This window comes from Arenimonas terrae (assembly GCF_006265115.1).
Lineage (GTDB): Bacteria > Pseudomonadota > Gammaproteobacteria > Xanthomonadales > Xanthomonadaceae > Arenimonas > Arenimonas terrae.
In genome coordinates this window covers 565,999-672,906 of record NZ_SMDR01000001.1, presented here as the reverse complement: position 1 = coordinate 672,906, position 106,908 = coordinate 565,999, and the positions used below count along the sequence as shown (strand labels likewise).

117 protein-coding genes (2 of these 117 cut by a window edge) are annotated in these 106,908 nt (G+C 70.5%); 74 read left to right on the top strand and 43 right to left on the bottom strand.

The annotated features are described in order from the left end of the window. Window positions 1-68 carry the beginning of a serine hydrolase domain-containing protein gene (locus E1B00_RS03225; RefSeq protein WP_139445618.1) on the bottom strand. It extends 1,411 nt beyond the left edge of the window, so only the first 68 of its 1,479 coding nucleotides appear in the window; it begins with the start codon at window positions 66-68; the stop codon falls past the left edge of the window. A 144-nt stretch (window positions 69-212) separates the two neighbouring features. Further along, entirely contained in the window at window positions 213-1,271 is a 1,059-nt protein-coding gene (locus tag E1B00_RS03220; RefSeq protein WP_139445615.1) for a serine hydrolase domain-containing protein, read from the bottom strand. 363 nt (window positions 1,272-1,634) lie between these two features. Between E1B00_RS03220 and E1B00_RS03215 the strand changes: the two genes are divergently transcribed. Next, window positions 1,635-1,874 (top strand): hypothetical protein, encoded by a 240-nt coding sequence (locus E1B00_RS03215; protein WP_139445612.1) that lies wholly within the window; start codon window positions 1,635-1,637, stop codon window positions 1,872-1,874. 36 nt (window positions 1,875-1,910) lie between these two features. Here E1B00_RS03215 and E1B00_RS03210 read toward each other — a convergent pair whose 3' ends face one another. Continuing rightward, window positions 1,911-3,068 carry an OmpA family protein gene (locus E1B00_RS03210; RefSeq protein WP_176693105.1) on the bottom strand — a complete coding sequence of 386 codons (1,158 nt, stop codon included), beginning with the start codon at window positions 3,066-3,068 and terminating at the stop codon, window positions 1,911-1,913. Window positions 3,069-3,254: 186 nt separating this feature from the next. On the opposite strand from E1B00_RS03210, the gene E1B00_RS03205 reads away from it, so the two are divergent. Then, window positions 3,255-3,521, top strand: coding sequence for a DksA/TraR family C4-type zinc finger protein (locus E1B00_RS03205; protein ID WP_139445606.1), 267 nt, complete (start codon window positions 3,255-3,257; stop codon window positions 3,519-3,521). Window positions 3,522-3,539: 18 nt separating this feature from the next. Here E1B00_RS03205 and E1B00_RS03200 read toward each other — a convergent pair whose 3' ends face one another. Beyond that, complete coding sequence (locus tag E1B00_RS03200) at window positions 3,540-5,222, bottom strand: dipeptidyl-peptidase 3 family protein (RefSeq protein WP_139445603.1); 1,683 nt, start codon at window positions 5,220-5,222, stop codon at window positions 3,540-3,542. Between the two features lie 204 nt (window positions 5,223-5,426). Between E1B00_RS03200 and E1B00_RS03195 the strand changes: the two genes are divergently transcribed. Next, window positions 5,427-6,053 carry a DUF6445 family protein gene (locus E1B00_RS03195; protein WP_139445601.1) on the top strand — a complete coding sequence of 209 codons (627 nt, stop codon included), beginning with the start codon at window positions 5,427-5,429 and terminating at the stop codon, window positions 6,051-6,053. Window positions 6,054-6,068: 15 nt separating this feature from the next. Here the strand turns inward: E1B00_RS03195 and E1B00_RS03190 are convergent, their stop codons facing one another. Then, window positions 6,069-7,019: a helix-turn-helix transcriptional regulator gene (locus E1B00_RS03190; protein ID WP_139445598.1), complete on the bottom strand. Its 951-nt coding sequence runs from the start codon at window positions 7,017-7,019 to the stop codon at window positions 6,069-6,071. An 88-nt stretch (window positions 7,020-7,107) separates the two neighbouring features. Between E1B00_RS03190 and E1B00_RS03185 the strand changes: the two genes are divergently transcribed. After that, entirely contained in the window at window positions 7,108-7,824 is a 717-nt protein-coding gene (locus tag E1B00_RS03185; RefSeq protein WP_139445595.1) for a LysE family translocator, read from the top strand. After that, window positions 7,821-8,576, top strand: coding sequence for an NIPSNAP family protein (locus E1B00_RS03180; protein WP_139445591.1), 756 nt, complete (start codon window positions 7,821-7,823; stop codon window positions 8,574-8,576). Before E1B00_RS03185 ends, E1B00_RS03180 begins: the two co-directional genes overlap by 4 nt. Window positions 8,577-8,589: 13 nt before the next feature. On the opposite strand, the gene E1B00_RS03175 is transcribed toward E1B00_RS03180, so the two are convergent. Then, window positions 8,590-9,000, bottom strand: coding sequence for a hypothetical protein (locus E1B00_RS03175; RefSeq protein WP_139445589.1), 411 nt, complete (start codon window positions 8,998-9,000; stop codon window positions 8,590-8,592). A gap of 123 nt (window positions 9,001-9,123) precedes the next feature. Between E1B00_RS03175 and E1B00_RS03170 the strand changes: the two genes are divergently transcribed. Then, window positions 9,124-9,927: a helix-turn-helix domain-containing protein gene (locus E1B00_RS03170; RefSeq protein WP_139445586.1), complete on the top strand. Its 804-nt coding sequence runs from the start codon at window positions 9,124-9,126 to the stop codon at window positions 9,925-9,927. A gap of 13 nt (window positions 9,928-9,940) precedes the next feature. Here the strand turns inward: E1B00_RS03170 and E1B00_RS03165 are convergent, their stop codons facing one another. Continuing rightward, the gene (locus E1B00_RS03165) at window positions 9,941-11,038 is read right to left on the bottom strand and encodes a diguanylate cyclase (RefSeq protein WP_176693104.1); all 1,098 of its coding nucleotides are present in this window, start codon (window positions 11,036-11,038) and stop codon (window positions 9,941-9,943) included. 121 nt (window positions 11,039-11,159) lie between these two features. Here E1B00_RS03165 and E1B00_RS03160 point away from each other — a divergent pair, with 121 nt between their 5' ends. Beyond that, window positions 11,160-12,149 carry an LLM class flavin-dependent oxidoreductase gene (locus tag E1B00_RS03160; protein WP_139445580.1) on the top strand — a complete coding sequence of 330 codons (990 nt, stop codon included), beginning with the start codon at window positions 11,160-11,162 and terminating at the stop codon, window positions 12,147-12,149. A gap of 47 nt (window positions 12,150-12,196) precedes the next feature. Here the strand turns inward: E1B00_RS03160 and E1B00_RS03155 are convergent, their stop codons facing one another. Beyond that, window positions 12,197-12,895 (bottom strand): glycine zipper 2TM domain-containing protein, encoded by a 699-nt coding sequence (locus E1B00_RS03155; protein WP_139445579.1) that lies wholly within the window; start codon window positions 12,893-12,895, stop codon window positions 12,197-12,199. A gap of 343 nt (window positions 12,896-13,238) precedes the next feature. Here E1B00_RS03155 and E1B00_RS03150 point away from each other — a divergent pair, with 343 nt between their 5' ends. The 4 genes from E1B00_RS03150 (at window position 13,239) to E1B00_RS03135 (ending at window position 17,846) form a co-directional block, all read left to right on the top strand. Then, a complete protein-coding gene (locus E1B00_RS03150) occupies window positions 13,239-14,831 on the top strand; it encodes an EAL domain-containing protein (RefSeq protein WP_176693103.1) in 1,593 nt (530 codons plus the stop codon). 49 nt (window positions 14,832-14,880) lie between these two features. Further along, window positions 14,881-15,735: a PA4780 family RIO1-like protein kinase gene (locus tag E1B00_RS03145; protein ID WP_139445573.1), complete on the top strand. Its 855-nt coding sequence runs from the start codon at window positions 14,881-14,883 to the stop codon at window positions 15,733-15,735. 100 nt (window positions 15,736-15,835) lie between these two features. Beyond that, window positions 15,836-16,435: an HD domain-containing protein gene (locus tag E1B00_RS03140; protein WP_139445566.1), complete on the top strand. Its 600-nt coding sequence runs from the start codon at window positions 15,836-15,838 to the stop codon at window positions 16,433-16,435. A 106-nt stretch (window positions 16,436-16,541) separates the two neighbouring features. Next, the gene (locus tag E1B00_RS03135) at window positions 16,542-17,846 is read left to right on the top strand and encodes a GGDEF domain-containing response regulator (protein WP_139445563.1); all 1,305 of its coding nucleotides are present in this window, start codon (window positions 16,542-16,544) and stop codon (window positions 17,844-17,846) included. Here the strand turns inward: E1B00_RS03135 and E1B00_RS03130 are convergent. Further along, window positions 17,843-18,682, bottom strand: a complete 840-nt coding sequence (locus E1B00_RS03130; RefSeq protein ID WP_139445549.1) for a PhzF family phenazine biosynthesis protein — start codon at window positions 18,680-18,682, stop codon at window positions 17,843-17,845. The two genes, E1B00_RS03135 and E1B00_RS03130, sit on opposite strands and share 4 nt — an antisense overlap. A 235-nt stretch (window positions 18,683-18,917) precedes the next feature. Between E1B00_RS03130 and E1B00_RS03125 the strand changes: the two genes are divergently transcribed. Beyond that, window positions 18,918-20,888, top strand: coding sequence for a beta-propeller domain-containing protein (locus tag E1B00_RS03125; protein WP_176693102.1), 1,971 nt, complete (start codon window positions 18,918-18,920; stop codon window positions 20,886-20,888). Between the two features lies 1 nt (window position 20,889). Here the strand turns inward: E1B00_RS03125 and E1B00_RS03120 are convergent, their stop codons facing one another. The 4 genes from E1B00_RS03120 to E1B00_RS03105 all read right to left on the bottom strand — a co-directional run bounded on the left by E1B00_RS03120 (window position 20,890) and on the right by E1B00_RS03105 (window position 23,682). Next, a complete protein-coding gene (locus tag E1B00_RS03120; protein WP_139445544.1) occupies window positions 20,890-21,216 on the bottom strand; it encodes a YkgJ family cysteine cluster protein in 327 nt (108 codons plus the stop codon). After that, a complete protein-coding gene (locus tag E1B00_RS03115) occupies window positions 21,213-21,863 on the bottom strand; it encodes a class I SAM-dependent methyltransferase (RefSeq protein WP_139445541.1) in 651 nt (216 codons plus the stop codon). Before E1B00_RS03115 ends, E1B00_RS03120 begins: the two co-directional genes overlap by 4 nt. Window positions 21,864-22,026: 163 nt before the next feature. Beyond that, entirely contained in the window at window positions 22,027-22,692 is a 666-nt protein-coding gene (locus E1B00_RS03110; protein WP_139445539.1) for a DsbA family protein, read from the bottom strand. A gap of 30 nt (window positions 22,693-22,722) precedes the next feature. Then, entirely contained in the window at window positions 22,723-23,682 is a 960-nt protein-coding gene (locus E1B00_RS03105) for a DUF808 domain-containing protein (RefSeq protein ID WP_139445536.1), read from the bottom strand. A 186-nt stretch (window positions 23,683-23,868) separates the two neighbouring features. Here E1B00_RS03105 and E1B00_RS03100 point away from each other — a divergent pair, with 186 nt between their 5' ends. After that, entirely contained in the window at window positions 23,869-24,441 is a 573-nt protein-coding gene (locus E1B00_RS03100) for a hypothetical protein (protein ID WP_139445533.1), read from the top strand. Window positions 24,442-24,450: 9 nt separating this feature from the next. Here the strand turns inward: E1B00_RS03100 and E1B00_RS03095 are convergent, their stop codons facing one another. Further along, window positions 24,451-25,206, bottom strand: coding sequence for a type 1 glutamine amidotransferase (locus E1B00_RS03095; protein WP_139445530.1), 756 nt, complete (start codon window positions 25,204-25,206; stop codon window positions 24,451-24,453). A gap of 162 nt (window positions 25,207-25,368) precedes the next feature. Here E1B00_RS03095 and E1B00_RS03090 point away from each other — a divergent pair, with 162 nt between their 5' ends. Further along, window positions 25,369-25,917, top strand: a complete 549-nt coding sequence (locus E1B00_RS03090) for an SRPBCC family protein (RefSeq protein ID WP_139445528.1) — start codon at window positions 25,369-25,371, stop codon at window positions 25,915-25,917. Between the two features lies 1 nt (window position 25,918). Here E1B00_RS03090 and E1B00_RS03085 read toward each other — a convergent pair whose 3' ends face one another. Then, window positions 25,919-26,656, bottom strand: a complete 738-nt coding sequence (locus E1B00_RS03085; RefSeq protein WP_139445524.1) for an RNA pseudouridine synthase — start codon at window positions 26,654-26,656, stop codon at window positions 25,919-25,921. Between the two features lie 271 nt (window positions 26,657-26,927). On the opposite strand from E1B00_RS03085, the gene E1B00_RS03080 reads away from it, so the two are divergent. Beyond that, a complete protein-coding gene (locus E1B00_RS03080) occupies window positions 26,928-27,317 on the top strand; it encodes a VOC family protein (protein ID WP_139445520.1) in 390 nt (129 codons plus the stop codon). Further along, entirely contained in the window at window positions 27,314-28,360 is a 1,047-nt protein-coding gene (locus E1B00_RS03075; RefSeq protein WP_139445518.1) for a glycerophosphodiester phosphodiesterase family protein, read from the top strand. Before E1B00_RS03080 ends, E1B00_RS03075 begins: the two co-directional genes overlap by 4 nt. A 24-nt stretch (window positions 28,361-28,384) precedes the next feature. On the opposite strand, the gene E1B00_RS03070 is transcribed toward E1B00_RS03075, so the two are convergent. Further along, window positions 28,385-29,233, bottom strand: coding sequence for a DMT family transporter (locus E1B00_RS03070; RefSeq protein WP_220396226.1), 849 nt, complete (start codon window positions 29,231-29,233; stop codon window positions 28,385-28,387). Between the two features lie 48 nt (window positions 29,234-29,281). Here E1B00_RS03070 and E1B00_RS03065 point away from each other — a divergent pair, with 48 nt between their 5' ends. Then, window positions 29,282-29,647 carry a DUF6164 family protein gene (locus E1B00_RS03065; RefSeq protein ID WP_139445512.1) on the top strand — a complete coding sequence of 122 codons (366 nt, stop codon included), beginning with the start codon at window positions 29,282-29,284 and terminating at the stop codon, window positions 29,645-29,647. Between the two features lie 3 nt (window positions 29,648-29,650). On the opposite strand, the gene E1B00_RS03060 is transcribed toward E1B00_RS03065, so the two are convergent. From E1B00_RS03060 to E1B00_RS03050, 3 genes are all read right to left on the bottom strand, one after another. Continuing rightward, window positions 29,651-30,088, bottom strand: a complete 438-nt coding sequence (locus E1B00_RS03060; RefSeq protein WP_139445510.1) for a barstar family protein — start codon at window positions 30,086-30,088, stop codon at window positions 29,651-29,653. Next, entirely contained in the window at window positions 30,085-30,561 is a 477-nt protein-coding gene (locus E1B00_RS03055) for a guanyl-specific ribonuclease (RefSeq protein ID WP_139447662.1), read from the bottom strand. Before E1B00_RS03055 ends, E1B00_RS03060 begins: the two co-directional genes overlap by 4 nt. 78 nt (window positions 30,562-30,639) lie before the next feature. Continuing rightward, on the bottom strand, window positions 30,640-31,956 hold the full coding sequence (locus E1B00_RS03050) for a substrate-binding domain-containing protein (RefSeq protein WP_176693100.1): 1,317 nt from the start codon (window positions 31,954-31,956) through the stop codon (window positions 30,640-30,642). Between the two features lie 181 nt (window positions 31,957-32,137). Here E1B00_RS03050 and E1B00_RS03045 point away from each other — a divergent pair, with 181 nt between their 5' ends. Further along, window positions 32,138-33,769 carry a POT-type proton-dependent oligopeptide transporter gene (locus E1B00_RS03045; RefSeq protein WP_139445505.1) on the top strand — a complete coding sequence of 544 codons (1,632 nt, stop codon included), beginning with the start codon at window positions 32,138-32,140 and terminating at the stop codon, window positions 33,767-33,769. 20 nt (window positions 33,770-33,789) lie between these two features. Here the strand turns inward: E1B00_RS03045 and E1B00_RS03040 are convergent, their stop codons facing one another. From E1B00_RS03040 to E1B00_RS03025, 4 genes are all read right to left on the bottom strand, one after another. Further along, window positions 33,790-34,956 (bottom strand): GGDEF domain-containing protein, encoded by a 1,167-nt coding sequence (locus E1B00_RS03040; RefSeq protein WP_139445502.1) that lies wholly within the window; start codon window positions 34,954-34,956, stop codon window positions 33,790-33,792. 54 nt (window positions 34,957-35,010) lie between these two features. Beyond that, window positions 35,011-35,811 carry a gamma-glutamyl-gamma-aminobutyrate hydrolase family protein gene (locus E1B00_RS03035; protein WP_139445499.1) on the bottom strand — a complete coding sequence of 267 codons (801 nt, stop codon included), beginning with the start codon at window positions 35,809-35,811 and terminating at the stop codon, window positions 35,011-35,013. Continuing rightward, window positions 35,808-36,959 (bottom strand): carboxylate-amine ligase, encoded by a 1,152-nt coding sequence (locus E1B00_RS03030; RefSeq protein WP_139445497.1) that lies wholly within the window; start codon window positions 36,957-36,959, stop codon window positions 35,808-35,810. Before E1B00_RS03030 ends, E1B00_RS03035 begins: the two co-directional genes overlap by 4 nt. Before the next feature lie 63 nt (window positions 36,960-37,022). Further along, complete coding sequence (locus E1B00_RS03025; RefSeq protein ID WP_139445494.1) at window positions 37,023-38,015, bottom strand: NAD(P)H-binding protein; 993 nt, start codon at window positions 38,013-38,015, stop codon at window positions 37,023-37,025. Window positions 38,016-38,114: 99 nt separating this feature from the next. On the opposite strand from E1B00_RS03025, the gene E1B00_RS03020 reads away from it, so the two are divergent. The 3 genes from E1B00_RS03020 to E1B00_RS03010 all read left to right on the top strand — a co-directional run bounded on the left by E1B00_RS03020 (window position 38,115) and on the right by E1B00_RS03010 (window position 40,153). Beyond that, window positions 38,115-38,678 carry a GbsR/MarR family transcriptional regulator gene (locus tag E1B00_RS03020; protein ID WP_139445492.1) on the top strand — a complete coding sequence of 188 codons (564 nt, stop codon included), beginning with the start codon at window positions 38,115-38,117 and terminating at the stop codon, window positions 38,676-38,678. Further along, entirely contained in the window at window positions 38,675-39,169 is a 495-nt protein-coding gene (locus tag E1B00_RS03015) for a thiol-disulfide oxidoreductase DCC family protein (protein ID WP_139445489.1), read from the top strand. The genes E1B00_RS03020 and E1B00_RS03015 overlap by 4 nt, the downstream gene beginning before the upstream one ends. An 84-nt stretch (window positions 39,170-39,253) precedes the next feature. Further along, the gene (locus E1B00_RS03010; RefSeq protein ID WP_139445487.1) at window positions 39,254-40,153 is read left to right on the top strand and encodes an acyltransferase; all 900 of its coding nucleotides are present in this window, start codon (window positions 39,254-39,256) and stop codon (window positions 40,151-40,153) included. Window positions 40,154-40,192: 39 nt separating this feature from the next. Here E1B00_RS03010 and ypfJ read toward each other — a convergent pair whose 3' ends face one another. Next, entirely contained in the window at window positions 40,193-41,062 is an 870-nt protein-coding gene (gene ypfJ, locus E1B00_RS03005; protein ID WP_139445484.1) for a KPN_02809 family neutral zinc metallopeptidase, read from the bottom strand. A 186-nt stretch (window positions 41,063-41,248) separates the two neighbouring features. On the opposite strand from ypfJ, the gene E1B00_RS03000 reads away from it, so the two are divergent. Beyond that, a complete protein-coding gene (locus E1B00_RS03000) occupies window positions 41,249-43,198 on the top strand; it encodes an OPT family oligopeptide transporter (protein WP_139445481.1) in 1,950 nt (649 codons plus the stop codon). A 10-nt stretch (window positions 43,199-43,208) separates the two neighbouring features. Here the strand turns inward: E1B00_RS03000 and E1B00_RS02995 are convergent, their stop codons facing one another. Continuing rightward, window positions 43,209-44,417 carry a lytic murein transglycosylase gene (locus E1B00_RS02995; RefSeq protein ID WP_139445478.1) on the bottom strand — a complete coding sequence of 403 codons (1,209 nt, stop codon included), beginning with the start codon at window positions 44,415-44,417 and terminating at the stop codon, window positions 43,209-43,211. 94 nt (window positions 44,418-44,511) lie between these two features. Here E1B00_RS02995 and E1B00_RS02990 point away from each other — a divergent pair, with 94 nt between their 5' ends. The 4 genes from E1B00_RS02990 (at window position 44,512) to dbpA (ending at window position 47,822) form a co-directional block, all read left to right on the top strand. Further along, complete coding sequence (locus E1B00_RS02990) at window positions 44,512-45,183, top strand: glutathione S-transferase family protein (protein WP_139445476.1); 672 nt, start codon at window positions 44,512-44,514, stop codon at window positions 45,181-45,183. A gap of 25 nt (window positions 45,184-45,208) precedes the next feature. After that, the gene (locus E1B00_RS15520; protein ID WP_176693099.1) at window positions 45,209-45,709 is read left to right on the top strand and encodes a hypothetical protein; all 501 of its coding nucleotides are present in this window, start codon (window positions 45,209-45,211) and stop codon (window positions 45,707-45,709) included. Window positions 45,710-45,748: 39 nt separating this feature from the next. Then, window positions 45,749-46,360 carry a rhomboid family intramembrane serine protease gene (locus tag E1B00_RS02980; protein WP_425456429.1) on the top strand — a complete coding sequence of 204 codons (612 nt, stop codon included), beginning with the start codon at window positions 45,749-45,751 and terminating at the stop codon, window positions 46,358-46,360. Window positions 46,361-46,451: 91 nt separating this feature from the next. Next, on the top strand, window positions 46,452-47,822 hold the full coding sequence (gene dbpA / locus E1B00_RS02975; protein WP_139445471.1) for an ATP-dependent RNA helicase DbpA: 1,371 nt from the start codon (window positions 46,452-46,454) through the stop codon (window positions 47,820-47,822). 66 nt (window positions 47,823-47,888) lie between these two features. Here dbpA and E1B00_RS02970 read toward each other — a convergent pair whose 3' ends face one another. Next, window positions 47,889-48,080 carry a hypothetical protein gene (locus E1B00_RS02970; protein WP_139445469.1) on the bottom strand — a complete coding sequence of 64 codons (192 nt, stop codon included), beginning with the start codon at window positions 48,078-48,080 and terminating at the stop codon, window positions 47,889-47,891. Between the two features lie 274 nt (window positions 48,081-48,354). Between E1B00_RS02970 and E1B00_RS02965 the strand changes: the two genes are divergently transcribed. Both E1B00_RS02965 and E1B00_RS02960 read left to right on the top strand, forming a co-directional pair. Continuing rightward, a complete protein-coding gene (locus E1B00_RS02965) occupies window positions 48,355-49,068 on the top strand; it encodes a pseudouridine synthase (protein ID WP_139445465.1) in 714 nt (237 codons plus the stop codon). A 59-nt stretch (window positions 49,069-49,127) separates the two neighbouring features. Then, window positions 49,128-49,958, top strand: coding sequence for an FKBP-type peptidyl-prolyl cis-trans isomerase (locus E1B00_RS02960; RefSeq protein ID WP_139445462.1), 831 nt, complete (start codon window positions 49,128-49,130; stop codon window positions 49,956-49,958). A 12-nt stretch (window positions 49,959-49,970) separates the two neighbouring features. On the opposite strand, the gene E1B00_RS02955 is transcribed toward E1B00_RS02960, so the two are convergent. Beyond that, window positions 49,971-51,209 (bottom strand): TIGR03862 family flavoprotein, encoded by a 1,239-nt coding sequence (locus tag E1B00_RS02955; protein WP_139445459.1) that lies wholly within the window; start codon window positions 51,207-51,209, stop codon window positions 49,971-49,973. A gap of 122 nt (window positions 51,210-51,331) precedes the next feature. On the opposite strand from E1B00_RS02955, the gene E1B00_RS02950 reads away from it, so the two are divergent. The 3 genes from E1B00_RS02950 (at window position 51,332) to E1B00_RS02940 (ending at window position 53,563) form a co-directional block, all read left to right on the top strand. Next, window positions 51,332-52,375, top strand: a complete 1,044-nt coding sequence (locus tag E1B00_RS02950) for a diguanylate cyclase (RefSeq protein WP_139445456.1) — start codon at window positions 51,332-51,334, stop codon at window positions 52,373-52,375. Window positions 52,376-52,383: 8 nt separating this feature from the next. Beyond that, window positions 52,384-52,869, top strand: a complete 486-nt coding sequence (locus tag E1B00_RS02945) for an NUDIX hydrolase (RefSeq protein WP_139445453.1) — start codon at window positions 52,384-52,386, stop codon at window positions 52,867-52,869. Between the two features lie 250 nt (window positions 52,870-53,119). After that, window positions 53,120-53,563: a PA2169 family four-helix-bundle protein gene (locus E1B00_RS02940; protein ID WP_139445450.1), complete on the top strand. Its 444-nt coding sequence runs from the start codon at window positions 53,120-53,122 to the stop codon at window positions 53,561-53,563. A gap of 101 nt (window positions 53,564-53,664) precedes the next feature. Here the strand turns inward: E1B00_RS02940 and E1B00_RS02935 are convergent, their stop codons facing one another. Both E1B00_RS02935 and E1B00_RS02930 read right to left on the bottom strand, forming a co-directional pair. Next, window positions 53,665-55,830 carry a M3 family metallopeptidase gene (locus E1B00_RS02935; protein WP_139445447.1) on the bottom strand — a complete coding sequence of 722 codons (2,166 nt, stop codon included), beginning with the start codon at window positions 55,828-55,830 and terminating at the stop codon, window positions 53,665-53,667. Between the two features lie 81 nt (window positions 55,831-55,911). Continuing rightward, entirely contained in the window at window positions 55,912-56,346 is a 435-nt protein-coding gene (locus E1B00_RS02930; RefSeq protein WP_139445445.1) for a PaaI family thioesterase, read from the bottom strand. Between the two features lie 60 nt (window positions 56,347-56,406). Here E1B00_RS02930 and E1B00_RS02925 point away from each other — a divergent pair, with 60 nt between their 5' ends. Beyond that, on the top strand, window positions 56,407-56,889 hold the full coding sequence (locus tag E1B00_RS02925; RefSeq protein ID WP_139445442.1) for a glutathione peroxidase: 483 nt from the start codon (window positions 56,407-56,409) through the stop codon (window positions 56,887-56,889). A 7-nt stretch (window positions 56,890-56,896) separates the two neighbouring features. On the opposite strand, the gene E1B00_RS02920 is transcribed toward E1B00_RS02925, so the two are convergent. Next, window positions 56,897-57,646: an alpha/beta hydrolase gene (locus E1B00_RS02920; RefSeq protein ID WP_139445439.1), complete on the bottom strand. Its 750-nt coding sequence runs from the start codon at window positions 57,644-57,646 to the stop codon at window positions 56,897-56,899. Window positions 57,647-57,715: 69 nt separating this feature from the next. Continuing rightward, window positions 57,716-58,492: a ferredoxin--NADP reductase gene (locus E1B00_RS02915; RefSeq protein ID WP_139445437.1), complete on the bottom strand. Its 777-nt coding sequence runs from the start codon at window positions 58,490-58,492 to the stop codon at window positions 57,716-57,718. 174 nt (window positions 58,493-58,666) lie between these two features. On the opposite strand from E1B00_RS02915, the gene E1B00_RS02910 reads away from it, so the two are divergent. From E1B00_RS02910 to E1B00_RS02900, 3 genes are all read left to right on the top strand, one after another. Next, window positions 58,667-58,876, top strand: coding sequence for a cold-shock protein (locus E1B00_RS02910; protein ID WP_026816010.1), 210 nt, complete (start codon window positions 58,667-58,669; stop codon window positions 58,874-58,876). Between the two features lie 174 nt (window positions 58,877-59,050). Beyond that, complete coding sequence (gene slyD, locus E1B00_RS02905; protein WP_139445432.1) at window positions 59,051-59,533, top strand: peptidylprolyl isomerase; 483 nt, start codon at window positions 59,051-59,053, stop codon at window positions 59,531-59,533. A gap of 5 nt (window positions 59,534-59,538) precedes the next feature. Continuing rightward, entirely contained in the window at window positions 59,539-59,982 is a 444-nt protein-coding gene (locus tag E1B00_RS02900; protein ID WP_139445429.1) for a CoA-binding protein, read from the top strand. Between the two features lie 3 nt (window positions 59,983-59,985). On the opposite strand, the gene E1B00_RS02895 is transcribed toward E1B00_RS02900, so the two are convergent. Then, window positions 59,986-61,086 (bottom strand): sterol desaturase family protein, encoded by a 1,101-nt coding sequence (locus E1B00_RS02895; protein ID WP_139445426.1) that lies wholly within the window; start codon window positions 61,084-61,086, stop codon window positions 59,986-59,988. A 97-nt stretch (window positions 61,087-61,183) separates the two neighbouring features. Here E1B00_RS02895 and E1B00_RS02890 point away from each other — a divergent pair, with 97 nt between their 5' ends. Next, window positions 61,184-61,573 (top strand): hypothetical protein, encoded by a 390-nt coding sequence (locus E1B00_RS02890; RefSeq protein WP_139445423.1) that lies wholly within the window; start codon window positions 61,184-61,186, stop codon window positions 61,571-61,573. 6 nt (window positions 61,574-61,579) lie between these two features. On the opposite strand, the gene E1B00_RS02885 is transcribed toward E1B00_RS02890, so the two are convergent. Beyond that, window positions 61,580-63,661 (bottom strand): molybdopterin-dependent oxidoreductase, encoded by a 2,082-nt coding sequence (locus E1B00_RS02885; protein ID WP_139445420.1) that lies wholly within the window; start codon window positions 63,659-63,661, stop codon window positions 61,580-61,582. 91 nt (window positions 63,662-63,752) lie between these two features. On the opposite strand from E1B00_RS02885, the gene E1B00_RS02880 reads away from it, so the two are divergent. The 5 genes from E1B00_RS02880 (at window position 63,753) to E1B00_RS02860 (ending at window position 69,200) form a co-directional block, all read left to right on the top strand. After that, entirely contained in the window at window positions 63,753-65,648 is a 1,896-nt protein-coding gene (locus E1B00_RS02880; protein WP_139445417.1) for an ATP-binding cassette domain-containing protein, read from the top strand. A 91-nt stretch (window positions 65,649-65,739) separates the two neighbouring features. Further along, a complete protein-coding gene (locus tag E1B00_RS02875; protein ID WP_139445414.1) occupies window positions 65,740-67,257 on the top strand; it encodes a fumarate hydratase in 1,518 nt (505 codons plus the stop codon). A 266-nt stretch (window positions 67,258-67,523) separates the two neighbouring features. Next, the gene (locus tag E1B00_RS02870) at window positions 67,524-67,733 is read left to right on the top strand and encodes a cold-shock protein (protein WP_026816018.1); all 210 of its coding nucleotides are present in this window, start codon (window positions 67,524-67,526) and stop codon (window positions 67,731-67,733) included. Between the two features lie 137 nt (window positions 67,734-67,870). Then, the gene (locus E1B00_RS02865) at window positions 67,871-68,503 is read left to right on the top strand and encodes a glutathione S-transferase family protein (protein WP_139445413.1); all 633 of its coding nucleotides are present in this window, start codon (window positions 67,871-67,873) and stop codon (window positions 68,501-68,503) included. Between the two features lie 4 nt (window positions 68,504-68,507). Beyond that, entirely contained in the window at window positions 68,508-69,200 is a 693-nt protein-coding gene (locus tag E1B00_RS02860; protein WP_139445410.1) for an NAD(P)H-binding protein, read from the top strand. Here the strand turns inward: E1B00_RS02860 and E1B00_RS02855 are convergent. After that, window positions 69,197-70,351, bottom strand: coding sequence for a PQQ-dependent sugar dehydrogenase (locus E1B00_RS02855; RefSeq protein WP_139445406.1), 1,155 nt, complete (start codon window positions 70,349-70,351; stop codon window positions 69,197-69,199). The genes E1B00_RS02860 and E1B00_RS02855 overlap by 4 nt on opposite strands. Before the next feature lie 18 nt (window positions 70,352-70,369). Beyond that, entirely contained in the window at window positions 70,370-70,978 is a 609-nt protein-coding gene (locus E1B00_RS02850) for an arylesterase (RefSeq protein WP_246048457.1), read from the bottom strand. A 78-nt stretch (window positions 70,979-71,056) separates the two neighbouring features. On the opposite strand from E1B00_RS02850, the gene E1B00_RS02845 reads away from it, so the two are divergent. Further along, window positions 71,057-71,761 carry an ABC transporter ATP-binding protein gene (locus E1B00_RS02845; protein WP_139445401.1) on the top strand — a complete coding sequence of 235 codons (705 nt, stop codon included), beginning with the start codon at window positions 71,057-71,059 and terminating at the stop codon, window positions 71,759-71,761. After that, window positions 71,758-74,256 (top strand): ABC transporter permease, encoded by a 2,499-nt coding sequence (locus E1B00_RS02840; RefSeq protein ID WP_139445400.1) that lies wholly within the window; start codon window positions 71,758-71,760, stop codon window positions 74,254-74,256. Before E1B00_RS02845 ends, E1B00_RS02840 begins: the two co-directional genes overlap by 4 nt. A gap of 3 nt (window positions 74,257-74,259) precedes the next feature. Here the strand turns inward: E1B00_RS02840 and E1B00_RS02835 are convergent, their stop codons facing one another. Further along, window positions 74,260-74,748, bottom strand: coding sequence for a DUF456 domain-containing protein (locus E1B00_RS02835; RefSeq protein ID WP_139445398.1), 489 nt, complete (start codon window positions 74,746-74,748; stop codon window positions 74,260-74,262). 77 nt (window positions 74,749-74,825) lie between these two features. Continuing rightward, window positions 74,826-75,332, bottom strand: coding sequence for a fasciclin domain-containing protein (locus E1B00_RS02830; protein WP_139445396.1), 507 nt, complete (start codon window positions 75,330-75,332; stop codon window positions 74,826-74,828). A gap of 182 nt (window positions 75,333-75,514) precedes the next feature. On the opposite strand from E1B00_RS02830, the gene E1B00_RS02825 reads away from it, so the two are divergent. Then, entirely contained in the window at window positions 75,515-76,342 is an 828-nt protein-coding gene (locus tag E1B00_RS02825) for an alpha/beta hydrolase family protein (RefSeq protein ID WP_139445394.1), read from the top strand. Here the strand turns inward: E1B00_RS02825 and E1B00_RS02820 are convergent. Both E1B00_RS02820 and E1B00_RS02815 read right to left on the bottom strand, forming a co-directional pair. Next, window positions 76,339-76,737, bottom strand: coding sequence for a cytochrome c (locus E1B00_RS02820; RefSeq protein ID WP_139445388.1), 399 nt, complete (start codon window positions 76,735-76,737; stop codon window positions 76,339-76,341). The genes E1B00_RS02825 and E1B00_RS02820 overlap by 4 nt on opposite strands. A gap of 75 nt (window positions 76,738-76,812) precedes the next feature. Next, on the bottom strand, window positions 76,813-77,280 hold the full coding sequence (locus tag E1B00_RS02815) for a glycine zipper 2TM domain-containing protein (RefSeq protein ID WP_139445386.1): 468 nt from the start codon (window positions 77,278-77,280) through the stop codon (window positions 76,813-76,815). Between the two features lie 123 nt (window positions 77,281-77,403). Between E1B00_RS02815 and E1B00_RS02810 the strand changes: the two genes are divergently transcribed. From E1B00_RS02810 to E1B00_RS02795, 4 genes are read left to right on the top strand one after another with little or no spacing between them, the layout of a single operon-like run. Then, a complete protein-coding gene (locus E1B00_RS02810; protein WP_139445384.1) occupies window positions 77,404-78,195 on the top strand; it encodes a tRNA threonylcarbamoyladenosine dehydratase in 792 nt (263 codons plus the stop codon). Beyond that, complete coding sequence (locus E1B00_RS02805; RefSeq protein ID WP_139445382.1) at window positions 78,192-78,653, top strand: hypothetical protein; 462 nt, start codon at window positions 78,192-78,194, stop codon at window positions 78,651-78,653. The genes E1B00_RS02810 and E1B00_RS02805 overlap by 4 nt, the downstream gene beginning before the upstream one ends. Then, on the top strand, window positions 78,650-79,306 hold the full coding sequence (locus E1B00_RS02800; RefSeq protein ID WP_220396225.1) for a hypothetical protein: 657 nt from the start codon (window positions 78,650-78,652) through the stop codon (window positions 79,304-79,306). The genes E1B00_RS02805 and E1B00_RS02800 overlap by 4 nt, the downstream gene beginning before the upstream one ends. A gap of 24 nt (window positions 79,307-79,330) precedes the next feature. Continuing rightward, a complete protein-coding gene (locus E1B00_RS02795) occupies window positions 79,331-79,900 on the top strand; it encodes a hypothetical protein (RefSeq protein WP_139445378.1) in 570 nt (189 codons plus the stop codon). A gap of 68 nt (window positions 79,901-79,968) precedes the next feature. Here the strand turns inward: E1B00_RS02795 and E1B00_RS02790 are convergent, their stop codons facing one another. Next, window positions 79,969-80,736 (bottom strand): TatD family hydrolase, encoded by a 768-nt coding sequence (locus E1B00_RS02790; RefSeq protein WP_139445376.1) that lies wholly within the window; start codon window positions 80,734-80,736, stop codon window positions 79,969-79,971. Next, window positions 80,733-80,984, bottom strand: coding sequence for a DUF6116 family protein (locus E1B00_RS02785; RefSeq protein WP_139445375.1), 252 nt, complete (start codon window positions 80,982-80,984; stop codon window positions 80,733-80,735). Before E1B00_RS02785 ends, E1B00_RS02790 begins: the two co-directional genes overlap by 4 nt. A 140-nt stretch (window positions 80,985-81,124) precedes the next feature. Between E1B00_RS02785 and E1B00_RS02780 the strand changes: the two genes are divergently transcribed. The 6 genes from E1B00_RS02780 to E1B00_RS02755 all read left to right on the top strand — a co-directional run bounded on the left by E1B00_RS02780 (window position 81,125) and on the right by E1B00_RS02755 (window position 87,542). Continuing rightward, window positions 81,125-81,808 (top strand): glycine zipper 2TM domain-containing protein, encoded by a 684-nt coding sequence (locus E1B00_RS02780; RefSeq protein ID WP_139445373.1) that lies wholly within the window; start codon window positions 81,125-81,127, stop codon window positions 81,806-81,808. A gap of 162 nt (window positions 81,809-81,970) precedes the next feature. Further along, on the top strand, window positions 81,971-83,134 hold the full coding sequence (locus E1B00_RS02775) for an acyl-CoA dehydrogenase family protein (protein ID WP_139445371.1): 1,164 nt from the start codon (window positions 81,971-81,973) through the stop codon (window positions 83,132-83,134). A 10-nt stretch (window positions 83,135-83,144) separates the two neighbouring features. Further along, complete coding sequence (locus E1B00_RS02770) at window positions 83,145-83,699, top strand: GNAT family N-acetyltransferase (protein WP_139445369.1); 555 nt, start codon at window positions 83,145-83,147, stop codon at window positions 83,697-83,699. Between the two features lie 3 nt (window positions 83,700-83,702). Continuing rightward, entirely contained in the window at window positions 83,703-84,305 is a 603-nt protein-coding gene (locus E1B00_RS02765) for a glutathione S-transferase family protein (protein WP_139445367.1), read from the top strand. Between the two features lie 17 nt (window positions 84,306-84,322). Next, window positions 84,323-86,590 carry a thiamine pyrophosphate-dependent enzyme gene (locus E1B00_RS02760; protein WP_139445365.1) on the top strand — a complete coding sequence of 756 codons (2,268 nt, stop codon included), beginning with the start codon at window positions 84,323-84,325 and terminating at the stop codon, window positions 86,588-86,590. A gap of 55 nt (window positions 86,591-86,645) precedes the next feature. Next, on the top strand, window positions 86,646-87,542 hold the full coding sequence (locus E1B00_RS02755) for an adenylate/guanylate cyclase domain-containing protein (protein WP_139445363.1): 897 nt from the start codon (window positions 86,646-86,648) through the stop codon (window positions 87,540-87,542). A 66-nt stretch (window positions 87,543-87,608) separates the two neighbouring features. Here E1B00_RS02755 and E1B00_RS02750 read toward each other — a convergent pair whose 3' ends face one another. Both E1B00_RS02750 and ygfZ read right to left on the bottom strand, forming a co-directional pair. Then, complete coding sequence (locus tag E1B00_RS02750) at window positions 87,609-88,508, bottom strand: phosphate/phosphite/phosphonate ABC transporter substrate-binding protein (RefSeq protein ID WP_176693098.1); 900 nt, start codon at window positions 88,506-88,508, stop codon at window positions 87,609-87,611. Between the two features lie 66 nt (window positions 88,509-88,574). Continuing rightward, window positions 88,575-89,444 carry a CAF17-like 4Fe-4S cluster assembly/insertion protein YgfZ gene (gene ygfZ / locus E1B00_RS02745; RefSeq protein WP_139445359.1) on the bottom strand — a complete coding sequence of 290 codons (870 nt, stop codon included), beginning with the start codon at window positions 89,442-89,444 and terminating at the stop codon, window positions 88,575-88,577. Between the two features lie 24 nt (window positions 89,445-89,468). Here ygfZ and E1B00_RS15910 point away from each other — a divergent pair, with 24 nt between their 5' ends. The 20 genes in view from E1B00_RS15910 to pgsA are tightly spaced (at most 51 nt apart) and all read left to right on the top strand, a layout consistent with a single transcriptional unit that may run on beyond the window. Further along, window positions 89,469-89,648 (top strand): DUF1674 domain-containing protein, encoded by a 180-nt coding sequence (locus tag E1B00_RS15910; protein ID WP_342774252.1) that lies wholly within the window; start codon window positions 89,469-89,471, stop codon window positions 89,646-89,648. Window positions 89,649-89,699: 51 nt separating this feature from the next. Continuing rightward, on the top strand, window positions 89,700-90,095 hold the full coding sequence (sdhC, locus tag E1B00_RS02735; protein ID WP_139445355.1) for a succinate dehydrogenase, cytochrome b556 subunit: 396 nt from the start codon (window positions 89,700-89,702) through the stop codon (window positions 90,093-90,095). Beyond that, window positions 90,092-90,469: a succinate dehydrogenase, hydrophobic membrane anchor protein gene (gene sdhD / locus E1B00_RS02730; protein WP_139445353.1), complete on the top strand. Its 378-nt coding sequence runs from the start codon at window positions 90,092-90,094 to the stop codon at window positions 90,467-90,469. The genes sdhC and sdhD overlap by 4 nt, the downstream gene beginning before the upstream one ends. A gap of 7 nt (window positions 90,470-90,476) precedes the next feature. Continuing rightward, window positions 90,477-92,267, top strand: a complete 1,791-nt coding sequence (gene sdhA / locus E1B00_RS02725; protein WP_139445351.1) for a succinate dehydrogenase flavoprotein subunit — start codon at window positions 90,477-90,479, stop codon at window positions 92,265-92,267. 49 nt (window positions 92,268-92,316) lie between these two features. Continuing rightward, entirely contained in the window at window positions 92,317-93,099 is a 783-nt protein-coding gene (locus E1B00_RS02720) for a succinate dehydrogenase iron-sulfur subunit (RefSeq protein ID WP_139445348.1), read from the top strand. A gap of 3 nt (window positions 93,100-93,102) precedes the next feature. Further along, a complete protein-coding gene (locus E1B00_RS02715) occupies window positions 93,103-93,528 on the top strand; it encodes an MAPEG family protein (protein ID WP_139445347.1) in 426 nt (141 codons plus the stop codon). Beyond that, complete coding sequence (locus E1B00_RS02710) at window positions 93,525-93,773, top strand: FAD assembly factor SdhE (protein WP_139445345.1); 249 nt, start codon at window positions 93,525-93,527, stop codon at window positions 93,771-93,773. The genes E1B00_RS02715 and E1B00_RS02710 overlap by 4 nt, the downstream gene beginning before the upstream one ends. Next, window positions 93,736-94,194, top strand: a complete 459-nt coding sequence (locus E1B00_RS02705; protein ID WP_139445343.1) for a hypothetical protein — start codon at window positions 93,736-93,738, stop codon at window positions 94,192-94,194. Before E1B00_RS02710 ends, E1B00_RS02705 begins: the two co-directional genes overlap by 38 nt. Before the next feature lie 6 nt (window positions 94,195-94,200). Next, complete coding sequence (locus E1B00_RS02700; protein ID WP_139445341.1) at window positions 94,201-95,445, top strand: lipoprotein-releasing ABC transporter permease subunit; 1,245 nt, start codon at window positions 94,201-94,203, stop codon at window positions 95,443-95,445. Beyond that, window positions 95,438-96,142: a lipoprotein-releasing ABC transporter ATP-binding protein LolD gene (gene lolD / locus E1B00_RS02695; RefSeq protein WP_176693097.1), complete on the top strand. Its 705-nt coding sequence runs from the start codon at window positions 95,438-95,440 to the stop codon at window positions 96,140-96,142. Before E1B00_RS02700 ends, lolD begins: the two co-directional genes overlap by 8 nt. Window position 96,143: 1 nt before the next feature. Beyond that, complete coding sequence (locus E1B00_RS02690; protein WP_246048456.1) at window positions 96,144-98,510, top strand: DNA internalization-related competence protein ComEC/Rec2; 2,367 nt, start codon at window positions 96,144-96,146, stop codon at window positions 98,508-98,510. A gap of 3 nt (window positions 98,511-98,513) precedes the next feature. Beyond that, the gene (locus tag E1B00_RS02685) at window positions 98,514-99,164 is read left to right on the top strand and encodes a MotA/TolQ/ExbB proton channel family protein (protein WP_176693096.1); all 651 of its coding nucleotides are present in this window, start codon (window positions 98,514-98,516) and stop codon (window positions 99,162-99,164) included. Then, window positions 99,161-99,583 (top strand): ExbD/TolR family protein, encoded by a 423-nt coding sequence (locus E1B00_RS02680; RefSeq protein WP_139445339.1) that lies wholly within the window; start codon window positions 99,161-99,163, stop codon window positions 99,581-99,583. Before E1B00_RS02685 ends, E1B00_RS02680 begins: the two co-directional genes overlap by 4 nt. Beyond that, a complete protein-coding gene (msbA, locus tag E1B00_RS02675; protein ID WP_139445337.1) occupies window positions 99,580-101,334 on the top strand; it encodes a lipid A export permease/ATP-binding protein MsbA in 1,755 nt (584 codons plus the stop codon). Before E1B00_RS02680 ends, msbA begins: the two co-directional genes overlap by 4 nt. Next, window positions 101,331-102,329 carry a tetraacyldisaccharide 4'-kinase gene (gene lpxK / locus E1B00_RS02670; protein WP_246048455.1) on the top strand — a complete coding sequence of 333 codons (999 nt, stop codon included), beginning with the start codon at window positions 101,331-101,333 and terminating at the stop codon, window positions 102,327-102,329. The genes msbA and lpxK overlap by 4 nt, the downstream gene beginning before the upstream one ends. Beyond that, window positions 102,316-103,083, top strand: a complete 768-nt coding sequence (gene kdsB, locus E1B00_RS02665) for a 3-deoxy-manno-octulosonate cytidylyltransferase (protein ID WP_139445335.1) — start codon at window positions 102,316-102,318, stop codon at window positions 103,081-103,083. The genes lpxK and kdsB overlap by 14 nt, the downstream gene beginning before the upstream one ends. Before the next feature lie 23 nt (window positions 103,084-103,106). Further along, complete coding sequence (locus E1B00_RS02660) at window positions 103,107-103,574, top strand: low molecular weight protein-tyrosine-phosphatase (RefSeq protein ID WP_139445333.1); 468 nt, start codon at window positions 103,107-103,109, stop codon at window positions 103,572-103,574. 25 nt (window positions 103,575-103,599) lie between these two features. Further along, the gene (locus E1B00_RS02655; protein WP_246048453.1) at window positions 103,600-105,024 is read left to right on the top strand and encodes a redoxin domain-containing protein; all 1,425 of its coding nucleotides are present in this window, start codon (window positions 103,600-103,602) and stop codon (window positions 105,022-105,024) included. Beyond that, a complete protein-coding gene (gene uvrC, locus E1B00_RS02650) occupies window positions 105,021-106,874 on the top strand; it encodes an excinuclease ABC subunit UvrC (RefSeq protein WP_139445331.1) in 1,854 nt (617 codons plus the stop codon). The genes E1B00_RS02655 and uvrC overlap by 4 nt, the downstream gene beginning before the upstream one ends. A gap of 10 nt (window positions 106,875-106,884) precedes the next feature. Next, window positions 106,885-106,908: the 5' portion of a CDP-diacylglycerol--glycerol-3-phosphate 3-phosphatidyltransferase gene (gene pgsA, locus E1B00_RS02645; protein ID WP_139445328.1), read on the top strand. Its footprint extends 537 nt past the window's final position; 24 of the gene's 561 nt are visible here — the first part of the coding sequence; it begins with the start codon at window positions 106,885-106,887; the stop codon falls past the right edge of the window.

Here is a 106,908-nt window from a genome sequence, read left to right as displayed (position 1 = left end):
TCGTCGGCATGCGCGACGCCAGCGAGCGGAACCAGGGCGAGCAGCAGGCTGGCGCGGAACAGGGTCATCGGCGTCTTCCGTAAGGGATGCAGGTAGAACGCCTGGGATTGCGCCGCGTTGACAGGCTGGAGTGGGTCGCAAGGGGCCGCGCCGATACATATATATGTATCGGCCGCCGCGCACGTGGAACGGGCAACGTGGAACCTGCCGCCTCAGTCCGCCGTGCGCAGCCGCGCCGCATGCATCGCGCGGATGATGCGCAGCAGGTTGCCCTCGTCGAAGCTGAAGGCCCGCTCGGTGTCCACGCGGTGAACCATCACCAGGCCGTGTTTCGGATACACGCCCAGCATGTGGACGCCGAGGCCGGTGTGGTAGAAGGACGCGCGCGTTTCGCCTTCGTCGGGCACCAGCACGTTCCAGAGTTCGCCGTAAGCCAGGCCGTAATCGGCGTTGAGTATCGACACCGGCCGCGTGCCCTGGTCGATCCATGCGGCCGGCACGAGCTGGCGACCGCGCCATTGGCCGCGGTCGAGATAGAGCTGGCCGAACAGCGCCAGGTCGTGCGCGCTCAGCCGGAAGTGGTAGGCGCGGTAGCGCGAGAGGGTGGGGTCGAGGCTGCGGAAGCCGTCGGCGTCGCCGGGGAGGTCCTGTCCGTCGCGCGGCCAGGCGTAGATGCGGCCGCGGAAATCGCGCATGCCCAGCGGCCGGGCGATGCGCTCCTGGAAGGCTTCGTGCACGCCGAGGCCCGCGCAGCGTTCGAAGATGGCGCCGGCGACGTTGAAGTCCCAGTTGTTGTAATAGTAGTGTTCGCCCGGCGCGTGGCTGCCGCGCGCCGGACGCTGCGCCGCCATGCCTTCGCTTTCCGCGGCGGCCGGATGGTAGACGCCGCTGCGCGACTGCAGCAGCTGGCGCAGGGTCGCCGATTTTTCGGCGGCGCTCAGGCCGGGCGCGCGTTCGTCGATGCCGTAGTCGCCGACCGTGCGCTCGAGCGCGAGGCAGCCCTTGCCCAACTCCTGGCCGATCAGCGCGTGCAGCAGCGGCTTGCGGATCGAATGCACCAGCCGGCGCTCGTGGATGTCGCCCCATTCGAAAAACACCTTGCCCTCGTGCACCAGCAGCATCGATTCCGAACCGGCCTCGGCCAGCACCTGGCGCAGCGCCTCGAGCCCGGACTCGGAATAACCCGCCGCGGCCGGCGGGATGCGTTCGAAGGCATCGGCGGCGGGCGCGCCGGAGGCGATCAGCAGAACGAGCAGCAGGCTCCGGACCATGGGTGCCTCCCTGGGGTACCGGCGATGCTAGCGACGGCCCGCGCCGCACCGCAATCGTCGCCGGAGGCGGCGCGCCGGACGACGGGCGAAAAAAAAACCAGCTCCGGTCGCCCGGGGCTGGCTTTCGAGGCGGCGGGGCCGCCGTCGGATCAGCGGATGCTTTTCAGACGGGCGGCGCGGCGGCGGGCGCGGGCTTTCTTGTTCATGGTCAGGGCCTTGGGGCGTGGATGGGGGCGCGAGTGTCGCACATCCGGGGCCGCCGGAGGCGGCGGACGGGACCGCGGCCGGGCTTGACCCGGGTCAATGCGGTGGCGCGGTCCGAGCGCGACCCTGTGCCCAGACCAACCCTCCGCGAGGTGCTCCATGGAATACCAGATCGACCTGGCCGGCGCGAAACCCGACCTCGGCGCCGCCCAGCAGACCCTTCATGCGATCGACCCGGCCGCCCTGATGGCCGTGGATTTCAGCGGCCGCCAGCTGCGTGTGGCCACGGTCCTGTCGGCCGAGGACCTGCGCGCCACCCTGCGCCGCGCCGGGCTGGAGGTGCGCGACAGCGACCTGCAGCGGCTGCCCTCGACTTGCTGCGGCGGCTGCGGCGGCTGATCGGGGGGCGCCGGACCGGCGCCACCCCGCGCACGCTCAGTCGCGCTTGACCAGCTCGACGCGGCGATTCTTGCCGCGGCTGGCCTCGTCGGTTTCCGGCACCAGCGGGCGGTCGGGGCCGAAGCCCTGCGCGGCCAGGCGGTCGGCGGCGATGCCCTTGCCGACCAGGGCGGCCTGCACGGCTTCCGCGCGCTGCCGCGACAGCTCACGGTTGCGCTCGGCGGTGCCGGTGCTGTCGGTGTGGCCGTCAATGGACAGCTTCAGCGCGGGATCGCCGGCCAGCAGCTTGGCGATCTCGTCGATCACCGGCGCGGCGTCCGGGCGCAGCGTGGCCTTGTCCAGGTCGAAGTTGATGTAGAGCGCGATGCGGCCGTCGGCGTCGAGTTTCTTCTTCATCTCGGCGGCATCCACGAAGCCGAGCTTGCTGGTCATGGCCTGGCGCTCGAGCACGACGACCTCGCCGTGCAGCGGGATCGCGCCGGTGCTGACCTGGATCCACCATTCCTTGCCGCCTTGTCGTATCAGGTAGGTGTGGTTCTCGCAGCCGTCGCTGGCGCAGGTGCCGTGGTAGTGGCGGTCGACCTTGTCGCGGCCGCCGAAGGCCTGCAGCGCTTCGTTCGTGTACTGGGTGGCGCTGACTTCGGCGCCGCCGAGCGCGGCGATGGCGTCGGCGTAGTTGCGCTGGAACTCGATGTCGCTGTATTCGCGCTGGTCCGGGTTGGTCAGCTGGAATCGGTCGCGGAAGACCTTGCCTTCCACCGCGACGATCTTTCCGCCGGCGATCATGTGCTCGCGGTCGAAGTTCTTGTTGCGGTCCTTGTCGTCGAGCGTGCTGACCAGGCCTTCGGGTTCCTTGAAGAAGGGGAAGGGCGGCAGGGTGGCGGAGGATTCGGCGACGCTGGCCGGGTCGAAATCGGCCTCTGCGGCCGGGGTCGAGGGATTCGGCTCGCCGACGGCGATGCCCTGCGGCGCTTGCGCGTTCGCGCCGCCTTCCGACGCGGACGTTTCGCCCTGGGCGCGGGCCTCGTCTTCGTAGCTCAGTTCGCTGACGCCGGCGGCAGTGGCTTCGGCGGCCGGCGGTGCGGATTCGGCGGCGCGCTCGGGCGCGGAAGCGGAAAGAGCGGGACCGGCATCGCTGGCCTGGCCGCAGGCGGCAAGACCGAGGGAAGCAGCAAGCAGCAGGGGCAGGCGCATGGATCGCTCCGGAGCAGGAAATGGGCGGCGGAACCACTTCGGTCGAGGCGGGACCGCGTCGGCGGGGGATGCCCGCATCCTAACCCGGAGGCTCCGGGACGGCGCGGGCCGCCCTGGCGGTCCCTTGGTTTCCATCGGCAATGGCCACATCATCCGGACATCCCCGCTGATTTACGGAGCAAGGCCATGGCCACCGGTTGGGCCGGCGACGGCGCCGTCCAGGACCAGATCGATGCCACCATCAAGGACGGCATCCAGCGCGTGCGCGACCAGCTGCCCCGGGGCCCCAGCCTCAAGCGCTGCGAGGAATGCGACGCGAAGATTCCCGAGGCCCGCCGCAAGGCGCTGCCCGGCGTGCGCCTGTGCGTGCCCTGCCAGGAAGAGCACGACAAGGAACAGGGCGTGAGCAGCGGCTACAACCGCCGCGGCAGCAAGGACAGCCAGCTGCGCTGAGCGTCCCGCGCGTCCGGGTTACAGGCCCAGCACCTCGCGGCCCTGGCGGAAGACGATGTCCACCGGAATGTCGGCCTGCTCGATGCGCTGCAGGTCCGACTGCAGGGCCGGGCCGATGTCGCCGAGTTCGTCCTGCAGGGCCTTGGCGCCGGCGTAGTCGCCGTCGCCCTGCAGGCTGAGGATCTTCGCCGACAGCGAATTGACCGCCGTTTCCATCTTCGCGAAATCCACGCGGTACAGGCCGGTGGCCTCGTCGCGGCTGAAGGCGCCTTCGCGCTGCAGCCAGTTGAAGGCGACCATGTTGGCCTGGCCGTGCGCGCTGGACGCCCCGAAGCGCACCGAGCGGAAGATGCCGGCCAGGAAGGTCACGTAGTTGTCGTTGCGCCTGGCCGCGTCGAGTTCGCCCATCTCGCCGAGCTTGCCGATCATGTACAGGCCCAGGATGTCGGCCTTGCCTTCCTCGTAGCTGCTGGCCAGGTCGGTCAGCGCCTCGCGCACCGTGCCCTTGCCGTCGAGCGTGTTCTTGATGCCCAGGCCGTGCGCGACCTCATGGAACATCACGTTCTCGAAGAAGGCGTCGAACGTGACGTGCCCGCGCTGGTCCTCGGCGATCAGCTGGGCCGAGATCGGCAGCATGATGGTGTCGAACTTGGCGCGCATCGCGTTCTTGAGCTGCAGCCGTCGCGAGCCCTTGGCCAGCTGCACTTCCTCGTCGTTGGGCAGGTTGATCGCGATGGTCTTGGCGCCGGCGTTGGCGTCGCCGCCGTAGTAGATGGCGTCGTAGGCGTTGAGGTCGGCGTCGGTGCCGGGCATTTCGGCCTTGTACCTGTCCTCGACCGGCAGGCCGCGCTGCAGCGCCGGCAGGTGCTGGGCGAACTTCGCCAGGCGCTCGCTCCATTCGACGTCCTTCACCAGCACGAAGGCCTCGAACGCGGCCTTGGTGCCGAACAGCGCGTCCTGGTAGCTCTCGATCGGGCCGATGACGACGTCGATCGGGCTGGTCTTCATGTCCATCCAGGCCATGTCGCTGGGCTGGTAGTCGTCGGTCTCGAGGGCGTCGGCGCGCAGCTTCAGGTAATTGCGGAAGCTCTCGTCGCTGGCGACGTCGGCGGCCTGGCGCAGCAGGCCGGCGGCCTGCCCGAGTTCGGCGGCGTATTCGACGTGGTAGGGCACCACCACCAGCTTGCCGCCTTCGTCGCGCGACAGGATCGTATACAGGCTGTCCTTGCCGGGCAGGTCGGCGGCGGCGAACTCTTCCTTGCTCATGTCGGCCGGATAGAAGCGCGCACCGGGCGGGCGCGGGCCGACGCCGTCGACGAAGGGCTGGTCGTTGTCCAGGCGGTCCCAGGGACCGTAGTTGATCTCGACGAAGCGGCGCGTGGCGTCGTCGCTGATCGAGGCCAGCAGGCCGTCCCTGTCGCCGTACACCTGCTTCCAGAACAGGCCGTCCATGATTTCGCCCGCCTGCAGCAGCAGACCGATCGCCTGGCGGTCGCCGTCGGCGAGGTGGGAGAGGTCGCTGGTCAGCGTCACCTCGGCATAGGCCGCGACCTTGGCGGCGACGTCGTTCGCGGGCTGCGCCGCGGCGGGGGCTTCGGCCTGCGCCGCCGGCGGCTGCGGCGCCTGCGCGGCGGGTTTGCAGGCGACCAGGCCGCTGCCGAGCGTGAGAGCGATGGCGAGGCTGAGGGGACGCAGGGACATGATGACTCTCCGGGACAGGACCGGCGCCCATGCTAGTCCCGCGAGGACATTCCGGCATCCCTGCCGGAAGTTGCGTCTGCGGCCTGGTCGGGACGGAAGTTCTGGGATCGTTTATTCGCTGAACGTGAGCTTTACTTTCGCTCGTAAGTGGCTGTGACTGATGGGGGATGCCGGGTCTCGTCGGCGCCCTTACTGTCGTCGGCCATGCCCACGTCCGTAATCATCGTCGACGATTTTCTCGACAACGCCCAGGCGCTCCGCGACGCGGCGCTGCGCCTGGACTATCCCGATGTTCGCGGCGCATTCCCGGGCCGCAACTCCGCCCAGCGCATCGAACTGCAGGGCCTGGACCAGCAGGTGTCGCGCCTGGTCGGGGAGCCGGTCGTGCCGATGCCGCCCAGCCAGGCCCACGGCAAGTTCCGCCTCGCCCTCGCCGGCGACCAGGGACGCGCGAAGGTGCACGTGGACACGGCGCACTGGTCGGGCATCCTCTACCTGAGTCGGCCGGAAGACTGCCGCGGCGGCACCGAGTTCTTCCGCCACCGGCCGACCAATACCGAACGTGCGCCGATCAGCGACGCCGAAAGCCGCGCCATGGGCCATCCTTCGGCCAAGCAGCTGATCAACGAGATCATCTCGCGCGACACCGTCGACGACAGCAAGTGGGACCTGACCATGCGCGTGCCGATGCGCTTCAACCGCCTGGTGCTGCTGCGGCCGTGGCTGTGGCATACCGCCGGCGAGGCCTTCGGCGATTCGCTGCACAACGGCCGGCTGGTCTACCTGATGTTCTTCGCCTCCGCGCGGCAGCAGCCCAGCTTCAACCCCTGAGCCGCACGCGGCGATTCAGCGGGCGAATTCGCCGAGCCGCCGGGCGTGCCGGGCCAGCGCCTCGCGCAGCCCCTCGGGCGCGATCACCCGGAAGGCAAACGGCAGCCGCGAGAGTTCGCGCGCCAGCCAGGCCAGGTCGTCCACCTGCACGCTCAGGCGCGTGCCCTCGGGTGTGGGCTCGAAGGTTCCCAGTTCGGGGAACAGGCAGCATTTGGCGTCGTCGAGGGAAGCGCACAGCAGCACTTCGGCGCGCTGGCTGCGCGGCATGTTGGCCAGCGACTCGGTCAGGTGCGCCAGCGCATCGAAACCTGTCGGGCGCAGGAAGCTGGCGGGCAGCAGGTCCACGCCGGTGATGCGGTCGAGCCGGAACGAACGCAGGCCCTGGCGCAGGTGGCAGTGGCCGGACACGTACCAGCGGCCGCTGCGCAGGGCCAGGCCGTAGGGATCGAAGTCGCGGGTGCTGTCCTCGCCGATCGCCGAGCGGTAGTGCAGGCGCACGCGCTGCTGGGCGCGGGCGGCGGTGCTGAGCAGGGACAGGGCGCGGTTGTCGCGCAGGGTGGTGCGCGTGTTCGCGTCCACCTTCACGGTTTCGTCGATGGCGCGGGCCTGCGCCCGCAGCGCGGCCGGCATCACCCGCTCGAGCTTGGCCTGGGCGCTGGCGATGGCCGGCGCCGATTCGGCCAGGCCCAGGCCGCGCGCCATCAGCAGGCCCAGGGACAGCGCCAGCGCCTCGTCGTTGCTGAACATCATCGGCGGCAGTTTGAAGCCGGGCACCAGGCCATAGCCGCCGTCGCGGCCGCGGCTGGCGATCAGCGGCACGCCGAGCGCCTCGAGCTGGGCGATGTAGCGGCGCACGGTGCGCCGGTCGATCTCCAGCGCCGACGCCAGTTCGGCGCCGCTGCACTGGCGCCGCGTCTGCAGCAGTTCCAGCAGGGCGAGCAGGCGGGTGGCGGGCGCAGCGGTCATGGGCGAGCAGGGTAGCACCCAATAGGGCGGAATCTGTCCTGTATGGATGTGAAGATCCTGCTCACTTCCTTGCGCAGGGGCGACACCGATGGACGCTGGCAATCCCCTGCTGCTGTTCGCCGTGCTGGTGCTGGGCATCGTGCTGCTGCCGGGCATGGACATGGCCTACATCCTGGCCAGTGCACTGCGGGCCGGCGCGCGCGGTGCCGCCGCGGCCGTTGCGGGTGTGGTGATGGGCGGCTTCGTGCACGTGCTGGTCGGCCTGGCTGGCGTCGCCCTGCTGCTGGCGACGGTGCCGGCCGCGTTCAACGGGCTGCTGTTCGCCGGCGCGTTTTACCTGGCCTGGGTCGGCGTCGATCTGATGCGCCATGGCGCCGGCGGCACGGGCGACGCGCAGGCGCCCGCGCGGCCCGCTGCGATCCTGCTGCGCGGCGCCGCCACCAACCTGCTCAATCCCAAGGCCTATCTGTTCATGCTGGCGGTGTTCCCGCAGTTCCTGCGTCCCGCCGACGGCCAGGTGGCGCTGCAGGCGGCAGTGCTGGCCGCGGTCATCGCCGCCACCCAGGTCGCCGTGTACGGCGCGATGGCCTGGCTGACGCTGCGCGCCTCGCGCGGGCTGGCGGCGCGACCGGCAGGCCGGCGCCTGCTCGGCCGGGCGGTGGGCGCGATGCTGGTGGCGATGGCCGTGCTGACCGTTGCCGGCGGCTGGCGCGGCGCGCCGTCGCCGGCCTTCGCCGCGCCCGCGCCGGCGCTCGACACCGCCTCCCCCGGATCCGCGTCGTCCCTGCCCAGGAGCACCCCATGAACACCGCCGTCGCCGATACTCCGGCCGCCACCCGCTGCGCCGTGGTCGAACTGCGCCAGTACACGCTCAAGCGCGGCCAGCGCGAGGCCCTGGTGTGGCTGTTCGAGAACTTCCTCATCGAACCGCAGGAAGCGGCCGGCATGCAGGTGATCGGGCAGTTCCAGGACCTGGACGATCCCGACCGTTTCGTCTGGCTGCGCGGATTCCCGGACATGGCGCGCCGGGCCGAGGCGCTGCAGGCCTTCTACGGTGGCCCGGTGTGGGCGGCGCACCGCGACGCCGCCAACGGCACGATGATCGATTCGGACGACGTGCTGCTGCTGCGGCCCGTCGGTTCCGGTTTTGCGCTCGACGGACTGGAACGGGCGGCGCGGGCAAGCGCACCGCGGTCGCCGGCACGGTTGGAAGCGGTCGTCTGTCCGGTCGAGGCGCACAGCGAGGAGCCGGTGCGGCGCTGGTTCGAAGCCCGGATCGCGCCCCAGCTGCGCGCGAACGGCGCCGAGGTGCTGGGCGCCTTCGCCACCGAGACCGCGGCCAACACCTTCCCGCGCCTGCCGGTGCGCGAGGGTGAACGGGTATTCGCCTGGTTCGCGCGCTTCGACAGCGCGGCCGCGCTGGCCGGATGGGAACAGCGGCGCGAATCGCTGGCCGACTGGCGTCGCGACGACGCGGCCCTTCGCGCCATGCTCGCCGGTCCGCCGGCGGTGCTGCGGCTGGCGCCCACGGCGCGCTCGCGGCTGGGTGCGCCGTGAGCGCGCGGCGGGGTCAGGCCGTGCGTGCGGCCGCGGTGTTCGTCCAGCCCAGCGCGTACTGCTCGAGCGCGGCCAGCATGGCCACCCCGGCTGCCTGCGCCATCAGGCCCAGCAGGCCAATGCCGCTGGGGTCGATCTGCGGCGACAGGGGCAGCAGCACGCTGGCCAGCACCCACAGCACGTTGCCGGCGATCACCACGCGCACGCCGGCCGGTGATGGCGACAGCCGGCGCGCCAGCACCAGCATGAAACCGGCGATCGGCAGCAGCACCAGGCCGGCAGCCAGCAGCAGGTCCGGGGGCAGCCGGGTCAGTTCGGCCAGCGGCGAGGTGGCGAAGATCAGCGCCGCACCCATGGCCAGGCAGGTGATGGCGTCGACGACCAGCAGGCGGCGAAGGATCAGCGGGAAACGGGCGGTGCGCATGGCAGCTTCCTCGAATGGGCCACGGGGCGTGGCGTTGGCGCAGATCGTGCGTTTCGTGTCGCCCGACGGCGATTACGTCCCAGGTAATGGCTGTCGCAATACGACGGAGGCTAGGCTGGACCCATGAACAAGAATCTCCCGGGCATCGGCCCACTCCTGCAGGTCTGGCGGCGCCGTCGGCGCATGAGTCAGCTCAAGCTCGCGATGGAGGTGGACGTGTCGCAGCGCCACCTGAGCTTCGTCGAATCCGGCCGCGCCTCACCCAGCCGCGACCTGGTGCTGCGGCTGTGCCGCGGCCTGGAGCTGCCGCCGCGCGAGCGCAATACGCTGCTGGTCGCCGCCGGCTACGCGCCGGCCGCGAACGAACGCAGCTTCGACGATCCGGGCCTGGCCAGCGCCCGCGTCGCGGTGGAGCGCATCCTCGCCGCGCACGACCCGCATCCGGCGTTGGCCGTTGACCGGCACTGGAACCTGCTGTCGGGCAACCGCGCGGCCTCGCTGCTTATGGCCGGCGTGGCGCCGGCGCTGGTCGCGGCGCCGGTGAACGTGCTGCGCCTGAGCCTGCATCCCGAAGGCCTGGGGCCGCGCGTCGGCAACTACCGGCAGTGGCGCGACCACGTCGTGCAGCGGCTCGAGCGCCAGCACACGCAGGCGCCGGATGCCGCGCTCGCCGACCTGGTCGACGAGATCCGCGCCTATCCGGTGCCGGCCGAAGCGCGGCCGCACCTGCGCGGCGGCAGCGATCCGCTGGCGGGGCTGGCGGTACCGTTCGAACTGCTGACCCCGCTGGGCACGCTGCGTTTCCTCAGCACCACCACGGTGTTCGGTACGGCGGTGGACGTGCTGCTGTCGGAGCTGGTGATCGAGGCCTTCTACCCGGCCGATGCCGAAACGGCCGAGCTGATGCGCCGCCTGTCGGGCAGCTGAGCCGGCGCAGGGCTCAGGCGTCCAGCGGGGGCAGGGCGTCGCTGCCGGCCGTGCGGTTGCGGCCGTCGTGTTTGGCGCGATACAGCGCGCGGTCCGCGGCCTCCAGCCATTCGCGCAGGCCCAGCGGCGCCGCGGGTGCCGGCGCCAGGCCGATGCTGACCGAGCCCTGCAGCCCCGGCGTGCGCGCGAACTGCAGCGCCGCCACGGCGCCGCGCAGCCGTTCGGCCACGTCCCGCGCCTGCGCCAGGCCGGCGGGCAGCGCGACCACGAACTCGTCGCCGCCGAGCCGGCCGGCGTGGCCGACGCCCTGCAGTTCGCGCCGCAGCAGGTCGGCGATGGCGCGCAGCACGTCGTCGCCGGCGCCGTGGCCGTAGCGGTCGTTGATGCCCTTGAAGCGGTCGGCATCGATCAGCATCAGCGTCGCCGGCTCGCCGCTGGCCTGGTGGCGCTGCAGCAGGGCCAGCGACTGCTCTTCCCAGTGGCTGCGGCTGTCGAGGCCGGTGAGGGCGTCGCGCTGGTTCAGCGCTTCGAGCAGCAGGTTCTGCTGCTGCACGCGGCGCACCAGCTGGTAGCTGCTCAGGCTCACCGCGAGGGTGTGGATGACCAGGATCGGCAGGCTGGCCATCATCACCGTCAGGCTGGTCACCGGCGCGAACGCGAAGCCGGTGAGCAGGCCGCCGGCGACGATCGCCAGCAGCATGCCCGGCAGCGAGCGCAGCCACAGGCCGCGGATGCCGGAGTTGATCTTGTCGGCCGACACCACCGCCAGCAGCACCACCGAGGGCATCAGGTTGAAGTGCATCAGCGGCACCCAGCTGCCGGCGAAGAACGAGTCGAGCACGAAGTTGCGCAGCTCGGCGCGGAAGGGGTCGGCGCTGCGCCGCGCCAGCAGGTAGGCCAGGTGCGGCCAGAGGAAACAGCCCAGGCCCATCCACGCCCAGACCGGCCAGGGCGAGTCCAGCTCGCGCATCACCGCGATCAGCGGCAGCGCCGCCAGGCCCATGCCGAGCACGCGGAACCGGTAGGTGCGCCGCGGCAGCGACCGCAGCCGCACCGCCCGGGTTTCCCGGGGCGGGGCGGCGACGGCGCTGGCCGGTGACTCGTCGGACATTCGGGGCTCCGAGGGCAGGGGCGAGGATAGCGGAATCAAGCATGCAAGGTTCGTGCCGACGCCGGGCTGGAGTTCGCCGCCGCCGCCCCCAGATCGGGAGGCCCACCCCACGGATTCCCGCATGGTCCCCCTGTCCATCCTCGACCTCGCGCCCGTCACCGAAGGCAGCACGCCGGCGCGCACCTTCGCCAATACGCTGGACCTGGCGCGCCATGCCGAACGCCTGGGCTACCGCCGCTACTGGCTGGCCGAACACCACAACATGCCGGGCATCGCCAGCGCCGCGACCGCGGTGCTGATCGGCCATGTCGCGGCGGGCACCACATCCATCCGCGTCGGTTCCGGCGGCGTGATGCTGCCCAACCACGCGCCGCTGCAGGTGGCCGAGCAGTTCGGCACGCTGGGCACGCTGTTCCCGGGCCGCATCGACCTGGGCCTGGGGCGCGCGCCCGGCACCGACCAGGCCGCCGCGAAAGCGCTGCGCCGCTACTACCAGAACGCCGACGAGTTCCCGTCCGACGTCGCCGAGCTGCTGGCCTACTTCGAACCCGCGCGACCCGGGCAGGCCGTGCGCGCGGTGCCGGGCGAGGGGGTAGAGGTGCAGGCCTGGATCCTGGGGTCGAGCCTGTTCGGTGCGCGGCTGGCGGCGGCGATGGGCCTGCCCTATGCGTTCGCCTCGCACTTCGCGCCGGATGCGCTCGACACGGCGGTCGCGATCTACCGCCGCGAGTTCCGGCCCTCGGCACGCCTGGCTGCGCCGCACGTGATGCTGGCGCTGAACGTGGTCGCCGCTGCCGACGACGCCGAGGCGGGCCGCCTGTTCACGACCCAGCAGCAGGCTTTCGTCAACCTGCGCCGCGGCGCGCCGGGGCTGGTGCCGCCGCCGCTGGCCAGCGCCGCAGCGATCGACGACTACTGTTCGGCACACGAGAAGCAGGGCATCGACGCCGCGCTCGCCTGTGCCGTTGTTGGCGGGCTGCAGACCGCGCGCGCCGGACTGCGCGACTTCATCCAGCGCCACCGGCCCGACGAGCTGATGCTGACCGCGAACATCTTCGACCACGCGGCGCGCCTGCGATCGTTCGAACTGGCCATGGCGGCCGCCGGCTGAAAACAGGAAGGCCGCCCCTTCCGGAGCGGCCTTCGCTGCCGCGGGGCTCAGCGCTGCCAGGCGACCGTGTTGTCCTGCAGGCGCACGTCCACCAGCACGCGGACATTCCGGCCCGGACGCGTCTGCGTCACCGCGTGGTAGGTCTGGCCGGCGTAGCGGTAGGTAACGTTGTAGCCGCCCTGGCCGGAGTAGCGGTTGCGGTCCTGGGTGGTGCGACAACGGCGGACGGTGCCGGCATCGTCGCGATAGCGGTCGTGGCCGTCCGCGGTCCCGACCTTGCTGCCGAGCATGCCGCCGATGACGGCACCGGCGACCGTCGCGGCGGTTCGGCCGTTGCCGTCGCCGACCTGGTTGCCGAGCGCACCGCCCACGACCGCCCCGACCACCGCACCGCCGACGTTGCGGCGGCTGTTGTCCTCGTAAAGGCGGCCGCTGTCGTCGCGGAAATACTGGTCGTCGTAGCGGTTGGACTGTTCGTTCCAGCACTCCTGGCGCTGGTAGCTGCTGCCGCGGCCCTGCAGCGATTCCACGCGCATTACCTGGGCCATGTCGCTGCGAGGGGCGTAGTCGGCGTACCGGTTGCCGTCGCGGTTGCGGTCGTCGTAACGACCGTTGTGGCGATCGTCGTAGCGGTTGTCGTCGCGCGGATCGTCGTAGCGTGGTTGGCCATACTGCTGGGCCGCGGCAGGCAGGGTGGCGGCCGTGGCGATGGCGAGCGTGAGCAGGCTGAGGCTGAGGCGTTTCATGGTGCGGTACTCCTGGCGCGAGAGCGCGCCGATGCGGCGGTGCCGCGCATGCGCGGCAGGCCCTCACGATGGTCCTCCGGCCGCGTTCCGTCGGTGCGTTGGCGCACCGAGCCCGGTGGCCAGGCCGGCTCCACGGCGCAGCTCGGCAGCCGCCGAGCGCAGGGCCGCGGGCGTCGGCCCCGCGCGGCGTGGCGAGGACAAGCCGGGCGCTACGGCGTGCGGGGTGCGCGGACAGGGTGGCGACCTCCTCACGGTCCGGGCGCCGGCCCGAACGCCCTTCGGCAGGTTACGGCGTCGGGGCCTTCGGTTAATCTGGCGCCATGCCCCCCCGGTATGTCATTCCATGAGGCGTCGCCTGCCCCGGGCGCGCCGCGCCCTCGTCTGGCTCGCGCTGATGGCGCTGCCGCTGGCGCTCTGCCTGTCGCTGTCCTACCTGCTGAGCCTGCAGCACTTCCGCGGCAGTGCGCTCGAGCTCGCGGACGCGCATGCGCGCCGCATCACCGAGATCCTGCGCAGCGGCGATGCGCTGCTGGCCCAGCTGGAGGCGGAAACCGCCGGCCGCTGCGATGCCGGCACCATCCTGGCCATGCGCGAGGCGGTATTCCACAGCCGCTACTTCCGCGAGGCGGGCATCGAGCAGGACGGCAACCTGGTCTGCACCAGCGAAGGCATGCTGCCGCCGCTGTTCGACATCCCCAACGCCGGGCGCACCCCGGCGGGCCGCGTCGGCGCCATGGAGATGCTGGCGCCGACCAAGACCATCCGCGGCGGCCGGTCCCTGATCCTCAACCGGCCGCTGCGCGAGGATCGTCGCCATTTCATCAACCTGCTGCTCGACCCGCAGGTGCTGTCCGAAGTGCTCGACCCGCGCGAGGGCGTGCAGTCGGGCACCTTCCTGGACGACGCGGAAAGCGGAACCCTGGTGCGACTGGGCGGCGATGCCTCCATACCCGGCCCGGAGGCCCGCCGGCCTGGCCTTCACCGCACTGGCCAGGGCCTCGTCGCGGTCGCGCGGGCCGGGCCGTTCCCGATCTACAGCGTGCGCGCCGTCAGCGACGCCAGCATTGGCCGCCATTGGCGCACCCAGGTGCAGCCGGCGGCGGCGGTGGGCTTCCTGTTCTCGGCGCTGGCGTTCTGGTTGCTGCGCCGCTACCTGCCGCGCGCGGACGCGATCGACGAGCTGCGCGAGGGCATCGCCGCCGGCGAACTGTACGTGGTCTACCAGCCTATCCTGGACGGCCGCGATGGCCGCATCGTCGGCGCCGAGGCGCTGGCGCGCTGGCAGCATCCTCGGCGCGGCCCGGTGATGCCCGACCAGTTCATCCCGCTGGCCGAGACCTCGGGGCTGATCGTGCCGATGACCGAGGGGCTGCTAAGGCAGGTGCGCGACGACCTGGCGATGCTCGAGCCGCTGCCGCCGGGATTCCGCATCAGCGTCAATCTTGCCCAGGCGCATTTCGCTGACGACCGGCTGCTGGGCTGCCTGGACCGGGTGTTCGGGCCCGGGCCGACCCTGGGTCACCTGGGCTTCGAGATCACCGAGCGCGAGCTGCTGTCGAACGTCGCCGTGCAGGCCCGCACCGTGGTCGAGGAGCTGACGCGGCGCGGCGCCGAGGTGTCGCTGGACGATTTTGGCACCGGTTATTCGGGACTCAGCCACCTGCGCCACCTGCCGCTGCATTCGATCAAGATCGACCGCAGCTTCGTCTGGGCGCTGGACACCGAGGCGGTCACGGCCAGCCTGGTGGAGAGCATCGTGGTGCTGGCGCGCTCGCTCAACCTGGGCCTGGTGGCCGAAGGCGTGGAGACCGAGGCCCAGCGCGAGCGGCTCAATGCCCTGGGCGTGGTGCTGCACCAGGGCTGGCTGTACGCCCGCGCCGAGCCGGCCGCCGCGCTCAAGGCGCGGCTGGTCCAAACCGCGGAACCGGCGGCATGAGGCGCCGGACGCGTAAGATCGGCACTTTGCCGTCGCCGACCTTTCCGCCATGAAAACCCCCAAGGGCCTCCAGCCCCTGATCGACGACGGCGTGATCGACGAGGTGCTGCGCCCGCTCAAGAGCGGCAAGGAAGCCTCCGTCTACGTGGTTCGCTCCGGCGACCAGGTGCTGTGCGCCAAGGTCTACAAGGACATGGCCCAGCGCAGCTTCCAGGCCCGCGTCATCTACCAGGAAGGCCGCAAGGTGCGCGGCAGCCGCCAGCAGCGGGCCATGGGCAAGGCGACGAAATTCGGCAAGCGCGAGGCCGAAACGGCCTGGAAGAACACCGAAGTGGACGCGCTCTACCGCCTGGCCGATGCCGGCGTGCGGGTACCGGCGCCGCGGGGTTATTTCCACGGCGTGCTGCTGATGGCGCTGGTGACCGACGCTGAAGGTCACAGTGCGCCGCGGCTGGGCGAAGTCGCGCTCGAGCCCGAACAGGCGCGCGACTTCCACGCGGCCCTGGTGCGTGACATGGTGCGCATGCTCTGTCTGGGCCTGATCCACGGCGACCTGTCCGAATACAACGTGCTGGTGGCGGCCGACGGCCCGGTGCTGATCGACTTCCCGCAGGTGCTCAGCGCCGCCGGCAACAATGCCGCCCGGGCCCTGCTGCTGCGCGACGTGCACAACCTGCGCGACAGCCTCGGCCGGTTCGCGCCCGAGCTGGCCGGCACGCACTTCGGCGAGGAGATGTGGGCGCTGTACGAAAAGGGCGAGCTGCGCCCGGACAGCGCGCTCACCGGCGCCTTCGCCTTCGACGAACGTGCGGCCGACGTCGGCGCCGTCCTGCATTCGATCGAGGATGCCCGCCAGGAGGCGATCATCCGCCAGCAGGGCCGCGAGGCGGCCGCGCAGGAGTGATCGGGATGAAACGAAGACTGATCCTCGCGGTATTGATCGTGCTGGCCTGGCTGGCCTATTTCGCCTGGCAGGGCCGCAGCATCTCGGCCCTGACCGGCACATGATCGACCGGCTGCCGCCGCCGATGCGGACGGCGCTGGAGTCGGCCTACGCCGTCCCGGTCCGCGCCTACCACCATTTTGGCCATGCGCTGGACGTGCTGGCCGAAGTGGACGCACTGGCCGGAACGCCCGGCTGGCGCCAGCCGCGCGAAGTGCAGCTGGCCGCGCTCTACCACGATGCCGTCTACGAGCCCGGGCGGCGCGACAACGAAGTGCGATCGGCCGCACTGGCCCGCGAACACATCGCCCGCTGGCTTCCGGACGAAGGCCTGGACGCCGGGCGCGTCGCCGACTTGATCGAACTCACCGCCCGCCACGGTCGGCTGCGGCCCGGCGACGTGGACGAGGAAGCGGCGCGTTTCCTGGACTGCGACATGGCCATCCTGGGCGCGGAGCCGGCGCGCTTCGACGCCTACGACCGCGGTATCGCCGCTGAGTACCGCGGCCGGGTACCCGGCTGGCTGTTCAAGCTCAATCGCCGCCGTTTCCTGAAGTCGCTGCTAGTGGGCGAGCGCATCTTCCTGAGCGACCACGTCCACGCGCGCCTGGACGCGGCGGCCCGCGCCAAACTGCGGCGGGCCGTCACTCACAAGCAGTAGCCGGGCGGGGGCGGGTCCGGCCGCCCGTTCTGTGACCGCCTTGGTGGGCGGGCCGGGGCGGCTTGGGCTAGATTGCGGGGGTCAACCAGCCCGGAAGGGGGCTTCGATGGGCGGCGAGTCCGGCGCGAGAGCGCGCATCCTGGTCGTGGACGACTCCAAGCTGATGCGCAAGGCGGCGCTGAAGATGCTGGGCGACGAGTTCGACGTGATCACGGCCGACGACGGCGTCGACGCCTGGGCGCTGCTGGAACAGGACGCCTCGATCCGGGTCGTCTTCACCGACCTCAACATGCCGCGCCTGGACGGCTACGAGCTGCTCAAGCGCGTGCGCGGCGCCGAGGACCCGGGCGTGCAGGGCCTGCCCGTGATCGTCGTCACCGGCGCGGAGAACGACGAGGCGGCGCGCATGCAGGCGCTGGACACCGGCGCCACCGACTTCATCACCAAACCCTTCACCACCAGCGACCTGGTGGCGCGCGCCCGCGCCCACGCCACCCACCAGCGCGTGACCCGCGCGCTGCAGGCGCAGTCCATGCTCGACAGCCTGACCGGACTGGCCAACAAGGCCGGCCTGCTCGACCGCCTGCAGCAGGACATCGCCTACGCGCGCCGGCACAACCAGCCGCTGAGCCTGGTGCGGCTGGAGCTCGAGGATTTCCGGCGCTTCTTCCTCTACTACGGCCGCGAGTTGGCCGATGCGCTGGTGCTGCAGGTTGCCCGCCTGGTGCGCGCCCGCATCCGCAAGGAAGACACCGCCGCCCGTATCGGCCTGGGCGGCTTCGCGCTGTCGCTGCCGGGCGGCCAGGCCGAGGGCATCGCCGGCATGATCGAGCGCCTGCGCGCGGAGATCAGCGCCCACGCGCCCCGGGACGAAGAAGGCAACATTATCGAGGTGGCGCTGCGCGCCGCCGTGCTGGCGCCCGACCTGAGCGCCGGGCCCGGTGCCCAGGCCGTGTTCGACCAGTGCCAGGCCCAGCTGGAGGCCACCGCCGTGGCGCTGCCGCTGCCGCGTGCTGCGCCAGAGGTTCCGCCCGCGCCGGCCGTTGCCGAGGGCGCGGCAGCCCCCGTCGCCGTGGCGGCGGGCGAGCTGGCCGCGACGTCCATCGTGGCACCCGTCGCGTCGGAGCAAGCGGTCGAATCGGCTCCTGTCACCATGGGGGTGCCGGCGCCTGCCGCCCCGGTGGTCGCGGCAGCGACGGCGGCCGCTCCGCCGGCGGCCGCCGCAGTGCCTGCGCCGGCGCCCACTGAACCGCTGCGCCTGGATCCGCTGTTCGACCAGCTCGCGCGCGGCGACAGCCAGCCGATCCTGCAGAAGCTGCCGCAGGTGATCACCCGCCTGCTGCCGCTGTTCCGACTGCTGGGCCCGAACCAGCGCGCCCAGCTCATCCAGTTCCTGCAGAAGCTCGGTTAGGCCGGGTCCATCACCCGCGCCAGGCCCGAGACGCGGATCGAGCCGCCGCGCTCGGGGCCGATCTCGGCGCGCAGGCGCGAACGCTGGCCCATGTCCTCGCCCTGCACCAGAGTGATGCTGCCGCCGTGCGGCCAGCCGAGGTCGCGCAGGTAACCGGCAAGCGCGGCGGTCGAGGCGCCGGTGGCGGGATCTTCGTACACGCCGCCGGAGGCGAAGGCATTGCGGGTGTGGAAGTGGCGCTCGTTCTCGGCGTGGGCGAGGGCGATGGTGACCAGCCCGTGTTCGGCCATCAGCCGGCGGCCGGCCTCAAGCCCGTAGCGCATGGCGCGCAGCGCGCCGCGGTCGCGCAGCGCCAGCAGGATATGATCGGCGCCGCCATGGATGCGCGCGGGCGGCAGGCGCGGGTCGAGGTCGCCGGGCACGTAGCCGAACAGGGCGAGCGCCTCGGCCAGCAGCGCCGGTGACGCCGCTTCGCTGCGGGTGGGCGGCGACTGCAGGGCGGCGGCGAACTGGCCGCCAGGCTCGCGGCGGCCTTCGACGGTGATGCGCGCCTCATTGAGCGACAGCGCGAACACGCCGTCGCCGTGGTCCATTGCCAGCGCCGCGCCCAGCGCGATGGTGGCGTGGCCGCAGAAGGGCACTTCCGATTCCGGCGAAAAGTAGCGGACGCGGAAGCCGTCGGCGACCGGCGCCGCGAAGGCGGTTTCCGAGAAGCCGACCTCGGCGGCGATGCGCTGCATGTCGGCGGCGCGGGGAAGCTCGCCGGATACGAAAACGCCGGCGGGATTCCCGCCAGTCGGGCCATCGGAAAAAGCGGCGATGCGGCGCAGGCTCAAGGGTGGTCATCCGGCCAGTGAGTGGAGGCCATTCTGGGCCCGATGCCGGCCGGGTTCAGCACGATGGCTGCAACAGTGTGGCCATGCGCCGCACGCGGGCCTGGATCAGGATGCTCCGAGGCCGATCCCGCCGCAACGGCGGTGGGTTCTCCGCGGCGAGCCCGTGCGCTTGGACCACGCTTGGCAGTTTCCCGGTTCTGGCCGAAGATGCGGACGATGTCATTGGAGCCCACGCATGCAAAAGTCCCTGGTCCGTTATCCGATCCGGTTCGTACTGTTGGGACTGGTTCTGATCAGCGGCTGCGCCGGCTTGGATTCGCGGGAAACCGGTCGTGCCGCGAACAGTCTTGCCAGCGATCGCCTGCGTGCGGTTTCGTCTGCCGCAGAGCTGGATGATCTGATCGTCCGGGGCCAGGACCTCAATACGCAGCTTGACCGCCGCAGCCTGCGCTGGCACTGCAGCAAGCCCCGGTCGGAACGACGCTGGTGGGTGAAATGTCCGCGCGACCGCCCGCGGCGCGAGGGCGAAGAGGATGCCGCTACGCTGGATACGATCGAGGTCACCGGTTCGCGCATCGAGGCCGCAGACCTCATCACCAACAACCAGGAAGCCGGCGTCGACGAAGGCGACATCGTCAAGAAGACGGGCGATCGGTTGCTGGTGCTGCGCGGTGACGTGCTGTATTCGGTACTCATCCGCCGCGACGGGCAGGACGTGCTCGAACTTGCCGACCAGCTGAAGCTCGCCGTGGACAAGAGCGGCGAAGAGGTTTGGTACGACGAGATCCTGGCTTTCGGCGACCGCGTGATCCTGTTGGGCTTCAACTACGGTCAGGAGGACCCGGTTGCGGAAGTGCACCTGTTCCGGCTCGATGCCGACGGCCGGTTGCAGCGCGACGGTCGATTCTGGCTCAAGACCGACGACTATTTCAGCGACGAGAACTATGGCGCGCGGCTGCAGGGCGACAAGCTGCTGATCAGTCTGTCCATGCCTCTGAAACTCCAGGGCGAAATGCGCTGGCCCGAGTGGTCGCGTCGGGACGTCCCCCGGCCAGCCTGGCAGGCTCTGGTCGAGGCGGAGGACCTGTATTTCCCGGTGCTGCCGAGCCGCGACCCCCATGTTCACGTGGTGCTGCAGTGTCCACTTTCGGGCCTGGGCGGAGAGCTCGATTGCCGGGCAACCGGCGTGGTCGCCAATTCGGAATCGGTGCTCTATGCGACACCGGCGCATGTCTTCCTGGCCTTGGGTGCCTGGGACGCCGCGGCATTCGCGCAGCGCCGGTTCCACCCTGACGCGTGGCGCAGCAATTTGCCGGAGTCCCAACAGGAGGCCTGGCGACGGACCGCGCTGATGCGTATCCCGTTCGATGCGGGCGCGCTGCCGGGTGTCGCTATCGTGCCCGGATGGGTCCGCAAGCCCGTCGAGTTCTCGGGCACACCGGACGGTGGTCTGTACCTGCTGAGTTCGCTGACAGACGGCGAGGAGGGCCAGTCCGGACTTTTCCGGCTGGAGCCGGGAGACTTTTCGTCTACGCCTGGACCCATGCCCATGCCCCGGGCGCTGGTTCCGATTTCCGATTGGCCGAGCGTGCGCTTCTCGCCTCGTGCAGTCTGGGTGGGGAGAACCCATTGGTATGTTGGGGAAGAACAGCAATCCGCGGAAATCCACGTCCAGCCCCTGGACGGCAGCGCTGCCCGCCAGATCGTGCTCCCGCATTCGGCCGACCAGCTGCAGCCGGCGTTCGGCCGGATGCTGGTGGTGGGTGCAAGGGAGGATGAAACGCTGGCGATGTCGTGGATCGGCGATGCGCCGCAGCTGGCCGTGCACTCCACGGTGGCCTTCGAGGGCCGGCTGATGGCGGAAAGGCGCAGCCATTCGCTGAACTTCGGACAACTTCGGGGCGGAACGCGGCTGTTCTCGCTGCCGGTGATGGCGCGGCAGCCGGACCATGACGACTACGACTACTTCGAGCGTGCTTCGGATATCCAATATGTCGAATTGGCCTCCGACCGTCTGAGGGATGGCGGTGTGTTGGACATGCAGGATCCCGGCGCCGTGCCCTGCGAAGACTGTGACGACTGGTACGGCAATGCCCGCGCCTTTGTCGTCGGGGACCGCCTGTTCGCACTCAGTGCCAACCTGCTCAAAGAGTCGCGCTGGGACGGCCGCCTGGTCCGGGAGCGAAGGCGCGTCGCCTTGCCCTGATTCAACGCGCGCGCTCGGCGTCCTCGCGGATCGCGCGGCAGTACGGGCCCGCCATCAGGAATCGGCGGCAGGCCTGCGGGCGCAGCGTGTAGATGCCGCAGCGACCGTCGTCGCCCAGGGCCACGCAGAAGCCGTCCGGGCGGTGCGCCATCGTGCGCAGGCCGCCGGCGGCGGTATCCACCAGCGCCGCCGGCACGGCTTCGTCGCCGGGCGTGAGCACGACAGTCAGCCGGCAGCACAGGCCGGTGCAGGTGTCGCAGTGCACGGGCGGCTCCGGCGGCGGCCGGGTGTCGAGCAGGCGTGCGGCGGGACCGGGCAACGGCCTCATCGCCGGTAGCTCAGCAGGCGGCCGCGGAACGGCGCGACGTCACCGTCGTCGAAGGCGCTGCGCACTTCGTCCACTTCGAAGCCCTGGAGTTTGAGCGCCGTGGTGAAGGCGCCGCTGTTGCCGCGGCCCGGGTCGGTGATCAGCACTTCCGCACCCGGCTGGGCATGGTTGGCGATCAGCATCGACAGCTGCTCGGCGTGGCCGCGTTCGTACAGCAGGTCGCTGCCGATGATCAGGTCGAAGCGGCCCAGCGTCGGCTGCGGCAGCGTCCAGGCCAGGTCCAGGTAGGCCGGCGAACCCAGGCCGTTGAGCGCGGCGTTGTAGGTGAGGAACTCCTCTGCCAGTGGATGGTGGTCGCTGGCGGTGATGTCGGCCTGGCGGCGCTGCAGCACCAGGCTCGACAGGCCCAGGCCGCAGCCGAGTTCGAGGATGCGCTTGCCGCCGATGTCGAAATCGCTCATCGCCTGGGCCAGCACCCGGCCCGCCGGCCAGACCTGGCCGAACAGGCTCCACTGCGCCGACGAGATGCCGGCGCGTTCGGCCCGGCCCTGGGGGTCGGCGAACTGCTGAAGGTCGCTCAGCGCGCGGATGCGGTAGTCGTGGCCGCCGAAGCGGAGCGTGAGCAGGCGGGTGGTGTAGCCCGGCATGGGCGCTCCCGTGGGGGCGTCGTCCCGGGACCGGGACGTGAACGCGGAAGGGAGCGAAACGAGGGGGCCGAGGGGCCCGGGCGTGACGCGCTCGAAGAACGATGGCGCGGGCCCATCTTACGCCCTCGGCCGGCCGGATGGGCCGAGGGCGGTGCGGCGGGGTTCAGGCGGGAAGGGCGGCGATCTGGCGCAGGCCCGAGACCATGGCGTCGTAGTTCACCGCGCCATTGATGCGGTGCTTGCCGTTCACCACCAGGGTCGGCACCTCGAACACCAGCAACTTCCGATAGTGCACTTCGATGGTGCGCACTTCGTCCGCGAACTGGTCGCTGGCCAGCACGGCGTAGGCGCCGGCGGCATCGAGCCCGGCTTCCCCGGCGATGCGGGCGAGCACCTCGCGCGAGGACAGGTTTTCGCCGCGGTTGGCGCCGGCTTCGGCCAGGGCCAGGTACAGGGCGCGCGCGGCGTTCTGGCGGCCGGCCCAGCGCATCAGGCGATGGGCGTCGAAGGTGTTCCAGAGCCGGCGCTCGGGATTGGCGGTGTACTCGATGCCGATCGCGCGGGCCCGGGCCTGCGCCGCCATCTGGTTGTCGAGCGCCTGCGAAGCGGTCCACTGAAGCCGGCGGGCCAGGCCCTCGGCGACGGTTTCGCCTTCGGGGCCGAGCTTGGGCGAGAGTTCGAAGGGCTGGAACTGGATCTCCGCGCGCACCTCGTTGCGCAGCGACATCAGCGCGCGCTCGAGCGTGATCAGGTTGATGACGCACCAGGGGTGGGCGATCTCGGCCAGGAAGTCGATGACGAGCGGAGTGGGGCGCTGGGCGGTGGTCATGGCGTGGGTCTTGGGGGAAAGTCGGGCAGTTTAAGCGGTCCGGGCCTTGGCGGGGCCGCGCAGCTTCTGCCACGCCGTCACTGCCAGCACCACGACGATGCCGGTCAGGATGCCGACCAGTGCGTCGCCGAGCATCGAGACCAGGGTGCCCAGGCCGCCGGCCGGCGTGACGCCCTGGATGACATGGTGGATGGCGGGAATCGCGTGCACGAGGATGCCGCCGCCGACCAGGAACATCGCCGCGGTGCCGGCGACCGAAAGGAACTTCATCAACCAGGGCGCGGCGCGCAGGATGCCGCGGCCGAAGGCGCGCTTGAACCGGCGCGGACCGCCGTCACCCGGCAGCCGGCTCAGGTACAGGCCGCTGTCGTCGAGCTTGACGATGCCGGCGACCAGGCCGTACACGCCGACCGTCATGATCGCCGCGATCGCCACCAGCACGCCCACCTGGGTGGAGAAGTCCTTGCTGGCCACGGTGCCCAGGCTGATCACGATGATCTCGGCCGAAAGGATGAAGTCGGTGCGGATCGCGCCCTTGATCTTGTCCTTTTCGTGCGCGACCAGGTCGACCTTCTCGTCGGCTACGGCCTTCACCAGCTCGACGTGGTGCTGCACGTCTTCCTTCTTGCTGTGCAGGAACTTGTGCGCCAGCTTCTCGACGCCTTCGAAGCACAGGAAGGCGCCGCCGACCATCATCAGCACCGTGATGATCGGCAGGTCGTAGCCGCGCGAGCGCAGCCAGGCCTCGAAGGCGCTGATCGCCAGCGCGCCGGGCACCAGGATCGCCTTGTTCCACATCGAACCCTTGGCCACTGCCCAGACCACCGGCAGCTCGCGTTCGGGCCTCACGCCCGAAACCTGCTGGGCGTTGAGCGCCAGGTCGTCGCCGAGCACGCCGGCGGTCTTCTTGGTCGCCACCTTGGTCATGACGGAGACGTCGTCGAGGATCGTGGCGATGTCGTCGATCAGGGCGAGCAGGCTGGAGGCCATGGTGGGGTGCCAAATGGGGAGCGGGAGGGGATTCTCGCATCGCATCGCCGCCCGCGGGAGGGGCGCGATGCGATCGGCCCCGGCGGCGGGCATCGCCGCCGAAGGGGCGCGGATCGCCGCCGGACGGCGGATCGGTCGCGGGGCGTGCCGTTAGACTTCGATCACCTGCCGCCGGGAACATGCGTGATGACCCTCAAGACTCCCTCCTGCCTGCCGCTGGCGCTGCTTTTCCTGGCCTTGGCCGCCTGTTCGCCGCCGGCCCCGGAGGCAGCGGTGGACACGGTGCTCGGCGCCGACGAAGACAGGCGCATCGAGCTGGAGAAGCGCCGCGACCAGGTCGAGGCCGACCGCGCCACGATCGGTCCCTTTCGCCTGATCAGCTCGCGCTACCGCCACCAGGCGCAGGAAAGCGGCTGGCAGCGGCCCATGCTCGACCTGGTGCTCGAGAACGGCACCCGGCTGTCCGTCGCCCGGTTCACTGTGCTGCTCACGCTGAGCTCGCCGGGACGCAAGGAGCCTTGGCTGCGCCAGGAGTTCCTGGTGAACATGAAGAACACGCTCGCGCCGGGCCAGCGCCACGAAACCACGCTCACGCCCAGCCCCGATTCGGAGTGGGGTCTGCTGCAGGCCCCGACCGACGCGCGCATGCGCGTGGACGTGATGTCGGTGCGGACGCCGGAAGGCGAGACCTACCTCGGCCCCGGTGCATTCACCCCGCAGGACGCCGTGGAACTGGTCCGCCTGAACGCGGCGCGCTGAGCCGGCGGCTCAGGCCCACTCGCGCGAGGGCAGCACTACGCGCCTGGCGGGGCGGCCGACCAGGTCGAGGAAGGCTTCGAAGGCCGGTTCGGCCTGCTGCTGCAGCGGCGCAGCGCGTTCGCGGGTGTGTTCGCGGATCGCCTCGCGGCCGTGCGGCAGGGCCGGGTGGCAGAGTTCGTCGGCGTGGTCGGGTTTTTCCAGCCAGCGTTCGATCAGCGGCGCGTCCACTTCGGGATGGAACTGCAGGCCGTAGGCGCTGTCGCCCCAGCGGAAGGCCTGCTGCTCGCAGGTGTCGGTGCGCGCCAGCTGCACCGCCCCGTCCGGCAGGTCGAAGGTGTAGCCATGCCACTGGAACACCGGCGTGCGCGGCGCCAGCTTGCCGAGCATCGTGTCGGCCTGTCCGGCGCCGGTGAGCTGCAGGTCGTACCAGCCGATCTCGGGCCGCTCGTGCCGGCGCACGGGGGCGCCCAGCACGTGCGCCAGCAGCTGCGCGCCCAGGCAGATGCCCAGCACCGGCTTGCCCTGGCGCAGGGCCTGTTCGATCGCGCGCAGTTCCGTGCGCAGGTGCGGGCGGTGGGGTTGGTCCTCGACGTTCATCGGGCCGCCCAGCACCACCAGCCCGCGGTAGCGGTCGACCACGGGCTGGGCGTCCGGGTCGCGTTCGAAGTTGACGAAGCGGATGCGGTGGCCGCGCCGGCGGATCAGCGGGTCCAGGGTGCCCAGGGGTTCGGCGGCGACGTGTTGGAAGACCAGCAGGCGGGACATGGCGGCGGCAGCGGGGGGACCCGCACACGACACCCGAAGCGGAACGGAAGATCAAGCTTGTCGCGGGAATACCCCGGTTCGCCGCAGGCATGAGCCGCCGCGCTTGCCAGCCGGGCCCGTCGGGCCGCTAAATCGGCGCCAGACCCTGGGGAGTATCCGATCATGCGCAGTGCACTTGTTGCCGTCGTACTGGCCCTGTCCACCGTTCTGCCGGCGCAGGCCGCGGTGAAGGACAGCAGCCCCTCCGGCTTCACCCTCGAAAACAGCGAGGTGGTGCCGGTGGATGCCCGCACCGCCTGGAGGGGACTTGTGGAGGAGGTCGGCCGCTGGTGGCCGGCCGACCACACCTGGTGGGGCGACGCCTCGAAGCTGTCGATCTCGCCGCGCGTGGGCGGCTGCTTCTGCGAGTTCAACGGCGACCAGCAGGCCTGGCACATGGCCGTGACCTTCGTGGACCCGGGCAAGACCCTGCGTTTGACCGGCGGCCTCGGCCCCCTGCAGGGCATGGGCCTGCACGGCGCGCTCGAGTTCCGGCTCACGCCGGCCGAGGGCGGCGGCACGAAGATCACGCTCTGGTATCGCGCCGGCGGCTACACGCCCGACGACCTGTCGAAGTTCGCGCCGGTCGTGGACCGGGTGCAGGCGCAGCAGCTGGGCGGCCTGGCCGACTTCCTGCGCCGGCAGGCGGCCGGGCCGGAAGAAGAGGTCTAGTTCAGAAGCGGTCGTTGACCGGCAGGTAGCGCCACAGCCCCACGGGCACCTTCGCCAGGCCGACGCGGCCGACGCGCAGGCGGCGGATGGCGAGGGCGCGCAGGCCGACCTGTTCGCACAGGTGCGCGATCAGGCCCGGGCGCACCGCCTTGATCGCGAAGCGCAGCCGCGCCTCGCTCTGCCAGCTCACCTTGAAGGCCGGTACCGGCCAGCCCTGGAAGCTGGTGCCGCCGGTGAGCCGGCTCCAGCCGTAGGGCGCGAGCTCTCCGTCCACGTCCACGACGATTTCCTGTTCGAGCTTGGGCCCGTCTTCCTGCAGGCGGCGCAGCACGCGGCCGTCCTGGCTGAAGATGGCCAGGCCGGCGGCGCCGGGCTCCATCGGCATGGCTTCGGCCAGGCGCGGGAAGTGGCGCTTGAGCAGGCGCCAGCCGGAGGGATCCTCGGGCCAGTGGTTCTCGGGGCGCAGGTATTCGGCGCCGTTCGCGCCGGCGGGCAGGTTGAGCAGGAGGGTCGCGGGTTCGGGCGCGGCGAGCCGGGCGTCGGCGTCGAGTTCGACACGCTGGCGGCCGACCTTGAACTGCGGTTCTTCCACCACTTCGCCGTCCACGCGCACCCAGCCGCCCTGGATGTAGTGCTCGGCCTCGCTGCGCGAGCAGCCGGTGATCTCGACGACGCGCTTGGCCAGCCGGATCGTTTCGTCGGTGGCGCGCGGGGTGGAACCGGGAATGGCGTCGGACATGCGCCATTGTAGGCGCCTGCGCCGGGTCGTGCCGGCGCAGGACGCAGGGGCGCGGCGGATCAGCCCTTCGAAGCCTTCTTCTGCTGCTTGGCTTCGCGCTTCTCTTTCAGCGACTTCTCCGGCTTCTTCTTTTCGGTCTTCTTCTGGTTCAGGCCCTTGGCCATGGCGGACTCCTCGTCGGTGGCGGCCCGGGTTCGAACGCCGGGTCCGGGGCGATGATGCCGCGAGCGCGGCGGTTTTGCCACGGGAAGAAGCGGTCCACAATGCCGGCATGACCCAGACCCTCGGTGCCCTGTCCCTGCTGGTGCGCGACTACGACGAGGCGGTCGCCTGGTTCGTGGGCGCACTCGGCTTCCGCCTGCTCGAAGACACGCCGCGCGGCCCCGGCAAGCGCTGGGTGCGGGTGGCGCCGCCGGGCGCCAGCGAAACCTGCCTGCTGCTGGCCCAGGCCGCCAGCGACGAGCAGCGGGCCCTGGTCGGGAAACAGGGCGGAGGCCGCGTCTGGCTGTTCCTTCACACCGACGATTTCGCCCGCGACTACGCGCGCATGAGCGCCGCCGGCGTGCGGTTCGCCGAAGCGCCGCGGCACGAGGACTACGGCAGCGTCGCCGTGTTCGAAGACTTGTACGGCAACCGCTGGGACCTGATCCAGCACCGATGAAACCCCTGGTCATCGCCCACCGCGGCGCCTGCGGCTACCGGCCCGAACACACCCTGGCCGCGTATGCGCTGGCGATCGCGCAGGGCGCCGATTTCATCGAGCCCGACCTGGTGCCCACGCGCGACGGCGTGCTGGTCGCGCGGCACGAAAACGACCTGTCCGACAGCACCGATGTCGCCGACCGGCCGGTGTTCGCCGACCGCCACTGCGTGAAGGTGATCGACGGGGTCGAACACGCGGGCTGGTTCAGCGAAGACTTCAGCCTCGACGAGATCAAGACGCTGCGGGCGCGCGAGCGGCTGCCGGCGCTGCGGCCGGACAACACCGCTTACGACGGCCGGTTCGAAGTGCCGACCTTCGCCGAGATCCTGGCACTGCTGAAGGCCGCGGAAACCGAGGGACGCCGCGTCGGCGTGTATCCGGAAACCAAACATCCGACCTATTTCGCGCACGAGGGCAGGCACCTGGATGGCCGACCGATCGCGCAGTCGCTGCCGCAAAAGGTGGTCGCGGACCTGGTGGCGGCGGGGTTCACCGATCCGGCCCGCGTGTTCCTGCAGTCCTTCGAGATCGAGAGCCTGCTCGAGCTGCGCCGCACCTGGATGCCGGCTGGCGGGGTCGAGTTTCCGCTGGTGCAGCTGATCGGCAATCCGCGCCGCGGCCGCCCGCGCGACCTGGCATGGCATCTCGCGCGGGGCGGCGCGCTGGCGTCCGTCTACACCGACCTCGGCGAGTGCTGGGACGACGGGCTGGGCGAACACACGCGCTACGGCCACCTGCTGCAGCCGGCGGCGCTGCGCTGGCTGCGCACGCAGGGCATCGCGGTGCTGGGGCCGTCCTTCGAGGCGCTGCTGCCCGACGGCCCGGACGGGCCGGTCACCGCGCTGGTCGAGGACGCGCGCGCGGCGGACCTGGCCCTGCATCCCTACACGCTGCGCGCCGAACTCGGCGGCGAGGCCTATGGCCGGCGCCTGCTCGCACTGGGCGTCGGCGCGTTCTTCATCGATCAACCCGATCTCGGCCGACGGCTTGCCGACGGCTAGGGCGGCGCGCCCGCCGCCGGTCCGTCAGGCGACTTGCCGCGGGCGCCGGGGCAGGGTGAGCGCGATGCCCAGCAGCACCGCGGCCGAACCCAGCGCCAACCGCAGGTCCACGCTTTCGCCCAGCCACAGCACCCCGGCGACCGCCGTGATTACCGGCACGCTGAGCTGGCAGCTGCCGGCCGCCTGCGGCGACAGCCCGCGCAGCGCGGTGTACCAGACCGCGTAACCCAGGCCCGAGGTGACTGCGCCGGAAATCACCGCGCACAGCGCGCCCGCGGCATCGATCTGCAGCCACGGCCAGGCCAGCGCGCTGGCGCACAGGGTGATCGGCACCGCCCGCAGGAAATTGCCGGCCGTGGTGTCCGTGGCATCGGCGACGCCGCGCCCGCGCAGGCTGTAGACGCCCCAGGCGACACCGGCCACCAGCATCAGGCCGGCGGGCAGCGGTGCGGGCGCGCTCAGGCCGGGCATCAGCACGCCGACCAGGCCGGACATCGCCAGCCCCAGCCCCAGCCACTGCCAGGTCGACCAGCGCGCGCCGGCGCGCAGGCCCAGCAGCAGCATCGTTGCCTGCACCGCGCCGAACAGCAGCAGCGCGCCCGTGCCGGCCGACAGCCCGGTGTAGGCCCAGGAAAATCCCGCCGCGTAGACGAACAGCGCCAACGCGGAGAACCAGTCACCGGCGGGGCGGCGGCCGCGCGTCCGCACCAGCAGCCAGAGCACCAGAGCGCCCGCGACCAGGCGCAGCGTGGTGAAACTGGCTGGGTCGGTCTGGCTGCGGTCCAGCGCCCAGCGGCACAGCAGCGAATTGCCCGCGAAGGCGAGCAGGGCGAACGTGGTCAGCACCAGGGTGCGGGCGGGGGACGGCGGCATGCGCGGCATTATGGCCGCAGCCGCGCGCCGGCCCGCTATGATCCGGCCATGGCCATCCTGCTGCTCAACCTGCGCCACGTGCCCGACGACGAGGCCGACGAGGTCCGCGCCCTGCTCGATGCGCAGGGCATCGCCTACTACGAAACCGCGCCGGGGCCGTTCGGCATTTCGGCCGGCGGGCTGTGGCTGGCCGACGCCGCGCAGGAAGAGCGCGCCCGCCTGCGCCTGCACGAATACCAGGCCGAACGCGCGCGCCGCGCCGTCGAGTCGCGCGAGGCCGAACGCCGCGAAGGCCAGCTGCGTGGCACCTGGGGACTGCTGCGCGAAAATCCGCTGCAGGCGGTGGCCGCCGTGATCGGCATCCTGTTCGTGCTGGCGGTGACCGTGCTGCCCTTCCTGTTCTTCGGGCGCTGAGCCTCAGGACGGCAGCGCGTCGAACTGCGCGTCGGGCAGGGCGATGAAGGCCCAGAACGGCGTGCCGCGCTCGCGCCAGTCCTCGCACACGCCTTCGAGCACGGCGACCAGGGTCGCGTAATCCGCCGGATCGGCCGCGCGCAGCGCCTGCACGTTCTGCAGGCCCAGCACATAACCTTCGGCCGGCAGCCAGTCGAGGTCGCCCAGGCAGTCGGCCAGGGCGTCCCAGTTGTGGCCGAACCAGTCCGGGAATTCGAAGGCCTCGGCGAAGGCACGCATCAGCGCGGTCTTGTCGGCGCAGCCGGACAGGTCGAGCGGGATGCAGAGGAAGCCGATTTCGTGCGCGGCCTCCTGCAGCGGCCCGAGGTCGGAGGCGGTCAGGTAGAAGGTGCCGGCCTGGTCGGGTTCGACCAACAGGGCCTGCAGCGGCTGCGCGTTCATCGCGGCACCTCGAAGCGGCGGAAGCTGGCGTAGTGGTCGTCGGTGTACCAGTAGTCCTGCGGCGGGTCGCCGCCGGTGACGATGCGGCGCGGACCGCGGTGGCCGAGGCCGGGCGAGCGCACGGTGTACTCGCGGTAGTGGCCGCGCGGCATCGCCGGCAGGCGGCGTTCGCGGTTCTGGAAGACGCTGCCGTCCTGGCGATGCGGGAAGGGGCCGCCGCGCGCGATCAGCGCCAGCGTGTCGGCGGCTTCGGGCGGGAGGAAGTCCGGGAGTTCGCGCCTGCTGTCGGCGGCGGGTGTGGCCGCGTCATCGCTGTCGGGACCGATCGTCGCGGGTCCTGGCGCGGAGGCCGGCACGTCTTCCAGCGACGGCCGCGGATCGGGCGCTGGCGCCGGTGCGAATTCGCCCTGCTGCCAGGTCCAGGCCAGCACCAGCAGGATCACCACTACGAGGAACGTCCGGTACTTCCGCATGGTTTCCACGTGCTGGTCGACGCCGCGAGTCTAACAACCCGGTGCGCAGGCGCCAGCCCACGGCAGCGGACGCGCCGCTCAGCGCACCCAGAGTTCGACCCGTTCGTTGACGAAGCGCGCGTGCTCGCCGTCGCCGGCCGCCAGCACGGCGCGGCCGCCGAAACCGCGCCGGCGGCTTACCTTCACGCCCGCCTGGCCGAGCAGGTCGGCGACAAAGTCCACCCGATCCTGGCTCAGGAACAGCGCCCGCGCCGGGCCGCCGGCATCGGGGTCGGCGAAGGCCATCAGCATCAGCTCGCGGCCCCGGTTGGCCGGCTCGCGCAGGTAGGCGATCACTCGCTCCAGGTCCTGGGCGCCGCGGCTGTCGAGCACGGTGTATTCCTTGCCGAAGCGCAGGTTCAGGCCCAGGCGCTGCGCGCCGACGAGCATCTGCGCGTAGTCCTCGGGCGCGTCCGCCGGCGGATCGGCGGCGAGCGCCCGCGGCGTCAGCGCCAGCATGCCGCTGCGCGCGACCACGGCCTGGCCCGCGGGCGAGATCGCGTAGTTCGCCAGGCTGCGGCCCAGGGCCGACATCAGCTGGCCGCCGTACAGATAGAGGCGACGGGTGAGCGGGTAGTCCTCGGCCATCACGTTCACGCGCGTCGGCAGCACGGCCTGGCCGCCCGCGGAGACGGCGAGCGGGCGCACGCCGGCCGCGTCCAGGCCGACCGGCAGATAGCCGATCGCACGCGGGTCGCGCGCCACCGCCGCGGCGACCGCGCGCGAATCGGCCTGCACCCACGTGGTCGGCACCTGGCGGCCGCCGTCGAGCAGCAGGGTGGACAGCAGCTCGTGGCCGCCGCTGTCGGCGCGAAGGCCGACCACGGTGATCGCGCCGGCGCGGCCGCCGAGCTGCGACCAGTCGCGCACGCGGCCGCTGAACACCTGCCGCAGCTGCTCGCGGCTCAGCGCCTGCAGCGGATTGTCGGGGTGCACCACCAGGGCCAGGCCGTCGAGGCCGACCACGTATTCCTGGTCGGGCGAGCGCAGCCGGCCGACCAGCCAGGCCTCGTCAAGCTCCTTCGCGGTCGGCACCCGCGCCGACATGCCGACCTCGGCCTCGCCGTCGATCAGGGCGCGGAACGCGCCCGCCGAGCCGGGCGTGTGGATCTCGACGATCACGCGTTCGTCACCGCGGCGCGCATGGATCTCGAAGCGGCCGTCGACGCGCCGGGTGCGCAGTTCACCGTAACCGGCTTCGCCCAGCCAGGCCCGGGCCAGGGCCGGCATCACGCGGTGGCCGAGCACGTTCGAGCCGTGGATGCGGACGCGTTCGGCCTCCAGGTCCTGGGCGGGGGCGGCACGGGGCAGGGCGAGCAGCAGCGAGGCGAACAGCAGGAGCAGGGGGCGCGTCATGGTCTTCGGTCCGTCCGGAGCAAGGCGCGCAGCGTGAAGGCACCAGCTTTCAGGACCGTGACATTCCGGGCGCCGCGGGCGCGAACCGTGACGCCGGCCCGACCGGCCACCCCTCACCGGATTTGGGTCCTGCCCGCGATCTGTGGACAATGCCCCGCAGACCGCCCGCCGAAGGACCTCCATGACCGTTGCCGCCACCCCGGCCGCCGCCACCGCCGATCCCAACGCGCCGCTGCCGCGGCAGATCCCCTACATCATCGGCAACGAGGCCTGCGAGCGCTTCAGCTTCTACGGCATGCGCAACATCCTGGTGCCGTTCCTGATCAGTTCGGTGCTGCTGGCCTACCTGCCGGACCAGGCCTCGCGCGAGGGCGCGGCCAAGGACCTGTTCCACAGCTTCGTGATCGGCGTGTACTTCTTCCCGCTGCTCGGCGGCTGGCTGTCGGACCGCTACTTCGGCAAGTACAACACCGTCCTGTGGTTCTCGCTGGTCTACTGCGCCGGCCACGCCTGCCTGGCGATGTTCGAGTCCAATGCGGCCGGCTTCTATACGGGCCTGTTCCTGATCGCATTGGGATCAGGCGGCATCAAGCCCCTGGTGGTGACGTTCTGCGGCGACCAGTTCGACCAGAGCAACAAGCACAAGGCCAAGCTGGTCTTCGACGCCTTCTACTGGATCATCAACTTCGGCTCCTTCTTCGCCTCGCTGCTGATGCCGCTGGTGCTGCGCAGTTGGGGTCCGGCCTGGGCCTTCGGCATTCCCGGCATCCTGATGTTCATCGCCACGGTGATCTTCTGGGCGGGCCGCAAGCAGTACGTCAACGTGCCGCCCTCGCGCGGCACCGACCCGGACTCCTTCCTCAACGTCGTGCGCAGCGCCCTGCTGGGCAACGGCGTCGGCGTCGGCACCCTGATCGCCGGCGGCAGCTTCGTGCTGGCGGCGCTGATGCTGGCGCTGTGGGCGCTGAAGTTCGCCGGCGTCGCGCTGTGGCCGGAGGCCTGGGGCTTCGTCATCACGGCCTGCCTGTCGCTGGGGGCGATCATCGCCGGCGTCGGCTTCGGTGCCTCGGTGCAGCTCGACCGCGCGCGCGGCCGGCACCCGGACGCGGCGATCGACGGCGTGCGCGCCGTGCTGCGCATCCTGATCGTGTTCGCGCTGGTGACGCCGTTCTGGTCGCTGTTCGACCAGAAGGCCTCGACCTGGGTGATCCAGGGCAAGGCCATGACGATCCCGCACGAACTGTGGTGGTGGCCGAGCTGGCTGGTGAAGGACGCGACCCAGATGCAGGCGCTCAACCCGCTGATGGTCATGCTGCTGATCCCGTTCAACAACCTCGTGCTGTACCCGCTGCTGACGCGCATGGGCTTCCGCGTGACCGCGCTGCGGCGCATGGGCTGGGGCATCGCGATCTCGGCGGTGTCGTGGGTGATCGCCGGCGTGCTCCAGCTGTGGCTGGACGATGGCCAGCAGGTGTCGCTGGCCTGGCAGACACTGCCTTACCTGCTGCTTACCTTCGGTGAAGTGCTGGTTTCGGCCACCGCGCTGGAGTTCGCCTACAGCCAGGCGCCGATGGCGATGAAGGGCGTGATCATGGCCTTCTGGTACCTCACCAGCACCTTCGGCGGGCTGTGGGTGCTGCTGACCAATGCCACCGTGCGCGACCCCGGCGTGATCGCCTGGATCACCACCCAGGGCTGGACCGAAAACGCCTTCCTGATGTTCTTCTTCGCCGGCTTCGCCTTCGTGGCGGCACTGGCGTTCGCGCTCTACGCGCGGCGGTACCGGGTGATGGACCACTACCGCGTCGCATAAACCCCGCGGCGGGCCGGGCCCTAGGCCTGGCCCCCCGGATGCACCCGCACCTGGTCGCGGCCGCCGCGCTTGGCGGCATACATGGCCTCGTCGGCCCGCTTGAGCAGGCCGCCGAGGTCGCGCTCGTCCGGGCCCAGCACCGACAGGCCGATCGACACCTTCAGATGCAGCGCTTCGCCGTCTGCGAGCAGGCCGATGTGGCTGACGGCGGCGCGCAGGGTCTCGGCCAGCACTTCGGCTTCGGCGGCGCCGGTGCTGGGCAGGAACACCGTGAACTCCTCGCCGCCATGTCGTCCGAGCAGGTCGCCCGCCCGCAGCTGTTGGCGCATCGCGCCGGCGACCAGCCGCAGCGCCTGGTCGCCGGTGTCGTGGCCATGGCCGTCGTTGATCTGCTTGAAGTGGTCGAGGTCGAGCACGAGCAGCGCGGCGCCGCGGTAGCCCGGGGCCGCCAGCAGGGCCTCGGCGCGCTGCAGGAAGGCGTGGCGGGTGAGCAGGCCGGTCAGGCTGTCGGTGCTGGCGATGCCCTCCAGGCGTTCGAGCAGGCGCTCGCTGCCCATCAGCACGAAGCCCAGGCTGGCCACCGCCGGCGCCAGCATCGCGCCGCCGAGCATCAGCGTCTCGACCCAGGGCTGGTCGATCCAGGTGCGCGCGGCGCTGCCCTCGGGCATGAACAGCAGCAGGCCGCGCGCGGCCATCACCCCGGCGCAGAGCAGGAAGGCGATGGCGACGATGCCGGCGTTGCCGCCGCGCCGAGTGCGGCCGCCGTGCAGTGCGACGACGGCCGTGCTGGCGGCGATGCCGGCGCAGAGCAGCGACAGCATGCCGGTGCGCATCGGCAGGCCGGGCTGGGTGAACAGCATGATCGCGCTGGCCACCGCCACCAGGCAGACCGGCGCCGCGAACCAGGGCGAATCGGGCATGCGGCCGCGGCTGGCGAGCAGGGCGCGCAGGTATTCGACGAACGACGCGACGATCAGGGTTTTGCCGGGCACGGCCAGCGAGGGCAGGTCCTGCGCCCACTCCAGCAGCAGCCAGCCGGCGGGCGCCAGCACGATGGCGCGGGCCCAGATGCGCTGCGGCCGCGCCAGTTCCTCGGGCTGCCGGACGGCGGCCGCAAACAGGCCCGCCGACATCGCCGCGGAGGCGAGCAGGGCGATCAGGGCGCTGGCGAACGGATCTAGGTTCAAGGCGGGCTCCCCCGGAAGCGCCGCAAAATGCGGGGCAAGGCTAGCACGCCGCCGTCAGGGGCCCTGTGAGGACGGGTCGCGGCGCAGGCGGGCGGCGTCCAGGAAGGCCGAAAGCAGGGGCGCGCCGGACATCAGTTCAGGGAACCGCGCGTCGTGGAACTCCGGGTGCCATTGCACGCCGACCACGAAGCCCGGGCCGGTGGCGCGGATGCATTCGGTCACGCCGTCCTCGGACCAGGCGTCGATGCAGAGCCCGTCGCCGAGCCGGTGCACACCCTGGTGGTGGATCGAGTTGACCGCATGCGGCCCCGCGCCCGGATACAGGCCGGCGAGCCAGCTGCCGGGTGCGATCGTGAGCGCGTGGCTGTGTTCGTCGTAGCGGCCGGAGGCGTGGGCCGCGGCCGTGGTGCCGGTGGCGACCAGGTCCTGGTGCAGGCTGCCGCCGAAAGCGACATTGATCAGCTGCATGCCGCGGCAGATGCCCAGCACCGGCTTTCCGGCGTCCACGAAGGCGCGCAGCAGGGCCAGCTCGAAGCGGTCGCGCTGCGGGTCCGTTGCCTGCAGCAGCGCATGCGGCGCCTCGCCGTAGGCGACCGGATCGATGTCGGCGCCGCCCTGCAGGATCAGGCCATCGAGCGCGAGCACGTAGTCGTCGATCGCGATGTCGTCTTCGTCCACTTCGCCGTGGCGGTCGACGGTCGGGATCATCACGGCGATGGCGCCGGCGGTCATCACCCAGTGCGCCACCGACTGTTCCAGGTACTGCAGGGTTTTGCCCTGCAGGCCGTAGGGGGGCGGCAGGTTGCGCATCAGGCGCGGGGACAGGCCGATCAGCGGGGCGCGGCGCGGTTTCATGGCAGGTCGGGCGGCTCCAGGGTGGTGGCCAGCAGCCAGTCGAGCACGGGGACCAGGGCCTGCAGGTGGCTGTCGCCCGACTCGCGGCGGCGGTCGTAGATCGCCAGCTGCACGTCGGCGCTGGTGCCTTCGGCCAGCAGCGCGTCCAGCGCCGCGAGGTCGCCGCCGCATTGCAGCGCGTCGGCGTCTTCGGCGCAATCCCGGCGCAGGCGGGCGAGGGCGTCGGGCGCGGGCTCGGCCGGGCCGCCGCTTTCGGCGATGAAGCGCGCGCCCAGCCCGAAGCGCTTGGCGCGCCAGCGGTTCTCGTCGATCACGCGGCGGGTGATGGCGCTGCGTTCGCCGCCATGGTCGGGGTGTTGCACGAGGAAACGCACCAGGCAGCGGAACAGCTGGGCGATGGCCAGGCTGTCGCGCAGGCGCGTGCAGGCGTCGGCGATGCGCAGCTCCAGCGTCGGGTAGTCCAGGGCCGGGCGGATGCCCCACCAGAGCGAACCGGCGGTCTTGATCGCGTTGTTCCGGCGCAGCAGCTCGGCGAAGGCGTCGTACTGGTCCTGGTCGTCGAAAAAGTCCGGGATGCCGGTGCGCGGCCATTCGTCGTACAGCGCCTGCCGGTAGCTCAGCAGGCCGGTGCGCTGCCGGCCCCAGAACGGGGACGAGGTGGACAGCGCCAGGAACAGCGGCAGCCAGGGCATCACCCGGTTCATCAGCTGCACGCGGTCCACGCCCGGCGGTACCGCGACGTGCACGTGCAGGCCGCAGACCAGGTTGCGGCGCGCGATGATCTGGAAATCGTCGACCAGGCGCTGGTAGTGCCGGCGCGAGGTACCGTGCTGCAGCCGCCAGGCGGCCAGCGGGTGCGTGCCGGCCGAGAGAAGGCGCAGCCCCGAGCCCTGCACGACGCCGGCCAGGGCATGGCGCAGCGCGTGCATTCGTTCGCGCGCTTCGGCAGCGGTGTGGAAGACGGGCGAGGAGATCTCGAGCTGAGACTGCAGCATTTCCTGCGCGACCGATTCGCCCAGCGCTTCGCGCGCACGCTTGATCAGCCCCGCGGGCATGCGCGGCATCAGGCGATGCGTGTCGGCACTGACCAGGAAGAACTCTTCCTCCAGGCCGAAGGTGTAGTCGAAATCGGCGTGCGCGGCGGGCATGGCATTCCTCAGGGCCTTGCCCGACCGTACCCACCGCTGTCTGTCTCTGGCGTGAAGCGCGTTTCAGGCCACCGGTGCCGGTGCGGGCGCGAATGCCGGCGACGCCGCGGCTGCGCCGATGGGGCGGGGCGGTCGGCCGAGCAGCTGCGGCAGCTGGTTCACGCGCGGGCAGTTGTCGCGCCTGAGCAGCTCCCAGTGGCCGAACGAAAACGGCGTCACGTGCAGCAGGTCGCAGGCGTGGCTGCCCAGGCGCGCGAGCCAGCCCGGGATGGGCAGCACCAGCGCGGCGCGCGCGCTGTGCAGGCGCCGCAGCTGCGCCAGGTAATCGCGCAGCGGCAGCGCCTGTTCGCCGCCGAGTTCGATCTCGGCGGGTTCGCCGGCCGGCGCCAGCAGCGCGCGCTGCGCCAGCACGGCGAGGGCGTCGCCCAGGTCGCGCACGTCCAGGGCGGCGATGCGGCCGGTGGCGTCGGCGGGCAGGGCGTGCACCGGCCAGCGCGCCACGCGCCGCAGCCACAGGGCGCCATAGCCGCCGGTCTCCGCGTCGAGCAGTGAGGGCCGGACGATGCAGGCGTTGGCGCCGCTGCGGCGCAGGGCCGCTTCGCCGTCGCGCTTGGAGCGCAGGAAGCCGCTGCGCGCCGGCGCCTCGAGCCCGAGTGCCGACACGTGCACCAGACGCAGGCCGCGGCGGCGGCAGGCTTCGGCCAGGGCCGCGGGCGCGCGGTGGTGGACGCGGTCGTAGGTCTCGCGGCCGCGCTGGCGCAGGATGCCGACGCAGTTCACCACCACGTCGATGTCGGTCAATAAGGTGATCCAGTCCTCGGGCGCCAGCAGGTCCTCGAAATGGGCGCGGCGGCGCGGGCAGAAACGGGCCTCGGGCGGCAGGCGGTGGGCGACCCGGTCGGGATGCCGGCTGCCGATCTCCACCGGCAGACCGCGGGCGAGCAGGGCGGCGACGGCATGGCGGCCGATGAAGCCGGCGCCGCCGAGCACGAGCACGCGGGGGCCGGCCGGCGCGGGGCCGGGGGGCATTTCGGCGGGAAGGCGGGTTCCGTTCATTATTCGCCCCTTTAGTGACAGTAATTTCTGTCTTGACAGAAATATATGGCGGAACTAGCCTCTTGGCAAGCCGGGGTTCCGGCAAAGGAGTCCGCCCCAATGAGCGTCGAAGCCGCCCCCTATGCCGTCGACCCGCTGAGCCCGCTGAGCCGCCGCTTCGTGCTGCACTGGGGCGAGATGGGCTCGCGCTGGGGCGTGAACCGTACGGTCGCCCAGGTCCACGCGCTGCTGTTCCTGTCCGGGCGGCCGATGGACGCCGAGGAGATCGCCGGCACCCTGGTCGTCGCGCGCTCCAACGTCAGCAACAGCCTGCGCGAACTGATCAACCTCAAGCTGGTGCGGGTGTCGCACAAGGTCGGCGAGCGCCGCGACCATTTCGAGACCTCGAAGGACGTGTGGGAGCTGTTCCGCACCGTCGTGCGCGAGCGCAAGGCGCGCGAGTTCGACCCCACCGTGGCGATGCTGCGCGAGCTCAGCGCCGACCCCGGCTTCGCCGCGGAGGACGCCGGCGCCCGCCAGCGCATGCAGGACACCCTGGCCCTGATGACCGCGCTTTCGTCCTGGGGCGAAGAAATGCTGCGCCTGGAGCCCGCCACCCTGATGAAGGTGATGAAGCTCGGCAGCCGCATCCAGAAGCTGCTGCGCGACGGAGACGGCAAATGAGCGCCGCCTGGCCGCTGGTCATCTACTACGACGCGTCCTGCCCGCTGTGCCGCGAAGAGATGCACGCGCTGATCGCGCACGACGTCCAGGCGCGGCTGCGGCTGGTGGACGCCTCGCCGGCGTCCTTCGAGGACGAGCACACCCGCGCCGCCGGCATCGGGCACGCGGCCCTGATGCAGCTGATCCACGCCCGCGACCGCGAGGGCCGCTGGTACCGTGGCGTCGAGGTGTTCGAGCTGGCCTACGGCGCCGCCGGCCTGGCCGGCATCGCGGCGGTGTGGGGCCATCCGCGCCTGCGTCCGCTCTGGGACCGGCTCTATCCGTGGGTGGCCCGCTTCCGCCAACCGCTGTCGCGGCTGCGCCTGAACCGCCTTTACGGCGCCCTGGTGCGCCGCGCCGCCGCCCGCGCCCAGCGCCGTGCCGGCGCCTGCGCCGCGGGCGTCTGCGCGGTGCCGGAGACACCGCCACCGGGGCCGTCGACGCCCGCCTGAAACCGGCCCTTGTTAGGCTGTCGGCCACGACGCGAACGAAAGAGGATTCCATGCCCCCGCACCCCGGCCGTCGAGGCGCCTGAAATGCTGTTCCGACTGCCCCGCGGCCTGCGCGCCGCGCTCGCCGCCGTACTGGTGCTCACGAGCACGGTGCTGCACGTGCCGGTCCTGCTGGTCGTGGCCCTGCTGAAGGCCGTGCTGCCGGTCGCGGCCCTGCGCCGGCGCTTCGACCGCGCGCTGATGCTGATCGCCGAAAGCTGGATCGGCTTCAACAGCCGCATGATCGACGCCTTCACCCGCACGCGTTTCATCGTCGAAGGCCTCGAGGGCCTGCGCTACGGCGGCCACTACCTGGTGCTGGCCAACCACCAGAGCTGGGTCGACATCCCGGTGCTGCAGAAGGTGTTCAACCGGCGCATTCCGCTGCTTCGCTTCTTCCTCAAGAGCCAGCTGTTCTGGGTGCCGCTGCTGGGCCTGGCCTGGTGGGCGCTGGATTTCCCCTTCATGAAGCGCTACTCGCGCCAGCAGCTGGCCCGGCGCCCCGAACTGGCCGGGCGCGACGTCGCCGCCACCCGCCGGGCCTGCGAGAAGTTCCGGCACATCCCGGTGTCGGTGATGAACTTCGTCGAGGGCACGCGCTTCACGCCGGCCAAACATGCGCGCCAGGCCTCGCCGTTCCGGCACCTGCTCAAGCCCAAGGCGGGCGGCGTCGCCTTCGTCGTCGGCGCCATGGGCGAGGCGATCGGCTCGGTGCTCGACGTGACCCTGCATTACGACGTCGGCACCCCGACCCTGGCCGACCTGTTCTCCGACCGCATCGGCGTGGTGCGCGTGCACGTGCGCGAACGCGCGATCCCCGGAGGTTTCGCCGGCGGCGACTACGAAACCGACCGCGCCTACCGCGTCCGCTTCCAGGCCTGGATCAACCAGATGTGGCTGGACAAGGACGCGAAGCTGGACGACTGGAACTCGCCGCGGTCCTGATCGGCTCCTTCCCCTGCGGACAGGGGAGGAAAATCGAGCTCAGAGCTGGCCGGCGCCGAAGGTGTCGCACTGCCGGTAGTCGCCGCCCTCGAAACCGATACGGAACCAGCGCACACGCTGCTGCGCACTGCCGTGGGTGAACGAATCCGGCACGACCTGGCCCTGGCCCTGGCGCTGCAGGGTGTCGTCGCCGATCGCGGTGGCGGTGTTGAGCGCTTCCTCCAGGTCGCCGGGTTCGAGCCAGGCGTGGCGCTTCTGCGCGTGGTGCGCCCACAGGCCGGCGTAACAGTCGGCCTGCAGTTCCTGACGCACCAGCGGGCCTTCGGCGCCCTCGACGTTGCCGCCGCGCTGGCGGATCTGATTGACCTTGGCCGACACGCCGGTAAGCGTCTGGATGTGGTGGCCGACCTCGTGCGCGATCACGTAGGCCTCGGCGAAATCGCCGCCGCCGCCCAGCCGGTCGCGCATCTGCTGGAAGAAGCTCAGGTCGATGTAGACCTTCTGGTCGCCCGGGCAGTAGAAGGGGCCGACCGCCGCCGTGGCGCCGCCGCAGGCCGACTGCACGCTGCCGCTGAACAGCACCAGCTGCGCCGGCGGATAACGCTGGCCGCTGGCCTGGAACACCGCGCTCCACACGTCTTCGGTTTCGCCCAGGATGCTGGCGACGAACTGCGAGGCCTCGTCGTCCACCGGTGGCGCCGTCGCCGGGCCGCTAGGGCCCGCCGGCGCCTGTTGCTGCACCTGGGCGATCAGGCCCAGCATCTCGAGCGGGTTCTTGCCCATCAGCATGCCGATCACCACCACGATGGCGACGCCACCCAGGCCGAGCTTCATGCCGCCGCCGCCCGGGCCCGCCATGCCGCGCCGGTCTTCCACGTTGCTGCTGCGTCGTGCGCTGCGCCATTTCATGGGTCTGCTCCGCGGTGGGGGGTGGCCGGGATTGTTGCCCGAAACCGGGGGCCGCGCGACCCCGGCAGGGCACGGCGCACGGACGCCCGGACGCGCCAGTCCGTGGCCGCCGGGCGCCCGGACGTTTGTCGCGAGGCCGCGCGCCCGGGTACAGTCGGCCGTCCTGTCCACCCGGTCCCGACCCGAATGAATGCCACGCCCGCCGCTGCGCCCGTGCCGCAGCTGACCTTCCGCGCCATCCTGCTCTCGGTCATCCTGGCCGTGATCCTGGCCGCGGCGAATACCTACCTGGGCCTGTTCGCCGGCCTGACCATCGCCACCGCGATCCCGGCGGCCGTGGTGTCCATGGGCGTGCTGCGCCTGCTGGGCGGCGGCTCGATCCTGGAGAACAACATCGTGCAGACCGGCGCCTCGGCCGGCAGCTCGATCGCCGCGGGCGTGATTTTCACCATTCCCGCCCTGATCATCCTGGGCCACTGGCAGACCTTCCAGTATTCCTGGGTGCTGGCCATCGCCGGCCTCGGCGGCCTGCTGGGCGTGCTGTTCTCGGTGCCGCTGCGCCGCTCGATGATCGTGGAGGAGCCGCTGCCGTTCCCCGAAGGCAAGGCCGCCGCCGAAGTGCTCAAGGCCGGCGAGAACCCGGGCCCGGGCCTGAAGATCCTCGGCGTCGCCGCCTCGCTCGGTGCGCTGGTGAAGCTGGGCGCCCAGAGCGGCCTGCGCCTGATCCCCGACACCGCCGCCGGTTCGACCTTCTTCGGCAAGTACCTCGGCTACATCGGCACCAACCTGTCGCCGGCGCTGCTCGGCGTGGGCTACATCGTCGGCCTCAACGTCGGCATCGTCGTGGTCTCGGGCTCGATCCTGTCCTGGCACATCGCGATCCCGATCTACCACGCTTTCTTCCTGGCGGCGGATCCGGTGCTGTCGGTGTCGCTGGCAGACGCCGGCGCCGAAGAGGCCGCCTGGGCGATCTGGGGCACCCAGATCCGCTACCTGGGCGTGGGCGCGATGCTGATCGGCGGCATGTGGACCCTGTTCACGCTGCGCAACTCGCTGCTTTCGGGCATCAAGAGCGGCATCGCCGCGGCCCGCCAGGCCAAGGGCACCGTCGTCGCCGAGACCGAGCGCGACCTGCCGATGAAGTGGATGCTGTTCTCGCTGGTGCTGTTCGTGATCCCGCTGCTGATGCTCTACCAGGCGGTGGTGCAGCAGTGGAGCGTGTCGATCCCGATGACCATCATCATGATCGTCGCCGGCTTCGTCTTCGTGTCGGTGTCGGGTTACCTGGCCGGCCTGGTCGGTTCCTCGAACAACCCGGTGTCGGGCATCACCATCGCCACCATCCTGTTCGCCTCGGTGGTGCTGTGGTTCCTGCTCGGCGGCGACTCCAAGATCGGCGCCGTGGCCGCGATCATGATCGGCGCGGTGGTCTGCTGCGCGGCGGCGGTCGGCGGCGACAACCTGCAGGACCTCAAGGCCGGCTACATCGTCGGCGCCACGCCCTGGAAGCAGCAGCTGATGCTCGGCATCGGCGCCTTCTCCTGCGCCCTGATCATGGCCCCGGTGCTGAACCTGCTGGCCGAGGCCTACGGCATCGGCGCGCCCACCGCCGACAAGCCCAACTCGCTGGCGGCACCGCAGGCCACCCTGATGGCCTCGGTGGCGCGTGGCATGTTCGGCGGCGACCTGCCCTGGGGCATGATCGCGGTCGGCGCCGGCGTCGGCGCGCTGATCATCGTCATCGACGAGATCCTCAAGGCGCGCAAGGCCAAGTTCCGCGTGCCGGTGCTGGCCGCGGCGATCGGCATTTACCTGCCGCTGGAGCTGATGGTGCCGATCTTCATCGGCGGCCTGATCTCCTGGCTGGTCGAGCGCTGGCACAAGATCGACCCGAACGACGACGACGCCCGCGACCGCATCCATCGCCCGGGCACGCTGTTCGCGGCCGGCCTGATCACCGGCGAGGCGCTGATGGGCATCCTGATCGCGATTCCGATCGTGGCCACCGGCAAGCCCGACGCCATCGCGATGGCCGACGCGTACAACGTCGGCGAGATCGGCGGCCTGGTCGTGTTGGCCGTGGTCGGCTGGTGGCTCTACCGCGTCTCGACGCGTCCGGCCGTCAAGGTCGACTGACTCGCGGGACTCAGGGGCGGCCGTCCGCGGCCGCCCCGTGCTTCAGGGCGGTGAGGATGGCCAGGCCGGCGCGGCCGTCGGCCATGCGGCCCAGGCGGGCCTGTTCCTTCGCTATCGCCTCGCGCGATTTCGCGCCGATCATGCCGTCCACCTCGCCGATGTCGTGGCCGCGGTCGAGCAGCAGCTGCTGCAGCTCGCGGCGCTGGGCGCGGGTCAGGCCCGGGTCGTCGGTGGGCCAGGCGGCCTTCAGCCCCTCGTGGCCGCGCAGCCGGTCCGAGAGCAGAGAGATCGCCAGCGCGTAACTCTCGGCGGCGTTGTAGGAAAAGATCGCGTCGTAGTTGCGGAAGACCAGGAAGGCCGGGCCCGACTTGCCGGCGGGCAGCAGCAGGGCGGTCGGCGCATCGGATGACTCCAGGGCACCGCCGTCGGCGCGCACCAGGCCGTCCGCAAGCCAGGCCGACAGCGGCCGCCGCGCCTGCCGGCCGCTCACGGCCGGGGCATAGCCCTTGGGCAGGATCACTTCGTGGCCCCAGGGCCGGCCGCTCTGCCAGCCGCTGCGCTTGAGGTAGTTGGCGGTCGAGGCCAGGGCGTCGGGAATGCTGCCGACGAGGTCGCGGCGGCCGTCGCCGTCGCCGTCCACGGCGATGCGCGCATAGGTCGAGGGCATGAACTGGGTGTGGCCGAAGGCGCCGGCCCAGGAGCCGACCAGGCCTTCGGCGCGCAGGTCGCCGGACTGCAGCAGCCGGATGGTCGCGAACAGTTCGCCGCGGAAGAACTCCTGGCGGCGACCGGCGCAGGACAGCGTCGCCAGCGACTGCAGCAGCGGCTTCTTGCCGAAGGTGCGCCCGAAGTTGCTCTCCACGCCCCAGACCGCGACGACGGTGGCGGCATCGACGCCGTACTGCTGTTCGACCCGGGCCAGGGTGGCGGCATGTTCCGCCAGGCGCGCCTTGCCGTCCTCGACCCGCTCGGCGTCCACCAGGCCGGCGAGGTAGTCCCAGATCGGCGTGCGGAATTCGGGCTGGTAGTCGAGCGATTCCAGCACGCTGGGGTCGCTGGACAGCCCCGCGGTGTAGCGGTCGTAGACCGGGCCGTGGATGCCGCTGGCGCGGGCCTGGGGCCGCAGCCTCGCGAGGCAGGCGTCGAGGTCGGCGCCCTGGGCGGGCAGGGCCGCGGGCAGCGCGGCGGCGAACAGCAGGGAAGCGGTCAGGGTGCGCATGGCGGCCACTGTGCCAGCCGCAGGCTGAATCGTCCCCGGCCTTCGGGCGGCCCGCGCTATGCTGCGGCTTCCCGCACACCCGGCGCCCCCGACGATGATCACCGTCCACCATCTCAACAACTCCCGCTCGCAGCGCGTGCTCTGGCTGCTCGAGGAGTTGGGGCTGCCCTACGCGGTCAAACGCTACGAGCGCGATCCCAGGACCATGCTGGCGCCGCCGGAGCTGCGCGCCGTGCATCCGCTGGGCAAGTCGCCGGTGATCGACGACGACGGCCTGGTTCTGGCCGAATCCGGGGCGATCGTCGAATACCTGGCCGAAACCTACGGCGAAGGCCGCCTGCTTCCAGCCGCCGGCACGCCCGAACGCCTGCGGCACCGCTACTGGATGCACTACGCCGAAGGCTCGGCGATGCCGCCGCTGCTGATGAGCCTGGTGTTCTCGAAGGTGCGCAGCGCGCCGGCGCCGTTTTTCGTCAAACCCATCGCTCGCGCCATCGCCGACAAGGTGATGGGCGACTTCGTCTCGCCGCAGATCCGCCTGCACCTGGATTTCATGGAGGCCGAGCTGGGCAAGTCGACCTGGTTCGCCGGCGAGCAGTTCGGCGCGGCCGACATCCAGATGAGTTTCCCAATCGAGGCCGCGGCCGCACGCGGCGGGCTCGACGCCAGCCGGCCGCGCCTGATGGCGTTTCTCGAGCGCATCCACGGCCGTCCCGCCTACCAGCGCGCGTTGGAAAAGGGCGGACCCTACACGCTGATGAAGTGAGTCCCCAGTCCCCGGAGGAATCGCCATGAAGCTCGCCACCTGCCTGACCCTGACTCTCGCGGCCGCCGTCGCCGGCGCAACCCCGCCCGCGGCCCCGGTCGAGCCCGCTGCCGCCGCCAGCGCCGCGCCTGCGCCGGCCGCCGAAACCGCCACACCGGCAACACCGGCAACACCGGCTGCATCGGCGGCACCCGCCGGCGGCGGGGCCGAACGCGCCTTCGCCGAAGCCCTCGTCGGCTGCCGCGCCGCCACGCACCAGGGGCCGCATCCCTTCGTCCGCGGCTTCGTGATCGACCACGCCATCGCCGGCGAGACCGACGGTGCCTGCGCCTACTCGCAGACCATGCCCGGCGAGATGCGCATGGAGTGCAAACTGTCCGTCGAAGGACGGGCCGGTCTCGCCGCGGAGTTCCGCGCACAGGCCGAAGGCCGGATGAGCGGCGGGACCGGCGAACAGCCGGCCTGGACCCGCGAGTGCGAAATCGTCACCCGCGACGGCAAGCGCATGCCGATGCAGTCGGGCTGACGCGGGCGCCACAGAGAAGTCACCGAGGAAGGGATGCCCATGCAATTCAGCTACACGATCGCCATCGTCGCCGTCACCGCCCTGGTGTCCTGGCTGGCCTTCAGCCGGCCGGCGATGCTCCAGGCCCTGGTGCTGTGGCCGCCTGCCGTAACGCGCGACCACCAGTACCACCGCTTCATCGGCTACGGCCTGGTGCATGCCGATTTCATGCACCTGCTGATGAACATGGTGACCCTGTATTTTTTCGGCCGGGTGATGGAGGGCTTCTACGCCGACTACCTCGGGCCGCTGGGGTTCCTGGCGTTCTACACCTCGGCCCTGGTGGTGTCGGCGCTGCCGAGCTACCTCAAGCACCGCCACGATCCCAAGTACATGACCCTGGGCGCCTCGGGCGGCGTGTCGGCGGTACTGTTCGCCTTCATCCTGCTGCGACCCTGGGAAACGATATATCTGTATTTCATCCCGGTGCCGGCAATCCTGTTCGCGGTGGCCTATACCGGTTATTCGGTCTACATGAACCACCGCGGCGGCGACCGCATCAACCACAACGCGCATCTTTCGGGCGCCGCCTACGGTGTGCTGTTCACCGTACTGATGGAGCCCAAGGTGATCGGCCACTTCCTGGCCGAGCTGGGCAACATCGGCGGCTGAAACGGGCCGGGCCGGGCTCGCGCAAGGGCCCGGCACTGCGGGATCGCGGCCGCTGAGCCGGGGCTCCAGCCCGGCCATGCGAGAATGCCGCATGACCGAATTCTCGAAACTTCCGCTGGCCCCGGAGCTGCACCAGGCCCTGGGCGTGCTCGACTACAGCCAGATGACCCCGGTGCAGGCCGCCAGCCTGCCGCCGATCCTGGCCGGCCGCGACGTCATCGCACAGGCCCGCACCGGCAGCGGCAAGACCGCGGCCTTCGGCCTGGGCCTGCTGTCGAAGCTCGACCTGGCCCAGACCGCCGTGCAGTCCCTGGTGCTGTGCCCGACCCGCGAACTGGCCGACCAGGTCGGGAAGGAAATCCGCCGGCTCGCGCGCTTCCTGCCCAATCTCAAGGTCTCGGTGTTCTGCGGCGGCGTGCCGCTGCGGCCGCACCTGGCCTCGCTGACGCATCTGCCGCATGTGGTGGTGGGTACGCCCGGCCGCATCCAGGAACTGATCGACGAAGGCGCGCTGCCGCTGGCGCAGCTGCGCACGGTGGTGCTGGACGAAGCCGACCGCATGCTCGACATGGGCTTCGAGGCGGCGATCGCCGGCATCCTTTCGCAGGCGCCGAAAGACCGGCAGACCCTGCTGTTTTCGGCCACGTTCCCGGAAGAGATCCGTGCGCTGGGCCGGCGTTTCCAGCGCGACCCGGAAGAGCACACCGTCGCCGACGGCGAGGGCGGGGCGATCGAGCAGCGCTTCTACGAGGTCGAGGCGCCGCGCAAGTCCGATGCTCTGGCCCTGCTGCTGGCCGACCTGGCGCCGGAATCGGCCCTGGTGTTCTGCAATACCCGTCGCGACGTCGCCGACGTGGCCGAGGACCTGGCCCAGCGCGGTTTCGCCGTGCAGGCGCTGCACGGCGACCTCGAGCAGCGCGAGCGCGACGAGGTGCTGGTGTGTTTCGCCAACCGCAGTTGCGCGGTGCTGGTGGCCACCGACGTCGCCGCGCGCGGCCTGGACATCAAGGACCTGCCGCTGGTGATCAGCTACGGCCTGGCCAGCGACGCCGACACCCACACGCACCGAATCGGCCGCACCGGCCGGGCGGGCGAGGACGGCCTGGCCCTGGCCCTGGTGGCCTCGGCCGAACGGGGGCGGGTAGTGGGCATCGAGGAGAAGCTGGGCAAGGCCGTGCGCTGGGAGCGCATCGACCTGTCGCGCCGGCCGGGCCGGCCGGCCCCGGCGGCGATGGTGACCCTGGTGATCGACGCCGGCAGGCAGGACAAGCTGCGCCCGGGCGACGTCGTGGGTGCGCTGACCGGCGAGGCCGGCCTGCCGGCGACCGCGATCGGCAAGATCGACGGCTTCGCGACCCGGACTTACGTGGCGATCGAGCGCAGCCAGGCCAACAGGGCCCTGGACAGGCTGCGGGCCGGAAAGATCAAGGGCCGCAGCTTCCGGGTGCGGAAGCTGGGCTGACGCCGCGAACGCCCGAGGAACCGGCCCCGGCGGGCCCAGCGGCTGGCGGTGGTGGCGAACATCGGCTCAGCGCCAGGGGCTGCCTGCGCGCACCGGTTCGCGGCGCGGCGCCGACATCGCCTTGCGGCGGTTGATTTCGGCGTCCAGGCGGCGGTATTCGGCGCTGCCGATCTCGCCGGCCATGACCAGCTCCCAGAGCTGGATGGCCAGCTCGTCGTCCATGACCTGCTTGGTGGGGAAGGGGATGACGATGCCCATGTTCTCTACTCCCGTGCTTGCGTTGGCGTGGATGCGGCTCTCGGGAGTAGCGCTGCATATTCCATGCCAGCCCTTCAAAGGGCAGGACGACATTGCGACCAACGGCCCGATTGTGCGAACCCGGTCACAGGGGTGGGCACCATGGCACAAGATCTTCGGGTCGGGAACCCGCCGGCCCACAAGCCCGCACGGCCGCGCGGGTGACTTGGCCGGCGGGCCATGACAGCATTCGCGCCACTTCTGACGCGCCGCGGCACCCCGCGGGCCCCATTCCATGCGATTGAACAAGCACATCAGCGATTCCGGCTACTGCTCCCGCCGCGAGGCCGACCGCCTGGTGGCCGAGCGCCGGGTCACCGTCAACGGCCTGCCCGCCGGCATCGGCACCCAGGTCGCCGAGGGCGACGAGGTCCGCATCGACGGGCAGGTCCTGAAGGCGCGTGCCGCCAAACCCGGCGCCCGCCGGCACGTCTACATCGCGCTGAACAAACCGGTCGGGATCACCTGCACCACCGACACGGCCGTCAAGGGCAACATCGTCGACTTCGTCGGCCACGAGCAGCGCATCTTCCCGATCGGGCGCCTGGACAAGGATTCCGAGGGCCTGATCCTGCTGACCAGCAACGGCGACATCGTCAACGAGATCCTGCGCGCCGAGAACCACAAGGAGAAGGAATACCTGGTCGGCGTGAACCAGCCGGTGACCGACGAATTCCTGCGCGGCATGGCCAAGGGCGTGCGCATCCACGGCGAGATGACCCTGCCGTGCCGCACCCGCAGGATCGCCAAGTTCGGGTTCTCGATCGTGCTCACCCAGGGCCTGAACCGGCAGATCCGACTGATGTCGGCGGCCTTCGGCTATCGCGTCACCCAACTGCGCCGCGTGCGCATCGCCAACGTCAAGCTGGCCGAGCTCAAGCCCGGCCGCTGGCGCAACCTCACCGAGCTCGAACTGCGCGGCCTGCTGCCCGGCCGCAGCGACTGGTGAGCCCGGTCCATCCGCTAGAATCGCGCCACCCGAATCCGATCCCGTTCCGGAGTTTCCGCATGCATACGCGCCTGGCCCTCGGGCTGCCGGCCCTGATCCTCGCCGGCGTTCTGTCCGCCGCCGCCCACGCCGTGGCGCCGCTTCCGGCCCCGAAGCCGCTGCAGGCGCCGCCGGCCAACGCCGTCGAAACCGCGAGCGGTATGGCCTACGTCGTGCTCAAGGCCGGTGCCGACCCCAACCGCATGGCGCGCGGCGAATTCATCGAATACCGCGCCGACGTCTGGAGCGCCGACGGCATCACCCGCGCCAACTCGCGCGAATCGGGCCCGGTGGTCGGCTCGGTCCGCCGCCTTGGCGCCGAACAGCCGGGCCTGGCCCGCGCCATCCTCAGCACGCCGGTGGGCGAGACGCGCCGCTGGTGGATCGTCGCCGAGCGCCTGCTGCCCGGCTACGCGGGCATGCCGGCGCTGCCACACGTGATCGACCTGACCGTGCTGGGCGAAAAGAGCCCGGTGCAGACCCCCGACCAGCTCACGCCACCGGCCGACGCCCTGCGCACCTCCAGCGGCCTGGCCTACAAGATCCTGAAGAAGGGCCCGGGCGGCGAACGCCCGACCCGCAGCAGCACCGTCGTCATCGACTACAGCGGCTGGGACGGCCAGGGGCGCCTGTTCGACAGTTCGATCACCCGCGGCGAGCGCGCGAGCCTGCCGCTGCAGCACCTGATCCCGGGCTGGCAGGAAGGCGTGCCGCTGATGGCGCGGGGCGACAGCTTCCGGTTCTGGATCCCCGGCCACCTGGCCTACGACACCCAGCCCGGCAACAGCTCGCCCAAGGGCATGCTGGTGTTCGACATCACGCTCTACGATTTCAGCAACAGCCCGCCCTGAGGGCGGCCTGGCTCAGGCGGGCCGCGCGAGCCACCCGGCCGCGGCGCGCCCCGCCCGGTAGCCGCTGGCGAAACAGGCGGTGAGCAGATAACCGCCGGTCGGCGCCTCCCAGTCGAGCATTTCACCGGCGCAGAACAGCCCCGGGCGGTCGCGCAGCATCAGGCCCTCGTCGAGCGATTCCAGGCGCACGCCGCCGGCACTGCTGATCGCCTCGGCGATCGGCCGTGGCCGCAGCAGGCGCACGGGCAGGGACTTGAGGGCGGCGGCGAGCCGCGCCGGGTCCTCCAGCGTCGCCTTGTCCAGCACCTCGCGCAGCAGGCCGGCCTTGACGCCCTCGATACCGGTGCTGCGGCGCAGGTGTTCGCCCAGGCTGCGGCCCTTGCGTGGCCGCGACAGGTCCGCGAACAGGCGCGCCTCGTCGCGACCCGGCGCGAGGTCCAGGCGCAGGGTCACTTCGCCGTGTGCGCGCAGCCGCTCGCGCAGCGCGGCCGACAGGGCGTACACCAGACTGCCTTCCAGGCCGGTGGCGGTCGCCACGCACTCGCCCTGGCGCCAGGCGAGCGTCGGCACGCCGTCGATGGCCAAGCGCACCGGCTTGATCGGCGCGCCGGCGAAGCGCTGGGCGAAGTGCTCGCTCCAGCCGACGTCGAAGCCGCAGTTGGCCGGCTGCAGCGGCGCGATGTCGACGCCGGCCTGCGCCAGCGGCGCGACCCAGGCGCCGTCCGAGCCCAGCTCCGGCCAGCTGCCGCCGCCCATGGCCAGCACCGTCGCGCGCGCCTGGAAACGGGCCTCGCCCTCGGGCGTGTCGAAACGCAGCGCGCCGTCGGCGTCGAAGCCGGTCCAGCGGTGCAGCACGTGGAAACGCACGCCCTGTTCGCGCAGCCGGCGCACCCAGCCGCGCAGCAGCGGCGCCGCCTTGAGGTCGGACGGAAACACGCGGCCCGAACTGCCGACGAAGGTTTCGACGCCGAGCCCGGCGGCCCATGCGCGCAGTGCGTCCGCATCGAAATCGTGCAGCCAACGCGCGACCTGGTCGTGGCGTTCGCCGTAGCGGCTGGCGAACAGACCGGGCGGGTCGCTGTGGGTGAGGTTGAGTCCGCCCTTGCCGGCGATCAGGAACTTGCGCCCGACCGAGCCCTTGGCCTCGAACAGGTCGACGGCATGGCCGGCGGCGCGCGCGGTTTCCGCGGCCATCAGGCCGGCGGGACCGCCGCCGACGATGGCCAGGCCGGGCAGGGAAGGAGTGGGCATGCGGCAATTCTAGTCGCTGCGGGCCCGGCATCGTCCGGTGATCGGCGCGACTTTCGTGGACTTGCGGCCCTGCGGCATCGGCCCGATCCTGAGCCACCGCCGCCAACGCGAGCCGATCGCCGATGCCCGAAGCCCAACCGCTGGACCGCGAGAACGGACTTCGTTTCGCCCGGCGCATCTACCCGATGCGCGTGCTCGGCCTGGGCCTGGGCAGCTTCTGCGTCGGCAGCGCGCTGGCACCGATCGACGTGCCGGCGGTGGTGTGGCTGCTGCTGGTCGGCAACTGCTGGCTCTGGCCGCACCTGGCCTACCAGGTCGCCCGCAACAGCCGCGACCCGGCGCGCGCCGAGCTGCGCAACCTGCTGATCGATTCGGCCTGCGGCGGCGCCTGGATCGCGGCGATGCAGCTCAACCTGCTGACCTCGGTGCTGATCCTGACGATGCTGAGCATCGACAAGGTCGCCGCCGGCGGCTGGCCGCTGCTGTTCCGGTCCTGGATCGGCATGGGCGTCGTCTTCGTGCTCACCTGGACCCTGCTGGGCTTCCCGTTCCGCCCCGAACCGACCACCTTGAACGTGCTGGCATCGATTCCGTTCCTGGTGTCGTATCCGCTGGCCCTGAGCCTGGTCACCTGGCGCCTGGGCCAGCAGGTGGTGCGCCAGAACCGGCACCTGCAGGCCTTCAACCGCATCGACGGCCTGACCGGCCTGCCCAATCGCCTGCACTGGGAGGAGTCGGCCGCGCAGGAGCTGCGCCGGCACCGGCGCCACGGCCGGCCGGCGGTGCTGATGATGATCGACATCGACCACTTCAAGCCGATCAACGACCAGCACGGGCACCTGGTCGGCGACGAGGTGCTCAAATCCTTCGCCTCCGAACTGCGCGCCTGCCTGCGCGAGGTGGACACGGCCGGCCGCTACGGCGGCGACGAGTTCGGCGTGGTGCTGCCCGACACCGGCCCCGAAGGCGCCGCCCAGACCGCGCGCCGCCTGCTGCAGTACGTGCGCCGGCGCGCCGCCGAAGCGGGCGCCGTCGTACCTTTCACCGTCAGCATCGGCTACGCGCTGGCCCGGGCCGACATGGCCGACACGGCCGCCTGGATCGCCGCGGCCGACGCCGCCCTCTACCGCGCCAAGGCCGCCGGCCGCGACGGCGCTTCCGACTGAGATCCCCGATGCCCTATACGCCCATCGTCGCCACCCTCGGCTACGTGCTGTCGCCCGATCGCCGCCGCTGCCTGATGGTCCACCGCAACGCGCGGCCGGGCGACCACCACCTGGGCAAATACAACGGTCTGGGCGGGAAGCTCGAGCCGGACGAAGACGTGATGAGCGGGATGCGGCGCGAGATCCACGAAGAATCCGGCCTGGTCTGCGAGTCGATGCAGCTGCGCGGCACGATCAGCTGGCCGGGTTTCGGCAAGCACGGCGAGGACTGGCTGGGCTTCCTGTTCCTGATCGACCGCCACCGCGGCGAGGCGCCGGCCCGCAACGAAGAGGGTGAGCTGGAATGGGTCGAAATCGCCCGGCTCGACCAGCTGCCGCTTTGGGAAGGCGACCGGCATTTCCTGCCATTGGTCTTCGACGGCGACCCTCGGCCGTTCCACGGGGTGATGCCCTATCGCGAGGGGCGCATGCAATCCTGGGCGTATTCGCGGTGAAGTTCGGCTAAAAGTCGGGAAATGTGCCGATAAGCGATTCAATTGTTCGTTTCAATCGCTTTTCTGAAAGCCCGGATAACCGAATTTTCACGCCGTGGAACGTATCCTTCACGGGCCGTAACGCCCCCATGGGCTTTCCACGGTTCGCTTTCCTTCGCGATCGTCTCGCCCCGCACTCCGGGGCCCTCCGCCGCCTGGCTTGGGCAGCGGGACGAACGCGCTGCCCTTACCCCACGCCAAGGAGCGCCGCATGACCGATACCACGAACAGCCTGTCCGATCTGATCGAGATCAGCGAGGACGGGATCGCGTTCTACGAAGAAGCGGCGCAGAAGGTGAAGGATAAAAAGCTCAGCACGCTGTTCACCCGCCTGGCCAAGGCCAAGTCGGAGTTGGCGGCGGAGCTCTCTGGCGAAGTGAAGCCGGTCGCCGGCAAGAAGAAGTCCGGCAAGAAGGCCGAGAGCACCCTGGGCGAACTGAGCAAGGCCTACGCCGGCCTGCGCAAGCAGTGGCCCGATGCCGCCGCCGAGCGCTACAGCCGCATGGCCGAAGTCGAAGGCCAGCTGCAGCTCACCTTCCAGAAGGTCGTGCTCGACCGCGACCACAGCTTCGTCGTCCGCGTGCTGGCCAAGCAGTACGTCAGCAAGGCCGAGGTCCTGAACAAGGAACTGCGCGCCTGCCAGCGTTCGGCCTGAGTCCCTGTAGGCGCCGCGTTCCGAGGGATCCTCGTCCCCGCGGAACCGGCGCACAAAAAAACCGCCCGGGTCGCCCCGGGCGGTTTTTTCTTGGCCGGTGATCAGTCGTTCGAGGCGGTGGTGGCCGGAGCCTCCAGGCCGCGGCGCTTGAGCAGCGGGCCGACCTGCGGATCGCGGCCGCGGAAGTCGCGGAACAGCTGCATCGCGTCGACGCTGCCGCCGCGCGAGAGCAGGGTGCGGCGGAAATGGTCGCCGTTCTCGCGCTTGAGGCCGCCGTTCTCCTTGAACCACTCCACCGACTCGGCGTCCAGCACTTCCGACCACAGGTAGGCGTAATAGCCCGCCGAGTAGCCGCCCATGATGTGCGAGAAGTAGGTGCTGCGGTAACGCGGCGGCACCGGCGCGTAGTCCAGGCCGATCGCCTTGAGCGACGCCGCCTCGAAGGCCAGCGTATCGGTCGGCACTTCATTGGCGGTGAGCTGGTGCCACTTCTGGTCGAGCATCGCTGCGGCCAGGTATTCGGTGGTGGCATGGCCCTGGCCGTACTGCTCGGCGGCCAGCACCTTGTCCAGCAGCGCCTGCGGGATGGCTTCGCCGGTCTGGTGGTGCTTGGCGTAGTTGGCCAGGATCGACGGCCAGGTGGCCCACATCTCGTTCACCTGCGACGGGTATTCGACGAAGTCGCGCGGCACCGAGGTGCCGGAGAACTGCGGGTACTTCACGTTCGAGAACAGGCCGTGCAGCGCGTGGCCGAACTCATGGAACATGGTGGTGACCTCGTCGAAGGTCAGCAGGGTCGGCTGGCCGGCGGCGGGCTTGGGGATGTTGAGGTGGTTGGCGACCACCGGCTGGGTGCCGGTGATGCCGTTCTGCGGCACGTAGGCGTTCATCCACGCACCGCCGCGCTTGCTCGATCGGGCGTAGAAGTCGCCGTAGAACAGGCCCAGCGGCTTGCCGTCGGCCTCGAAGACTTCCCAGACGCGCACGTCGGCCTGGTAGACCGGCAGATCCTTGCGCTCCTTGAAGCTCAGGCCGTAGAGCTGGTTGGCGGCGTAGAACACGCCCTTCTCCAGCACGTTGTTGATTTCGAAGTAGGGGCGCAGCTGCGACTCGTCGAAGTCGTACTTCTGCTGGCGCACCTTCTCGGCGTAGAAGGCCCAGTCGGCGGCCTCAAGCTGGAAGCCGCCCTTCTCGGCATCGATGATCGCCTGCATCTCGGCGGCCTCGCGGCGGGCGTTGGCGACGGCGGCCGGCGCCATGTCGCCCATCAGCTTGTTGACGGCGCCGACGCTGCCGGCGGTCTCGTCCTCGAGGATGTAGGCGGCGTGGTTGGCGTAACCGAGCAGGGCGGCGCGTTCGGCGCGCAGTTTCGCCACGCGCGCGACGATGGCGCGGTTGTCGAACTCGCCGCCGCGGCTGCCGCGGGTCAGCGAGGCTTCCATGATCTGCTTGCGCAGCGCGCGGTCGGTCAGCGAGGTCAGCGGCGGCTGGCCGCTGGTGTTCATCAGGGCGATCAGGTACTGGCCGTCCTTGCCGGCGGCCTTGGCGGCCTCGGCGGCGGCGGTGATGGCGTCGGCCGACAGGCCGTCCAGGCGCTTGACGTCGTCGACCAGCACGCCCGAGGCGTTCACTTCCTTGAGCACGTTCTGGCTGAAGGTCGTGGCCAGGGTGGCCAGCTCGGAGTTCATCGCCTTGAGCTTTTCCTTGTCGGCGTCCGAGAGGTTGGCGCCGGCGCGCACGAAGTCGACGTGGTAGCGCTCGAGCAGGCGCAGGCTCTCGGCGTCGAGGCCCAGCTTGTCGCGGCCGTCGTACAGGGACTTGATGCGGGCGAAGAGCTTGCCGTCGAGCAGGATCGCGTCCTGGTGGGCGGCGAACTTCGGCGCCATCTCGGCCTGCACCTTCTGGATCGCCGGGTTGGTGTGGGCGCCGGCGAGGTTGCCGAACACCGCGGCGGTGCGGTTGAGCAGGGCGCCGGTCTTTTCCAGCGCGACGATGGTGTTCTCGAAGCTGGGCGCTTCCGGGTTGGCGGCGATCGCGTCGATTTCGGCGCGCTGCTCCGCCATGCCCTTTTCCAGCGCGGGGGCGTAGTGCTCGTCCTTGATCAGGTCGAAGGGCGGGGCCTGGTAGGGCAGGGTGCTGGCGGCGAAGAAGGGATTCTGGGACACGGGCGTGGCGGCCTGCGGCGCGGGTTCGGCGGCGAGCGCCAGGGTGGGCACCGCGACGCTGAGGGCGGCGGCCAGGGCGAGGGAAAGCTTGCGACGGTTCATGGGTTTTCCTTGCGGGCATCGTGGGAACCCCCGAAGCCTACCCCATGCCGCCGCCGCGCCACGTATGACGAAAGGCAGGGGTCAGGCAGGCAGGATCTGGCAGGTCGACTGGCACAGCGCCATCACCTTGCCCTCCGGATTGCGGACCTCGGCCGCCAGGTAGAGGCTGCGCGAGGTGCGCTGCACCAGGCGCGCGATGCAGTCGATGTAGGAGGTGCCGGGCGTCACCGGCCGCAGGTACTCGATCGCCAGGTGGCCGGTGACGCTGGGCGGGGCGATCAGATACGAGAACGGCCCCAGGGTGTTGTCCAAAGCCGCCACGATGAAGCCGCCCTGCATGTAGCCCAGCGGGTTCTGGTAGCTGGGCAGCACCGGGAAGCGCATGCTCAGCCACTGGCCCTCCTCGTACTCCAACGGTTCGGCCTGCATGGCGGTGAGGCAGGGCGGCGGCAGCTGCAGCCCGGCGGGCAGGCGCTGTTTGAGCAGGTCGGTGAGGTCGCGGGCGGGAACGGGCATGGCGGGTCCGGGTGTCGGGGGCGTACCCTTAAGGCTAAGCCCTGCGAACCGGAGCACGCCATGACCACCGCCTACGATTTTTCCGCCAAGACCCTCGAGGGCACCGACCTGTCGCTGGACGCGTACCGCGGCAAGGCCATGCTGGTGGTCAACACCGCCTCCAAGTGCGGCTTCACGCCGCAGTACACCGGCCTGGAGAAGCTCTGGCGCAAATACCAGGACAAGGGCCTGGTGGTGCTGGGCTTCCCCTGCGACCAGTTCGGCCACCAGGAGCCGGGCGACGAGGAGGAGATCAAGAACTTCTGCTCGCTGACCTACGACGTGAGCTTCCCGATGTTCTCCAAGATCGAGGTCAACGGCGCCAAGGCCCACCCGCTGTACAAGTGGCTCAAGTCGGAGAAGGCCGGCCTGCTGGGCATGGAAGGCATCAAATGGAACTTCACCAAGTTCCTGGTCGGGCGCGATGGGCAGGTGCTCAAGCGCTACGCGCCGACCGACACGCCGGAGAAGATCGAGAAGGATCTGGCCGCGGTCTTGGGCTGAGCCCGGATCAGCGCGCCGCGCGGATGCGCGCGAAGATTTCGCCGGCCGCCGGCGACCACACCACCCAGGCGTGGCCGCCGGGGCGCACCAGCACCTGGTCGGCGACCAGGGCCGGGCGCAGGGCGGGCATCGCCCGCGCCAGCCGGTCCGCGTCGCCATAGGCCAGCCAGGCGCGCTTCGAGCGGCCGCTGCCGGACCAGGCCTGCACGTCGCGCCAGACCTCGCGCTGGTAGTTGCCGGCATCGATCGCTACAGGCTCGGCGCCCGGGGACCAGTTCTTCAGTCCTTTCGCCGCGATCTCGCGGATCAGTCCGCGGTCGCCCAGGTAGGGCGCCATCAGCACCAGGCCATCGAGCTGGCCCGGGTACTGGCGCTCGTAGAGCAGGGTGCCCATGCCGCCCATCGAAGCGCCAGCCAGCCAGATGCCGGCGTAACCGCGGCGCCGGGCGGGCTCGATCACTTCGGAATGCAGCCGTTGCGGCATGCGGCCCTCGAAGTAGTAGGGCATCGTCATCGCCACCAGTTCGACGTCGGCTTCCGGCCAAGCGCCCTGGATCGCCTCGGCGATGCCGCTGCGCCGCAGTCCCTCCAGATCGTCGCCGCGTCCGGGCAGCACCACCACCAGCACGCGCTGCGCCGTGGCCTGCGGTGCGGCGATCAGGGCGGTGGGGATCGTCGTTTCGGTCCGGCCCAGGCCCATGCAGGCGCCGAGGCACAGGCAGGCGCACAGCAGGATTCCTCGAATGAGGTGGCGCATCGACGGTCCCCAGGGATCAGGCGCCGGACGGCGCGGATCGAATCTGCGTCCCCGGGCGTGCAGGCCGCGTCATTTCTCCACGAAGGCGCGTTCGAAAACGTACTCGCCCGGCGTGCCGATGCGCGGCGCCGCGCCGAAGCCGCGGCCGTCGAGGATGGCGCGGAAGTCGGCCAGCATCTGCGGGCTGCCGCAGATCATGGCGCGGTCGCGGGTCGCGTCCAGCGGGTCCAGGCCCAGGTCGGCCATCATCCGGCCGCTGTCCATCAGGGTGGTCAGGCGGCCGGAATGACGGAACGGTTCACGGCTGACCGCCGGGTAGTAGAGCAGCTGCTTCGAGATCAGCTCGCCCAGGTGCTCGTGCCGCGGCAGCTCGTTGACGATGTAGTCGTGGTAGCAGAGGTCGCCGACGCCGCGCACGCCGTGGGTCAGGATCACCCGCTCGAAGCGTTCGTAGGTCTCCGGGTCCTTGATCACGCTCAGGAAGGGCGCCAGGCCGGTGCCGGTGGCCAGCAGGTAGAGGTTGCGGCCGGGGTGCAGGTCGCTGATCAGCAGGGTGCCGGTGGGCTTGCGGCTCACCAGCAGGTCGTCGCCGGGCTTGAGGTGCTGCAGGCGCGAGGTCAGCGGCCCGTTCTGGACCTTGATGCTGAAGAACTCCAGTTCCTCCTCCCAGTTGGCGCTGGCGATGGAGTAGGCCCGCATCAGCGGGCGGCCGTCCACGGGCAGGCCGATCATCACGAACTGGCCGTTCTCGAAGCGCAGGCCGTCGTCGCGGGTGGTGGTGAAGCTGAAGTAGTCGTCGTTCCAGTGCCGGACGCTCAGCACGCGCTCGGTGGCGAAGGCGGACATAGGGGCAGGGGCTCGCTAGGGGGAACCGGCTGGCATCGGGCGGGCGGATCCGGGAAACCGGGCATTCTAATCCATTCGCTTTCCTGACCATAAGCGGGTATGGTCGGGAGACTGCGGTTGCCGGGAACACGGTAAATCGTGGTTACCCAACCAACTGTTACAAGGATTAGAGATATGTCGGATCGTCAGACTGGTACCGTGAAGTGGTTCAACGACGCCAAGGGCTTTGGCTTCATCACCCCCGAGAGCGGCGAGGACGTGTTCGTCCACTTCCGTTCCATCATGGGCACCGGCTTCAAGTCGCTGCAGGAAGGCCAGAAGGTCTCCTTCAAGGTCGTGAAGGGCCAGAAGGGCATGCAGGCGGACGAAGTGCAGCCGCTGTAAAGCGCTTGCCAAGCCTTGCGAATCAGCCCCGGTCGGCGACGACCGGGGCTTTTTCTTGCCCGGAGTCCGGGTGCCGGTACGCGGGCCGATTTGCTTGGGCCGGACGCATGGCCTAGCCTATGCGCCCTTTTCCCGCCCCCGGGTTCTCCGGGCCGGCCCTCCCCAAGGATTCCCATGCAGATCGCCGAGCGCACCGTCGCGTCCTTCCACTACACCCTGACCAACGACGCCGGCACGGTGATCGACTCCTCCGCGGGCGCCGACCCGCTGACCTACCTGCACGGCGTGGGCAACATCGTCCCGGGCCTGGAGAAGGCGATGGAAGGCCGCCAGGCCGGCGACAAGTTCGACGTGGTGGTGTCGCCGGAAGAGGGCTACGGCACCCCGAACGAGATGCTGGTGCAGGTCGTGCCGCGCGAGGCCTTCCAGGGCGTGGACGACGTCCAGGTCGGCATGCAGTTCCAGGCCCAGACCCCGCAGGGCGCGATCTCCGTGGTCATCACCAAGGTCGAGGACGGCCTGGTCACCGTCGACGGCAACCACCCGCTGGCCGGCCAGAACCTCAACTTCGCCATCGAAGTGGTGGACGTGCGCGAGGCCACCGTCGAGGAGGTCGTGCACGGCCACGTGCACGGCGCCGGCGGCCACCACCACTGAACGCCATGAGTGCCCGCGGCCGCCTGATCGAATCCGACGCCGATCTGCGGGCGCTGCTGTCCCGGGTGCGGCGCATCGCCGTGCTCGGCATCAAGACCGAGGCCCAGCGCGGCCAGCCGGCCATCGAGATCCCGCGCTATCTCGAGCGCGTGGGTTTCGACGTGATCCCGGTGCCGGTCTATTACCCCGAGGTCGAGCAGATCCTGCGCCGGCCGGTGTTCCGCCGCCTGGCGGATATTCCAGGCGACGTGGACCTGGTGGACGTGTTCCGTCGTCCGAAGGACCTGGCCCCGCACCTGGACGACATCCTGGCCAAGCGTCCGGGCGCGGTCTGGCTGCAGGAAGGCATTCGCGACGACGCCTTCGCCGAGGCCCTGCTGGCCGCCGGCATCGACGTGGTCCAGGACCGCTGCCTGATGGTCGAGCACCGCCGGCTCGCCGCCGGCTGAGCCTCAGGCTTCCGGCCTGGCCTTGCCCGGCCGGAAGGGCATCAGGTGCTGGCGCCAGATGCCGGCCGGCACCGTCTCCGGTTTCAGCACGCCGTATTCCTGCGGCCAGCTGCCGTCGCGCGGCAGCTTGAAGGTGCCCATCAGCATGTCCACCAGGGGCAGGTGGATGGCGTAGTTCACGTCCACGTAGTCCGGCTGCCGGGCGTGGTGCCAGTGGTGGTAACGCGGCAGCACCAGCAGGTATTCCAGCCAGCCGAAGCGCAGCCCCAGATTGGCGTGCGCCAGCACCGCCTGCAGGCCGACCAGGATCACGTAGGCGTTGATCGCCGCCGGCGAGAAGCCCAGCACCACCAACGGCAGCAGCACGAATCCGCGGGTGAGCACGATCTCGACGAAATGGATGCGCGAACCGGCGAGCCAGTCCATGTGCCGGCTGCTGTGGTGCACGGCGTGGAAGCGCCAGAGCCACGGGATGTTGTGGTACGCCCGGTGCAGCGACGCCTGCGCCAGGTCGGCGCAGAACACCGCCATCAGGAACTGCGCCCAGACCGGCAGCGACTGGATCGCCGCCTTCAGGGCCGGGAACGCCGCCAGCGCAGCGATCTGCGACGTCCACGCGGTCACCAGGATCAGGATGAACTGCACCAGCACGTGGCTCATGAAGAAATAGGCGACGTCGGTGCGCCATTCCGGCCGCAGCGGCGACTGTTCGATGCGGCCGAGCGCCTTCTCCAGCGGAATGAAGACCAGGGCCGAGAAGAACAGCGACACCACGAACCAGTCCAGGCCCAGCGAATAGGGCGTGTTGCCGATCGCATCGAACTGCACGTCGGTGCCGCCGAGCAGCACCGCCAGCGTGGCCGTGCCGACGCCGAGCAGGGCGACCCGGCGGTTGCGCCCGCGCAGGATCGCCAGCGTGCCCAGCAGGAAGGCGAGCACCAGGCCGACCAGCAGCAGCTGGCGGGCGAAGTCTTCGGTGTAGACGCGGCGGAAATCGCGGCTCGTCAGCAGTTCGGGGAAGTGGAAACACAGCACGCCGGCCAGGCTGAGCGCGCCGAGCAGGGCGGAGAGATGGGCGGTCCAGGAGCGTCGGTTCGGAGTCATGGCAGGACGGGCTGGGAGGTCTGCACACGATACGGCGACACCGCGCCGGCGTGAAGGTCGCGTTAGAATGCGCCACCCCTCGAGCGTTGCAGACCTAGTGATTTCCCTCCCCGACGATATCCACCTGGTCTTCGAAGACCGCAACGGTTACCTCTACGCCCAGGTCACGGGCCCCCGCGACAGCCACCAGATCTCCCTGGCCTACTGGTCCCGGGTCGCCGAGCAGGTGCGCAAGCGCAACGTCCGGAAGTTGCTGGTGCACGAAAACCTCGGCGACCACGAGGACCAGCGCGACATTTCGAGCATGATCGACGCCCTGATCGCCATGGGCCTGGATCGCATCCAGGTCGCTTTCGTGGTCGGGCGCATCGAACTGGTTCCGGAAATGGAGCACGGGGAAATCCTCGCCCTCGAGCGCGGCGCCAACGGCCGCGTGTTCGGCAGCGTCGCGATGGCCGAACGCTGGCTGCGCCACGGCAGCCAGTAAACGCGGTCAGGCCGCCGCCACCTCGATCGCCAGGCCGTTGAGCGCGGCGTTGCCGCTGGGCCCGTCCAGGGCCGTCGAATCGGTGAGGTCGTTGTAGCTCGCACCGGCCACCTCGGCGGCGCGGGCCTGGCGCGTTCCCGGCCGGGCGTGTCCAAAACCGTGCGGCAGGCAGGCCACGCCGGGCATCAGGTCCTCGCTTGCCACCACGTCGGTCACCACGCTGCCGACCGCCGAACTCACCCGCACCCGGTCGCCGTCCGCGAGGCCGCGCGCGGCCAGGTCCGCGGGATGCATCAGCAGCTGGTGGCGCGGCTTGCCCTTCACCAGGCGCGGCGCGTTGTGCATCCACGAGTTGTTGCTGCGCACGTGCCGGCGCCCGACCAGGCGCAGCGTGCCCGGCGCATCGACGGCGACGGCCGCGAGCCGGGCCAGTTCGGCCATCAGCAGCGGCGGCGCGCATTCGATGGCGCCGCTGGCGGTTTCCAGCCGCGACAGCAGCGACGGACGCAGCGGCCCGAGGTCGATGCCGTGCGGCGCGGCGTCGAGCTGCGCCAGGTCGAGCCCGCTGCCGCCGCGGGCCAGGCCGGCGGCGATCAGGTCGCGCGGCGGCGGCAGGTCGCGCCAGGGCTTGCCGGCGGCCGCGGCGTGGGCGGCGCCGAGGCGGTCGAGGATTTCCCAGTCGGCGCGTTCGGCGGCGCTGCGTTCGCGCATCGGCGGACTCAGCTTGGCGACCCGCCGCACGGCGAAGGCGTTGAAGTGCAGGTCGTAGTGCGGCTGGGTCAGGGGCGAGGCCGGCGGCAGGATCAGGTGGGCGTGGCGGGTCGTCTCGTTGAGGTAGACGTCGACCGAGACCATGAAGTCCAGCGAGGCCAGGGCCGCATCGAGCGCCCGGCCATCGGGCGTGGACAGCACGGGGTTGCCGGCGCAGGTCAGCAGGGCGCGCACCTGGCCCGGGCCGGGCGTGCGGATCTCCTCGGCCAGCGTCGCCACCGGCAGCTCGCCGGCGAATTCCGGCAGGCCGCGCACGCGGCTGTGCCAGCGGCCGCGGTTGCCGGGCGAGGTGCCGGGACCGGTGACCGGGAAAGCCGGCTCGTTGGGCAGCGCGCCACCCTCGCGGTCGAGATTGCCGGTGACAAGATTCAGCAGCTGGATCAACCACTGGCACAGCGAGCCGAAGGCCTGCACCGACACGCCCATGCGGCCGTAGGCCACGGCCTGCGGTGCGGCGCGGAACTCGCGGGCCAGGCGGGCGATCTCGGCGCGCGCGATGCCGGTGCGCCCGGCGACGTCGCCGGTGTCCATCGCGACGATCGCCGCCAGCGCCTCGTCGAGCCCGTGGAGCTTGCCCGCATAGGCCTGCACCGACGGCGGCCCCAGGGCCAGCACCTCCTGCAGCAGGGCCAGCAGGAACCAGGCGTCGCTGCCGGGACGGATGAAGTGGTGCTCGCTGGCGATCTCCGCCGTCTCGGTTCGGCGCGGGTCCACGACCACCAGACGGCCGCGCGCGGCCAGGGCCTTCAGGCGCTTCTCCGCGCCCGGCGCGGTCATCAGGCTGCCGTTGGAGGCCACCGGGTTCGCGCCGAGCACCAGCATGTAGGCGGTTCGGTCGATGTCGGGGATGGGCAGCAGGAACTGGTGGCCGTACATCAGCCAGTCCACCAGCTGGTGCGGCCACTGGTCCACGGACGAGGCGCTGTAGATGTTCTTCGAACGCAGCGACTTCAGCAGCGGCGGCAGGTAGGCGATGTGGCCGAAGTGGTGCACGTTCGGATTGCCCAGGTAGGCGGCGACGGCGTCGTTGCCGTGCTCGCGCTGGACGGCGGCCAGACGCTCGCCGGCCTCGGCCAGGGCCTCGTCCCAGCCGATCGGCTCCCATTCCGAGCCGCGTCGGCGCAGTGGGGCCCGCAGGCGGTCGGGGTCGGCCTCGAGGTCGAGCAGGGCATTGCCCTTGGGGCAGATGTGGCCGCGGCTGAAGGGGTCGGCGGCATCGCCGCGGATGGCGACCAGGTCCGGGCCTTCGTACTGCAGCTCCAGGCCGCAGATGGCCTCGCACAAGGGGCAGGCGCGGAAACGGGACTCACGGGCCATCGCCGCCTCGACAAAGTACGGGGTCGGATGATCTTAACGTTTTAAACGTCAAGATCATCCGACCCCGTACTTGGGGCTGTAAACTGCGCGCATGTCCCTGATCACTCTCCAAGGCGTCGACTACGGCGTCGGCGGCCCGCTGCTGCTCGAATCCGTGAACCTGACGATCGAGCGCAACGAGCGCGTCTGCATCGTCGGCCGCAACGGCGCCGGCAAATCCACCCTGCTGCGCCTGCTCGGCGGCGAGATATCGCCTGACGACGGCGCCATCAAGCGCGAGGGCCGCATCGCCGGCCTGGCCCAGGAAGTGCCCAAGGACCTGGCCGGCAGCGTCTTCGACGTGGTGTCGATGGGCCTGGGCGCGCTCGGCGCCGACCTGGCGCGCTACCACCACATGCTGCACGACGGCGACGACATCGACATGGACGAGCTGGGCGCGGTGCAGGCCCGGATCGAGGCCGGCAACGGCTGGGCGATCGAGCAGCGCGTCGAGCAGGTCATCAGCAAGCTCGACCTGCCCGAGGACGCCGAGTTCTCGGCACTGTCGGGCGGCATGAAGCGTCGCGTGCTGCTGGCCCAGGCGCTGGTGGCCGCACCGGACCTGCTGCTGCTGGACGAGCCGACCAACCACCTGGACATCGAGTCCATCGCCTGGCTGGAAGAATTCCTGAAGAACTTCGGCGGCAGCGTGGTCTTCGTGACCCACGACCGCGAATTCCTGAAGAACCTGGCCACCCGCATCATCGAGATCGACCGCGGCCAGGTCACCAGCTGGCCCGGCGACTACGAGAACTTCCTGCGCCGCCGCGAGGAGCGCCTGCACGCGGAGGCCCAGGCCAATGCGCTGTTCGACAAGAAGCTGGCGCAGGAAGAGGTCTGGATCCGCCAGGGCATCAAGGCCCGGCGCACCCGCAACGAAGGACGCGTCACCGCACTCAAGGCGATGCGCCGCGAGCGCGCCGAACGCCGCGAGCAGTCGGGCAACGTGAAGCTGGCGGCGGCCGGCGCCGAGAAGTCCGGGCGCAAGGTGTTCGAGGCCAAGAATGTCTCGTTCGCCTTTGGCGACCGCGTGCTCGTGCGCGATTTCAGCACCGTGGTCCAGCGCGGCGACAAGATCGGCCTGATCGGCCCGAATGGCTCGGGCAAGACCACCCTGCTCAAGCTGCTGCTGGGCGACCTGCAGCCGCAGTCGGGCAGCGTGCAGGTCGGCACCAACCTCGAGGTCGCGTTCTTCGACCAGCTGCGCGGCGCGCTGCGCGAGGACTGGAACGCGCTCGACAACGTCTCGGAAGGCCGCGAGTTCATCGAGATCAACGGCAGCCGCAAGCACGTGATGGGCTACCTGCAGGATTTCCTGTTCAGTCCCGACCGCGCGCTGGCACCGATCACCAAGCTCAGCGGCGGCGAACGCAACCGCCTGCTGCTGGCCAAACTCTTCGCCAAGCCGTCCAACCTGCTGGTGATGGACGAACCGACCAACGATCTCGACGTCGAGACGCTCGAGCTGCTCGAAGAGCTGCTGATCGACTATCCCGGCACCCTGATCCTGGTCTCGCACGATCGCGCCTTCCTCGACAACGTCGTCACCAGTTCGCTGGTGATGGAAGGCAACGGGCGGGTGGGGGACTACGTCGGTGGCTACAGCGACTGGCTGCGCCAGCGCCCGATGTCGGCCCGCATCGCGGCCGCTGCCGCGCTGTCGGCGCCGAAGCTGACGCCCCAGGTCGCACCGACGCCGAAGCCCGCCGCCCCCGCCGCGCCCGCGCCGGCCAAGCGCAAGCTCGGATTCAAGGAGCAGCGTGAACTCGAGCAGTTGCCGGGCCGCATCGAGGCCCTGGACGGCGAGATAGCCGCGCTGACCGCGCAGATCCAGGACCCGGCCTTCTACCGCCAGCCCGCCGAGGCCGTGACCGCCGCCAACGCCCGCCTGGCTGCCCTGCAGGCCGAGCTCGAGCAAGCCTACGCCCGCTGGACCGAGCTGGAGTAGGGCGCCGGAACGCGGCGTTGTCGGCCGGCCACCGCCCCGGCCGGCGGCGGCAGGCTAAAATGGCGGCCCCCACCGCCCGCCGACGCCCGCCGTGACCCAGATCAAGCAGGAAGACTTCATCCAGAGCGTCGCCGACGCGCTGCAGTACATCTCGTACTACCACCCGGTCGACTACATCAAGAACCTCGCGGCCGCCTACGAGCGCGAGGAGTCGGCCGCGGCCAAAGACGCGATCGCCCAGATCCTGATCAACTCGCGCATGTGCGCCGAGGGCCACCGCCCGATCTGCCAGGACACCGGCATCGTCACCGTGTTCCTGGAAGTGGGCATGGACGTGCGCTGGTCCGACGCCACCATGGGCGTCGAGGACATGGTCCACGAAGGCGTGCGCCGCGCCTACAACCACCCGGACAACAAGCTGCGCGCCAGCGTGCTGGCCGACCCGGCCGGCAAGCGCACCAACACCAAGGACAACACGCCCGGCGTGGTGAACATGAAGATCGTCCCGGGCAATACCGTGGACGTGATCGTCGCCGCCAAGGGCGGCGGCAGCGAGGCCAAGTCGAAGTTCGCGATGCTCAATCCCTCCGATTCGGTCGTCGACTGGGTGCTCAAGACGGTGCCGACCATGGGCGCCGGCTGGTGCCCGCCGGGCATGCTGGGCATCGGCATCGGCGGCACCGCCGAGAAGGCGATGCTGCTGGCGAAGGAATCGCTGATGGAGCCGATCGACATCACCGACCTGCAGGCCCGCGGCCCGTCCAACCGCGCCGAGGAGCTGCGGCTGGAGCTGTACGAGAAGGTCAACGCGCTGGGCATCGGCGCCCAGGGCCTGGGCGGCCTGACCACGGTGCTCGACATCAAGGTCAAGGACTACCCGACCCACGCCGCCAATCTGCCGGTGGCCATGATCCCGAACTGCGCCGCCACCCGGCACGCGCACTTCACCCTCGACGGCAGCGGCCCGGTGATGCTGGACCCGCCCTCGCTGGAGGACTGGCCCAAGCTCACCTACGACACCTCGAAGGGACGCCGCGTCGACCTCGACACGCTCACCCGCGAGGACGTCGCCAACTTCAAGCCCGGCGAAGTGCTGCTGCTCAACGGCAAGCTGCTCACCGGCCGCGATGCCGCGCACAAGCGCATGGTCGACATGCTCAACAGGGGCGAGCCGCTGCCCGTCGACCTCAAGGGCCGTTTCATCTACTACGTCGGCCCGGTCGACCCGGTGCGCGAGGAGGTGGTGGGCCCGGCCGGCCCGACCACCGCCACCCGCATGGACAAGTTCACCGAACAGGTCCTGGCCCAGACCGGCCTTATGGGCATGGTCGGCAAGGCCGAACGGGGCCCGGCCGCGATCGAGGCGATCAGGAAGCACCGTTCGGTGTACCTGATGGCCGTGGGCGGCGCCGCCTACCTGGTGTCCAAGGCCATCAAGGCCGCCCGGGTGGTGGGATTCGCAGACCTGGGCATGGAGGCGATCTACGAGTTCGAGGTCCGGGACATGCCCGTGACCGTGGCCGTGGACTCGGCCGGCGAGTCGGTGCACCGGACCGGCCCCCGGGAATGGCAGGCCCGGATCGGCAAGATCCCGGTCGCCGTGGAATGAGCCTTGCCCGGACCCGGGCCCGAACCTGAACAAAGCGCCCGGATCCCGGCGCAGTCCGCCCCAAGCGCCCGAAAGCATTGGCTTTCCTGTCCGGAAAGGCGTAAGGTGCCGGCGACTGTGTTTGCGAAGGGTCACTGTGAATCGTGGCCTGATGCGGTAGATCCACCGATCCGCTACATCTTTTCACCTCGCTCTCCTTGCAACCCCAGTCGCGCGGCGGAATGTTTCCGTCAGCGATTTCTTTAATTCGTTCCAAGGAGTTTCAAATGTCGGATCGTCAGATCGGTACCGTTAAGTGGTTCAACGACGCCAAGGGTTTTGGCTTCATCTCCCGTGAGAATGGCGAGGACGTGTTCGTGCACTTCCGCTCCATCCAGGGCACCGGCTTCAAGTCCCTGCAGGAAGGCCAGAAGGTCTCCTTCAAGCTCGTCAAGGGCCAGAAGGGCATGCAGGCTGACGAAGTGCAGCCGATGTAATCCCTTCGATCCGCAAGGGTCGAACCGAACCCCGGGCAGCGATGCCCGGGGTTTTTGTTTGTGCGGCCCCGGCCGCCGTTTGCGGCCGCCGTCCGGCATCGTATGCTTCGGCGTCCCCGGCCCGCACGGAAGCCCGCATGTACACCCTGTATTTTTCCCCAGGCGCCGCCAGCCTGGTGGTCCACTGGCTGCTGATCGAAACCGGCGCGAAGCATGAACTGCGCAAGCTCGACCTCGCCGCCGGCGACCACAAGCGCCCCGAATACCTGGCGCTCAACCCCAATGGCGTGGTGCCGACCCTGCTGATCCACGGCGAGCCGTTGGCGGAGTCGGCGGCGCTGCTGCTGCACCTGGCCGATGCGCATCCGAACTTCGGCCTGGCGCCCGAGCCGGGCAGCGTCGAGCGCGGCCGCTATTACCAGTGGATCCTGCACCTGGCCAACACCCTGCAGCCAGCCTTCCGCACCTGGTTCTACCCGCACGAAGCCGCTGGCGAAGCCAACGCCGAAGCCGCCAAGGCGCTGGCGCGCGAACGCATCGAGGCGACCTGGGACCGCATCGAGGCGCACCTGGCCAGGCGCGGCCCCTACCTGCTGGGCGCCTCGGCCAGCGCCGCCGATTTCCTGCTGACCATGCTGATGCGCTGGTCGCGCAACATGCCGCGGCCGGCGACCGAATGGCCGCAGCTGGAGGCGCTGGCGCAGCGCATGAAGGCGCGTCCGTCCTTCCGCACCCTGTACGAGCGCGAAGGCCTCACCGAGTGGGCCTGACCCGGTGACATCGCCGCCGCGCATCCTGCTGGCCGGCGCCTCGGGCCTGGTGGGCGCGCGCATCCTGCGCCGCCTGCTCGACGCGCCCGGAGCCCCGTGGGTGCTGGCGCCGGTGCGACGGCCGCTGGACGTTTCTTCGCGGCGCCTGACCGTTCTGCAGGCCGACCTGGCCGACGCCGGCCAGGACGGGCTGCTGGCGGCGCGCCTGCGCGAACTGACGCCGAAACTCGACGCCTATGTCTGCGCGCTGGGCACGACGATCAAGCGCGCCGGCTCCCGTGAAGCCTTCCTCGCCGTCGACCGTGACCTGGTGCTGCGGCTGGCGACGCTCGCCCACGACCTGGGCGCCCGGCACGCCATCCTGGTCTCGTCGGTGGGCGCCAGCGCCCAGTCGGGCAACTTCTACCTGCGCGTGAAGGGCGAAACCGAACGCACGCTGGCGGACCTGGGCTTCGAACGGGTGGATTTCCTGCGCCCCGGCCTGCTGCTGGGCGATCGCGCCGAATCACGCACCGGCGAGGCGATCGCCAAGGCGCTCACGCCGCTGACCAATCCGCTGCTGCGCGGCCCGCTGCAGCGCTATCGCGGCATCGCCGCCGACGATGTCGCCGCCGCGGCCGTGGCGCTGCTGGACCAGCACGCGCCCGGCCGCCACGTGCACGAAAACGCCGGTCTGGTGGCCCTGGCGCGGCCCTAGGGCGACGCCTTCAGGCCGACGCGCAGCACCTTGCCGTCGGCCGCGTCGGTGAGCAGGTAGAGGTAGCCGTCCGGCCCCTGGCGCACGTCGCGGATGCGTTCGCCCAGGTCGGTCAGCAGCGCCTCTTCGCCGACCACGCGATCGCCCTCCAGGTCCAGGCGCACGACCCGCTGGAAGGCGAGGGCGCCGACGAACAGGTCGCCGGTCCAGGCCGGAAAACGGTCGGCCGTGTAGAAGGCCAGGCCGCTGGGCGCGATCGACGGCGTCCAGTGGTGGATCGGCTGCTCCATGCCGTCCTTCTCGCGCAGGCCTTCGCCGATCGGCAGGCCGCTGTAGTTCACGCCCAGGGTGATGACCGGCCAGCCGTAGTTGCGGCCGGCGCGGGCGATATTGAGTTCGTCGCCGCCTCGGGCGCCGTGTTCGGTCTGCCAGAGCTCGCCGGTCGCCGGATGCAGCGCGGCGCCCTGGGCATTGCGGTGGCCGTAGGACCAGATCGCCGGCTGCGCACCGTCGTGGCCGACGAAGGGGTTGTCGGCGGGAATGCCGCCGTCGCGTTCGATGCGGAAAATCTTGCCCTGGCCACGATCGAGCCGCTGCACGTTGTCCCACTCGCCGCGGTCGCCGCTGGTGACGAACAGCCGGCCTTCACGGTCGAACACCAGGCGCGAACCGAAGTGCTGGCCCGCGCCGAGCTTCGGCGACTGGCGCAGGATCACCTCGACGTCCTCCAGCCCCGCTTCGCCCAATCGTCCGCGGGCCACGGCCGTGCCGCCGCCGCCTTCGCCGGGTTCGCTGAAGCTGAGGTAGACCCAGGGATCGGTCGTGACCTGCGGATCGACGGCGACGTCGAGCAGGCCGCCCTGGCCGCGCGCGAACACCTCCGGTACGCCGGCGAGCGGCGCGGAGACCTCGCCGGCCTTGCCGACGATGCGCAGCCGCCCGGGCCGTTCGGTCACCAGCATGCGGCCATCGGGCAGGAAGGCCAGGCCCCAGGGATGCTCGAGCCCTTGGACGACGGTGACCACCTCGACTTCGCCATGCTGGCTGGGGAAATGCGCGGCCACGGGTGTTGCCGGGGCCGCCGCCGGCTCCCGCGCGCCGCAGCCGGCGCAGAGGGCGAGCAGCAGGGCGGCGTAAGGGATGCGGTGCATGGAAGTCTCCAGGCCGGGTCAGCGCAGAAGCGGCGTCAGCGCCGGCCAGACGTGGTCGCGCAGCTTGGGCTGGGCCTCGGCCACCGGATGCAGGTTGTCGGCCTGGAAGGCGTCGCGGTCGGTGGCGATGGGCTCGAGGAAAAACGGCAGCAGGGCGACCGCGTGTTTCTCGGCCAGCTCGCGATAGTTGCGCTCGAAGCCCTGGGTGTACTGCGGGCCGTAATTCGGCGGGATGCGCATGCCCAGCAGCAGCACGCGCGCGCCGGACTGCTTGGCCGCGACGACCATGCGCTCGAGGTTCGTCCGGGTCTGCTCCAGGCCCAGGCCGCGCAGCCCATCGTTGGCGCCGAGCTCGATCACGACGACCGTGGGTTTGTGCCGTGCCAGCTCAGCAGCGATGCGGCTGGCGCCGCCCGCGGTGGTCTCGCCACTGATGCTGGCATTGGCGACGGTCCAGCCCGGGTGTTCGGCCTTGAGGCGTTCGGCGGTCAGCGCCACCCAGCCCTGCTGCGGCGCCAGGCCATAGGCGGCCGACAGCGAATCGCCCATCACCAGCACCTTGCCGCCGTCGGCCGCCGCCGCAGGCACCAGAATGCCGGGCCAGGCAAGTGCCAACAGCAGGGCCATGACACCCCGTTGAACCCGGGTCCGCCATGCTCCATATCCTTGATTCATCGCTCACAACTCCCGTTCAAGAGGATTCCCATGGCCGACACCCACGAATCGCCCGCTGCGGTCACCCGGGAAGCGCTGCATGCCGAGGGACTCGGGAAGCGGGTGCCGCTGCCGTCGGGCGAGCTCACCATCCTCGATGGGGTCGGTTTTACCATCGCCAAGGGTGAAGCGGTTGCGATAGTCGGCGCCTCCGGTTCAGGAAAGAGCACCCTGCTGTCCCTGCTTGCGGGCCTGGACGTGCCCAGCCATGGCAGCGTCCGGCTCGACGGCGGGCCGCTGTCCGCGCTCGACGAGGACGGTCGGGCCAAGGTCCGCGGCGAGAAGGTCGGCTTCGTGTTCCAGAGTTTCCAGCTGCTGCCGTCGCTGACCGCGCTGGAGAACGTGATGCTGCCGCTGGAGCTGCGCGGCGACGACGATGCCGAGGGCCCGGCACGTGCGATCCTGGGCCAGGTCGGCCTGGGCGAGCGCCTGGGCCACTATCCGCGCCAGCTGTCCGGCGGCGAGCAGCAGCGCGTGGCGCTGGCCCGCGCCTTCGTCACCCGGCCGGCGGTGCTCTTCGCCGACGAGCCCACGGGCAATCTCGATACCCACACCGGTCAGGCCATCGTCGACCTGCTGTTCGCGCTCAACCGCGAATCCGGCACCACCCTGGTGCTGGTCACCCATGACGAACGCCTGGCCGCGCGCTGCGACCGCATCCTGCGCCTGGATTCCGGCCGGCTGGTGTCGGCATGAAGTGGCCCGCCCTGGCCTGGCGCCAGCTGCGCCGCGACCTTGCTGCCGGCGACGTGCGCATCCTGCTGGCCGCGATCGTGCTGGCGGTGATGGCGGTGACCTCGGTCGGCTTCGTCACCGACCGCGCCGAACGCGCGCTGGCGCTGGAGGCCAACCGCCTGCTCGGCGGCGACACCGTGCTGCGCGCCGACGAGGCGATCACCGGCGCGGTGCGCGAGGCGGCGTCCGCTCCCGGCCTGCGCGCGACCGAAACCCAGAGCTTCCCGAGCATGATCCGCGCGGGCGAAGCGCTGCGCCTGGGCGAACTCAAGGCGCTGGGCGAGGGCTTCCCGCTGCGCGGCAGCTTCCGCCTCGCCGACCCCGCCACCGGCGGCGAGCGCGACGCCGGCGGCATTCCCGCACCCGGCACGCTCTGGCTGAGCCGCGCCGGCGCCGATGCTCTGGGCGCAAGCGTCGGCGACCGCATCGGCATCGGCAACAGCGAGCTCACGCTGGCCGCACTCGTCGTGCAGGAGCCCGACGCGGCGCTGGACTACTTCAACACCGCGCCGCGCGTATTCCTCAACCTCGCCGACATCCCGGCCACCGGACTGGTGCAGGAAGGCAGCCGCATCACCTACCGGCTCGTGGTCGCCGGCGACGCCGCCGCGGTCGAGCGTTTCAACGCCGTGGCCCGCGAGAACCTGGGCCGCGGCCAGCGCCTGGAAACCGCCGGCGAAGCCCGCCCGGAGATCCGCCGTGCGCTGGAACGCGCCGACCGTTTCCTCGGCCTTGCGGCCCTGGTGTCGGTGGTGCTGGCGGCCGTTGCGGTGGCCATGGCGGCGCGCCGGCACAGCGCCCGGCACCTTCAGGGGGCCGCAGTGATGCGCTGCCTGGGCGCCAGCCAGGGCACCCTGGTCGGCATCCACGCCGGCGAACTGCTGCTGCTCGGCCTGCTCGGCAGCGCCCTCGGCGTCGCCCTGGCCTTCGGCCTGCAGTGGGCGGTGGCCGACTGGCTGGCGACTGCGCTCAAACTTTCCATTCCCGGCGCCGGCTGGGTGCCGGTGCTCGAAGGGTTCGGCGTCGGCCTGACCGTGCTGCTGGCCTTCGGCGTGCCGCCGGTGCTGGCCCTGCGTCGGGTGCCCGCGCTGCGCGTGCTGCGCCGCGACCTGGACCCGACCGAACCCAGTGCCTGGCTGGTCGCCCTGGCCGGGTTCGCCGGCCTGGCGGGCCTGCTGTGGTGGAAGGCCGGCTCGGCGACCGTGGGCACGGCGATGCTGGTCGGCATCGCCGCCACCCTGGCGGTGCTCGCCGGCCTGGCCTGGGGGCTGATCGTGATCCTGCGCCGCCTGCGTTCGCGCCTGCGCGGGCCCTGGCGCTATGGCCTCGCCAACGTCAGCCGGCGCGCCGGCGCAAGCATCGCCCAGGTTTCGGCGCTGGGCCTGGGCCTGATGGCCCTGCTGCTGCTCACCTTCGTACGCACCGACCTGCTCGACCGCTGGCGCAACGCGCTGCCGGACGATGCGCCGAACCGCTTCATCATCAACGTCCAGCCCGATCAGGTGGAGCCGGTGCGCAGCTTCCTGGCGGAGCAGGGCGTGGACGCGCCGGTGCTCTATCCGATGATCCGCGCGCGCCTGACCGAGGTGAACGGCCAGCCGGTCAGCGGCGAAGATTTCGAGGACGGCGGCCGCGCCCGGCGCATGGCCGAACGCGAGTTCAACCTCTCGTCCGCCGATGCGCTGCGCGAAGACAACCAGGTAACCGCCGGCGAGTTCTGGGCGGGGCGGGTGCCGGAGACGCCCGAGCTCTCGGTCGAGGAAGAGTTCGCGCAGACGCTGGGTTGGAAACTCGGCGACGAAGTCGCCTTCGACATCGCCGGCACCCGCTACGCCGGCCGCATCACCAGCCTGCGCAAGGTCGACTGGGAAAGTTTCCGGCCGAATTTCTTCGTCATCGGTTCGCCCGGTTCGCTCGAGGGCTACAGCGGCAGCCACATCACCGCCGTGAAGGTCCCCGCGGGCCGGCCGCGCTTCACCGCCGATCTCGTGCAGGCCTTCCCGAACCTGTCGGTGGTGGACGTGGACGCCGTGCTCGACCAGGTGCGCGGCACCGTCGAACAGGTCTCGACCGTGGTCGAATCGGTGTTCTACTTCTCGCTGGCGGCCGGCGTGCTGGTGCTGCTGGCGGCGGTGAGCGCCAGCCAGGACGAGCGCCTGCTCGAGGGCGGCGTGATGCGCGTGCTCGGCGGCAGCCGACGGCAGCTGCGCTGGGCACAGGTCTCGGAATTCGCGGCGATCGGCCTGCTGTCGGGCCTGGTGGCGGCGATCGCGGCCTCGGCCCTGGCCGGCGTGATCGCCACGCAGGCCTTCGACCTGCCCTGGACGCCGGATCCGGTGCTGGCGGCGACCGGCGCGGCGATCGGCACGCTGGCGGCGCTGCTGGCCGGGCTGCTGGCGACGCGGCGCGTCATCGAGGCGCCGCCCTCGGTCACCCTGCGCGAACTCCAGGGCTGAGGCTCAGTCCAGCCAGATCGCCAGGCCGAAGATCGCCAGCATCGAGAAAGCCAGCGCCAACTTGAGCGCAGCGCCGAGGGCCAGGCCCAGCCAGGTGCCGAAGCCGACCTTGGACGCCTCGCGCCACTCGCGGCCATGGATCATTTCGCCCGCGGCCGCGCCCAGGAAAGGGCCGGCCAGCAGGCCCGGGATGCCGAAGAAGATGCCGACCAGGCCACCGAGCCCGGCGCCGAACAGCGCCTTGTTCGATGCCCCGACCCGTTTGGCGCCGAGGATGCCGGCCATCACGTCCACCGCCACCGACACGGCGAGCAGCACGCCGAGCAGCACCAGGGTCCAGACGCCGATGTGGCGGAAGTCGTCGGCCCAGGCGGCGACCAGCATGCCGGCGAACATCAGGGGCAGGCCGGGCAGCACCGGCAGCACGGTGCCGAGCAGCCCGATGACGATCAGGGCGCCGGCGATCAGGTAATACGCGGTCTGGGTGTCCATGCGCCGAGTCTATCGCGGCCCGGAAGAAAAACGGCCCGCCGGGAGGGGCGGGCCGTCGGGAACAGCGGTGCGGGCCCTTACTTGGGCAGGATCACCGCGTCGATCACGTGGATGACGCCGTTGCTGGCCTTGATGTCGGTGGCGGTGACGTTAGCCGCGTCCACCTTCACCTTGCCGTCGGCGACGGTGATGTCGGCCGCCTGGCCGTTCACGGTGGTGGCGGTGTCGAGCTTGACCACGTCGGCGGCAGTGACCTTTCCGGCGACCACGTGGTAGGTGAGGATCGCGACCAGCTTGTCCTTGTTCTCGGGCTTGAGCAGGTCCTCGAGCGTACCGGCAGGCAGCTTGGCGAAGGCGTCGTCGGTGGGCGCGAACACGGTGAACGGGCCGTCGCCGCTCAGGGTCTCGGCCAGGCCGGCCGCCTTCACCGCGGCGACCAGGGTTTCGAAGTCCGGATTGCCGGCGGCGACGTCGACGATGGTGCCGGCCTTCATTTCGCCTTCCTCGTGGTGGCCGGCGAAGGCCGGAACGGCGAACACACCGGAAAGCAGCACGGCGAGCAGCGACTTGCGGATCAGGGTCATGGTTCGGTTCCTTGTGGATGGGGGTGCCCGTTGGCACGCCGCCACGATGCGGGAGCCGCCGTCGCGGCGGCGTCTGTTTCGCGTCAAGGTGTTGTCCGCGCCGCGTGCAGATGGCGTGATTCGCCATGCCGCGCGGCGCCTGCAGTGGCTATGCTCGGCGCATTCCACCAATGGCTGCATAGATGACACCGACCGAACTGCCCGTGGCCGCCGCCGATGGCCACCGTTTCCGGCTGCGCCGGCATGGCCTGGGTGCGCGCGGCCTGTTCTGGATCCCGGCGCTGGGCGTGCCTGCGCAGAAATACGATCCGCTTAGCGACGCGCTGGCCGGCGCCGGTTTCACCACGGTCGTGCACGAATGGCGCGGCATGGGCAGCAGTTCGCTGCGAGCAGCCCGGAGCCGCGACTGGGGTTACACAGAACTGTTGCGCCACGACCTGGCGGCGGCGATCACTGCGCTGGATCCGCAGGTGCGGTGGGCCGTGGGCGGGCACAGCCTTGGCGGCCAGTTCGCGGCGATGCTGGCGGCGGAACGCGCAATGGATTGGGATGGCCTGGTGCTGGCCGCGACCGGCCTGCCGTTAGCCGCGACCTTCCCCGGCCGCCAGCGCCTGGGCGTTCAGCTCTTCGCCCGTGTGCTCCCGGCCTTGACCGCGGTCGCCGGCTACTACCCCGGTCATCGCCTCGGCTTTGCCGGCCGCGAGGCCGGGCAGGTGATGCGCGACTGGGCCGACACGGTGCGCAGCGGCCACTACCGCGCCTATGGCGGCGCGCTACCGCTGGATGCGGCGATGCGCGGAATGGATGGGCCGGTGCTCGCCCTGCGCTTCAGCGACGACTGGCTGGTCCCCGAGGCCTCGCTGCAGGCGCTGCTGGCCAAGCTGGGCCGCGGCCCGCACACGGTCGAGACCTTCGACGCGGCCCGGCTCGGCGCCACCGCCGACCATTTCCGCTGGATGCGGCAGCCGGCCGCGGTGGCGGCCCGCATCGCCGGGTGGCTGAGCGCCTAGTTCTTGAAGTCGCGGTGGCAGGACTGGCAGCCGGCGCCGACCTTGTCGACCACGACCTTGGCGGCGGCGCAGTCGGCCGGCGGCGTGGACAGCGCCGCATCGAGCGCGGCGCGCAGGTTCGAGGCGTGTTCGCTGAAACGTTCGTCGTCCTCGGTCGGCAGGAAGGCCGGCTCGAGGTCATTGCCCAGGTGGCGCAGGGTCTGCAGGCGCGGGGTCAGGTCGGTGGCGGCGCAGCGGTTCTGCTTGAGCGAGACCTCCAGCGCGTCCATCTGCGCCGACATCACCGCCATCACGCCGTTGGGGTAGGCCGTGCCCTTGCGCAGCGCATTCATGCCGATGAGGGTGACGGCGAAGCCGACGAACAGGCCGATCAGGACCAGGATCAGGGAACGCATGCGCGGGGCTCCAGACGAAAAAAAACCGCCGTGAAGATATCACGGCGGTTTTTCCGGAGTGAGGCCCTGCCCGGATCAGCGCAGCGGGATCAGGCGGCTGCCGTCGACCCGCACGTAGGCGCCGACGCGGATGTCGTTGCCCAGGCTGTTGCGGTTGATGACGATGCGGCGGCCATCGTCCATGCGCACGGTGATGTCGTAGGTTTCTTCGTTCACCTTGTTCTCGATGGCGTTGCCGGCGACCGCGCCGGCCACGGCACCGGCCACGGTGGCGGTGTTCTTCTTGCCCTCGCTGCCGTGCTTGGGGATCTCGCGGGCCGCGACGGCGCCGACCAGGCCACCCAGGACGGCGCCGGTGCGGCTGTTGCTGCGCGCGCCGTACACCTTCTCGATGTGCTCGATGCGGCCGCAGTCGTAGCAGCGCTGCGGTTCGTTGTAGCCGTAGTCCCGCTCGTAGCCACCATAACCGGCCGGGCGCGGCGAACTGGCGCAGGCGGCGAGGGTGGTGGCCAGGGCGGCGGCGATCAGCAGTCGGCTCTTCATGGCGTTCTCCATTGGGTGGAACTCGGGCCGACCCTAGGCCCGGTCGGCTGAACGGGTGCCGACCACGGTGGGTTGCGGTTGCGGAACGGTTCATGGCCCCGGGCCTGACCTAAAATGCCGGCCATGACTTCTTCCCAGCAAGCTCGCTTCGCCGGCATCGACCGGCTCTACGGCCGCGGCGCGGCGAAATCGCTGGCGACCGCCCAGGCCTGCGTGGTCGGGCTGGGCGGGGTCGGGTCCTGGGCGGTGGAGGCGCTGGCCCGCAGCGGCGTCGGCCGGCTGGTGCTGATCGACGCCGACGAGGTCTGCGTCAGCAACACCAACCGGCAGCTGCACGCGCTCGAGGGCCAGTACGGCCGCGGCAAGGGCGAGGTGCTGGCCGAGCGCTGCCGCGCCATCAATCCCGACATCCAGGTCGAGGTGGTGCCCCAGTTCCTGCTGCCGGCCAATCTCGAGGGCCTGCTCGACCGCGGCCACGACGTGGTGCTCGACGCCTGCGACAGCTTCCGCAGCAAGCTCGAGATGATCGCCTGGTGCCGTCGCCGCAAGCTGCCGGTGGTGGTCTGCGGTTCGGCCGGCGGCCGCACCGACCCGACCCTGGTGCGTGTGCGCGATCTCTCGCGTACCGAACAGGACGCGCTGCTGGCCCTGGTGCGCAAGCAGTTGCGGCAGACCTTCAAGTTCCCGCGCAATCCCGACCGCTATTTCGGCGTGCCGGCGGTGTACTCGCTGGAGAACGTCAAATACCCGCAGGGCGACGGCACCGTCTGCGGCGTCCGGCCCAAGCTGGGCGCCGACGCCGCGCTCAAGCTCGACTGCGGCGCCGGCCTGGGCGCGGCGACCCACGTCACCGGAGCCTTCGGCTTCGCCATGGCGGGCAAAGCGATCGAGCTGCTGCTCAAGGCGAGGGCGTGAGGTCCCGCCTGCACAGACTGTGGCTCGGGCGCGACCCGGCTACGCGCGGCTGCTGGCTGGCGGCAGCCGCGCTGCTGCTCTCGGGCGCCCTGGTCTACTGGTTGAGTCCGGGCACGGTGCTGTTCGAGCGCTGGTTCGGACTGCCCGCGCCGGAACGCCTGTTCGCTCGTCCGTACTGGCTCGATGCCTTCACCGGGGCGACCCGCAACTGGTGGCCAGACCTGGCCTGGGCCTTTTTCGCCGGACTGGTGGTGCGCGACCTGGCCTGGGCGGCAACCACACGGGTGCCGGGACCGCTGGTGCTGCTGGCGGCGGTCAGCTGGGAACTGGGACAGGGTTTGCAGTCCTTGCCGGGCGTGTTTACTTGGCCGGACTTCTCGGTGAGCATGGCGGCCGGGATCTGCGCTGTGCTCTGCGGAGCCCCGGTGCTGGCGACCACCACGGGGGCGAATCGATGAAGGGCCGAATCTTCGGCGTGACGATGATGATCTGGGCAGCGGGCATGGCGTCGGCGCAGGAACGGCCGACGCTGAGCGGCGCCACTGAAAACGATTGGCATGTCTCCGTGAACGGTTTCCTCTGGCAGGTGCCGGACGCCTGTCTGATGCCGCGCCGCCTGGGCGATGCCGAAAGCGGGCGCCGCCTCGGCGATGCCGAAGAGGGCCGCAACCTGGGCGATGCCGAACAGGGCCGCAAGCTCGGTGATGCGGAAGACGGCCGCCGCCTCGGTGATGCCGAGGACGGCCGCAAGCTGGGCGATGCCGAGGACGGCCGCAGACTGGGCGATGCCGAGGACGGCCGCAGACTGGGCGATGCCGAGGACGGCCGCAATCTCGGCGACGCGGCCGATGGCCGCAAGCTAGGCGATGCCGAAGCTGGCCGCATGCTGGGCGATGCCGAGGGCGGCCGCAATCTCGGCGACGCCGAGGCCGGGCGGCGGCTGGGAGACCTCGACGTCGGCCCGCGCTGCGAGCACGTCAGCCTGGACGGCGTGCCGAACGGCATCCTTCTTTACGAAGTCTCGCCGGGAACCGTTGAACTGAATCCGCGCAATCCGTACTTTCTTGAGGTGCGACCGAGCCCCGGTGGGGCCCTGATCGTGCTTCGTTGACGTGACAAAACAGGGGAAAATCCAATGATCCGATTCGCCAGCACCTCCCGCGCCTGGCGCGGCGCCCTCGCGGCCGTCGCCTTCGGCGTCGCCGTCATCGCCGGCCTGGGCTGCGCCAGCGTCCCGACGCCAAACACCGACATGTCGCCGCGGCCGATCGCGATCGGCACCCTCGTCAATCCGGACCTGACGATCGTCGCAGACGATGGCAGCTTCACCCTGCGCGGCGGCCAGCAGTTCAATACGCCGTTCGCCACCAGCTCACTCTGGGGCACCAGCTTCACCGGCCAGGCCCTGCTCGACGCCTATCCGCAGGCCCGCGGCTGGGGCGCTCGCTCCGTGAAGATCAAGCAGGCAGGCAAGCCCGACCTGCACGGCCTGCTGCTGTTCAACAACGGCATTGCCGCCGCATTCGGTTCCGGCAGCCAGTCCTACTACGTCCGCATTGCGCCGGAGAAGCTGGACAATGCCCGTAACGGCAATACCGCGGTGTCCTACGAGCTGATGGACTTCACCCAGCGCTGGACCGACGGCACCACCCAGAAGGCGGCGCAGTACAGCTGGGTCCTTTGGATCTCGGCCACGCCCATCTGACCAGGCCGGCGGCTTGACCGGAATGGGGCGCCGTTGGCGCCCCATTTTTTTCCGCCCGTGCGCCGACCTCAGCCCGCGCCGAACAGGCGTTCGGCGTTGAGGCGGGTGGCCGCGGCAATCGTCTCCGGATCGGCCTGCCGCAGCGCAGCCACCGTGCGCAGCACTTCTCCCAGTCGGCCGGGCTCGTTGCGCTGGCCGCGGTGCGCCGCATCGGGCTGGTCGGGCGCGTCGGTCTCCAGCAGCAGGAACTCCAGCGGCATGCTCGCCACGGTGCGGCGCAGGCGCTGGGCCCGCTCGAAGGTCACCGGGCCGCCGATGCCCAGGTGGAAGCCCAGGCCGAACAGCTGCCGGGCCTGCTCCTCGCTGCCCGACCAGCTGTGCACGACGCCGCGCAGGCCGCCGGTCCGGCGCAGGGCGGCGATCACTTCGTCCACCGCGCGGCGCGCGTGCAGCACCACCGGCAGCGCGTGCTCGCGGGCCAGGGCCAGCTGGCCGTGGAAGTAGAAACGCTGGGCTTCGGGGTCCAGGCCCTCGACGAAGAAGTCGAGCCCGCATTCGCCGACCGCGGCCGGCCGTTCGCGCGCGAGCCAGTCGGCCAGGTCGGCCAGGTGCTCCGGGCGGTGCCGGTCCAGGTACATCGGGTGCAGGCCGTAGGCCGGCCGCAGGCCCGGGTCGGCGGCGCAGATGCCGCGCAGTTTTTCCCAGGCGGCGCGTTCGACCGCCGGCACCAGTTGGGCGGTCACGCCGGCGGCGCGGGCGCGCGCCAGCACCGCCTCACGGTCCGGGTCGAACTCCGGCGCGTCGAGGTGGCAGTGGCTGTCGTACAGCGCGCTCATTCGCGCCGGGATTCACCGTCGATCACCTGGCCGCCCGACGCCGGCGGCGGCACCGGACCGGGTTCCGGGCGGCGCCAGTTCGCCAGCACGAGCGCCGCCAGCGCAGTGGCGATCTCGTCGATGAAGGGAATCGGATCGAAGGGCCACAGCCAGCTGACCAGCATCAGCGCGACCGTGATCTTGAACAGCGTCGGAAAGCGCAGCCGGCTGGCGAAGCCCAGCGCCGGGCCTGTGAGGGGATGGGGCATGTTCGCCTCCGGGGCGACGGACGTGTCGCGTGAAATTAGCATGACGGCGTGAAGGCCTGGCTTCGGCTCCTGTTCAGGCGGGCTGGCACAGTCTGCCTCCGCGATGACGGGCACACCCGTTGCCACCCGGAGAGATCATCATGAACAAGACCGTATTGGCCGTGCTGGCCGGCGTACTGGTGGGAGGCGGCGCGATCGCCGCTTACCAGAACCTTTCCACTCCCTATGCCGAGGTGGTGTCGTCCACCCCGATCACCGAAAAGGAGCCGATCTACGGCGACGTGATCAGCTCGACGGCCGTCACCGAGACCCGTACGGGCTCGCGCCAGGTCTGCGAGGACGTGGTGGTCGAGAAGCGCCGTCCGGAGCGTTTCGGCAACAAGGACGGCGCCGTGATCGGCGCGGTCGCGGGTGCCCTGGTGGGCAGCCAGATCGGCGGCGGTGACGGCAAGAAGCTGGCCACGGTGGCCGGTGCGGTGGGCGGTGGTTTCGCCGGCCGCGAGATCGACCGTCGCCACGTCGGCGGCGAGAAGTACACCGAGGTCGAGCAGCAGTGCCGCACCGTGACCGAGCCGCGCGAGGAAGTGATCGGCTACGACGTGCAGTACCGCCTGGACGGCGAGACCCTCACCACCCGCGTCGACAAGAAGCCGGGCGAGCAGGTCCTGCTGGGCGAACGCGACAAGGTCGTCGGCTACGACGTCACCTGGCGCCATGAAGGCCAGACCGGCAGCCTGGTGATGGACGAGGACCCGGGCGATCGCCTGCCGATCAAGGACGGCGTGATCGCCGTGGCCGCGAAGGATACGCCCCCGCAGGGTTGATCCCCGGTGCGTGTGACCTCTGGAAGGGCCGGCCATGCCGGCCCTTCTTCATTCTGGCCACATCCGGCCCCGGCGGCCGGGTCCACGGGCAGGGTGGGGTGCTCCGGAGGCCGCCAAGGGGCTAAAATGCCGGACTTTCCCCGCCGACCGCAGACCGCTCCCATGGCCCTGAACCCGACCGACCTGTTCGACATCCGTTCGCTGCTTTCCGAAGAGGAGCGCATGATCCAGGACAGCGTCGCCCGCTTCACCGACGAGAAGGTGCTGCCGATCATCGGCGACTGCTTCGACCAGGGCCGCTTCCCGAAGGAGCTGGTGCCGGAAATCGCCGCCATGGGCCTGCTGGGTTCCTCGCTGCCCGAGAAGTACGGCTGCGCCAACCTCAACGCGGTCAGCTACGGCCTGATCTGCCAGGAGCTCGAGCGCGGCGACAGCGGCATCCGCAGCTTCGTCTCGGTGCAGAGCTCGCTGTGCATGTACCCGATCTACGCCTACGGCAGCGAAGAGCAGCGGATGAAGTACCTGCCGGGCATGGCCCGCGGCGAGATCATCGGCTGCTTCGGCCTGACCGAACCGCACGGCGGTTCCGACCCGGCCAACATGAAGACCACCGCGAAGAAGGACGGCGGCGACTGGGTCATCAACGGCGCCAAGATGTGGATCACCAACGGCGGCGTCGCCGACATCGCCATCGTCTGGGCGCAGACCGACGAGGGTATCCAGGGCTTCATCGTCGAGAAGGGCACCAAGGGTTTCGCCACCCAGGACGTGCACAAGAAGATGAGCCTGCGCGCCTCGGTCACCTCGGCCCTGTTCTTCGATTCCGTGCGCGTGCCCGACAGCCAGCGCCTGCCCAACGTGAAGGGCCTCAAGGGCCCGCTGGGCTGCCTGACCCAGGCCCGCTACGGCATCACCTGGGGCCCGATCGGCGCCGCCATCGCCAGCTACACCTCGGCGCTGGAATACGCCAAGGAGCGCGTGCTGTTCAACCGCCCGATCGCCGCCACCCAGGCCGTGCAGCTCAAGCTCGCCGACATGGCGCGCCGCATCACCCTGGCGCAGCTGCTGAGCCTGCAGCTGGGTCGCCTGAAGGATGCCGGCACGATGCAGCCGGCCCAGGTGTCGATGGCGAAGTGGAACAACTGCCGCATGGCCCTGGACATCTCGCGCGAGGCGCGCGACATCCTCGGCGGCGCCGGCATCACCACCGAGCACCCGCCGATCCGCCATGCGCTGAACCTGGAATCGGTCATCACCTACGAAGGCACCGAGACCGTGCACCAGCTGGTGATCGGCCGCGAAGTGACCGGCATCAACGCGTTCTGATCCCGCGCCGATGAGCCTGGAAAGCCTGCGGCTCGAAACGCCCCGGCTGCTGCTGCGGCCGACGCAGGCCGCGGACCTGGGCCCGTGGACGGTGCTGATGCAGGACGAAGAAACCTGCCGCTACATCGGCGGCACCCAGGCGCCGTCGATGGCCTGGCGCACGCTGATGACGATGCTGGGCGCCTGGCACGCGCAGGGGTTCGCAATGTTTTCGGTGCTCGAACGCGACAGTGGCCGCTGGGTCGGCCGCTGCGGCCCCTGGTGCCCGCCCGGCTGGCCGGGTACCGAGGTGGGCTACACCTTCAGCCGGGACGTCTGGGGCCGCGGTTACGCGACCGAGGCCGCGACCGCGGCGACCGACTGGGCCGTGGCGACCCTGGGCTGGACGGAGATCATCCAGACCATCGACCCCGGCAACATCGGTTCGCAGAAGGTCGCGGCCAAGCTCGGCGCCACCCTGCGCGGCCCCGGCCGCCTGCCGGCCCCGCACGAGCACGCGCCGGTGCAGATCTGGGGCCAGACCCGCGAACAGTGGCTGCGCCGTCGTGCCGGCGCGGTGGCGTAGGCCATGCTGACCGTCTACGGCATGAAGGCTTCCGGCAACTGCTACAAGGTGCAGCTGCTGCTGGAGCTGCTTGGCCGGCCATACCGCTGGGTGGAGATCAACAGCGCCGCCGGTGAGACCCGCACGCCGGAGTTTCTGGCCAAGAATCCCAACGGCCGCGTGCCCCTGCTCGAGCTCGAGGACGGCCGCCGCCTGCCGGAATCGAACGCGATCCTGTGTTTCCTGGCCGAGGGTTCGCCCTACCTGCCGACCGATGGCTTTGCACGCGCGCAGGCGCTGCAGTGGCTGTTCTTCGAGCAGTACAGCCACGAGCCCTACATCGCTGTCGCACGTTTCATCAGCGGCTGGCTGCCCCAGGATCATCCGCGCCGGGCCGAGTTGCCGCGCCTGCGCGAACGCGGCCACCAGGCGCTGGCGGTGATGGAACAGCACCTGTCCCGACAGGACTGGTTCGTGGGCGCCCGCTGCACCGTCGCCGACCTTGCGCTTTACGCCTATACCCACAACGCTGCCGACGGCGGCTTCGACCTGATGGCCTATCCGGCGCTTCGCGCCTGGTTGGCGCGGGTCGAGGCCCAGCCCTGTTTCAAGCCGCAGACCCACTGATTCCCGAGAGCCCATCCATGTCCGCCGTCGCCCCCCTGATTCCCGCCCGCCAGAAAGACGTCAACCGCGCCAAGGTCTGCGACGACAACTTCGTCGAGTTCGTGAAGGGCTGGAGCGGCCGCCCGGAACCGCGCCCGGCGCCGCATGAAGCGGTGCTCGAGGGCAGCGCCTGCACCGCCGCCGACTTCCTTGAGCTGTTCGAGTCGCAGCTGGTGTCCCGCCATCTCGACCTGATGGCGCGCGTGCTGCGCGTGCAGCAGAAGGTGTTCTACACCATCGGTTCCTCGGGGCACGAGGGCAATGCAATGGTCGCGCGGCTGACGCGCCACACCGATCCGGCCTTCCTGCACTACCGTTCCGGCGGCTTCATGGCCGAACGCTTCCGCAAGCTGCCGGGCATGGACCCGGTGATGGATTCGGCGCTCAGCTTCGCCGCCAGCAGCGAGGACCCGATTTCCGGCGGCCGCCACAAGGTCTGGGGCAGCAAGCCGCTGTGGGTGCTGCCGCAGACCTCGACCATCGCCTCGCACCTGCCCAAGGCCCTGGGCACCGCCATCGCGATCGAGCAGGCGCGCCGCATCGGCCACGCGCTGCCGATCCCCGACGATTCGATCGCGATCTGCTCGTTCGGCGACGCCTCCAGCAACCACGCCAGCGCCCAGACCGCATTCAACACCGCGCAGTGGACTGCCTACCAGAAGCTGCCGGCGCCGGTGCTGTACGTGTGCGAGGACAACGGCATCGGCATTTCGGTGAAGACGCCGGGCGGCTGGATCGCCAACGCCTTCCGCCACCGCGACGGCCTGGACTACTTCTACGCCGACGGTCTCGACATCGCCGAAGGCTACGGCCAGGTCCAGGCCGCGGTGGAGCACTGCCGCCGCACGCGCCGCCCGACCTTCCTGCACCTGCGCACGACCCGCATCATGGGCCACGCCGGCACCGACTTCGAGATCGAATGGCGCAGCTTCGAGGAGCTGATGGCGGTCGAGGCCAGCGACCCGCTGCTGCGTTCGGCGCAGATCGCCCTGCAGTCCGGCCTGATGGGCAAGGACGAGCTGCTGGCGAAGTACGAGGCGATGCGCGCCCGCTGCTTCGCCGCCGCCGAGGTGGCCGACAGCAAGCCGAAGCTCGACGACCTGGCCGAAGTGATGCGCCCGCTGGCGCCGTACACGCCCGACAAGGTCGCCGCCGAGGCCGCCCGCAGCGACTACGCCGACAAGCGCCTGGCCGTGTTCGGCAGCGAGGCCAAGCTGCCGGAGAACCAGCCGCCGAAACACCTGGCGATCCAGATCAACCAGGCCCTGCACGACCTGTTCGCCAAGTATCCGGAAACGCTGCTGTTCGGCGAGGACGTGGCGCAGAAGGGCGGCGTCTACACGGTGACCAAGGGCCTGCACAAGGCGTTCAAGAACGCCCGGGTGTTCAACACCCTGCTCGACGAGACCATGATCCTGGGCCTGGCCCAGGGTTACGCCAACATGGGCATGCTGCCGATGCCCGAGATCCAGTACCTGGCGTATTTCCACAACGCCTGCGACCAGATCCGCGGCGAGGCCTGCAGCCTGCAGTTCTTCAGCAACGGCCAGTACCGCAACCCGATGGTGATGCGCATCGCCTCGCTGGGTTACCAGCGCGGTTTCGGCGGCCATTTCCACAACGACAACTCGATCACCGCGCTGCGCGACATCCCGGGCCTGGTGGTCGGCTGCCCGAGCCGCGGCGACGACGCCGCCATGATGCTGCGCACGATGATGGCCCTGGCCAAGGTCGACGGCCGCGTCTGCGCCTACCTCGAGCCGATCGCGCTGTACATGACCAAGGACCTGTACGAAGCCGGCGACGGCCAGTGGCTGACCAGCTATCCGCCGGTCGACCAGGCCATGGTGCTGGGCGAGGAACGGGTTTATTTCCCGGAAGCCCGCGACCTGGTCATCTTCAGCTTCGGCAACGGCGTGCCGATGAGCCTGCGCGCCGCCCGCGAGATCGAGGCAAAACACGGCTGGAAGGTGCGCGTGGTCGACCTGCGCTGGCTGCAGCCGCTCAACGAGGCGGCGATCGCCCGCCACGCCGGCGACTGCGCCCGCATCCTGGTGGTGGACGAGGGCCGGCGTTCCGCCGGCGTGGGCGAGGGCATCATCACCGCGGTGGTGGAGGCGGGCCACGGCGCCAAGCCGCTGCGCCGCGTGGTCGGCCAGGACACTTACACGCCGCTGGCCGGCGCCGCCTTCCTGGTGATCCCGGCGGACGCCGACATCGTCGCGATGGCCTCGGAACTCGCCTGAGGCCGTTCGGGAGGGGAGCAATGACGCGCGCCAAGGCATCGCCTAGACTCCCTGCATGAACACGTCCCGGCCCCAGACCATCCTGTTCGCCGACGTCAGCGGCAGCACGCGCCTGTTCGAGACCAAGGGCGACCAGGAGGCGCGCCGGCTGATCGCCGCCGTGCTCGATGCACTGACGAAGATCTGCCAGCAGCACGGCGGCCGCGTCATCAAGACCATCGGCGACGAGATCATGTGCACTTTCCCCGGCGCGCTCAACGGCGTGCTGGCGGCCTGCGACATGCAGCGCAAGATGGGCCGGGAGATCGAGTTCGTGCGCGACAGCCTGGCCGTGCGCATCGGCCTGCACCATGGCGACGCGCTGGAGGAGGCCGACGGCGACGTCTACGGCGATGCGGTGAATACCGCTGCCCGCATGGCCTCGCTGGCCAAGCGCGAGCAGGTGGTCACCACCGCCGCCACCTACGACAGCCTCAGCGGCAAGGTTCCCGAGGCGCGCAGCCTGGGCAAGGCCCGGGTCAGCGGCAAGCTGCTGCCGATCGAGATCGTGGACCTGGTCTGGCAGGAGGACACCTCCGGCATGACCATGGTCCAGAGCGCGATCCGCGGCCCCGCCGCGGCCGAGGAGAAGGCGACCCTGCGCCTTCGGCACCGCGCCCAGCAGGTCACCCTGGACACCGAATCCAAGCCCTTCAGCATGGGCCGCGAGCCGAGCAACCAGCTCACGATCGAAGCCGACTGGGTCAGCCGCACCCACGCGATGATCGAGTACAAGCGCGGCCATTTCATGATCGCCGACCGCTCGACCAACGGCACCTACGTGCGCATCGGCGACGACGACGAGATCAAGGTCCATCGCGACGAGCTGCACCTGCGCAAGGCCGGCACGATCAGCCTGGGCCAGAGTTTCGACGTCAACACCGGCGACATCATCTACTTCGAAGCCGACTGATCCCGGCGGCTGGGCAAAAAAAAACCGGCGCGTGCGCCGGTTCTTTTCCAGGGCCCAGCGCCAGGGCTAGCCGTCCGCCTGGACCTCGATGCCGCCGGTGATCTCTTCTTCTTCGTCCAAGGGCGCGTCCGCCTCGGGCACCGGCGCCGGCGTGGCCGAACCGGGCTTGGCCTTGTAGCCGAACACGCCGCGCAGCAGGCGTTCGCTGCCGGCGTACTCGGCGCGGGTGGCCGGCACGAACTGGCTGGCGCCGAGCTCCACCAGCACCTCGTAAAGCGCATCGTCCTGGTGCAGCTTCAGCATCGCCTCGGACACCGCCTTGCGCACGTCGGCCGGCACGGTGCCGCCGGCGCTCAGGGCGCGGCCGGTGAACTCGCGCGATTCCGACACCGCCACCAGGTTCGGGTAAAGCTGGGCGATGTAGTTGGGCACCATCGCCGCTTCGGTTTCCTGCGAGAACACCATCTCGACGCCATCGCGCCAGTTCGCCGCCACCGACTGGATCTCGGGCTGGGCGATCGGGTTCTTGTACAGCTCGCCCAGCAGCAGGTAACCCATGCTCGGCGCCGGCATGCTGACCACGCGGTAGCCGATCAGGCCGGCGATGCCGTTTTCGGCGACCGGCGCGTCGGCCAGCAGCGCGTAGCGTGTGGACTCGGCAACGCGCACCAGCGGCGTGAAGCCGAGGCGGTCGATGCGGTAGTCGGTGAAGTGCGCTTCCTCGAAGGCGAAATCGGTCTTCGCGCCGGAGCGCAGGTCGCGCCAGTAGACGTGGTAGTTGGTCGCGGTCTTGAGTATGAACCGGTGGCCGGTGGCCTTCGACAGATAGTCGAGCAGCGGCTTGTAGACCTGCTGCGCCTGCGAGGGCGGGTAATTGGGTTCGACGGCGAGCGTGTAATCGGCACCGAAGGACGGTGCCGCGAACAGTGAAAACACAATGGCCGCAAGGCCTTGGCTCAGCTTCATGGTGGACTCCTCCCTGGCGGCCGGTATATCAGACATCCCCGGGCTTAGCCAATTGTGATGCGGCTCTCAGGCCGGCCGGGCAAGCCCGTCTAACAGGGTGAGGCGGCGGCAGGGCCGCCCCCCCGCGAGCAGGTCGTCGCCGGCGTCGGCGCCGAGCACCGCCAGGGCGTGAAGGCCGGAATCATCCGCGCAGACGACCTGGCCCGCAGCGGTCCCGGCGGCGGTGTCGACCGCCAGGCCGGAGTGCAGCGCCTGGCCCTCCAGGCGCACCAGCTCCCGCTTGGCCTGGCCGAGGTAGTGGGTGCGCGCGACGATTTCCTGCCCCGGGTAACAGCCCTTTCTCAGGCTGAAGGCCGAAAGACGCCCGAGGGAAAGCATCTGCGGAGTCCAGGCCTCGGCCGCCGCCGGCAGGCGCGGCAGGCCGTGGGCCAGGTCGGCGGCGTACCAGGCGCGATCGGTGCCGGCCTCGGCCGGTGCGAGCGCCGGGTCGGCGGACGGCAGCAGCCACAGCGTCCGTGGACCGCCGTGGCCGCCGAAGTCCAGGGCGATGCCCTGTGTTTCGTCGCCGGCGGCCTGGTCCGGGGCCGGTGTCGCCGTCTGCGGTCCCGCGGCCACGACCACCGGCGGCACCGACAGCGCAAGCTTGCTGCGGAAGACATAGCGCTGCAGGCGTGCCTGCAGTTCGGCCGCCGGGAAGTCGGGCAGCACCGCCCAGAATCGGTCGGGCGCCAGCCGCAGCAGTGCGAACAGCGCCACCACGCGGCCCTTCGGGGTCAACCAGCCATTCCAGTGCCAGTGTCCGGGCGCCAGGGCCGTCACGTCGTTCATGCTCTGGGCCTGCAAGAATGCCGCCGCATCGGCGCCGCGCACTTCGAGCACGCTGAAGCCGGACAGGGCAGGGCAGGAGACCGCGGGCAGATTTGTCTTGAACGTCATGGGGGTGGGACTTAACATTGCCGCATGGCGACCGAGCCGCGAATCATAGGCCAAACAGCGTCTTCCTCCGACCCCGGCACCGTAACCGAGGAACCCGTGGAGGCCCCGACGGCTCCCGGACCCCGCGAGATCGGCGGACGCGACGGTCCCGAACCGACCCGCTACGGCGACTGGGAAAAGAACGGCCGCTGCATCGACTTCTGACGCGCCGCAAACCGCGCCCCCATCCCACCGATAACCAGACGAGCGCAGCCCATGGCGACGCCAAAACGACCGCTGTCCCCCTTCATGATCGGCCCGTACTACCGGCCGCAGCTCACCAGCGTGATGTCCCTCACGCACCGCGCCACCGGCGTGGCCCTGGCGCTGGGTTCGCTGGTGCTGGCGGCCTGGCTGCTGGCCGCGGCCGGCAGCGCCGAGGCCTACGCGGCCTTCGCCGCCTGTCTCGGTTCGCCGCTGGGCAAGCTCGGGCTGTTCGTGTTCTCGGCCTCCCTGGTCTACCACTTCCTCAACGGCATCCGGCACCTGTTCTGGGATGCCGGCCATGGCTATGAGATCCCCAAGGCCTACGCCAGCGGTTACGCCGTGCTGGCGCTGTCGGTGGTGCTGACGGCTGCGCTCTGGTGGTTCGGCATGGGAGGTGCGGCATGAGCCTGCGCAACCCGCTCGCCCGCGCCAAAGGCCTGGGTTCGGCCAAGGACGGCACGACGCACTGGTGGAACCAGCGCCTGACCGCCGTCGCGCTGGCCCTGCTGACGCCGTGGTTCGTGGTCTTCGCCGTCGGCCTGCTCGGAGCCGACCAGGCGACGGTGCGCGGCGCCATCGCCCAGCCGGTCACCGCGACCCTGCTGGCGGCCTTCGTGCTGTCGCTGTTCTGGCACGCCCGCCTGGGCCTGCAGGTGGTGGTCGAGGACTATCTCCACGGCGCCGCCGAAGTCGTGCTGCAGATCGCCATCAAGTTCGCCTACGCGCTGGCGGCCATCGCCTCCCTGCTGGCCATCGGCCGCATCGTCTTCACCGCCTGAGCACGCCATGACCACTGCCTACAAGATCCACGAGCACACCTACGACATGGTCGTCGTCGGCGCCGGCGGCGCCGGCCTGCGCGCCACCTTCGGCCTGGCCCAGAAGGGCCTGAAGACCGCCTGCATCAGCAAGGTGTTCCCGACCCGCTCGCACACCGTGGCGGCGCAGGGCGGCATTTCCGCCGCCCTGGGCAACATGGGCGAGGACGACTGGCGCTTCCACTTCTACGACACGATCAAGGGCTCGGACTGGCTGGGCGACCAGGACGCGATCGAATACATGTGCCGCGAGGCCATTCCCGCGATCATCGAACTCGAGCACCAGGGCGTGCCGTTCTCGCGCACCGAGGACGGCCGCATCTACCAGCGCCCCTTCGGCGGCATGACCACGCACTACGGCAAGGGCACGGCCCAGCGCACCTGCGCCGCCGCCGACCGCACCGGCCACGCGATCCTGCACACGCTCTACCAGCAGTCGCTGGCGCATTCGGCCGAATTCTTCATCGAATACTTCGCGCTCGACCTGATCATGGATTCCGAGGGCGCCTGCCGCGGCGTGCTGGCCCTGGACATGGCCTCGGGCGAACTGCACCTGTTCCGCGCCCAGGGCACGGTGCTGGCCACCGGCGGTTACGGCCGCGCCTACTTCTCGGCGACGTCCGCGCACACCTGCACCGGCGACGGCGGCGGCATGGCGCTGCGCGCGGGCCTGCCGCTTCAGGACATGGAGTTCGTGCAGTTCCATCCGACCGGCGTCTACGGCGCCGGCTGCCTGATCACCGAAGGCGTGCGCGGCGAAGGCGGCATCCTGCGCAATTCGGCCGGCGAGCGCTTCATGGAGCGCTACGCGCCCAATGCCAAGGACCTGGCCTCGCGCGACGTGGTGTCGCGCTCGATGACCATCGAGATCCGCGAGGGCAGGGGCGTGGGCCCGAAGAAGGACCACATCCACCTCGACCTGACCCACCTCAACCCGGCCGACATCCACGAGAAGCTGCCGGGCATCGCCGAAACCGCCAAGATTTTCGCCGGCGTCGACGTCACCAAGCAGCCGATCCCGGTGCTGCCGACCGTGCACTACAACATGGGCGGCCTGCAGACCAACTACCACGGCGAAGTGGTCACGCTGAAGAACGGCAACCCCGACACCGTGGTGCCGGGCCTGTACGCGATCGGCGAAGCGGCCTGCGTGTCCGTGCACGGCGCCAACCGCCTGGGCTCGAATTCGCTGCTCGACCTGGTGGTGTTCGGCCGCGCCGTGGCCAACCGCTGCGCCGAGACGATCAAGCCGGGCGCGATGCACCCGACGCTGTCGCCGAGCGCCTGCGACAAGTCGCTGGCCAACCTCGACAAGCTGCGCCACGCCAGCGGCGGCACGCCGACCGCGGCGATCCGCGACAGCATGCAGCAGACCATGCAGGCCGACGCCGCCGTGTTCCGCACCGGCGAGACGCTGCAGCAGGGCGTGCGGAAGATCCAGGAAGTGTTTGCGTCCTTCGCCGATGTGAGGGTCTCGGATCGCTCCTTGGTCTGGAACTCCGACCTGATCGAGACGCTGGAGCTGCAGAACCTGCTGGGCCAGGCCGTGGCGACCATGGTGTCGGCCGAGAACCGCAAGGAATCGCGCGGCGCCCACGCCCGCGAGGACTTCCAGGAGCGCGACGATGTCAACTGGCACAAGCACACCCTGTGCTGGGTGGACGAGACGGGAAGGACCACGCTCGACTACCGTCCGGTGCACATGTACACGCTGAGCAAGGACGTGGACGTGGTGCCGCCCAAGGCGCGCACCTACTGAGGCACCCACGCCCGTACGCGGGCCCAGGCACCGAACCGAGAAGCGAACAATGGCTGAGTTCTCCCTCCCGAAAAACTCCAAGGTCACCAAGGGCAGGCACTTCCCCGCGCCGGGCGCGACGAACGTGCGCACGTTCAAGGTCTACCGCTGGAACCCGGACGACAGCGCGAACCCGCGCACCGACACCTACGAAGTCGATTTGGATTCGTGCGGGCCGATGGTTCTCGACGCGCTGATCAAGATCAAGAACGAGATCGATCCGACGCTGACCTTCCGCCGTTCCTGCCGCGAAGGCATCTGCGGCAGCTGTGCGATGAACATCGACGGCACCAATACGCTGGCCTGCACCAAGGCCATCGACGAGTGCGGAAAGCAGGACGTGCCGATCTACCCGCTGCCGCACATGCCGGTGATCAAGGACCTGGTGCCGGACCTGAGCCATTTCTACGCCCAGTACGCTTCGATCAAGCCCTGGCTGCGCACCCAGAGCCCGGCGCCGGCCAAGGAGCGCCTGCAGTCGAAGGAAGACCGCGCCAAGCTCGACGGCCTGTACGAGTGCATCCTCTGCGCCTGCTGCAGCACCAGCTGCCCGAGCTACTGGTGGAACGGCGACCGCTACCTCGGCCCGGCCGTGCTGCTGCAGGCCTACCGCTGGATCGTGGATTCGCGCGACGAGGACACCGGCGCCCGCCTGGACGACCTGGAAGACCCGTTCAAGCTCTACCGCTGCCACACCATCATGAACTGCGCCCGCACCTGCCCGAAGGGCCTGAACCCGGCCAAGGCGATCGGCGAGATCAAGAAGTTGATGCTGCAGCGGCGGGGTGCCTGAGCCATGCCGGCCGCGTCCGCGCATCCGCTGGTGCTGCCGTTGCTGGCCATGGTCGGGCTGACCCTGCTGGTCTGGCTGCGCCTGTACGCGGTGCGCCTGCCGGAGATGCGGCGCTCGAAGATCGACCCGCAGCGTCTCGCCGGCTCGGCCGACAAGCACCTGCTCAAGGACACCCGCGCCAGCGACAACTTCATCAATCTGTTCGAAGTGCCGGTGCTGTTCTACGTGCTGGTGCTGGCAACGGTTTCGGCCGGGGTGAACGACGCGGTGCTGGCCGGGCTGGCCTGGGCCTTCGTCGGTTTGCGCGGCCTGCACAGCCTGATCCAGTGCAGCTACAACCGCGTGGTGCACCGATTCATCGCCTATGCGCTGGCGACGCTCGCGCTGTTCGTCTACCTGGGCCGCCTGGCCTGGGTCCTGGTCGTGTGAGCGACGAGGCCGAACTGCGCCGCCTGCGCTGGCGCTGCCGGCGCGGCATGCGCGAACTCGACCAGCTGATGCTGCGATATCTCGACGGCCGCTGGCCGGCGGCGGACGAAACCGAACGCGCGGTTTTCCTGCGGCTGCTCGACACCGAGGACGATAAGCTCTGGCGCTGGTTCATGGGCCGGGAAACGCCGCAGGATGCCGACCTCGATGTCCTCGTCCGCACCATCATCGACCTTCCGCATTGACTGGCGCCCCTCGCGCTGTCTCATCGCCGGCCTGGCAGGATTGGGCCCGCTGGCCGCGTCCGCGCTGATGCTCAGCGACCTTCCCGGGCGGGTGGCCGCATCGCTGGCCGCGCTGTGCCTGGCGCAGGGACTACGGCTGTCCCTGCGCGAGTGGTGGCGGCCATCCTGCCGGCTGGTCCGCGCGGACCCCGTGTCCGGATGGCATCAGGTCGATGCCGAAGGCGGCCTGACGCCGCTGCGGGACGTGCGCTGGCAGCTGCGCGGGCCCCTGGCCGTGATGCGCGGCCGCGATGCCTGCGGCCGGCGCTGCCAATTCGCCTGGGGTCCGGATACGCTGTGCCCCTCCATGCGGCGCCAGCTCCGGCTGGCCGGCGTCGTCAGCTCCCGTTCCGAAAAACCGCTGCCCGCCGTGGCAGCCTAGGCGCCCATGTTCCAGCCCCTGCCATTCTCGATCGGCCTGCGCTACCTGCGCGCCAAGCGCCGCAACGGCTTCATCTCCTTCATCTCGATGGCGTCCATCCTGGGCATCATCATCGGGGTCATCGCCCTGATCACCACCATCGCGGTGATGAGCGGCTTCCAGCAGGAGTTGCGCGAACGCATTCTGGGCATGGTGGCCCACGCCACGGTGTCCGGCATCGACGGACCCCTGCAGGACTGGCCACGCGCGATCAAGCTGGCTGCCGAGGATCCGCGGGTGCTCGGGGCGGCGCCTTACGTCGAAACCGAGTCGCTGCTGCAGGGCCGCCAGCGCCGCGGCGCCATCATCCGCGGCGTGCTGCCGGAACTCGAGCCGCGCGTGAGCGAAATCGCCGACAAGATGAAGCAGGGCCGGCTCGACGACCTGAAGGCCGGCGAATTCAACATCATCCTGGGCCAGGAGCTGGCGCTGATGCTGGGCGTCGGGCCCGGCGACGCGGTCAACGTGTTCGTCTCCGAAGCCACGGTGACGCCGGTCGGCGCGCTGCCGCGCGCCAAGCGCTTCACCGTGGTCGGCGTGTTCGAGGCCGGCGCGCAGGAATACGACCTGGGCCTGGCCCTGGTGCACCTCGCCGACGCCCAGCGCCTCGGGCGCATGGGCGAGGGCGTCACCGGCGTGCGCCTGAAGCTCACCGACATGTGGGAGGCCTGGCCGGTCGCGCGCGAACTGTCTGACCGCATGGACGGCTACTACCGGGTCCGCGACTGGGGCCGCGACCACGCCAACTTCTTCCGGGCGCTGAAGATGGAGAAGACGGTGATGTTCATCCTGCTGTCGCTGGTGATCGCCATCGCCGCCTTCAACCTGGTCTCGTCGCTGGTGATGCTGGTGCAGGACAAGCAGTCCGACATCGCCATCCTGCGCACCCTGGGCATGTCGCCGGGCGCGGTGATGCGGGTGTTCATCGTGCAGGGGCTGGTGATCGGCGTGGTCGGCATCGCGGTCGGCGTGAGCGGCGGCGTGCTGCTGGCCAGCAACCTCTCGCACGTGGTGCGCTTCATCGAGGGCCTGGTCGGCGCCGAGCTGATGCCTTCGGACGTGTATTACATCAGCGGCGTGCCGACGGCGGTCTACGCGTCGGACGTGGCGATGGTGGCGGGCGTGGCCTTCGTGCTGTGCCTGCTGGCCACCCTGTACCCGGCCTGGCGCGCCTCGCGCACCGACCCGGCGACGGCGCTTCGCTATGAATAAGGGCCCGGGCATGGACTTCGTGATCCGCTGCGAGAAGCTGGGCAAGACCTACGAAGAGGGTGACCTGCGCACGCCGGTGTTCGACCGCCTCGACCTGGCCGTGCGCGCCGGCGAAACCGTCTCGATCGTCGGTGCCTCGGGCGCCGGCAAGAGCACGCTGCTGCACCTGATGGGCGGCCTGGACCAGGCCAGCTCGGGCGAAGTGCACGTCGCCGGCCAGCGCATGTCCGGCCTGGGCGAACGAGCCCGCGGCGAACTGCGCAACCGCGCGCTCGGCTTCATCTACCAGTTCCACCATCTGCTGCCGGAGTTCACCGCGCTCGAGAACGTGATGATGCCGCTTCTGATCCGCGGCGAAGCTGTGGCGTCGGCGCGCAAGCCGGCGCAGGCACTGCTCGAGCGCGTGGGCCTGGGCCATCGCATGGGCCACAAACCCGGCGAGCTTTCGGGCGGCGAGCGCCAGCGCGCGGCGGTAGCGCGTGCGCTGGTCACCAAACCCGCCTGCGTGCTCGGCGACGAGCCGACCGGCAATCTGGACGAGAAGACCGCCGCGGGCGTCTTCGAACTGCTGTTGGAACTCAACCGCGAACAGGGCACGGCCCTGGTCATGGTCACCCACGATCGCCGCCTGGCGCGGCGACTGGATCGGACCCTGGAACTGACCCAGGGACAACTGCGACCGCTGCCCGCGGAGTAGCGTGCGCGGCGGGCCGGCGATCGCGCCGACGCCCCTGGGGCTTGCCAGTGCCGGCGCGCTGCTGGCGGGCGTGGGGGCGGTGCAGGGGTTTCCGCAACTTCCACCGACGGGCGCCGCCCTGTGCCTGCTTGCGCTGGGTGTCGCGGCATGGACGCGCGCGGGGTGGCCGCGGCTGGTGGGCGCCTTCCTGGCCGGACTGGGCCTGGCGGTGATGCATGGCCAATCGGCGATGGCGCTGCGCCTGCCTGCCGAGCTTTCCGGCCGCGAATGGCTGCTGGAGGGCCGCGTGCTCGGCCTGCCCATCGTCGAAGCCGACGCCGTCCGTTTCGAGCTGCGCGTGACCGCGGGGCTGGGGGCTGCGGCGGACCTGGTCGGCCGCAAGCTGCGACTGGGCTGGTACGTGCACGCCCCCGACACCGTGCCGGTGCTCGAGCCCGGCAGCCGCTGGCGCATGAAGGTGAAACTGCGGCGTCCGCGCGGGCTGGTGAATCCGGGCGGTTTCGACTTCGAACGCCGGGCGCTCGAGCAGCGCATCGCGGCGACGGGGCATGTCGCGGACCCCGGATCGGCTTCGATGCTTGCGCCGGGAAGCGGCCTGGATGCGTGGCGCGGCGAACTGTCGGCGCGCATCCGCCAGGCGGTGCCCGATCCCTCGTCCCGCTTCGTCGCGGCGCTGGCGCTGGGCGACACCCGCGCGCTCGACGATCATGACTGGCAGGTCCTGCGCGCCACCGGGCTCACCCACCTGATCGCCATCTCGGGCTTCCACGTCGGCCTGGTGGCGGGTTTCGGTGTACTGCTGGGCCGTGGACTTTACGGGTTGCTGCCGGCGCTCGCCCGCCGCTGCCCGAGGCCACAGGGCAGCGCGCTGGCGGCGCTGGTGCTGGCGGCGGCCTACACCGCGCTCGCCGGCTTCGCCCTGCCGACCGTGCGCACCCTGCTGATGATCGCGGCGGTGCTGCTGGCGCGGCTGCTGCGAAGACCGCAGGCGCCCTCCCAGGCACTGGCGTTCGCCTTGATCGTAGTCCTCGTGGTCGATCCGCTCAGCGTGCTGTCTCCGGGCTTCTGGCTCAGCTTCCTCGGCGTCGGCTGGCTGATGTGGTGCCTGCCGGGTCCGTCGGCCGCGGGGCTGTGGCGCCCATATCTTCACGCCCAGGGCATCGCCGTGCTCGGGCTGCTGCCGGCCAGCGTCTGGTTCTTCAGCCAGGCCTCGCTGCCGGGGCCGCTGGTGAACCTGATCGGCATTCCCTGGATCAGCCTCGGGGTGGTGCCGCTGTGCCTGGCGGGACTTGCGCTTGCACCGGTGTGGGCGGCCGGCGCCGCGGCCTGCTGGAAGGCCGCCGCTGCGTTGATGGCGCTGCTGTGGCAGCTGCTGGAATGGGTGGCGGCCTGGCCCGCGGCGCTGGTCTGGCTGCCGGAACCCACGCCCGCGGCCATCGTGCTGGCGATGGCCGGCACGTTCTGGCTGCTGCTGCCGCGCGGCGTGCCGGGCAAGGGGCTGGCGTGGCTGCTGCTCCTGCCGATGCTCTGGCCAAGGCTGGACCGCCCCGCCCACGGCGAGGCCGACCTGCTGCTGCTCGACGTCGGCCAGGGTCTGGCCCTGGTCGTGCGGACACGGAACCACGTGCTGCTCTACGACGCCGGCCCCGCCATGCCGCGCGGCCTGGATCTCGGCGAAGCGGTGGTGGTGCCCGCCCTGCGCGCCCGCGGCCTGCATCGCTTGCACACCCTCGTGCTCAGCCACGGCGACAACGACCACGCGGGCGGTGCGGCGGCGGTGATGGCCGCGTTCCCGCCGGAACGCGTGCTCGCTCCCGAGGGCTGGGCCAGGGTGGGCATGGCGACCTGCGAGGCCGGGCAGGGCTGGACCTGGGACGGCGTGGTCTTCCGCTTCCTGCATCCGCCGCGCTACTTCCCCTACCAGCGCAACCAGAGTTCCTGCGTGCTGCGAATCGAAACGGCCGGGGCCCGCGCGCTGCTGCCGGGAGACATCGGCCGCCACGTCGAAGCGCGGCTGGCCGCGCTGCCGGCGCACCAGGCGGCAGCGGAGGTGCTGCTGGTGCCGCACCACGGCAGCGACACCTCGTCGAGCCTTGACCTGATCGCGGCCGTGCGGCCGCGCCTGGCCCTGCTGGCGGTCGGCCATGACAACCGCTTCCGCCTGCCCAAACCCGTAGTACTCGATCGCTATGCGCGTTATGGCGTCGCGGTCCACGGCACGGCCGCCAGCGGTGCGATCAGCCTGCGCCTGGGCGCCGACGGACCGGGCCCGGTGGCCCGGCTGCGGCAGGATCGCCGCCGCTACTGGCGCGATGCCGGGCCCGACGGCACAGGCTATGCTATCGGCCGGACTGAACCCGATAGGTGAGGCGTGCTTGAACTGATCAAAGCTGGCGGCTGGGTGATGCTGCCGATCATCCTGCTGGCGGTGCTGGCCACGGCCATCATCCTCGAGCGCTTCTGGACCCTGCGACGCCGCGAAGTGCTGCCGCCCGGCCTGGGCGAGGAAGTGAGGGAATGGGCCCGGGGCCGCAGCCTGGATCCCAAGCATATCGACGTGCTGCGCAGGAACTCGCCGCTGGGCGAACTGCTGGCCGCCGGCCTGGACGTGCGGCACCGGCCGCGCGAGATCATCAAGGAACGCATCGAAGACGTCGGTCGCCATGTCGCCTACCGGCTGGAGCGTTTCCTGGGCGCCCTGGGCACCATCGCCGCCGTCGCGCCGCTGCTGGGCCTGCTGGGTACGGTATTCGGCATGATCGAGATGTTCCTGGACATCCTGACCACCGGCGTCGGCGACGCCAACCGGCTGGCCGGCGGCATCGGCCAGGCCCTGATCTCGACCGCGGCCGGCCTGTGCCTGGCCATCCCGGCGCTGATGTTCCACCGCTACCTGCGCGGCCGCGTCACCGGCTACATCGTCGACATGGAGATGCAGGCCACCGCGTTGCTCGACGCCCTGGACGAGGGCGCCTCGCCGCCGCCGGCCAAGGCGCCCAAGGCCAAGCGGGGTGAGGCGTGAGGCTGAGCTCGGGCAAGGTTCCCGACGAACCGGAGATCAACCTGGTCTCCCTGATCGACGTCGTCTTCTGCCTGATCATCTTCCTGGTCGTCACCACCACCTTCGACCACCGCTCGGCGCTGAAGCTGGTGCTTCCCGAGTCCCAGGCCGTGTCCGATGCCGACCCTGGCGATCCGCTGACCGTGCTGGTGGATGCGGAGGGCCGTTTTTTCATCGGCAACAATGAAGTGCTCAAGCGCGACGTCGGCTCCTTGAAGGAAGCCATCGCGCGTGTCGCCGGCGACGACCGCACCCGGCCGGTGGTGCTGCGCGCCGATGCCCGCACGCCGCACCAGTCGGTGGTGACGGCGATGGATGCGCTGGGCCAGCTGGGCTTCACGCGCCTTTCGATCGCCACCACGCCCGAGGCCAAACCTTGACCACGGAAGCCTCCGCCTGGGTGATCTACCGCCGGTTGCTGGGGCGGGCGAAGCGCTACTGGCCGTTCCTGGTGGCGGCCTTCATCGGCATGCTGTTCGAAGCCGCCGCGGCCGGCGCCTTCACCGCGCTGATGGAGCCGATGGTCAACGAGACCTTCGTGGCCCGGAACCCGGCGGTGCGCTGGTCCCTGCCGGCAGCGATCGTCGGCATCTTCCTGCTGCGCGGCATTGCCACCTTCGCCACCGACTACGGCATGTCCCGGGTCGGCCGCAGCGTGGTGCGCGACCTGCGCGAATCGGTCATGGCCAAGTACCTGCGCCTACCCAGCACGCGCTTCGACCGCGAGCCCGTCGCGGCGATGGTCTCGCGCCTGAACTACGACACCGAGCAGGTCGCCCAGGCCAGCAGCGACGCCATCAAGGTGCTGTTGACCGACACCCTGACCATCCTCGTGCTGCTGGGCGTGATGTTCTACAACGGCCCGCGCGTCACCATCGTGATGCTGGTGGTGGCGCCGCTGATCGCCGGCATCTCCGGCGTGGTCGGGCGCCGCTACCGGCGCATCAACCGCGGCATCCAGGACGGCGTCGCCAGCATGGCCCAGGTGGCCGAGCAGGCGCTGTCGGCGCAGCAGGAAGTGAAGGTTTACGGCGCGCAGGCCTCGGAGCTCGGCCGCTACCGCAGCCTGATCGACCGCAACCTGCGCCTGGGCGTGAAGGTGGACGCCACCCGCGCAGCCGCGTCCTCGGTGGTGCAGCTGCTGGCGGCGGTGGCGCTGGCGGTTATCCTGCTGGTCGCCGGCACCGAAGCCGCCGAGGGCCGCATGAGCGCCGGCAGCTTCGTGGCGATGCTGTCGGCGATGATGGCGATGCTGCCCTCCCTCAAGCGCATCACCAACGTGCAGAGCCTGATCCAGCGCGGTGTGGCGGCCTCCGAGCGCCTGTTCGCCATCCTCGACCAGCCGGACGAACCCGACGAGGGCACGATGCCGCTGCTGTCGGCACGCGGCGAAATCGAGTTCCGCGACGTCACGGTGCGTTATCCCGGCCAGGACGTGCCGGCGCTGGACCGCATCAGCTTCCGCGCGGCGCCCGGCACGGTCACGGCCATCGTCGGCCGTTCCGGCAGCGGCAAGTCCACCCTGATCCGACTGTTGCCACGCTTCTACGACGCCGCCGAAGGCACCGTGCTGGTGGATGGCGTGCCGGTGCAGAACTACCGCCTGGCGGACCTGCGCCGGCAGATCGCCCTGGTCGGCCAGCGCGTGATGCTGTTCGACGACAGCGTCGCCGCCAACATCGCCTACGGCCAGGCCGCCGGCCTGGATACGGCGCGCATCCGCCGCGCGGCCGAAGCCGCCAACGCCTCGGAGTTCATCGATCGGCTCCCCGGCGGCATGGATGCAGGCATCGGCGAAAACGGCGGCCTGCTCTCGGGCGGGCAGCGCCAGCGCCTGGCGATCGCCCGCGCCATCCTCAAGGACGCGCCGATCCTGATTCTGGACGAAGCCACCGCTGCGCTCGACACCGAGTCCGAGCGCCTGGTGCAGGATGCGCTCAACCGCCTGATCCCGGACCACACCACCCTGGTGATCGCGCACCGCCTTTCCACCGTCGAACACGCCGACCAGGTGCTGGTGCTCGACGGCGGCCGACTGGTGGAGCAGGGCAGCCATGCCGAACTGCTGGCCCGTGGCGGTCTGTACGCGCACCTGCACCGCATGCAGTTCCGCGAGACGGAGGCCGGGTGAAAGCCGCGCTGGAGCGCTGGCTGCTGCGACGCTGGTACGGCGGCGTGGCGCCGGAGCCCGGCCTGCGCCTGCTGTCCCTGGTCTACGCCGGCCTGCTGCGGCTCGACCGCGCGCTGTACCGGCGTGGCCTGCGCCGAGTTCATCGGTTGCGTGTGCCGGTGATCGTGGTGGGCAACCTGGTCGCCGGCGGCAGCGGCAAGACGCCGCTGACCATCGCGCTGGCGCGTTCCCTGGCCGCACAGGGGTGGAAGCCCGGCATCGTCAGCCGCGGCTACGGCCGTCGATCGCTCGATCCGGTGCGGGTGCAGCCGCATCTGTCCGCCGAGGTCTGCGGCGACGAGCCGCTGCTGATCGCGCGCCAGACCGGTTTGCCGGTGTTCGTCGACAGCGACCGGGTCGCGGCCGCGCGTCGTCTGGTTGCCGAAGGCTGCACCCTGATCATCGCCGACGACGGGCTGCAGCACCGGCGCCTGGGCCGCGACCTGGAGATCGAGGTGATCGACGGCGAGCGCCGCCACGGCAATGGCCGCCTGATCCCGGCCGGCCCGCTGCGCGAACCGGCCTCCCGCCGGGTCGACCTGCGGGTGGTGAACGGCGGGACGGCGGGCGAGGGCGAATGGGCCATGCAGCTGGTGCTCGCCGATGCGCAGCCGCTGGAGGGTGGTCCGGCGCTCGCCCTGCAGGATTTCGCCGCGGAGCCGGTGCACGCGGTCGCCGGCATCGGCCATCCGGCGCGGTTCTTCGCGGCGCTGCGCGCACGGGGATTGCAGCTGCACGAGCACGCCTTCCCGGACCATCACGACTACCTCGCCCAGGACCTGCGCCTGGATCCGCCGCTGCCGATCCTGATGACCGAAAAGGACGCGGTGAAGTGCGCCGAGTTCGGCCTGTCGCGGGCCTATGCCATTCCCGTCCGGGCGGAACTGCCCGCCGGATTTTTCGCCGCCGTCCGCGAACGGCTGGCCGACTGGAGCTGCGCCCATGCCGGACACTGATTTCATCGTCGCCATCCCCGCGCGCTTCGGCGCCTCGCGCCTGCCGGGCAAGCCGCTGCGGCTGATCGCCGGCACGCCGATGGTGGTGCATGTGGCCCGCCGCGCCCTGGCCGCCGGTGCGCGCCAGGTCGTGGTCGCCACCGACGACGTCCGCATCGCCGACGCGCTGACGGGCGAGGCGCTGACCGTGTGCATGACCCGCGCCGACCACGCCTCCGGCACCGACCGGCTGGCCGAATGCGCCGAACAGCTCGGCTGGAGCGACGCGCAGATCGTCGTGAACCTGCAGGGCGACGAACCCTTCGCGCCGTCGGAAGGCATCCACGCGGTGGCGACCACGCTCGCCGCCGGCGACGCCGAGATGGCGACCCTGGCCACGCCGATCGAGGACACCGACACTCTGTTCGACCCGAACGCGGTCAAGCTCGTGCGCGACGCTCGGGGGCTCGCGCTCTATTTCAGCCGTGCGCCTATTCCCTGGCAGCGCGACCGTTTCGCCCGCGACCGGCTGGGCTCCGTTGGCGGCGAGGCGCTGCGCCACATCGGCATCTACGCCTACCGCGCCGGTTTCCTGCGCCGCTTCGCGGCCCTGCCGCCGGGCCGGCTCGAGCAGCTCGAGGCGCTGGAGCAGCTGCGCGTGCTGGAAGCCGGCCACCGGATCGCCGTCGGCCTGACCCCGGTGCCGTTCCCGCCCGGGGTGGACACCGAAGACGACCTGGCCCGCGCCGAAGCGCGCATGGCTGCACGCAGCTGACTTTAAGTATATTCTCCAACCCATTGAATATATTGTTTGTTTGCATGGGGAATATCTGCCGCTCGCCGCTGCTCGAAGGCTGGGCGCGGCAGGTTCTGGCCGGCGCGGGGCACCCGGCGACCTCGGGACTGGATTCGGCGGGCACCGGCGACTGGCACGCCGGCCAGCCGCCTGATGCCCGTGCGATCGCCGCGGCGGCCCGCCATGGCATCGACCTTTCCGAACAGCGTGCCCGTGGCGTGGTGGCCGAGGACTTCCAGCGCTTCGACCTGATCCTCTGTGCCGATCGCGAGAACCTCTCGTGGCTGCAGGCGAGGGGTGGCCCCGCGGCGCAGGAACGCGTCGCGCTGGCCTTGGACTGGTGCGGCGTGATCCCGGGCGGCGAAATGCCGGATCCCTACTACGGCACCGCGGCCGATTTCGACCACGCCTGCCGGCTGGCGCGCGACGCCGCCCATGGCCTGCTGCGCCGCCTGTCGCGGCAGGCATAATGCCCCGAGCCCAGGAGCCGAACCCATGTCGCAGGATGCCGCCATCGCTCCCGATCTGATGCCCTCGCTGCAGTGGCTCAACGCCGAACCGCAGACGCTGGCAAGCCACCGGGGCCGCGTCCTGGCGCTGGTGTTCTGGAACGCCAGCTCCGCCTACTGCCAGAACCTGATCGACGATCTGGCGCGCCTGCAGGCGCGTTTCCCGGTCGGGCTGTCGATGATCGGCATCCACCAGCCCAAGTTCGATTCGGAAGTCGATGGGCGCTTGGTGCTCAAGGCCGCCAATCGCCTCGGCGTGCCGTTCCCGGTCGCCAATGACCGTGCTTGGGTGACGTGGCAGCACTACGGCATCCAGTCCTGGCCGTCGGTGGCCCTGGTCGATACCCGCGGTCGGCTCCGCCAGGTCCTGGCGGGCGACCACCAGGGCGCCGCCCTGGACGCCGCCATCGCCGGCCTGATCGACGAAGTCGGTGGTGCCGTGCTGGCCGGCAATCCGGCCCGCCGCAGCGGCGCCGAACCGCGCTTGCCGCTGGCGTTTCCGTCGGGCCTGGCCGTCAGCGAGAACCACCTCTACGTGGCGGACACCGGCCACCACCGCATCCTGGAATGCACGCATTCGGGCCGCGTGCTGCGCGAGTTCGGCACCGGCCACGGCGACCTGGTGGACGGCCCGCCCGAGGACGCCGCGTTCCGCCATCCGCGCGGCATGTGCCTGGTGCGCGAAGCCCTGTATGTCGCCGATGCCGGCAACCACGCGCTGCGGCGTATCCGCCTGCTCGACGGCGCAGTCGAGACGGTGCTTGGCAATGGCCGCCCGGGGCCGGTGCGGGAAGGTACGAACGAGCCCGCCGCGCAACTGCCGCTCAACCAGCCCTGGGATGTGGCCGGCACGCTGGACCGCCTTTTCATCGCCATGGCCGGCAGCAACCAGATCTGGGAATACGACCTCGGCCAGGCGAGGCTGAAGCTGCTCGCCGGCAGCGGCGAACTCGGCATCCTCGACGGTCCGCTGCGCAATTCGATGTTCGCGCATCCCGCGGGACTGGCGCAGGTGCAGCAGACGCTGTACGTGGCCGACTCCGCCACCTCCGCCATCCGCGCCGTCCAGGTCACCCAGGGCCAGGTGCAGACCCTGGTGGGGCAAGGGCTTTACGAGTTCGGCGAGCAGGACGGCCAGCGCCGCGATGCGCGTTTGCAGCTGCCCCTGGCGCTGGCGCTGGACCCCGCCTCGCCGGTGCTCTGGGTCGCCGACAGCTACAACGGCAGCCTGCGCCGCCTGCGACTGGGCGGCGGCGAAATGAGCACCCACGACCTGCCGCAGCCGCTGGACCAGCCGGCGGCGCTGGCGGCCGGTGCCGGGTCGCTGTGGATCGCCAACACCGGCGCTCATGAAGTGCTGCGCTATGACGTCGGCAGCGGCAAGCTCGGCCGCCTGCCCATCGGCGAATGAGTTCCAGCGATACCGCGCCCGCGCCTTTCGACGGCAAGGCCTTCGTCCGCGACCTGACGCCCGCGCCCGGCGTGTACCGGATGCTCGGCGCCGACGGCGCCGTGCTGTATGTCGGCAAGGCAGCGTCGCTGAAAAAGCGGGTGGGCAGCTATTTCCTCAAGGACCTGCCATCGCGGCGCATCGCCCTGATGGTGGCGCAGATCGCGGCGATCGAGATCACGGTGACGCGCACCGAGGCTGAGGCGCTGATCCTCGAGAACCAGCTGATCAAGTCGCTGCGGCCGCGCTACAACGTGCTGCTGCGCGACGACAAGAGCTACCCGCACATCGTGCTGACCGACGAGACCTGGCCGAAGCTGGGTTTCCACCGCGGGCCGCGCTCGGCCGCCGGGCGCTATTTCGGGCCCTACCCGAGCAGCGGCGCCGTGCGCGAGACGCTGGACTTGATGTTCAAGCTGTTCAAGCTGCGCAGCTGCGAAGACAGCGTGTTCCGCAACCGCAGCCGGCCCTGCCTGCAGCACCAGATCGGCCGTTGCAGCGCGCCCTGCGTGGGCCTGGTGGCGACCCGGGACTACGACGCCACGGTGCGGCGCGCGGCGCTGTTCCTGGAAGGGCGCAGCGGCGAGCTCGTGGACGAACTCGGCCGTTCGATGGAGGAGGCGAGCAAGCGCCTCGACTTCGAGCAGGCGGCCCTGCTGCGCGACCAGATCGCCGGCATCCGCAAGATCCAGGCCCGCCAGTATGTCGAGGGCGAACAGGTCGAGATGGACGTGCTGGCCTGCGTGCTCGAGCAGGGCAGCGCCTGCGTGCTGCTGATGGCCTTCCGCAACGGCCTCAACCAGGGAACGCGCAGCTTCTTCCCCAAGGCCAACGGCGCCGAGAGCGCCGAGGAAGTGCTCGGCGCCTTCGTCGCGCAGTACTACCTGGAGCAACGGCCACCGCGCGAGATCGTGCTCAGCCATGCCATCGCCGACCAGGACCTGCTCGAAGGCGTGTTCGCCTCCCAGGCGGGGCGCAAGATCGAGATCAAGGCCTCGGTGCGCGGCGAGCGGGCGCGCTACCTGGAGATCGCCCGGCAGAACGCCGCGCTCGCCCTGGCCACCGAAGCCAGCAGCAGCGCCAGCCAGCGTGCGCGGCTGCTGTCGCTGCAGGAGATGCTGGAGCTGTCCGAGCCGCCGCGGCGCATCGAATGCTTCGACATCAGCCACACCATGGGCGAAGCGACGGTGGCCTCATGTGTGGTGTTCGACGCCGAGGGACCGGTGCGCGGCCAGTACCGCCGCTACAACATCGTCGGCATCGAGCCCGGCGACGATTACGCGGCCATGCACCAGGCCCTGGAGCGGCGTTTCAAGCGCGGCGTCGAGGAGGGCGTATTGCCCGACCTGCTTCTGATCGACGGCGGCGCCGGCCAGCTGGCGCAGGCGCGTGTGGTGCTCGACGAACTCGGCGTGCAGGGCGTGGCCATGGTCGGCGTGGCCAAGGGCGAGGCGCGGCGCGCCGGGCACGAAGCCCTGGTGCTGCCCGACGGCCGCGAGCTTCGCCCCGGCGCCGCGTCGCCGGGCCTGCAGCTGGTGCAGCAGGTGCGCGACGAGGCCCACCGTTTCGCCATCACCGGCCATCGCGGCAAACGGCAGAAGGCACGCGAGACCAGCCGGCTGCAGGACATTCCCGGCATCGGCCCGCGCCGGCGCGCCAGCCTGCTCAAACATTTCGGCGGGCTGGCCGGGCTCAAGGCCGCGGGCGTGGAGGAAATCGCGCGGGTCGAGGGCGTCAATGCAGCCCTGGCCCAGCGCATCTACGCCGCGCTGCATGGACTTGAGCCACAATCCCCCCAGACCGAGGCCTGACGGGACGCCCGTGAACCTGACCATTCCGACCATG

What these genes read in the sequence shown, in the direction of transcription:
- E1B00_RS03220 (WP_139445615.1), bottom strand. Translation starts at nt 1,271, where the DNA reads ATGGTCCGGAGCCTGCTGCTCGTTCTGCTGATCGCCTCCGGCGCGCCC.
- E1B00_RS03215 (WP_139445612.1), top strand. Translation starts at nt 1,635, where the DNA reads ATGGAATACCAGATCGACCTGGCCGGCGCGAAACCCGACCTCGGCGCC.
- E1B00_RS03210 (WP_176693105.1), bottom strand. Translation starts at nt 3,068, where the DNA reads ATGCGCCTGCCCCTGCTGCTTGCTGCTTCCCTCGGTCTTGCCGCCTGC.
- E1B00_RS03205 (WP_139445606.1), top strand. Translation starts at nt 3,255, where the DNA reads ATGGCCACCGGTTGGGCCGGCGACGGCGCCGTCCAGGACCAGATCGAT.
- E1B00_RS03200 (WP_139445603.1), bottom strand. Translation starts at nt 5,222, where the DNA reads ATGTCCCTGCGTCCCCTCAGCCTCGCCATCGCTCTCACGCTCGGCAGC.
- E1B00_RS03195 (WP_139445601.1), top strand. Translation starts at nt 5,427, where the DNA reads ATGCCCACGTCCGTAATCATCGTCGACGATTTTCTCGACAACGCCCAG.
- E1B00_RS03190 (WP_139445598.1), bottom strand. Translation starts at nt 7,019, where the DNA reads ATGACCGCTGCGCCCGCCACCCGCCTGCTCGCCCTGCTGGAACTGCTG.
- E1B00_RS03185 (WP_139445595.1), top strand. Translation starts at nt 7,108, where the DNA reads ATGGACGCTGGCAATCCCCTGCTGCTGTTCGCCGTGCTGGTGCTGGGC.
- E1B00_RS03180 (WP_139445591.1), top strand. Translation starts at nt 7,821, where the DNA reads ATGAACACCGCCGTCGCCGATACTCCGGCCGCCACCCGCTGCGCCGTG.
- E1B00_RS03175 (WP_139445589.1), bottom strand. Translation starts at nt 9,000, where the DNA reads ATGCGCACCGCCCGTTTCCCGCTGATCCTTCGCCGCCTGCTGGTCGTC.
- E1B00_RS03170 (WP_139445586.1), top strand. Translation starts at nt 9,124, where the DNA reads ATGAACAAGAATCTCCCGGGCATCGGCCCACTCCTGCAGGTCTGGCGG.
- E1B00_RS03165 (WP_176693104.1), bottom strand. Translation starts at nt 11,038, where the DNA reads ATGTCCGACGAGTCACCGGCCAGCGCCGTCGCCGCCCCGCCCCGGGAA.
- E1B00_RS03160 (WP_139445580.1), top strand. Translation starts at nt 11,160, where the DNA reads ATGGTCCCCCTGTCCATCCTCGACCTCGCGCCCGTCACCGAAGGCAGC.
- E1B00_RS03155 (WP_139445579.1), bottom strand. Translation starts at nt 12,895, where the DNA reads ATGAAACGCCTCAGCCTCAGCCTGCTCACGCTCGCCATCGCCACGGCC.
- E1B00_RS03150 (WP_176693103.1), top strand. Translation starts at nt 13,239, where the DNA reads ATGAGGCGTCGCCTGCCCCGGGCGCGCCGCGCCCTCGTCTGGCTCGCG.
- E1B00_RS03145 (WP_139445573.1), top strand. Translation starts at nt 14,881, where the DNA reads ATGAAAACCCCCAAGGGCCTCCAGCCCCTGATCGACGACGGCGTGATC.
- E1B00_RS03140 (WP_139445566.1), top strand. Translation starts at nt 15,836, where the DNA reads ATGATCGACCGGCTGCCGCCGCCGATGCGGACGGCGCTGGAGTCGGCC.
- E1B00_RS03135 (WP_139445563.1), top strand. Translation starts at nt 16,542, where the DNA reads ATGGGCGGCGAGTCCGGCGCGAGAGCGCGCATCCTGGTCGTGGACGAC.
- E1B00_RS03125 (WP_176693102.1), top strand. Translation starts at nt 18,918, where the DNA reads ATGCAAAAGTCCCTGGTCCGTTATCCGATCCGGTTCGTACTGTTGGGA.
- E1B00_RS03120 (WP_139445544.1), bottom strand. Translation starts at nt 21,216, where the DNA reads ATGAGGCCGTTGCCCGGTCCCGCCGCACGCCTGCTCGACACCCGGCCG.
- E1B00_RS03115 (WP_139445541.1), bottom strand. Translation starts at nt 21,863, where the DNA reads ATGCCGGGCTACACCACCCGCCTGCTCACGCTCCGCTTCGGCGGCCAC.
- E1B00_RS03110 (WP_139445539.1), bottom strand. Translation starts at nt 22,692, where the DNA reads ATGACCACCGCCCAGCGCCCCACTCCGCTCGTCATCGACTTCCTGGCC.
- E1B00_RS03105 (WP_139445536.1), bottom strand. Translation starts at nt 23,682, where the DNA reads ATGGCCTCCAGCCTGCTCGCCCTGATCGACGACATCGCCACGATCCTC.
- E1B00_RS03100 (WP_139445533.1), top strand. Translation starts at nt 23,869, where the DNA reads ATGACCCTCAAGACTCCCTCCTGCCTGCCGCTGGCGCTGCTTTTCCTG.
- E1B00_RS03095 (WP_139445530.1), bottom strand. Translation starts at nt 25,206, where the DNA reads ATGTCCCGCCTGCTGGTCTTCCAACACGTCGCCGCCGAACCCCTGGGC.
- E1B00_RS03090 (WP_139445528.1), top strand. Translation starts at nt 25,369, where the DNA reads ATGCGCAGTGCACTTGTTGCCGTCGTACTGGCCCTGTCCACCGTTCTG.
- E1B00_RS03085 (WP_139445524.1), bottom strand. Translation starts at nt 26,656, where the DNA reads ATGTCCGACGCCATTCCCGGTTCCACCCCGCGCGCCACCGACGAAACG.
- E1B00_RS03080 (WP_139445520.1), top strand. Translation starts at nt 26,928, where the DNA reads ATGACCCAGACCCTCGGTGCCCTGTCCCTGCTGGTGCGCGACTACGAC.
- E1B00_RS03075 (WP_139445518.1), top strand. Translation starts at nt 27,314, where the DNA reads ATGAAACCCCTGGTCATCGCCCACCGCGGCGCCTGCGGCTACCGGCCC.
- E1B00_RS03070 (WP_220396226.1), bottom strand. Translation starts at nt 29,233, where the DNA reads ATGCCGCCGTCCCCCGCCCGCACCCTGGTGCTGACCACGTTCGCCCTG.
- E1B00_RS03065 (WP_139445512.1), top strand. Translation starts at nt 29,282, where the DNA reads ATGGCCATCCTGCTGCTCAACCTGCGCCACGTGCCCGACGACGAGGCC.
- E1B00_RS03060 (WP_139445510.1), bottom strand. Translation starts at nt 30,088, where the DNA reads ATGAACGCGCAGCCGCTGCAGGCCCTGTTGGTCGAACCCGACCAGGCC.
- E1B00_RS03055 (WP_139447662.1), bottom strand. Translation starts at nt 30,561, where the DNA reads ATGCGGAAGTACCGGACGTTCCTCGTAGTGGTGATCCTGCTGGTGCTG.
- E1B00_RS03050 (WP_176693100.1), bottom strand. Translation starts at nt 31,956, where the DNA reads ATGACGCGCCCCCTGCTCCTGCTGTTCGCCTCGCTGCTGCTCGCCCTG.
- E1B00_RS03045 (WP_139445505.1), top strand. Translation starts at nt 32,138, where the DNA reads ATGACCGTTGCCGCCACCCCGGCCGCCGCCACCGCCGATCCCAACGCG.
- E1B00_RS03035 (WP_139445499.1), bottom strand. Translation starts at nt 35,811, where the DNA reads ATGAAACCGCGCCGCGCCCCGCTGATCGGCCTGTCCCCGCGCCTGATG.
- E1B00_RS03030 (WP_139445497.1), bottom strand. Translation starts at nt 36,959, where the DNA reads ATGCCCGCCGCGCACGCCGATTTCGACTACACCTTCGGCCTGGAGGAA.
- E1B00_RS03025 (WP_139445494.1), bottom strand. Translation starts at nt 38,015, where the DNA reads ATGAACGGAACCCGCCTTCCCGCCGAAATGCCCCCCGGCCCCGCGCCG.
- E1B00_RS03020 (WP_139445492.1), top strand. Translation starts at nt 38,115, where the DNA reads ATGAGCGTCGAAGCCGCCCCCTATGCCGTCGACCCGCTGAGCCCGCTG.
- E1B00_RS03015 (WP_139445489.1), top strand. Translation starts at nt 38,675, where the DNA reads ATGAGCGCCGCCTGGCCGCTGGTCATCTACTACGACGCGTCCTGCCCG.
- E1B00_RS03010 (WP_139445487.1), top strand. Translation starts at nt 39,254, where the DNA reads ATGCTGTTCCGACTGCCCCGCGGCCTGCGCGCCGCGCTCGCCGCCGTA.
- ypfJ (WP_139445484.1), bottom strand. Translation starts at nt 41,062, where the DNA reads ATGAAATGGCGCAGCGCACGACGCAGCAGCAACGTGGAAGACCGGCGC.
- E1B00_RS03000 (WP_139445481.1), top strand. Translation starts at nt 41,249, where the DNA reads ATGAATGCCACGCCCGCCGCTGCGCCCGTGCCGCAGCTGACCTTCCGC.
- E1B00_RS02995 (WP_139445478.1), bottom strand. Translation starts at nt 44,417, where the DNA reads ATGCGCACCCTGACCGCTTCCCTGCTGTTCGCCGCCGCGCTGCCCGCG.
- E1B00_RS02990 (WP_139445476.1), top strand. Translation starts at nt 44,512, where the DNA reads ATGATCACCGTCCACCATCTCAACAACTCCCGCTCGCAGCGCGTGCTC.
- E1B00_RS15520 (WP_176693099.1), top strand. Translation starts at nt 45,209, where the DNA reads ATGAAGCTCGCCACCTGCCTGACCCTGACTCTCGCGGCCGCCGTCGCC.
- E1B00_RS02980 (WP_425456429.1), top strand. Translation starts at nt 45,749, where the DNA reads ATGCAATTCAGCTACACGATCGCCATCGTCGCCGTCACCGCCCTGGTG.
- dbpA (WP_139445471.1), top strand. Translation starts at nt 46,452, where the DNA reads ATGACCGAATTCTCGAAACTTCCGCTGGCCCCGGAGCTGCACCAGGCC.
- E1B00_RS02970 (WP_139445469.1), bottom strand. Translation starts at nt 48,080, where the DNA reads ATGGGCATCGTCATCCCCTTCCCCACCAAGCAGGTCATGGACGACGAG.
- E1B00_RS02965 (WP_139445465.1), top strand. Translation starts at nt 48,355, where the DNA reads ATGCGATTGAACAAGCACATCAGCGATTCCGGCTACTGCTCCCGCCGC.
- E1B00_RS02960 (WP_139445462.1), top strand. Translation starts at nt 49,128, where the DNA reads ATGCATACGCGCCTGGCCCTCGGGCTGCCGGCCCTGATCCTCGCCGGC.
- E1B00_RS02955 (WP_139445459.1), bottom strand. Translation starts at nt 51,209, where the DNA reads ATGCCCACTCCTTCCCTGCCCGGCCTGGCCATCGTCGGCGGCGGTCCC.
- E1B00_RS02950 (WP_139445456.1), top strand. Translation starts at nt 51,332, where the DNA reads ATGCCCGAAGCCCAACCGCTGGACCGCGAGAACGGACTTCGTTTCGCC.
- E1B00_RS02945 (WP_139445453.1), top strand. Translation starts at nt 52,384, where the DNA reads ATGCCCTATACGCCCATCGTCGCCACCCTCGGCTACGTGCTGTCGCCC.
- E1B00_RS02940 (WP_139445450.1), top strand. Translation starts at nt 53,120, where the DNA reads ATGACCGATACCACGAACAGCCTGTCCGATCTGATCGAGATCAGCGAG.
- E1B00_RS02935 (WP_139445447.1), bottom strand. Translation starts at nt 55,830, where the DNA reads ATGAACCGTCGCAAGCTTTCCCTCGCCCTGGCCGCCGCCCTCAGCGTC.
- E1B00_RS02930 (WP_139445445.1), bottom strand. Translation starts at nt 56,346, where the DNA reads ATGCCCGTTCCCGCCCGCGACCTCACCGACCTGCTCAAACAGCGCCTG.
- E1B00_RS02925 (WP_139445442.1), top strand. Translation starts at nt 56,407, where the DNA reads ATGACCACCGCCTACGATTTTTCCGCCAAGACCCTCGAGGGCACCGAC.
- E1B00_RS02920 (WP_139445439.1), bottom strand. Translation starts at nt 57,646, where the DNA reads ATGCGCCACCTCATTCGAGGAATCCTGCTGTGCGCCTGCCTGTGCCTC.
- E1B00_RS02915 (WP_139445437.1), bottom strand. Translation starts at nt 58,492, where the DNA reads ATGTCCGCCTTCGCCACCGAGCGCGTGCTGAGCGTCCGGCACTGGAAC.
- E1B00_RS02910 (WP_026816010.1), top strand. Translation starts at nt 58,667, where the DNA reads ATGTCGGATCGTCAGACTGGTACCGTGAAGTGGTTCAACGACGCCAAG.
- slyD (WP_139445432.1), top strand. Translation starts at nt 59,051, where the DNA reads ATGCAGATCGCCGAGCGCACCGTCGCGTCCTTCCACTACACCCTGACC.
- E1B00_RS02900 (WP_139445429.1), top strand. Translation starts at nt 59,539, where the DNA reads ATGAGTGCCCGCGGCCGCCTGATCGAATCCGACGCCGATCTGCGGGCG.
- E1B00_RS02895 (WP_139445426.1), bottom strand. Translation starts at nt 61,086, where the DNA reads ATGACTCCGAACCGACGCTCCTGGACCGCCCATCTCTCCGCCCTGCTC.
- E1B00_RS02885 (WP_139445420.1), bottom strand. Translation starts at nt 63,661, where the DNA reads ATGGCCCGTGAGTCCCGTTTCCGCGCCTGCCCCTTGTGCGAGGCCATC.
- E1B00_RS02880 (WP_139445417.1), top strand. Translation starts at nt 63,753, where the DNA reads ATGTCCCTGATCACTCTCCAAGGCGTCGACTACGGCGTCGGCGGCCCG.
- E1B00_RS02870 (WP_026816018.1), top strand. Translation starts at nt 67,524, where the DNA reads ATGTCGGATCGTCAGATCGGTACCGTTAAGTGGTTCAACGACGCCAAG.
- E1B00_RS02865 (WP_139445413.1), top strand. Translation starts at nt 67,871, where the DNA reads ATGTACACCCTGTATTTTTCCCCAGGCGCCGCCAGCCTGGTGGTCCAC.
- E1B00_RS02855 (WP_139445406.1), bottom strand. Translation starts at nt 70,351, where the DNA reads ATGCACCGCATCCCTTACGCCGCCCTGCTGCTCGCCCTCTGCGCCGGC.
- E1B00_RS02850 (WP_246048457.1), bottom strand. Translation starts at nt 70,978, where the DNA reads ATGGCCCTGCTGTTGGCACTTGCCTGGCCCGGCATTCTGGTGCCTGCG.
- E1B00_RS02845 (WP_139445401.1), top strand. Translation starts at nt 71,057, where the DNA reads ATGGCCGACACCCACGAATCGCCCGCTGCGGTCACCCGGGAAGCGCTG.
- E1B00_RS02840 (WP_139445400.1), top strand. Translation starts at nt 71,758, where the DNA reads ATGAAGTGGCCCGCCCTGGCCTGGCGCCAGCTGCGCCGCGACCTTGCT.
- E1B00_RS02835 (WP_139445398.1), bottom strand. Translation starts at nt 74,748, where the DNA reads ATGGACACCCAGACCGCGTATTACCTGATCGCCGGCGCCCTGATCGTC.
- E1B00_RS02830 (WP_139445396.1), bottom strand. Translation starts at nt 75,332, where the DNA reads ATGACCCTGATCCGCAAGTCGCTGCTCGCCGTGCTGCTTTCCGGTGTG.
- E1B00_RS02825 (WP_139445394.1), top strand. Translation starts at nt 75,515, where the DNA reads ATGACACCGACCGAACTGCCCGTGGCCGCCGCCGATGGCCACCGTTTC.
- E1B00_RS02820 (WP_139445388.1), bottom strand. Translation starts at nt 76,737, where the DNA reads ATGCGTTCCCTGATCCTGGTCCTGATCGGCCTGTTCGTCGGCTTCGCC.
- E1B00_RS02815 (WP_139445386.1), bottom strand. Translation starts at nt 77,280, where the DNA reads ATGAAGAGCCGACTGCTGATCGCCGCCGCCCTGGCCACCACCCTCGCC.
- E1B00_RS02810 (WP_139445384.1), top strand. Translation starts at nt 77,404, where the DNA reads ATGACTTCTTCCCAGCAAGCTCGCTTCGCCGGCATCGACCGGCTCTAC.
- E1B00_RS02800 (WP_220396225.1), top strand. Translation starts at nt 78,650, where the DNA reads ATGAAGGGCCGAATCTTCGGCGTGACGATGATGATCTGGGCAGCGGGC.
- E1B00_RS02795 (WP_139445378.1), top strand. Translation starts at nt 79,331, where the DNA reads ATGATCCGATTCGCCAGCACCTCCCGCGCCTGGCGCGGCGCCCTCGCG.
- E1B00_RS02790 (WP_139445376.1), bottom strand. Translation starts at nt 80,736, where the DNA reads ATGAGCGCGCTGTACGACAGCCACTGCCACCTCGACGCGCCGGAGTTC.
- E1B00_RS02785 (WP_139445375.1), bottom strand. Translation starts at nt 80,984, where the DNA reads ATGCCCCATCCCCTCACAGGCCCGGCGCTGGGCTTCGCCAGCCGGCTG.
- E1B00_RS02780 (WP_139445373.1), top strand. Translation starts at nt 81,125, where the DNA reads ATGAACAAGACCGTATTGGCCGTGCTGGCCGGCGTACTGGTGGGAGGC.
- E1B00_RS02775 (WP_139445371.1), top strand. Translation starts at nt 81,971, where the DNA reads ATGGCCCTGAACCCGACCGACCTGTTCGACATCCGTTCGCTGCTTTCC.
- E1B00_RS02770 (WP_139445369.1), top strand. Translation starts at nt 83,145, where the DNA reads ATGAGCCTGGAAAGCCTGCGGCTCGAAACGCCCCGGCTGCTGCTGCGG.
- E1B00_RS02765 (WP_139445367.1), top strand. Translation starts at nt 83,703, where the DNA reads ATGCTGACCGTCTACGGCATGAAGGCTTCCGGCAACTGCTACAAGGTG.
- E1B00_RS02760 (WP_139445365.1), top strand. Translation starts at nt 84,323, where the DNA reads ATGTCCGCCGTCGCCCCCCTGATTCCCGCCCGCCAGAAAGACGTCAAC.
- E1B00_RS02755 (WP_139445363.1), top strand. Translation starts at nt 86,646, where the DNA reads ATGAACACGTCCCGGCCCCAGACCATCCTGTTCGCCGACGTCAGCGGC.
- E1B00_RS02750 (WP_176693098.1), bottom strand. Translation starts at nt 88,508, where the DNA reads ATGAAGCTGAGCCAAGGCCTTGCGGCCATTGTGTTTTCACTGTTCGCG.
- ygfZ (WP_139445359.1), bottom strand. Translation starts at nt 89,444, where the DNA reads ATGACGTTCAAGACAAATCTGCCCGCGGTCTCCTGCCCTGCCCTGTCC.
- E1B00_RS15910 (WP_342774252.1), top strand. Translation starts at nt 89,469, where the DNA reads ATGGCGACCGAGCCGCGAATCATAGGCCAAACAGCGTCTTCCTCCGAC.
- sdhC (WP_139445355.1), top strand. Translation starts at nt 89,700, where the DNA reads ATGGCGACGCCAAAACGACCGCTGTCCCCCTTCATGATCGGCCCGTAC.
- sdhD (WP_139445353.1), top strand. Translation starts at nt 90,092, where the DNA reads ATGAGCCTGCGCAACCCGCTCGCCCGCGCCAAAGGCCTGGGTTCGGCC.
- sdhA (WP_139445351.1), top strand. Translation starts at nt 90,477, where the DNA reads ATGACCACTGCCTACAAGATCCACGAGCACACCTACGACATGGTCGTC.
- E1B00_RS02720 (WP_139445348.1), top strand. Translation starts at nt 92,317, where the DNA reads ATGGCTGAGTTCTCCCTCCCGAAAAACTCCAAGGTCACCAAGGGCAGG.
- E1B00_RS02715 (WP_139445347.1), top strand. Translation starts at nt 93,103, where the DNA reads ATGCCGGCCGCGTCCGCGCATCCGCTGGTGCTGCCGTTGCTGGCCATG.
- E1B00_RS02705 (WP_139445343.1), top strand. Translation starts at nt 93,736, where the DNA reads ATGTCCTCGTCCGCACCATCATCGACCTTCCGCATTGACTGGCGCCCC.
- E1B00_RS02700 (WP_139445341.1), top strand. Translation starts at nt 94,201, where the DNA reads ATGTTCCAGCCCCTGCCATTCTCGATCGGCCTGCGCTACCTGCGCGCC.
- lolD (WP_176693097.1), top strand. Translation starts at nt 95,438, where the DNA reads ATGAATAAGGGCCCGGGCATGGACTTCGTGATCCGCTGCGAGAAGCTG.
- kdsB (WP_139445335.1), top strand. Translation starts at nt 102,316, where the DNA reads ATGCCGGACACTGATTTCATCGTCGCCATCCCCGCGCGCTTCGGCGCC.
- E1B00_RS02655 (WP_246048453.1), top strand. Translation starts at nt 103,600, where the DNA reads ATGTCGCAGGATGCCGCCATCGCTCCCGATCTGATGCCCTCGCTGCAG.
- uvrC (WP_139445331.1), top strand. Translation starts at nt 105,021, where the DNA reads ATGAGTTCCAGCGATACCGCGCCCGCGCCTTTCGACGGCAAGGCCTTC.